The following is a 115,343-nucleotide window of genomic DNA, read 5'->3' on the forward strand; positions in this document are numbered from 1 at the left end:
GGCGATGCGATGGACCTGGATATTGCAGGCGCCCACAATGTGGGAATGGACCAGGTATATTTCAACCCTGCCGTACCTGCAACCAGCCTTCAGCCTACTTATACCATTTCCTGTCTGAGCGAGCTGAAAACGATATTGTAATTATTGCACGTTTAATAGCGAGAGCCTCAGGTTACAGGGTCATTCCCGAAACCTGAGGCTCTTCCTTTATAGCGACTATAAGTAAATAGATCAACCTTCTTTAACCGGAGCCGGTTTGGCAGCCGGTTCCTTCTTTGCAGGTTTTGCAGCCGCTGTTCTGAGAGACGCTGCTTTAGACGGCTGCATGCAGCAGGACTTCGTCTTGGCGGTAGCTGCACCTTCTTTTTTACAGCAGGCGGCAGCACTTGCGTCCTTTTTGCAACAAGCCTTGGCTGTTTCCTTATCCTGGGCAAGGACTGCGCCGCCAATCAACAGGGTGGCTGCGAGGGATATAAATATCTTTTTCATCTGTACCGGTTTTATTGGCGTACTCTTTAAAGATACTACATTTTACAATTGGGCAATGACCGTTTGTCCGCCTTTTACGTTCTGTTCCAGCTGAACGTCCACCTTGGTGCCTACCGGCAGGAAAATATCTACACGGGAACCGAATTTAATAAAGCCCAGTTCTTCATTCTGCTTTACCACCTGGCCGGCTTTCAGGTAGTTCACAATACGGCGGGCAAGAGCGCCGGCAATCTGGCGTACCAGCACCTCAGCCTTTTCGTTACCGATCACCACCGTATGTCTTTCGTTCTCAGTAGATGATTTGGGATGCCAGGCCACCAGGTATTTGCCGCTATGGTACTGTGACAGTTTCACTTGGCCGCTGATAGGGTTCCTGTTCACGTGTACATTGGCCGGGCTCATGAAGATGGACACCTGCAGGCGTTTATCCTTAAAGTATTCGGGCTCGTAGGTTTCTTCTATCACCACCACTCTACCATCGCAGGGAGAAATCACCATAGACTCGCCATGCTGCATGTCCCGGATGGGTATCCGGAAAAAAGAAATAATGAAAAGGAACAGTACCAGGGATATGACGAAAAAGGTCCAGCTAAATACCGGAGACTGTCCGAGGAAGTAAAAAACGGCCACGTTAAGCAGCGCCAGCACCAGAAAAGTCAGTGCGATAGTGCCCAATCCTTCGCGATGGATCTTCATGTTTGTTGTTAGTTTGTTGGTTTCGGTAATGCGAAGGTAGTATAATTACGATTAAGAATTAAGCAGAACCTTCTTCGTAACACATAATTGATAATTCGTAATCAGCTTTAAATCAAACCATCATAAAGGAATGTACGTAGATCCAGGCAAAAGGCGTGGCAAGCAGCAGGGAATCGAAGCGATCCAGGAAGCCGCCATGGCCGGGCATGATGTTACCAGAATCCTTTACACCTGCCATTCTTTTCAGTTTAGACTCCAGTAGATCGCCGGCAGTGCCAAATACAGCAGCAATCCCAGCTAATGCCAGCCAATGTTGCAGGTTAAGCCATTCCCTTCCCCAATAGTAGCCAAAGATACCGGCCACCGCAACAGCCAGGATCATACCGCCTACTGAACCTTCCATCGTCTTTTTAGGAGAGATGGCAGGAAAGAAGGGCGTACGGCCGATCAGGGAGCCGATGATATAAGCCATGGTATCGTTGATCCAGATAAAGCAGATCAATAACAGGGGGATCAGCCAGCCGGGCTGGCCACCAGGTATGTTTCCCGTAAAAATGATATCATTTACACTGAGGCGCAGATCGATGAGCAGGCCCAGGGATACAGTGATGTACAGGAGGCCCAGGGCGGAATAGCCTATGTTTTTCAGTGAGAAATCTTTTCCCAGCAGTATCTCCCCCATAGGCAGCACCAGCAGGAAGATCACAGACATCCACCAGCCCAGAAAACCCAGCGAGATATCCGTGGTACCAAATGCCTGGCCGGTGAATGCCATAATGATAGCACAACTGGCCACCAGCACACCGTAACGGTGCCATATGGATACCTCCTGGTAGTCCGTATCTATCAGGCGGATCAGTTTAAAGTATTCCTGTAGCGCGAAAATATTCACGAGAAAAAATAGCAGGAAAAAGCTGAAAGGGCTCCATAAAATCCCCCCGAGCATAATAGCCACAAATACCAGGGCAGAGGCGGTACGGGTAAAAAATGTCTTCATCTTTATTGTTTGGTTGTGCTTCTTCCTTCGTTGATCAACTCCCGGGCTTGTACCTCCTGTGAAACATGGACATATACTTCGGCTCGTCCAGGCAGGGCCTGCAGGTAAGACGAATCCTGGCGATTCAGCAATACGGCATTCACACCGTTTTCCATCAGCATTCCTTTTATCAGTTCTGCTTCAAAAGGGCTGTTGGTATCAAAAATTTTTATCCAGTCTTTTTCCATTATTCCGGTTTTATGGGTTGGTTCGGCAATTTAGTACGTTTACGGAACACCCACAAAAGCGAGAGGGTGACCAGCGCGCTGATCAGGGCAACGTACCAGGAGGTAGTGCCCGTTTTCGTAGGATCATCCTGTATCGCTTTTACCTGGTAGAGGTAGGCTGCCACCACCTGTATGCCATTCACGAGGAAATGACCGATAATAGACAGCCACAGGTTACCGCTGAGCAGGTAAATGGCTCCCAGTAGAAAACCCAGCAGCGCCCTCGGCACCAGGCCCAGGAGCTGCATATGTACGGCGCTGAAGAGAATAGCGGTAATGAGCACTCCCAGCCAGGGCAGCTTTACCATCTGGATAATAAGCCGCTGCAGCACACCGCGGAAAAATACCTCCTCTCCTACGGCAGGAAGCACAGCAATAAGCACAAGGTTAATAAGCAGGTCGGTTATTCTCGGCATTTGCAGCATGCGTTCCACCAGCCGGTCTGCCTGCTCTTCCATCTGCCGCACGGTAGCAGACACATGCCAGTGTTGATTCCATTCTGCGGTTAGATCTACGGCCCACAATGAACAATACATAATTAAAAGGGCTAATATCAAGGGCAGTGCCCGGGGCTTCTGGCGCAGGCCCAGCCATGTAGCGGGCCTCGGATCGGTGAGGTACGCAAATAATAAGGCAGGCACCAAATAAACCACTAAAGTGTATAAAAATTGTACTAATTTCAAATAGCCGATAACTTTAGGACCGGTGGCGCCGGCGTCTTGCAATTGTTCAATAGTATAACCACTCAGGGCGGGAAAGCCAGTGTAAAGGAAAGTGCCATAGAGTAGCATGAAACCGATAAAGATCCCAATAAACGCCACAAACTGCAACGAAGGTGAAGACTGTTTCAAGTAGCCGGTCATAGATGTTAGCTGTATTAAATTTGCGTAAATTTACATCGCCAAAACCAGTTGGCAATAGTTTACTGACCTACATAGCCCTACAGCTACTGATAACTTATTACTACACATGGTGAAGATTGGAAATATAAACTTAGGGGATTTCCCCTTACTGCTGGCTCCAATGGAGGATGTCAGTGATCCGCCGTTCCGGGCGGTTTGCAAGGAAAACGGGGCTGACCTGATGTATACAGAATTTATCTCTTCGGAGGGGCTTATACGTGATGCGATCAAGAGCCGTCAGAAGCTGGACATTTTTGATTATGAACGTCCCATCGGCATCCAAATCTTCGGAGGAGATGAGGAGCCCATGGCCATGGCCGCGCAGATTGCGGCAGCCACCAACCCCGATCTCGTGGATATCAATTACGGGTGCCCGGTAAAGAAAGTGACCTGTAAGGGCGCCGGCGCGGGTATTTTGCGGGACATACCCAAAATGGTGAAGCTGACAGCGGCAGTGGTAAAGGCCACAAACCTCCCTGTAACCGTAAAGACACGCCTGGGCTGGGACGACGACAGCCGGAATATAGAGGAGGTAGCGGAACGTTTACAGGATGTGGGTATACAGGCGCTCACTATTCATGGGCGCACCCGCACCCAGATGTACAAGGGAAATGCAGACTGGACGCTTATCGGTAAAGTAAAGAGCAACCCCCGCATACAGATCCCTATATTCGGTAACGGCGATATATGCACGCCGGAACAGGCGGTTGCAGCCAGGGCAAAATACGGGGTAGATGGTATCATGATAGGCCGGGCGGCTATCGGGTACCCCTGGATCTTTAACGAAATCAAGCATTTTATACGTACGGGTGAACATTTGCCGCCCCCAACTGTTTTGGAAAGAGTAAGGGTTTGTAAAAAGCATCTGCATCACTCCGTTGCCTGGAAGGGGGATGTGGTAGGCATACTTGAAATGCGTCGGCATTATACCAACTATCTGAAAGGGTTACCGCATATAAAAGATTTCAGATTACAATTAGTAACTTGCAAGACACTGGCAGAAATAGAACAGGTGCTGGATACAATTGCATTACAATACAAGGATCACATTTTCGAGCGGACAACTCCCCAGATAACAGACAGTAATTATCTGCCGGCGAATAATGAAATGGTAGATTGTAACGTTTACGGGTAAACCCCAAATTCACGTTTATTAAAAATTACTTTCACATGGCCACAATTAAAAACCTGAAAAACGAAGTCTGGAAAGACTTGCAGATCAAGAACAAATCTGCCTTGCGCAAGAGATATGCTGTGTCTAACATGGGGAGAGTGATCAGTTACCATGAAAAAATAGAAGACGGCAAACTGTTATCCGGCTCTACCGTAGAGGGCTATACGGTGCTGAACGTAAAACCGGCGGATAGCTATCAGTCACTGTACCTGCACAGGGAAGTAGCCAAGCTGTTCAACAAAAGGCCCAGCCGTGTACACAGATACGTTATACACCTGGACTACGATAAGAAAAATAATAAAGCCACCAACCTCCGCTGGGCCACTAAGGAGGAAATGGAGAAGCACCAGCAGAAAAGCCCGGCCAAACTGGCTTATAAGGAAAAACAGCGTAACCGCCTCAAAGGCCTTAAGCTGAACGTAAACAAAGTGAAGAGCATTAAACGCCTGCTGGCCAAGCCGGGCAAGCGCACCATGAAGCAGATCGCCGAACAGTTCGATATCAGCGAAATGCAGCTGTACCGCATTAAAAGCGGGGAGAACTGGAGCCATGTAACCATGGATTAATGCCTGGTTTGCCAGGAATGATCAATATTGATGTTGTCTGACTGAGGCCAGACCGACCCGTTCAGGCAACGGGAGGGATGGCCTTAGTTTTTTTGACATTGATACTTTACTTTTGTTCAAATCAAAAGTAGATATGTCAGCCAAAAGAATCGCCATCATCGGCGGAGGTAACCTGGGATCAGCCATTGCACAAGGCGTATTGAAAAGCGGATTTGCAAAAGGGAGCGATATTATTATCACCAAACGTAATGTTTCCACCCTGGCGGATCTCCAAAAGCTGGGAGTACAGACGGAAACAGATAATGCCAAAGCCATTGCTGCAGCAGATGTCATCATAGTAGCATTAAAACCCTATAATGTAAAAGAGGTATTAAGCCAGGTCAAAAGCGCTTTTGACCCCGGTCGCCATATGCTGATCAGCGTAGTCACAGGCGTAAGCATGGACGAACTGGAGCAGATTGCCGGTACAGGAATCGCCGTAGTGCGCGCCATGCCCAATACCGCTATTGCCATACAGGAGTCTATGACCTGCATTTGCCATAAGAACGCCAGCCCCGAACAGGCCATTTGGGTAAAAGAGCTGTTTGACCAGCTGGGAGTGACCGTAAGCATCGATGAAAAGCTGATGGACGCCGCCACCGTATTGGGCGCCTGCGGTATTGCCTATGCACTGCGTTTTATAAGGGCCAGCATCCAGGGAGGCATAGAGATAGGGTTTGACGTGCGCACAGCCAACCTGATAGCCGCACAGACCGTAAAAGGCGCTGCAGCGCTGCTGATAAGCGGCAACCGTCACCCCGAAGAGGAGATAGATAAGGTAACCACACCTAAAGGCTGCACCATAGCCGGATTAAATGAAATGGAACACCAGGGCTTCAGCTCTTCGCTGATCAAGGGGATCACGGTTTCCTATAACAAGATATTAAAGGGCTAAACCATTTCCTGCTTCGGGTAATCAAAGAAGAGGAACTTCTTGTGGGCTTTGTCAAAATCCTTCCAGGACTCAATATCGGCTTCCACGGCAAAGATGCCGGATGTTGGCACATTGTCTATCCTGATCTCTTCTGTCAGGTAGTTGGCAAAGTCGGTAATGCCCGGATTATGGGCAAAGATAGCCACCGCGTTAAAGTCATCGTCTATCTTGGTGATCACTTTGAGAAAGGTGGAGGCATAACACAGATAAAGCTCTTCCTCCAATAGAATAGCCTCTTTAGGATACTTCCATTCCCGGGCCATGATCTTGGCAGTAGTGCGGGTACGTTTGGCGGGACTGGCAATGATCAGCTCAGGGACCATCCCCTTGTGCATCAAACGGGCAGCCATTTCAGGCGCATTCTGTTTGCCTCGTTTGTTCAGGGGCCTGTCAAAGTCGTCCATGTCCGGGTCGTTCCAGCTGGATTTTGCATGACGGATGAGGAGTAATGTTTTCATACGCTGAAAACCATTAATAACCATAACGAAAATACGGAATTTCAGATTCAGCAGAAAGTTAAAGCCTTACCCTAATCCCGCATTCAACAGTGACCTGATTTAAAACAAAATTAACATCAGGGAGTTGCAGTTGTAATATTAGTGGTTATCTGTATATGAAGAAAAGAAACGGGCACTGGTGTTACAGTGCCCGGTATGCTGTGAAATGATGTTCAATACGATCAGTAACCCCTTTCATTCTTGCCCTCCATATAGTTCATGAAGGCTTTGTTCACCACCCGGTTGCCGCCCGGAGTGGGATAGTTGCCGGTAAAGTACCAGTTGCCCAGGTTATTCGGACAGGCCTTGTGCAGGCTTTCAATGGACTGGTAGATCACATCCACCTTGGCGTTAATGCCTGCAGGGGTGATGATCTCGGCTATCTTGGCAGAGATTTCTTCCGTTGTAAATGGTTTATAGATGTTACGCACCACGTTCTGTGCATGCAGGGTATTGGTACGTTGCAGCTCTTTACAGAGGCCATAGGCTTCCTGCAGTATATATTCCTTGCCCTGCTCCTTCAGCAGCGCTATTGCTGCCTGGAAGGCCACAAAATCACCCATCTTGCTCATGTCAATGCCATAGCAATCCGGGTAACGGATCTGCGGGGCAGAGGAAATGATGATGATCCGCTTCGGGCCCAGCCGGTCCAGCATTTTGATGATGCTTTCGCGCAGCGTGGTACCGCGAACGATGGAGTCGTCTATTACAGCGAGGGTGTCTATGCCCGGCCTCACAGTACCATAGGTAATGTCGTATACGTGCTGCACCATCTCATTACGCCCGGCATCTTCTGAGATGAAGGTGCGCATTTTCACATCCTTGATGGCGATCTTGTCGATACGTACCCTGCGGTTCACCATTTCGGAGAGCTTGGTCTCATCAAAATCTTTACCCCAGGAAAGTATGCGCTCTACCTTGATCTTGTTCAGATAGTCCTCCAGGCCTTTTATCATGCCATAAAAAGCTACTTCGGCCGTGTTGGGAATAAAGGAGAAGATGGTATTGCGAAGGTCGTTATCGATGGCTTTAAGAACGGTTTCAGACAGGTTATAACCAAGGTTGGAACGTTCTTTATAGATCTTTTCGTCGTTGCCGCGGGAGAAATAGATCCTTTCAAAACTACAGGCTTTGCGTTCTTTCGGTGCAAGGATCTGTTCTATGCTGTATTCGCCGTCATTCTTCACGATAAGGGCGTTGCCCGGCATCAGCTCCAGCACTTCATTCTCTCCTACATTAAAGGCGGTACGGATGGCGGCCCTTTCTGAAGCGGCTACGATCACATCTTCGTTGACATAATAGTACGAAGGACGAATGCCGTGCGGGTCGCGAATCACAAAGGAATCGCCGCTACCGATGAGGCCACATACGTGATAACCGCCGTCAAACATGGAAAATGCCTGTTGCAGGATGTGTTTTACATCCAGCCCGTTGCGGCGTACTTCATCCTCCTGGCAGAGGAAGTGGTGCACTACTTCCAGCATAGCGGCAAGGTCACTGTTGCGATGTACTTCGCCTGGGTCTACATTTACGAATTTGAAGAGCTCGTCCGCATTTACCAGGTTAAAGTTACCGGCCAGGGTAAGGTTACGGGCGGGAATGGTGTTGTAGCGTACAAAGGGATGGCAGAGTTCCACATTGTTCTTGCCCTGGGTGGCGTAGCGAAGATGGCCCAGCAGCAGTTCACCAAGGAAGCGGACGTGCCCTTTCATCAGGCCGGGATATTTGGTGATCTCAGGCTGATACTTTTCGATTTCCTGTATCTCATCCCTGATCTTGCCAAAAATATCGCCAATCGCCTGGGGGGCGCTGCTCCGGATGCGCTGCATAAATGGCACACCGGGCTCTGTATTGAGTTTTACGGTTGCTACACCTGCTCCGTCCTGGCCACGGTTATGCTGTTTCTCCATCAGCAGGTATAGTTTGTTGAGCCCAAAGAAAACCGTTCCATACTTCTGTTGATAATAAGAGAATGGTTTTCTTAATCTTATGAATGCTAAGCCGCATTCATGCTTTATCGCATCACTCATCCCTAAAATTTGAAAGCGCAAAGGTACGGCTAAAAAATGCCAAATCCCAAATTCCGCTTATCCGGGAATTTGGGATTTGCTATTAGCGTGTAAATATTACTACTGTTTAGCCATGCTGGCCAGCCATTTAGAGATATTCCCGCAGTTCTTGAACTCGTCCTCCACATGTATGTAGTAGGTTGGTATTTTCTCCATCAGCCATTTGTTTACGGCATCGCCCTGTTTGAGCTGGAGGGTGCGCTGCTGCACACGGGAATAATCGTCCTGCAGGTTCTCGCGGTGAGGCTGTGTGCGCGTTTTCAGGTATACAATCCGCACACCGGTCCGGCCGCGCTCGTCTGTAAACTGTACAGGGGCAGAAAGGCCGCCTGGTTTAAGCGTGTCCAGCATCAGCACGATATCACGGGTGGATGGATCATCCAGCTGGTCGATGGTGAGCAGCGTACCGCCGGTCATCCTGTTCTGCAGCATACCGCCATCAAATTTAGCCATTTCAGCGTCGCTGTATTTTGTTACAGCTTCCGCAAAAGTATAAGTATGGTTAGCGATGTTGGTGCGGATAGAATCCAGCTTTTTAGTGGCCAGGTCAATATCAGATTTGGTGATGTTGGGTTTCACCAGGATATGCTGTACGGTCACATTATCCCCCTGGCGCCTGATACATTGTATCAGGTGGTAGCCAAACTGGCTTTTTACCGGAGACGAGATCTCTCCTTCCTTCAGCCGGAAAGAAGCCGCCAGGAAGTCCGGGTCCCAGTTGCCTTTATCGTTACGGTTTAGAACATAGACACCTTTGTTATCCTTTACGCCCGGGTCTTCAGAATACAGGATGGCCAGAGAGCCGAAATCAGACTCTTTTTTCTCCACCCTCTTTTTGAAGTCCAGCAGGCGGTCTATTGCATACTGCTCCATCTCTTTCGTAGCCTTGGGCAGTACGATCAGCTGTCCTATTTCCAGTTCTGATTCGTAGAAATGAAGACTGTCTTTCGGTATGCGGTCATATTCTTTCTGTACCTCGGAAGGGGTCACCTTGATGGCGTCCACGATCTTATCGCGCATGGCTTTTGCCTGTAAACCTTCTTTGATAGGCTGGCGAAAGCGTTCGCGCAGCTGGTAAATGGAGTAGCCGGTTATTTCCTTCATCTTCTCACGGGAGCCGTACAGATCTTCGAAGTAGCGGATACGGTTCTCGATCTGGCCATCCACATCGGCATCGCTCACAGGTAAGCTGTCCCGTTCCGCCTGGAGCACCATTACTTTCTGGGCAATGATCTGTTCCATGATAGTGCAAGTGGCGTTAGGGGGGAGCGTGTTATCCGGGGAGTTACGTTGAAGGTTCATCACCTCCCCGTCTATATCGGATTTCAGAATGATCTTATCCCCTACAATAGCGGCAATTTTATCTGCCACCATTCTTTGCTGTCCTGCGGCTATCTGCCCGAAGAGCAGGCTGGCTGCAGATAGAGCCAAAAGTTTGTTCATATAAGCTAATGCAGTGAAATTCAAAAATAACCAATAAAAATAAGCCGCATTAGTGCGGCTTATTCTTTAACAAAATTTTTAGACAGGCTTATAAAGTCCTCTTCACTTCTACTTCTTCGAAGCCTTCGATGATATCGCCTACTTTGAGATCGTTGTAGCCCCTGATACTCAGACCGCACTCCATATTGGAGGCAACCTCCTTCACATCGTCCTTGTAACGCTTCAGGGAAGCCAGGTCGCCGGTGAAGACCACGATACCATCGCGAACGATGTTTACGCGGGTGTTGCGGGTCAGTTTTCCGTCCAGTACAAAACAACCGGCTACGGTTACCTTGTCGAAACGGTAGGTTTCGCGCACTTCCACGTTCGCTACTACCTTCTTCTCTATCTTGGGCTCCAGCATGCCTTCCATGGCGCTCTTCAGTTCATCGATAGCGTCATAGATGATGGAGTAGGTACGGATCTCGATATTCTCTTTCTCCGCCAGTTTGGCTGCCTGGGAAGAGGGGCGTACCTGGAAGCCTACGATGATCGCATCTGAAGCGGTTGCCAGCAATACGTCGGATTCTGTGATCTGACCCACTGCTTTGTGTACCACAGCAATAGCGATTTCTTCGGTAGACAGTTTCTGGAGGGAGTCGCTCAGCGCTTCTACAGAACCGTCAAAGTCGCCCTTGATAATGATATTGAGCTGTTTAAAGTTGCCCAGTGCCAAACGGCGGCCAATTTCATCCAGCGTAATGTGCTTCTTGGTACGGATACCCTGTTCGCGAATGATCTGGGCACGGCGGTTAGCCACATCCTTGGCTTCTGCCTCGTCGTCATACATCTTGAACTTCTCACCCGCTTGCGGTGCTCCGTTAAGGCCCAGCAACTGAACAGGTGCTGAAGGACCGGCTTCATTGATACGCTGGCCGCGCTCGTTGAACATGGCCTTGATCTTACCATAGAAAGCGCCGCTCACAATGGTATCACCCTGGTGCAAGGTACCATTTTGTACCAGCACAGAGGCCACGTAACCACGGCCCTTATCAAGCGATGCTTCGATGATGCTGCCGGAGGCTTCGCGGGCCGGGTTGGCCTTTAGTTCCAGCAGTTCAGCTTCCAGCAGTAATTTTTCCAGCAGTATATCTATATTCAATCCGCTCTTGGCAGAGATCTCCTGGCTTTGGTATTTACCGCCCCAGTCCTCTACCAGCAGGTTCATGCCCGCCAGTTGTTCTTTAATTTTTTCCGGGTTGGCACCTTCCTTATCCACCTTGTTGATGGCAAATACCATCGGCAAGCCTGCAGCCTGTGAGTGGGAAATAGCTTCCCTCGTCTGCGGCATGATCGCATCATCAGCAGCGATCACAATTACGGCGATATCTGCAGCCTTGGCACCGCGGGCACGCATGGCCGTAAAGGCTTCGTGACCCGGCGTATCCAGGAAGGTGATCTTTTTACCGTTGGAGGTGGTCACCTGGTAGGCGCCTATGTGCTGGGTAATGCCTCCGGCCTCACCGGCTACCACGTTGGCGTTACGAATATAGTCAAGCAGAGAGGTTTTACCATGGTCTACGTGACCCATGATCGTTACAATCGGCGCCCTGGGCTCCAGATCTTCTTCTGCATCCACTTCATCCTCTTCTTCCACCTCTTCTACGTCATCCAGACCTATAAATTCTACTTCGTAGCCAAATTCTCCCGCCACGAGTTCTATTACTTCCGCATCCAGGCGCTGGTTAATGGATACCATGATGCCCAGGCTCATACATTTGGAGATCACTTCTGCGAAGCTCACATCCATCAGGTTAGCCAGCTCGCTCACGGAAATAAATTCCGTTACCTGGAGCTTGTTGTTGTCGGCGTTCTGGTTGGCCATCTGTTCGGCGAGCTCATTGCGTTTGTCGCGGCGCTGCTTGGCTTTTATGTTCTTGCCGCGATTACCGCCACCCAATTTGGCCATTGTTTCCTTGATCTTATTCTGGATCTCGTTTTTGTCAATTTCTTTATCCTCAGGACGTTTATCACGATCCCGGTTAAATCCGCCACGGTTGTTATCCCGGTTGCCGGGGCCACGGTTGCCGCCACCTGGACGGTTATGGCCTCCGCCACCCTGACCCTGGCGGTTCGCCGGAGCGTGAGGACGGTTAGGTCCCTGTCCGGGTTGGTGCGGACGATTGCCGCCGCCCTGACCTTGTCCATGCGGACGGTTGCCTCCCTGCTGGCGGTTGTCGCCACCACGGTTTCCAAAGCGGTTATCCCGATTGTCGCGGTTGTCACGATTATCGCCGCTACGGGTGCCCGGAGCGCCGGTACCGCCTCCTTTATCGTCTTTAGAGAATTCTTTCGGTTGGATGGGTTCTGGTTTCTTTTCAATGATGATACGCTTGCGTTTGCGTTTTTCATCATTGTTGTTATTATTGTTATTGTTCCGGTTAAAGTTTCCTTTATTATCGCGCCTGTCAGACTGTACGGGCAGGTTGATCTTACCGATCACTTTGGGGCCGGTCAGTCTTTCCGCCTGTATATTCTCCACAACAGCGCTGCTGTTATCATCCTGCTGCTCGGCATCCCTGGGCTCATTTCTCACTTCTGCTGCTGCCGGCGGCGCAGGAATGTTCTCAACAGCTGGCGGCGGCGGAGCGCTCACTGGTTTAGGCTCTTCACGTACCGGTTCGGCTACCTTTTCCTCTTTGGGAGCAGGCGGAGCAACCGGAGCAACCGGTTTTTCAGCTGCTTTAGGAGGAGCTGGCGCTGGTTCAGGCGCTTTTACGGGCTCCTGTCTTTCTGCTGCCGGGGCAACCGGGGGCGGTGCAGGTTGTTCTTCCTTCACCTCTCTGATTTCCGGAGCAGGAGCGGGAGCAGGCTCTTCCTGTTTTACGGAAGGCTGGGGTTTGGGCGGGGTTTTATCCTCAACCGGCTCATCCTTTTTAGGAGCAGGTTTTCTGCCCTGGAGAGCGTTAAGATCTATGGTAGCCACTACTTTAGGTCCGTTTAGGCGGGGTGTTTCAATTTTCTTGGTATCTTCTGCAGCAGGTTTCTCCGTTTCCTGGGCTGGTGGTGGTGGTGGCAGTTTATTTTCGACAACAGGAGGCACTTCAGGCTGAGCCGCCGCTTGCGGGGCTGCAGGCGGTTCGGGTGCTGGTTCCTGTTTGGGTTTTTCTGCCGGGGGCGGAGTTTCTGCTACCGCAGCTGGTTCGTCTTTCTTCGCGGTTTCCTTCTTCTTGCTTGCTGCTTCTGCTGCTTCCTTCTCCTTCTTCTTCATTGAATCTAACACGCTTCCTTTAGGCAGGGCTATCTGGTCGCTTTTGCGTTTGTTAGCCTTGTCCTGCTGGAATTCTGACTGCAGGGCCGCATACATTTCAGCCGTCAAACGGGCATTGGGCGAGCCAAAGCCGTCTGTTGAATATCCTTTATTGCCAAGGAACTCGATGAGCGTATCCTTGCCAATATTGAATTCTTTGGCGGCAGCCAGCAATCTTGGTGTGTTGTTTGTTACTTCGGGCATAATTTGTTATCTCGGGCCTCCCCTTTTATCCCGTTATTGCTAACGGAACTCCATTTTTACATTTAAAAATAACTCAAATATATTCCATTCCAAGCGAACCCTGATCCTGGGAAGGTTTCCGGACGGGTTTCGCTATTCCTTATCAAATTCTTCCTGTAATATTCTTCTTACGTCTTTTACTGTTTCTTCTTCGAGATCTGAACGGCGCACCAGTTCTTCTGTGGTAAGGTCTAATACACTACGGGCGGTATCACAACCAATACGTTTCAGTTCATCGATCACCCATTCTTCTATTTCATCTGAAAATTCTTCCAGGTCCACGTCAAATTCGGTTTGCTCCTGTTCTTCGTCGCGGAATACGTCTATTTCATATCCCGTCAATTCGCAGGCCAGTTTTATATTAACGCCCTTTTTACCGATGGCCAGGGACACCTGGTCGGGTTTCAGGTAAACAGCAGCGTATTTATTGTCGTTGTCCACTTCCTGGCGGCTGATCTTGGCGGGAGTTAATGCACGCTGAATGAGCAGCTGAATGTTGGCGGTGTAGTTAATGATATCGATATTCTCGTTCCTGAGCTCTCTCACAATACCGTGTATACGGCTACCTTTCATACCAACGCAGGCGCCCACAGGATCGATACGGTCGTCGTAAGATTCTACCGCTACCTTGGCCCTTTCGCCAGGTTCGCGAACGATTCTCTTGATCACGATAAGTCCGTCAAAGATCTCCGGCACCTCAATTTCCAGCAATTTAGCAAGGAAGGAAGGATGTGTACGGGAAAGAATGATGAGCGGAGCGTTGTTCTTCAGTTCTACCTTTTTAACAACAGCTCTTACATTTTCTCCTTTCTTAAAATAGTCGGTCGGAATTTGTTCAGATTTAGGCAATATTAATTCATTCCCTTCATCATCCAATAATAAAACTTCTTTTTTCCAAACCTGGTATACTTCGCCGGTGACGATCTCGCCTACACGGTCGGCATATTTTTTAACGAGAATGTTCTTTTTCAGGTCGCCGATACGGGCAGACAAGGTCTGTTTGGCAGCCAGGATAGCCCTGCGGCCAAAGTCCTGGATCTCTACTTCTTCGTACAGATCTTCACCTACCTGGTAGTCGGGTTCCACTTTAATGGCGTCTGAATAGGCGATCTGCGCGTTATCATCCTCCACTTCCCCGTCGGCCACAATAGTGCGGCGGCGTAAGATCTCAAGGTCACCTTTCTCTGTATTTACGATTACGTCAAAATTCTCATCAGAGCCATATTTCTTACGCAGCAGCGTTTTGAACACATCTTCCAATACCTTCATCAACGTTGGACGGTCAATGTTTTCCGCCTCTTTAAACTCCGTGAATGACTCAATCAGGTTAATACTAGCCATTTGTTTTGGTAATTATATTTTAAAACACATTTTTAAAAGACAATAGACACCTTGGTGTGCTTGATTTCAGCAAATTGTATATCTGAATTTTTTTTATCTTTCTTTTTCCCAATCACTTCCTCAATAGTGATCTGATCATCCATAACTGCCTGTAAAGTACCTTCTTTTATAGTACCATCCAGCAGGGTGACCTCCACCTTGCGGCCAATATTCTTAAGGTATTGGCGGTGTAATTTGAGCGGTTCGTCCAGACCGGGAGAAGATACTTCCAGGGAAAAGTCATTGTCCGGGAAAAGGCCTGCGGATTCAAGCAGAGGGTACAAAGCGCGGTTCAGCGTCACCAGTTTGTCTACAGGTACACCTTTGTCCCCGTCCACAAAAACTTTTACATTATTGGTAGGTTTGATCTTCACTTCTACCACGAAGTACTCCGGGTTTGAGGATAGTAATCCCTCCAGGAGCTGCCGGATCGATGCGATCACTTGTTCATTTGCCATACTAAAAAAGCGAGAAGGGGACCGTTACCGTCCCCTTCGTTTGAATCATTTTCCTTTGCAAAATTAGGATTTTATTTTGATCCAAAAACTATTTCTTTAACTTGTAGGAATATTTACAGCCGGGAAAAACGCCCCAGGAGTACGGATTAGAAAATGTTTTAATACATTTGGGTTAACCTTTATGCATTCAGCCGCCTTTTATATAAAGCGCTTTAACATAGAATTACTGGTATGGCCCGGGGCACTGGTAGCCCTTTACCTGATGGATCCGCACGGCAGCGGCCCCAGCCTGTGCCCCTTAAAATGGCTGGGCCTCACCTGGTGCCCGGGATGCGGCTTAGGACACGCCATTCACCACCTGTTGCACGGTAACCTGACTGCTTCCTGGAAGAGTCATCCGCTCGGGATATTTGCTTTGGGCGTACTCGCCTTCCGCAGCTTCGCTCTCGCAAAACAACAAATACAAACATTTTATCATCTAAAAAATAATCCCACATGAACGACTTCTCTTTTGCCTTTCTGCCAGGCGTACAACAAGAAGAGCTGTTATGGCTGCAGGAGCTTACGAAAGACCTGAGTACCGATGAAAAACAGAAGTTCCTGAGCATTTATCAGGGCCGCCGTAAAGATCCACAGACTATACTGATATGCTGCCTCATCGGCCTGATTGGCCCGGCGGGGATTCACCGCTTCCTGCTAAACCAGATCGGTATGGGGATCCTCTACTTCCTGACACTGGGTTTGTGCCTGGTAGGCACTATAGTAGATGCTATAAATTATCAGAAGCTGGCATGGGAGTTCAACAAGAAGGCAGCCATGGAAAGCGCTGCCATCATGGGGATCAAGTAGCGTTAAAGAAACCTTAAAGTGAAACGATTTTCCTGCAAGGGTAGCAGATTATCTGCTACCTTTGTTTATTATGAAGATACTGATTACCATTTTCCTGTTGTGGCTGGCCTATAAAGTGATATTTGATTTCATCATTCCTGTTTACCAGTCTACCAAACAGGTACGGCAGCAGATGGGTGACATCCAGGACCGGATGCGCGAACAGTTCAGGCAGCAGCAACAGGCGCAGCGCGCGGCACAACAACAACAGCAGCAGCACCATAGCTCACAGCAGCGGCCGGTGGATAAGGGGGATTATATAGATTTTGAAGAAGTGAAGTAAGCAGCTAATGGCTTGATCCCTAGTTGCCAGCAGCCGTTTTGAATATATCGAGAATGGTTTTAGGCGCCTGCAGATGAATGGTTTGTAACCCCACCGCTTTAGCTCCTTCAATATTTGGCAGGGTATCATCAATAAAAACAGTTTCCCCTGGCTTGAGCCCATGATTATCCAGTATCAGCTGGTAAGCCTCTTTTTCCGGTTTCCGGTAGCCCATCACATGAGAATAATAAGCCTTAGTAAAGAATGCGTCTAACGACGGAATACCCCTGCTCTCCCGCAGAATACGGTTGAATTGCTCCAGGTGAATGGCATTGGTATTACTCAGCAGGTAAATATCATAGTGCAGCTGCAGCTGCTGAAGCAATTGCAGGCGCTGCAAAGGGAAGTCAAGCAGCATCGCATTCCAGGCATCGATGATCTGTTGATCTGTCACCTCCGGATGTACATGTCCCCGCATAGCCTGCAGAAACTCGTCCGGGCTTACACGGCCCGTTTCCAGGTCGTCAAATAAACGGGTGGCCTGGTACTGGTTATATAAACCTGTAAAGTCTTTAATACCCAGTTCCTCAAAAGCCTTGTACGTACGTTGGTAGTCGATATTCAGTATCACCCCACCCAGGTCGAAAATAATATGTTTGATACCTTGCATGCTGTTCAAAATATTTGCAAAGCTGCAAATTAATGCTGTATTTTAGAAATGTGCAGCACGTTATGCAACTATCCTACCGTATCAATTCGTTTATACCTTACCGGTACCTGGCGCTCCTGTTGGTGCTGGCAGCCTGTAACGGAGATCTGGCCAGGACCAACCGGGTGAAAGCAGGCAGTCAACTGGCCCGCCGGTACTGCAGCTCCTGTCATGCCTTTCCGTCTCCGGTGCTGCTGGACAAAACCACCTGGGAAAAGGATGTGCTGCCGGTAATGGGAGCCAAACTGGGAATGAAGACCTACCTGGGCACCTACTACCGGGAGCCCCTGCTGTCAGATACACCAGGCCAGACAGCCAGTATGATCAGCCGCGATGAATGGGATAAGATCGTGGAATACTATACAGCAGTAGCCCCCTGGCGGCCCCTCCCCCAGGAAAGACCAGTACCGGTTTCCCGGAACGCTCCACCATTATTCAGCGTGCGGGAGCCCGATTGGCAGGCACGGGATCAGGCCCCGCTCACCAGCTTTGTGGGAATAGATACCCTGCATCATTATATCTGGACAGCTGATGCGCAAGACAGCACCCTGCATATATATAATAATGACCTGCAGCCGCTACAGCGGATAGGTACCCAAAGCATAGTGTCCGATATTACCATGCCCGGAAAGGATGGCAGAGGATATATTACCTGCATCGGCACTATCTTCCCTTCAGATGCATTGCAGGGTAGTATACATGCTTATCAGCTGAAGGATAGCCTGCAGGTGGACGCACGGCCTGTAAAAGATAAATTACCAAGACCGGTGCAAACCCTGCCCGCAGATCCTGCCCACGACGGACAAACAGATCTTGTAATATGCGCGTTTGGATTTAACAACGGTTACCTGGGCTGGCTGGAACCCGGTAGCAGTCAGCCGGATATACTGATGCCTTTCCCCGGGGCTATCAAAGCATACATAAGAGATGAGAACGGGGACGGGCGTCCGGATATATGGGCATTGTTCGCGCAAGGGGATGAAAGCATCTGGTATCTTGAAAATGCTGGTAATGGCAGATTCAAACCAGAACGGGTATTGCGCTTCCCACCTGCTTATGGTTCCAGCAGCTTTACTTTACAGGACATGGATCATGACGGGCATGAGGATATTATATATACCTGCGGGGATAATGCGGATAATTCCAGGGTATTGAAGAATTATCACGGTGTATATATTTTTCTGAATAAAGGGAAGCATCAGTTTAAACAGCAATATTTTTACCCGGTTAACGGATGTTACAAGGTTGTTGTTAAAGACATGGACCTGGATGGAGATGAAGACATGGTGACGATCGCCTTCTTCGCAGATTATGAAGGACAGCCGCAGGAAGCGGTGCTATATTTCGAACAGCGGGCTGATTTAAAGTTTACCGTTTATTCACTGCCCTGCAGTACCTGGGGCCACTGGATCTGTATGGATGCAGGAGATATAGACGGAGACGGCGATACTGATATAGTGCTGGGAAATTTCTCCCAGGGACCGGCAAACTTTCCAGGTTTAGGCGATCGCTGGCAGAAAGGTCCACCCTTTCTGCTGTTGGAAAATAATATCAGGCAGGCGAATAAAAAGAAATAAAAATTTGTGGCGAATTGAATAAAAAATAATTAATTTTGCCGTCCCTTAAGGGGAACCCACAAAAAGTAGATATAAATTCATTTTGTCCGAAAGGACCGGTCCTATAGCTCAGTTGGTTAGAGCACCTGACTCATAATCAGGGGGTCCCAGGATCATGCCCTGGTGGGACCACGAAGAAAAAGGTTTCAGCGCAAAAGGCTGGAGCCTTTTTTATTTGATCATTACCTTTAACCAGACATTTATCGCTCATCCCTATGATAATAAAACCGCTGCGAAACTATACTCCCTGGTATGATAAGCCAGTTTTGGTAATTGTTCTATTATTACTTGTTCCTGTTGTAGGCATCTATGGTGTGATTCGTACCACGGTAATTACACGGAAAAGAAAATTAGCGTGGTTGCTGGGCCTTGTGGCATTTTATGTTTTACTGCTTGTCTTGACCAAAATATTCTCCCGAGTACATAAAGCATCAGGCCATCGATGGCTTTATAACTTGGAGATTGTCCTATAGACTTCCTCTTTCCCGCGGGCGGTACCTGGTAGGCGTTCGATTTAATCCGTTATTTTTGCCTTCACCATGCAACAAGTCATTCACTATTTTCTACACATCATCTTCCCACTCTTTGTTGCCTATCTCATTGCTAAACCCCACTGGTTCAAAACCTATCTGATACTCATCCTCACTATGCTCGTAGACCTGGATCATCTCCTGGCTACACCAATATTCAATCCCTGTCGCTGCAGCATCGGGTTCCACCCATTGCACAGCTACATTGCCATTGGCATCTATTTATTACTCCTCATCCCGCGTACAACCCGGGTTATTGCCATCGGCCTGTTATTACACATGCTGGCAGATGGTATTGACTGTCTCTTTATCCTACACCTGGTCTAACGTCCCGTCGCCGCCTCACTGCTACCTGCGATCTCCTTCTTTGTACTACACTTCCCCTCGTACTAAAGATCTGTACCACTTTACGAGGTCGTATAACCATTACCTTTTGAGCTTCTCTCGCTACAGGCACGATCTGCCGTACATACTCCTGTATCAGCCGGTTCTTTACCATCTCTTTACCCATTCCCTCTTTGACGAAGCCCATCGCCATTCCCGTCATCGCCCTATACATCGCTACCTTCCGCCGTTCCCGTGGAATCATCCTATATACTTCTGCCGCCAATTTAGATGCCTGCGCCAGCCACCCGGCATACTCCATCGTCCGCTGGAATGCAGGCGACCGCTTCACACGCCTTCTGCTCAAGGTACTTTTTGCCCTCACCAGGTACTGCCCGTTCAGCTTATAGTACGTACGGTCGCCTACTGTACCAGTGATGTAATAAGGGCCCGCTTGCTTTCCCATAATTGAAAATTTTAGCTTTTCTGCGAAGCTATACTCATCAATTGCGCACGCCAAATAGTATGGCGTAAATGGCGTTTTTGGCGTAAATGGCAACAAATCACCTAAAATCATCTATTTTATCACAATCATCAGATTCGTCACTTATTGAACGCTCTCTTTCCTCCTGCAACCTACCCTCCACTAAGGGTAAAAGCGTTCCACCCCTGGGGTAAAAGCGTTCGCAAGCCTTGAACCGCTTACCATTTATTGCTCTGCCACATGGAAGAGCTTGTCACGTCAAACACAGCTAAGGCATACTTCTTGTTTTGTATTTGAGGAAAGCTTTTTTAAAAAACCATAAAATCTTTGATTATGGCAGACAATAAGCAAAATGTCGGTAAACAGGATGATATCCGGGTCGATATCAATGATCCCAGCGAGGTAGAATACCTGCATCAACAATTTCCTGACAAAACACACGAACAGATCAAGGAAGCAATAAAAAAGAAAGGGCCTTTTAGGAAAGACATAGTTGATTATCTTAGAAAGTAGGGGCTGTATTTCCGTCCTGTTGCATTTTTTCACTTTTAGCGGCTGGGAATAGTTGCTGGCTTTTTCGGAGCGCATGATTCAACAATTGCCCATTGGCAATAGTCCAGGAGAAGACAGCAACTCCCATCCACAAACCTGTTTTATTTACCATCTCAAACGGCAGGAAGCTAAAGCCACTGATTAATGCAGTCACAAGGATTTGCCAAAGAGTGAGTGTTTTCTTCAGTAAGTATTTTGTTGCAAGTAAGAATAATAGTGAACCCGTAAAGCCGGCTAACACAGTTATATATTTTATTTGTGCCTCTCCTGAAAAAAGCCAAACACTACCGTGATAAATTGCAACAGAAAGAATGAAATGTGAATATTTCCTTACGGAGCTTCCATCCCTGTCCCCAGGACTAAAGTAACAAGTGGCCAATGGGAAGGTCAATCCAGGCAAAAACATCATTACAATCGAAAAAAGCAGTTTGCCTTCGTCGCCAAAGTCGATAGACCAACAAAATAGGAAATAGAATAGACCTGTTAAAAGAGAATAAAACAGCGGTCTGTTATCGTTGTATAATTTGCGTGTCAATTTCAATCAGTGGTATTCCATTATAAATATATAAAAATTATTTCTTAAACATGCTGACCCGTTGGAATCAGAAGTATTACCCCTCTGAACGGATAGATAAAAAATAATAGCTGGAACCTCAAAATCCGTATCTTTAATTTGATAGGTTATATCCCGGTTTACAAGCCAAGATCAGGTTTGCAGGTTGCACACACCAGCTCCCCAAACCAACCCCTTTAAAACCTCGTATATGAAGTACTTCGATTTCCACACCCACATCATCCTGAAACAGCTTTTTGACGACAATCCCAATATCGATACACGTATCAGTCCTGCTGACGTAGCTGGCATACCGCAGCACTGCAGCGATCTGCCCAACATCATCCGTGCACAAATCCATCAAAGCCAGCTGGCAGAAATAGATGAAGAGGTAATGATCGGAGTAGCGCTGTATGCCCTGGAAAGTAAGCTGGCAAGGGAAGTGATCCCTTTGCGGAAGTTTCTGAAAAAGGAATCCCAGCATAAGCTCTCAGAAGAACTATTAAATCATATCGGCAATAACTCCTTTAAATCATTTAAAGATTTCACCATTTCCAGAACGCTGGATAGCTACCTGAACGCACCCTCTTCTTTCAATGTATTATCCAGGCAAAGCTTTGATGGCCCTTTAAAGAAGAATACAGTGAACATATTTTTTGTGGTAGAAGGTTGCCATTCATTTGTAGATACCATCAATGAGGTCGTGTTGCCGGGTACCTTATTTAATACTGATGAAATTATCCGCAACCTGGATCTGCTGATAGCTAAAGCGCCAGTACTCGCGGTTAATTTAACCCATATGCAGCAGTCCAATCTATGCAACCATGCTTTCGGTATACAGCTAACAGAAAATGATCCTTTCTACCCGCTGGGCAAGGGTCTTACAGACGATGGAAGGAAAGTCGTACAGGCCCTTTTTGACCGGGGTGTTCATGTCGACCTTAAACATATGAGCTATGAGTCACGAAGTGAGCTCCGGAACGAAATAGACGCGGGCAGGTACAACCACGTAAGGCCTTTGTTATGTACACATGCTGGCTTTACTGGCATCCCCTTTTCTCAATGGCCACAATATATTAAGCTCACAAGACCGCTTGATGGCGTAGTCTATGTTGAAACAGGTAAAACCATGCAGGTAAAAAACATGCCACAGCGTCCCGGCGCGCCTGCCTTTAACATGACGAGCATCAATCTTTTTGATGAAGAAATCACCTGGATTGTTAGAAACAACGGAATGATCGGCCTGTCAATGGACCGCCGGATCCTTGGATATGTAAGCCGCTTTGATCATGAGCCCACTGGTAGGAAAGATGATGGCTCAATAGTAGATAAGGAGTACATCTCCAAATTGGAATGGGAAGCATTCGGTCTGCCGAAACTGATCGAAAAGCCCTTGCCTCACGATGATTGTATTACAATTGAGGAAGTGATCGCCAGCACAGAGCAGGGAAATCCACAGGAATTCTTTTACGATCACATCCTCCTGCACCTCAAACACTTCCTACAGGTATGCGTAACAGCGGGTATCCCTTTGCACGAGGCACAGCATCACATTACCATTGGTTCTGACTTTGATGGATTGATCAATCCCTTCGTCAACGTCTCTAATGTGGAAGAAATGCGCGCACTAAAAAATTACATCAATGCCAACTTTAAAATTTTCCTGGAAAGGCTGGAAGATTCCAAACAATGGGCCGCACAGCTGGATGTTGCACAATTTGCAGAAGACTTGTTTTATAACAACGGGTTTAATTTTGTGAAAGGATTCTTCCTGGCAAGGTAAAAAACTGGCATTTGTCGATCTCCCGCACTATGCGACGATGCATGATGGCATTCGGTTCTGTTTCTTCCAGATGACCGATATTTTTTACCTTGTGAATAATTACTATTTAATTATCACCTTATGCCATCCATCCACTTGATCGTTATCAAAACAGATAAGCTACAGGAACAGGCCGCCTTTTATTCCAGCCTGGGCTTTCGCTTTGATTACCACAAGCATGGAAACGGCCCTCATCACTATGCCAGTACCGGAGATAACATTGTGTTAGAGATCTATCCCTTGCCCAAAAATGTATCTCAGCCGGATCAGACCACACGACTTGGCTTTACGGTTGAAAACCTTGATAATTTAATCGAAACCTTACAGTCTCAGGGTGCTAGAATAGTTAGCCCTCAAGCAAGAACAGAATGGGGCTACACCGCTGTGATAGAAGACCTGGATGGCAGGAAAATCGAACTTACCGAAAAGGGCTAACGTTCTGCTCAATTCCTTTTTTAGCGCAAAGTAAAATCTTAGGCTTGAAAACATTTTCCGCGGGTACCATCAACTCATCCAGCTCTTAAAGTTTTGTTTACTCAGCCCTCATCAAAATACCGCTCCACGTCAAAGCTCTTCACTGACTCCACCGCTCTGAATGAATCCGTCGTATATATCTCATCCACCGCCTCAATCACGGTCCCCTTACTGAAGATCCCATGACTAACAATCAAATTCACCTTATCCGCTCCTTTCTCTTTCAACATCTTCGCGGTACCTGCAAACGTACCTCCACCATCACAAATATCATCCACAATAAAGCAGGTCTGACCATCAAGTCGCTCAGCTGTCGTTTTAAAGCTGGTAAGGGCACCCGTTTTCACATCCCGTTCCTTCATGCATTCCACTACATTATCCACATCCAGGAACTGCGCCAGCTTATGGATCTTCTTTAAAGCCCCTGCATCAGGCGAAACCAGGCAGTACTGCCTAGCCGGGTGATGATCAAAATAATGTTCCAGCGCATCTTTTACATACTGATGATTAGATACTGCATAAGACCTGTCTATCAGCGCCGTAGTAACCTCCGAATGCGGATCAAATATTTTTATCTTTTTGAACTGACCCTGGTTCAGCATACCTGCTACTATCTTTAATGAAAAAGGCTCTCCATCCAGCATCACCCTGTCCATACGCGCAGCCAGCAAATAAGAAATATGCAATTCCACCTGTTCAAACTCCAGGTAGTCCAGGGTGTTCTTGATGAACAGGGTCAACAGCAGGTCGTTGGCATTGGCTATCCTGCTAAGGATCCGTAGTGGTTGACGGCGATCCAATCCCTTCATGCTATCCATGTCTATCTTGATGTGCGGTTGCCCGTCGGGGAAGACCATGGTTTTGAAACGGATGTCCGATCTTTCGGGATAGATAAGATTCAGTGTGCGCATAGTCTATAGTTTATCGTCCAGTCTCCTGACCAGGTCTTCAATGTCATTTCTTTTTGCAAGAATGTTCAGCCATTCAGCTGGAATAGTCTCCCAGCCATACAATAAGGCGGCCAGTCCTCCGGTAACAGCTCCGGATGTATCCGTGTCGCTGCCCAGGTTCACGGCTTTCAGCACTGCTTCTTTGTAGCTTTTCGTGGTAAGCAGGCACCATATAGCCGTTTCTAAAGTATGGATCACATAACCGGTAGAATGGATATCTGCTTCCTCCAGGGAAGGCAGCTTACCTTCCAGGATATGTCCAAAGATTTGCTGCTCCACGGGGTCAAGCACATTGTTCCTGCTTAGGAAATCTTTGGTGCTTGAACAGATCTCCTTATATGCAGCATGCTTATCCATTCCCTGCAAAATAGCTAATGCAAATTCGATATAAATAAAACAGGCAGTAATGGAACGGATGTGCCCATGGGTAACAGAAGAAACTTCTTCCACATGATGAAACCTTTGCTGAACCGGCAAGTCCTTTACATAAAATAGCAACGGAAGGATACGCATCAATGAGCCATTGCCATTACTCTCCTCGTTCCTCCCGCCTGCCATTACAGGTCTGTCGCCCATTTGCAGGCCATGAATAGCCGCGGCGGTGGCAATACCGATATCAAATACTTCACCATGGGGCGTCCAGTAGCCATATTCCATCCAGTTGATGAACCGGTTGGCCAGGTCGTTCAGATCGTAACCTTTGCATAACATCTCCGCCAGGCAAAAGGTTAATGAGCTGTCGTCCGACCAGGTGCCCGCTGGTTGACTGTGCGTCCCATACCCCATCATGCCGCTTACGGGTTGTTCTTTCAACTCGCTTCTGGTTCTGAACTCAACCGGTACACCCAATGCATCCCCGGTGGCCACACCTAATAAGACATCTTTGATAAAATTCCTTGCAGACATAGATTGCTACGGTGTTTAAAAGTCAATGTACTTTACAGGTACGTGATCGGTTAGCCATACCCCGTTTTCTGAGAGGTAGAATACAATCCCGTCCTGGTGCATCTGGCCGCTCCTGATATTTAATATAACAGGTATACCACGCCGGCTGCCCACTTTTTCCGCCGTTGCTTTATCCTCGCTGAGGTGCACATGCTGGCGGCTCATTTTCTGCAGGCCTTCCTGCTGTATACCTGGCAGGAATTTTTGTACGGTACCGTGATAAAGCTGGTTCGGTGGCTGTTGCGCAGCCAGATCCAGCTGGATATTAACAGAATGTCCCTGGTTGGCCCTTATTCTTGAATGATCATCATTAAAGGCAAACCGTTGTTTGTCGTTATCCACCACGATCTCTTCCAGCTCCTCCTTTGTAAAAAGCGTCTGGTGCCGGGCAGCTTTGGATATAAGCTCCTCCACATTCGCCCACCCGTTCTCATCAAGATGGAGACCAATGGTCTCGGGACTATGCCGGAGGATTAAGCTTAAGAATTTGCTGATATTTTTTTTCTGTTTGTCGTTCATGTTATTTGAGTTCTCTGCCCCCCTCAATAATCAGCCGCAGCTCTTTCAACCCTACGGGCCTGTACAATACTACTGTCTTCATCATTTTCCAATGCTGTTTTTATCCTTTCCCTGATCTCCTGCAATGTCCAATCCACCACCAGTTTCCCATCTTTGAACACGGTCTTCAGCTCGCCCTGCCCTTCTTCTTCCCAGCTACACTGATCTTTCAGCTCGAGTTTACCGCTGATCGCATTCCTGTACACCTGCATCAAACCTTTGGCAGATTTCTTTGTGCCATCATCAGTTTTAGGATCTTTAAAAATATCCCGGCCTTCACCGTTCACCTCTCCGTAAGTTGCTTTCATGGCAAATCCAAAAGTGTCACGGGTAACATATTCATAAGTATAAGAGCCGATGCCCAGTACCACGTTATAGCTGGCAAAACCCTTACGTTTCAGTCCTTCCAGTATAGCCTGCTGCCTTTCGGTAGTGATACTATCACCGTAGATCAGGCCGATATGGCTGTCCAGCAGTTTGAATCCTTTTTCGGTAATGGTACCGCCAAACGTTTCCCACATGCATTCAATCGCGCCTTTGTATTCCGGGCTGCCAGCAGGGGCGGATTCATCGCCCACAATAATTTTTATCGGGTCACCGCTGTCGGGCCGTATCACTACTTTACCATTGCGGGCGAGGATAATCTCCTTCATCTCCGGCAGGAATTCAGTGATCACCTGCCAGAAGTCCCAGGTATCACTTACAATAGATACGATACCGGCAGGATATACTTCACTGATCAAACGACGGAAGGTGCTAATTTCCCCATCCTGTGTGCCCATACACATCACGCTGTGCTCAGTAGCTGGAACAGACCCACCTATCAGCTCTTTTTCACAATCAGCATTGTAGAACATCTCCAGGAAGTCGATAGCCGGAATAGTATCTGTACCTGCGAAAGAAAGCAGGTGGCCTGCGCCGCTGATCAGGGCATCTTCTACGCCGCTCATGCCACGGAAAGAGAAGTCATGCCCCTGCCAGGGAACAAAGCTCATATCCTCGCCAACTGTCTCCTTTGCATACCGGGTAAAGGTTTTAAGGTATTGAAAAGCGGTAGTGGCAGAAGTGGCAGGCTTCCAAAGGATGGCGCTTAAAATTGTTTCCAGCATATTGGTCAGCCAGAAAAACTCAGGCGCCGTGTTTTTAATAGTGAAAACAGGTACGCGCATAGGCACCAGCGTTCCTTCAGGAAGCGCTTTGATCTCCAGCGGCAGGTAACCAAGATCGTGCAGTGCAGCTATGTGATCATAGGTGATACTATCTTTGCCAAGGTAATTGTTAATGCGGCGGGCATACTGGCGCAGCACTTCTTCTTTCGGCTTATTAAAGAAGTTTTCATTGAATTGTCTTATAAGGTACTCTTTAATGAAATATTGCAGTCCGAAAAATACGATTTCATTGATATCTGCATTCCTGGATTTACGGGGAGTAAGATTAGAATAAACCAGTGTGGTGCCTTCGGGATACTGAAATTTATGACCTACTTTGTAGCCATCTTTGAGGAGGATAGGTAGCATGTTCATGGGTAGCTGATATTAAGTTGAAAATTGTGCTTCTTTAATTTTTTATTGAACCGGAAAAGTTCCGGATGCCTGTTCTGCAAGCCTTCGCGCTTCTGACCGGTATTGATGATGTACTCAGAGTCCAGGATCTTCCTGCTGAAATTCCTCCTGTCGATCTTTATCCCAAGGATACATTCATAAAGCTGATGCAGCTCCGTCATGGTAAATAATTCATCCAGCAGCTCAAATCCCACCGGGAAGTAAAGGATCTTGGACTTAAGGCGTTGCAGCGCTTTGTCGAAGATCTTTTTATGATCAAATCCCAATGCAGGTACTTTCTTTACATCAAACCATTTCACATCATTGGCCATCTGGCCGGCGGCGATCTCCAGTGTATGCGGGTTCACCAGCGCATAGTAGGCAATAGATATCACACGCCCCCGTGGGTCTCTGGCCGGGTCATCGAAAGAAAACAGCTGCTCCAGGTACACATCATCCATCCCCAGTTTTGTTTTCAATATGCGCGAGCAGGTCTGCTGAAAGCGCTCTTCCATTTGGAGAAAGGCGCCGGGCAAGGTCCACAGATCTTTAAAGGGCTCCTCCTTCCTGTTCAATAATAACACAGACAACGTTTGCTCATGGTAACCAAATACTACCAGGTCAACAGCAAGTGCAGGGTTCTTATATGAGGAGAACGGCTTCATTCATGTTTGTGTTAAACTGACACAAAGAAAGACAGAAATTTCTATTCCTGCAAATATTTTTTCACCTTTTTCGTATAGTGGACACGGTATAAGTAGCCTATATGTATCTAAAGTGTTGATTGTAATGCCTTCTGACCCGGCAACCCAAACAGGGTAGGGAACACGCCGGCTAATATTTCGTTAGCCGATGCAGCAACATCTTTTTCCTCGGTATTCACCGTGAGAAACGGCGATTCCGGTGTCTCAAACTTTGACTGTAAACCAGTAAAGTCTTTTATGATGCCCTTTTGGGCTTTGTTGTACATCCCTTTTACATCTCGCTGCATACAAACCTCAATACTGCAGCTAACGTGAATTTCATGAAAGTGCGCTGCCCCGATAATGCCACTGGCTAGCTTACGAAGCTTCGCTGTAGGAGTGATAAAAGAACAAATAGTTACAAAACCGGCGTCCAGGAAGAGCTTTGCAATTTCTGCCGCTCTTCTGATGTTTTCTTCCCGGTCTTGTGGAGAGAACCCAAGGTCGGCATTGATGCCCCTCCTTAGTTCATCGCCGTCCAATACCTTACAGGGAATGTTCTGCTTGTCCAGTTCATGTTTGATCTTATATGCCAGTGTTGTTTTCCCCGAGCAGGGTATCCCCAGTAACCAAAGTACAGTAGCTGCTTGCATGTCTAAATGTAAGAAAGAAATTTACCCGGACCTAAGCTGTATACAACATTAGCTGGTCCGGGTAAGCAGAGATTAAAATGATGGCTGCCTAATTCCTGAAGAACTGCGATGCAGTACTTGTCTTTTCTACCCAGATGCCTGAGCTGGCCTGCAGCACATATTCACTTAAGCCCACCTCTTTAGCCTCGGGGTTCCAGTCATAAGTATAACCCAGCCTGGTCCAGGGATAATAATAATCCGTGGCAGATTGTAAAGGACGATAATAAGAATAGATAATATTATTATCGAACCAGGTAGAATACGTGGGAGTAACCCCTTCTACCAGCACAGCGCCCGTAGTGCTGGTATTAATGGCCGGGTTGCCCGCAGGGCGGTACAACCGGGATGCTTCTACCCACATCTCGGCAATATGCGTATTGCTCTTGCTGTTCACCGGCGGTAAACCCAATAGTTGTGAAATACGCAGGATAGTATCCGAACCAGGTTTAAATCCCGGCGCCAGGCGCTTTTTCATTTGCGAAGGAATGAATACCCACGATTCTCCCCAGGTATTTGTGATAGAATCCCCTGCGGGATAGCTGGAAGGGAAACGCATGAAAGTCGCCATCAGCACATATTGCTTGCCATTGATGGTCTTCCACTGCAAATCAGGATTCGCTGCCGTGATCGGCCAGAGCGTGTCTACCCTTTCACTACTGTCCGCTACCATCGCATCTGTAATAGAGTGAGCATACAGCTCATCCAGGGAATACTGCGGTGGCGGCTTTACATCATCGTCTTTCTTACATGCTGAAAACAGGAGACTCGCAATTAGAATAGTCCGGGCCAGTGTGCCCGCGTAGGCGTATTTGGTTTTCATATGAGGGGTGGTTTGGTTATCTGAGCCGCTGTAAGTAACTAAATTTCAGCCTAATACACAAGTTTTATTTTCCCGCGCCCCTGTGTGGACTCATCATTAACAATTGCGTAATACACGCTTAACTATTCAGTAATAATGGAGTATTCTCTTTGCGGACGCTAACAGGGACAACCAATCATACACAATCGCTCATCCATACTTTGTAGCCGCGGGGAACCATAGATCAACTCACTAACATACGTGTGAATTAAAGCTGTTTGCCAGGAACTAAAACCGAGAATGATGAAAACACGCATCACTGTTGCTATCATGGCTATTGGGCTATTATCTTTTTATAGCCGGCCTGTTGAAGTAATTATTCACCGCTCTCTTTCTGTTGATTCACTGGGCGCCTGCCAGGGAGTACATTATCAGCATGGTAAAGTATATCTCTACGGCGACAGGGAGATCGGCATGATGCGGGAATATACTCCCGGAAAAGATACCTTATTATATACCGGTAATGAATATAGGCTGACAGTAGACGGAAAGGATCTGATCAACCACCCTACGGGCATTGCTTATAACGGCATCGGCCCAACCTTCATCGGCAACAGTATCCGGCTCAATGCAGAAGGCACCGCCTGGAAAGCCGTGATCTACTGTATTAACTGGGATGGCTTGCTGAAAACCCATACCCTGGATGGCAACATTCAGCAAACCGTAGAAGACGATGCCTGCATACAAGGTACAAGGCCCGAATACGTAAAGTATAAAGGCAAATGGTACGTGGCCACCGCAGATTACGGCAACAAAAGCAACGAGGTAAGATTATATCATCCAGACCGTCTGAAAGCAGCCACCCACACCAAAGAAGAGGGAGTACTGTTCAAAAAGTTCAGCTGCGGTCCCTGGGTGCAAAACCTTCACTGGATCCCTGGGAAAAATATACTGGTGCTGGTGCAGAACCAGGTGGAGGGCAGAAAGTGGCGCCTTACCTACCTGGACCTGGAAAAATCTGTCAGCAGCGGCCAGGCTAGCGTGATCAAAACAATCGACCTCGATAAACAGGACGAGCTGGAAGGCTTCTCCTTCCTAAACACAACAGGAACCGGTATTGCGGTTACCTCCTCCCGGAATAGTAATGTTCATTTTATAAATGTCAATTGGTAGAGTTATGCAAAGAGAGCTACAAATTTTTAAATGGGGGCTCCCATTCGTACTGGCTGTTTGCAGCACGCCCGCTATGATGTCGGCCAATGCCGCTGCATCTGCGGCGTTTGCAGTAAGGCAGCAGGCAGCAGTACAGGTGTCTGGAATCGTAACAGATGCGAATAATCAGCCCCTCATCGGTGTAAATGTGGTAGAGAAGAATACACGAAGAGGCGCCATTACCGATGTTAACGGCAAGTACTCCCTTAGCGTGAGCGCCGGGGCAACACTGGTATTTTCCTATACAGGGTATATTCCGCAGGAAGTGACCATTACAGATCAGCAATCGGTGAATATACTGCTCCGTGAAGATGTAACACAGCTGAACGAAGTAGTATCCGTAGGCTATCAGAAGATGAGGAAGAGCGACGTTACCGGCGCGGTTTCCAGCCTGAAAGCAAAAGAGCTGAACCTCACCACGCCAACCGTAGGCCAGGCGATCGTGGGTAAAGTGGCCGGCGTTCAGGTATCACAGGTGAGCGGCGCTCCCTATGTAAGTACCAGGATCAGGGTGCGCGGCGTAGGTTCTGTGAACGCCAGCTCCGATCCGCTGTATGTAATAGACGGATACCCCGCAGGCAACGATGTATACATCAATCCCAACGACATTGAGACCATAGACATATTGAAGGACGCAGCCTCCGCCGCCATTTACGGTTCCCGTGCAGCAGGCGGCGTGGTGCTCATCACCACCAAACGCGGCAAGGAAGGCAAGGGCAGGTTTGAATATGACTACCAGTACGGCATCAGTCAGCTGAGCAAGAAGGTGAAGTTATTGAATGCAGATCAGTTTGCGCAACTGGTGATCGATGGCCGTAACGGCACCTATCGCGACCTGGTAGTGAACGGCGGTGGTACCTGGAATGATGCCATGTACTCCGACGATAATGCCACCCGCGTAGCAAAAGTGGGTAACGCCAGCAGCGTGAGCATCCCTACAGATATCTATGATTTTGCCAGCCAGCAGATGATTAAGCCGAAATACAATACAGACTGGCAGGATGAGCTGTACCGCAATGCGCCCGTGCAAAGGCATAACCTGTCTTTCTCCGGCGGCAAGAACGGTATCCGTTATGCTTTAAGCGGCGGCTACCAGGATCAGCAGGGTATCATCGTAAATACCCAGCAACGCAGGCTCAACCTGCGCGCCAACGTAGATGCAGATGTGAATCCTAAAGTAAAAGTAGGCGCCAGCCTCGCCCTTACTTCCAACAGCAACCGTGAAGTGGAAGAAGGCCGGTTTGATAAAGGCCCTATCCTGGGCGCTTTAATATATATGCCCTATTTCCGCGCATATAATGACGATGGGTCACTCAGGAAGAATGAAGCAGCCGCACAATCAGCCGCCTACGGTTACCAGAGCATCGAAAACCCGGTGGCTATCGCTAAAGAAACCAACATTACCCGTAAAGGCCTTCGCAGCACCTATAACGGCTATGTTGTTTACCAGTTGCTGCCTTCCCTGGCGCTGAAAGCCAACCTGGGTATGCAGACATATAACGAGAAATACGAGTACTATCGCCCGGGTAGCCTGAGCAGCGGCGCATTTGCGCCCTATTCTCCGCAGGCAATTGCCGCAGCAAGGGATACCTCAAGAACACTGTCAACAGTAGACCAGCTGGGCGAGTTCACCGCTAACTATAAGAAACAGTTTGGTAAGCATAACGTAGACGTGCTGGCGGGTTATACTGCACAGCAATTCACCAGCGATGCCATTAGCGTATTGGCGCAGGGTTATCAGAACGACCGCATCCAGGAGATCACCGGCAAAGGCGCAGATCCCAGCAATTTCGCATTGTTGCCCGCCACCGGCAAGGCCACCTGGACCATGCTCTCTTACCTGGCGCGCGTGGTGTATAACTACGATAACAAATATTATTTAACCGCCTCTTTCCGTACAGATGGCTCCTCGCGTTTCGGTCCTGCCAACCGCTGGGGTAACTTCCCCTCTGTATCTGCAGGATGGAACATCTCCAAAGAACATTTCTATACAGACCTGCTGGGTAACAATACCTCTATGAAGCTGCGTGCCAGCTGGGGCTTGAGCGGTAATAACAATATCGGTAACTACAATTATCAGCAAACCATGTCCACTCCCGGTGGTGTGGTATTCGGTAACGGCACCATCGTTACGGCGGTATGGTCTGGCAGCATCGCCGATCAGAAGCTGGGCTGGGAATCCACCTCCCAATACAACTTCGGTATGGACCTCGGCCTGTTCAACGACCGCGTATTTGTGATCGCCAACTATTATATCAGCCGTTCGTATAACCTGCTGTTCAGGCAGAATATCTCTGCCGTATCCGGTGTGGCAAACGTGCTCACCAACCTGCGCGATTCCAAAGTACAGAACAAAGGCTTTGACATGCAGGTAGACAGCCGTATCATCTCCACAAAAGATGTTAACCTGAACCTGAGCGGTAACATTTCCCTGAACCGCAACAAGGTACTGGACCTGGGCGGCGCCAACACCATCATCACCAACGGTGCGGAACGCTCCTACCTTACCCATATCACGGAAGAAGGGCAACCCATCGGCATGTTCTACGGCTTTAAGGTAAAAGGCATGGTAAGGCAATCTGACATGGCCAACCTTGCTGAAGATGATAAGCACTACAATTCCGCTACACAGTCTTTTGAGGAAGGTTACAAGATCAAAGGGCCTGCCCGTTCTACCGCTTCCAGCAATTCTTTAAAGCCGGGCGATATCTACTTTGAAGATACCAACGGTGACGGCGTGGTGAATGATAAAGACAAGACCGTGATAGGCAGCCCCTATCCCAAATTCACCTACGGCTTTGCATTATCAGCCAGCTACAGGGCTTTAGATCTCAGCGCATCCTTCAACGGCTCTTACGGTAACCAGGTGCTGGACGGTCAGGATTATTATCTCTTTAACATGGAAGGATCCGGCAACCAGTACGCTAAAGTGGCCGACCGTTACCGCTCTGAGGCGCAACCTGGCAACGGCAGCGTTTACCGCGCTTCCCGCGGCGGTACGCAAAGCAACAGCACCCGCCTTTCCACCTTCTACCTGCAGGATGGTTCCTTCTTCCGTTGCACCAATATCACGTTGGGATATAATCTTCCTGCTGCATTATTGGGCCACGTAAAAGGACTGAGCAGCATAAGAGTGTATGCAAGTGTTGACAACGCTTTCACCATCACCAAATACCTGGGTTATAACCCTGAGGTAGATTATAACAACGGGGCTAACCTTACGCCCGGTGTTGACTATGGTATGTACCCCCTGGTACGCGCTTATAATTTCGGTGTGAAAGCAATATTCTGATAATAAGGTAAAAACAGTAATGAAAATGACTAAGAGATATATCATAGGAGCTTGCCTGGCCGCAGTATCCATATTAAGTTCCTGCGGTAAGGAATTCCTGGAACAGAGCAACCCAAACGCCATTCCCACCGCCGTTTACTACCAGTCAGAAGGCGATATTGCAGCGGCTGTGAATGGCGTGTACCAGTCCTTAAGAAGTGGGGACAACATCGGCGAGAACAGCGGGCTTTATACAGACGAACGTTCTGATGACGCTGGCCGCAATGATAACCAGTCAAACGCCGGAGAACCGTTCCAGTTCAACGACTTTTCCCTCCTGCCTGCCAACACTTATCTGAAAACTCACTGGCTCTCGCTGTACCAGACCATTACCCGCTGTAACCAGGTGCTATCTAATATTGATAACATCAACTTCAGCAGCCCGGAAACAAAGTCACAATATGCAGCAGAAGCAAAATTCATCCGCGCGCTGATCTATTTTCACCTCGTACGCAAATGGGGAGACGTGCCCCTGGTAACCAAACAGCTCACCACCCTCGAAGAGGTGAAAGCCAACACATTCCGGGAAAAGAAAGAAAAGGTATATGAACAGATTGTAAGCGATCTGAAAGATGTGGTGAATAGCTCCTTACCCAACCTGCAAAACGGCGCCAATAAAGGCCGCGTATCAAAAGCGGCAGGTAATGCGCTGTTAGGCCAGGTATACCTTACTATAGCCACTGCCCAGGATGCAGCTAACCGTACGGAGAACCTGAACAACGCAAAGACCTACCTGACCAATTCCTGGAACATGCGTTCTTTTGGCACATTGAAAGAAATCCCTTATACAGATGTATTTGATGTGAACAAGAAGACCACCTGCCCGGAACTGATCTTCCAGATCGTGAACAAACAGGGAGACATCAACTACTCCTCTTCTATTGCCTACAACAACCAGGCAAAGGGCGAAACCATCAACTCAAAGAAACCCTCTTCCAGCGTAGGCGGCAACGTTACGCTCGACCTGGTGAAGGAATATGAAGACGGTGATCTTCGCAAAGACTTCTCCATAAAATTTGCCAATGACGCTACTGTAAAGGATTGGTTCATTACAAAGTTCAGGGATACCAGCGCTGTAGCAGGTACCAATGGTTACGGCGGCAACGACTGGGTGCTGATCCGCTATGCAGATGTAGCCCTCATGCTCGCTGAGGTAAATATGTACCTTGGCGATAATACCACGGCTATCCAGTTCCTTGACATGGTGCGCGAAAGGGCCAACATGCCTTTGTACAACACGGTAAAGAACGACCCTGCCTACAGCAGCAAATTCCCTACCCTCAAACTGGCTATCCTGCATGAAAGGCGCGTAGAGCTGGCCTTTGAGCACCACCGCTGGTTTGACCTGCTGCGCTTCTTTAGCATCAACGAGCTGGTTACTTACATGCATGCCAAGAACCAGGCCGATTACGGAAAGGCCAGGCTGTCTAACTTCGGGCTCAAAGACCAGTACTACCCGATACCCTTTGACGAATACCAGCTGGACCCAACAAAGATGTACCAGAACCCCTATTATCAATAAACATCGCTTGATAGTAATGGCCCGGAATGATCGGTATGGTCCTTCCGGACCATTCTTATTTCCACTCTTCCTTTTCTTTTCCCTTTTTCCGATTTTATTTTCATCTTTATGCCACTATGAATAAGAACAGGGGACAATTTTGCATCATCTTATTGATGCTATGTTACTGTAGCGCCGCCCTGGCGCAGGATCAGTATGAGCTCAATGCAGGATGGCAATGCGCCAATATTGCGAAGGTTACAGAAAAGGGAGAAGCGCTTTCAAGCCCGGCGCACACATTAACAAACTGGATGCCGGCCACCGTTCCAGGCACTGTGCTCACCACACTGCTGAATAACAAGCAGGTGCCAGATCCCTTCTATGGAATGAACAATGAAAAGATCCCGGATATCTACTACACCGGGAACGATCATTACACGTATTGGTTTGTAAAAGACTTTACCGAGCAACCCGCAGCGGCAGGCAAACAGGTATGGCTGCATTTCCGTGGTGTAAACTATGGTTGCGATGTATACCTGAACGGTCAGCGCCTCAATAAAACTACTCACTATGGCATGTTCCTGCGGCAAACATATAACATCACCGGCCTGCTGGCCAAAGATGGTCGCAATCGCCTTGCTGTGCTGATACATCCGGCTGCCTTTCCCGGCAATCCAAACGGAGGCCAGGGCGGCGACGGTATCATTGCCAAAAGCGTGGCGCATCAATACACCGCCGGTTGGGATTGGATACAGCCTATCCGCGACCGTAACACCGGTATCTGGGATAAGGTTACTATCGAGCGTACCGGCGCCGTAAACCTGAAGAACCCCCATGTGGTCACCCGCGTGCCCGGTACGCGTCAGCCACAGGGCCCGCAGGCTCCTGCTACTATACAGGTATCTGCAGAACTGGAGAATGCCTCCGCCAAAGCGGTAACAGGTACCCTGAAGTATATACTGGATGGTAACACCGTATCAAAGAAAGTAACGCTTCCACCACATGCTACCACACAGGTACAGCTGCCCGATTATACACTGCAGCATCCAAAACTGTGGTGGCCCGGCGGCTATGGTCCACAGAACTTGTATCAGCTGCAGCTGCAGTTCACAGATGCAGCCAATGTGGTTAGCGATAAAGAGAACATACAGGTAGGCGTACGTGAAATTCAAACTCCCTGGAACGAATTCACCCGCAGCCGTCAGATAAACGTGAACGGGCAGAAGGTCTTTATCAAAGGCGGCAACTGGATCATTTCCGATGCCATGCTGCGCTTCTCCAAAGAAAGATATGATGCAGAAATAAGGTTCCACCGCGATATGAACCTGAACCTGATCCGCATATGGGGCGGTGCCTTGACAGAAAGGCCGGAGTTTTATGAAGCCTGCGATAAATATGGCTTGCTGGTGTTCCAGGACTTCTGGTTCTCCGGCGACTGTAACGGCCGCTGGGTAGACCCTATGAAGAAGGAAGACCAGTGGACCCGCCGCCAGTACCCCGACGATCACGGCCTGGTGCTGCGCTCTATCGAAGACCAGGTGAAGATGATCCGCAACTATCCTTCACTGGCCCTCTGGTGCGGTGGTAACGAGATCACCCCGCCGGAAGATATCATCGCTCCGCTGAAAGATTCCATCCTGCCAACACTGGATGGCACCCGCTACTTCTTTGACTATTCCAACTCAGACAGCATGTCGTACAATTTCCTGGGCGGCAATGGCGACGGCCCTTATGGCATCCAGGAGCTGGAAACTTTCTGGGGCCACCGCACCTGGCCTTTTAACTCTGAGATAGGTTCCGTAGGTGTGGGCGACTATGCCTCTCTGGAAAGGTTCATTCCCAAAGAGAACATGATAGCGCCGCAGAACAAGGAAGAAGTAGACTCCGTTTGGAAATATCATAAATACATCGGTTACGATCAGCACATCGATCCCTATGGCCGGGCAAAAGACGCCAAAGACTTTGCAAACAAAGCCCAGCTGGTGAACTACGACCAGTATCGCGCGCTGATGGAAGGCTTCAGCTCCCACATGTGGGAATGGTACACCGGCGTGATCATCTGGAAAACACAGAACCCCTGGACCGCCATGCGTGGACAGATGTACGATTACTACCTTGATGTTAACGCCTGTCTTTACGGCCTGCACAACGGCAGCGAGCCGCTACACGTAATGTACGATCCGGTACAGGGAATGGTAATGGCGGTGAACAATACCTTCACGCCCCGCCGCGACCTGATGCTGGAAGTAACAATGTATGACATGGAAGGTAAAAGCCGTCAGCTAACCCAGGTGTTTGCAGACATCGGCGCTGCATCTGTAAAGAAATACCTCCCCATCAAAAAGGCAGTAGATGCAGCCCGCAAAGATCACGGCGCTTTCCTCCGCCTGCGCTTCCTCGATGTGAACAAGCAGACAGTATCCGAAAACTTCTACTGGTTCCCCGATGAAAACGGTAACTATTCCGGTCTGCAAAAAATGGCAGCATCAAAGCTGCAGGCAACGGCCAAACATATCAGCAAAGACAGTATTGCCGTTACCCTGCGCAACCCCGCTGGCCCGGTAGCATTCTTTAACCGCGTGGCATTGATAGACGCGCAAACTAAGCAGCGCATACTGCCTGCCTTCTTCAGTGACAACTATGTTTCCGTGATGCCGGGTGAAGAGAAGACTATTACCATCAATTATACGCCTGGCAATAACAACCTGGCAATAGAATTATATGGTTGGAACGTAAAAGAACAGATCATTAACATACAATAAACTATTGCGGCCGGTAGCAGGAACCTATTCTTACTACCGGCCGTTAACTGTCAACTGCCCACTGTCAACTGACAACTATCTTCACCCCATCGCATACACAACAATATTCACCCCAAACCTGGTATTATCCTCCGCCATAAACCGCTTGTTCCTGAAATCATAATCCCACTCGCAGCCATAATCCTTATTACTGTACAGCACTGCCATGCGGCCGTTGATCTCTATGGCTTTCAGGTAATCATGCACCAAATCATCTCCCCAGCCGTTCAACTCAAATGAAGTAGTAGGCGGCCCCTTTTCAAAGTGAAAAAAGGAACGGTAGATCTCATGTGTATTAGGGATCTTTTTTAATGCAGCCGGTCCGAACAGGTTGCTCATCTGCGCTTCAAAAGACTTGGCGAAGAGACCATCTATATCATGATTACAATCATCTACAAAAACAAATCCGCCGTTCTGTACATACTTTTTAAAGAAGGCGCTTTCCTGTGCATCAAACTGTACCAGCTTATGGCCGCTGAGATAACAGAAAGGAGCATTGAACAATTCATTGCTGCCAAGGTCAATTATTTTCTCCTGCAGATGAACCGGGATGGTAGTATATTCTATCAGTGAGTTCAGCAGGTTGGAAGGCATGCGCTGGTCGGTGTCCCAATCGCCGGAACGGTAACGTAAACGGGTAAATGTAAATTTTGCACCCATATTTTTCAATTTGCTGCTGGCACTTATTCGGTTGCTTCAGGCCCGGCAATACTGTCAACTGACCACTGTCAACCGACAACTTATAAAAGCCGTTGGTGTAAAAATCCGGTTTTTGCTTTAAAATTCCTGCTTTTATACATAATTTCCTTTCATGGAGATCACAGAACGTACGGTTCAACAGTTACAACAAAAGCTGGCCCGGCTTAAACAGGAGATTCAAAAGATCATAGTAGGGCAGGAGGCTATTGTGGAAGAGATCCTGGTAGCATTACTGGCCGGCGGCCATTGCCTGCTGGAAGGGGTACCCGGTCTGGCCAAAACCCTGATGGTACGTACCCTCTCGCAGGCGCTGGACCTGAGCTTCCGCCGTATACAGTTCACTCCCGACCTGATGCCGACTGATATTATCGGCACGGAAATACTGGAAGAAGACCACGCCACCGGCAAACGCTTTTTCAAATTTAACCGCGGGCCCCTCTTCGCCAATATCATCCTGGCAGATGAGATAAACCGTACGCCGCCCAAAACACAATCCGCCCTGCTCGAAGCGATGCAGGAGTTCGAGATCACCTACGGTGGACAAACCTATGTGCTGGACCGTCCCTTTTTCATACTGGCTACGCAGAACCCGATAGAGCAGGCAGGCACTTATCCTTTGCCGGAGGCGCAATTAGACCGCTTCTTGTTATATGTGAAGATTGGCTACCCTACCGCCGAAGAAGAAACGGCCATCCTCAGCAGCACTACCAGCAACCGCAAAGTAACGGTAACGCCTGTATTGGGCGCCACAGAGATCCAGCACTTGCAGCAGCTGGTACGTGAGGTCAGCATCGACGAAGACCTGGTACAATATGTTGCCAGCCTTATACGCGCTACCAGGCCCGATACCACCACCGTCGCTTACGTAAAGGAATGGGTGCGCTGGGGCGCCGGACCGAGAGCCGGGCAGGCCCTCATCCTCACCGCCAAGGCAAGAGCCCTGTTCAAAGGCCGCTACGCCGTCACAATGGAAGACCTGCATGCCATGGCCTACCCGGTACTGCGGCACCGGGTATTAATGAACTTTAAAGCAGATGCGGAACATATCAGTTCGGACAACGTAACGAAAGAGCTGTTGAAAACCATTTCCAGGCTACAATCTCCCATATGAGCCAGCTGTTGGATCCAAAAGTGTTAATGGCCATTAAAGACCTTTCGCTGGCAGCACGCACAGTGATCGACGGTTTCATGTCTGGCCTTAACCGCAGCCAGGTAAAAGGCGCGGGACTGGAGTTCAGCCAGTACCGCAGCTATCAGCCGGGTGATGACCTTCGCTGGCTGGACTGGAAAATGTATGCCCGCTCCGACCGTTACTACATCCGGGAGTCTGAAATGGAAACCAGTATTTCCGTTCGCTTCCTGGTAGATGCCAGTAATTCAATGAACCATAAAGACGGGGATCTGTCCAAGATGGACTATGCCCGTTATCTCGCCGCAGCTTTGGCCTACCTGGCCTATATGCAGGGAGACGCAATAGGTCTCTATGTTTTCCGGGACGCTCATTTATACGCCCTGCCCTCCCGTAAAGATCCACAGCATCTATCCAGGTTGTTCTTCCAGCTGGAGCAACTACAGCCCGCAGGACGCTTTACAGAAGAAGTACATTACAGGCAGCTGTTCACCGGTGAGCGCCGCAGAGAGCTGCTGATCTTCATAACAGATATGTACCAGCAGCGGGAAGAGATCAACCACTTGCTGTCTTCTTTATCTGCACTGCAGCATGAGCTGATCGTTTTTCATCTCATGGGAAGAAATGAACTGGAAATGGACTTCGGTAATTATGCTGCATTGAAAGACCTGGAAACCGGCGAGACCATACAGATCAATCCCGCACAAATGAAGCGTACCTACATGGAAAAAATGGAACAATACCTGGCAGCCACACGTATGCAGCTCCTGGAACAGCATACCTTTTACCGGATGATCCCCATGGATCAGCCGCTGGATAAGGCCTTGCGCGATTTTCTAAACCACCGTCAAAGATCAGTTATATAACTTGCTGCAGCTGCTACAACCCATATGGCTCTGGTTAACAGCCGGGATCATAATCCCGGTGATGATCCATTTATGGAACATTCGCCCTGGCAAAACCTTGGCGGTAGGTAGTATAGCACTACTGAAAGAGAACGGCCGGCAATCCTCACGCAGGTTACAGCTGTCAGAGCTGTTGCTGCTCTTGCTGCGCTGCCTCCTCATTATACTGCTGGCAGTATTACTGGCAAAACCCATCTGGCGTGCTGCCTCAGCGAAGAAAGATATAGGTTGGGTGTTGATCGAAGAAAAAGGATTCGGTGAAACCTACCTGCAGTTCCAGCCACAGATAGATAGTTTATTACACGCGGGATATTCGCTTCACTATTTTACACCCGGCTTTCCGGGAGAAACCTTGCAGGCAGCCTTACGGAAAGCAAACAATGCTGCGGCAGACAGCACTTCCTACTGGATATTGCTGGATAGTTTACAGCAACATCCTCTTGCACCTGCATCCCGTTTCCTTTTTACACCGCACTTCCTCAGCCGCTTCCAGGGCCCGCGTCCACATATTGACACCGGTACGCATTGGTTTGTATATACGCCTGCCGATTCCGTGAGTACCTGGCAGGCGGAAGTATATGCTACGGCATCCGGCGGCCTGCGTGCCCGCAAGATAAGCAGCCGCGCTACCGGTAATAGCTATGTATATGAAGAGCTGCCTGCAGGCTCAACAAAAGCAGACACTACCACAAAGCACATCACCATTTTTGCAGATGCTTATGCGCATGATGCAGGCTATCTCAAAGCAGCTATAACAGCCATACAGCAATTTACAGCCCATAAGATTCGCCTGACGCTGATCAGTCAGCCCGGCGCATTGCCCGTACAAACAGACTGGCTGTTCTGGCTGTCCATGCAGCCCCTTCCTGTACAGGTAAAGGCAGCCAATATATGGCGCTATGATAGCGGCACAGTGGTAAATGCTTCCTCCTGGATCATTTCAAACGAAGCAGTTCCTGTCCCCCTTTTTAAGCGGATACAGGCACATCAGCCGGCAAACACGGCATTATGGAAAGACGGCTTTGGCAATGCCATACTGCACCTGGAGAAAACGAACAATACCCATATTTACCATTTTTCCAGCCGCCTGGACCCCGCCTGGAACGAACTGCCCTGGAACGCCGCGTTTCCGGGCCTCTTACTGCAACTGCTTTATCCCGACACAGCCATTATTCCTGCAAATAAGGATCGCCGGGCCATAGCGGCACAGCAATTGCGGCCAGATCAATACCGCCTGGAACGTCCACATAAAGCGGCGACATTGCCTGCAACAGACCTGGCGCCGCTGTTATGGCTTGCTGTTTTTATAATGTTCCTGGCAGAGCGCATATGGGTATTCATTACTAAAAGAACAAGCACCAATGGCTGAACAGCAGGCAGAACATATGATCCATACACTGCAACGCCGCTGGCGGATAAGTGCCCTGCTGGTGCATGTCATGACAGCGCTGGGTCTTACCGCCGTTGCCACCGTGCTGGTGTGTAAAGTGCACGACAGCTCATTATGGTGTGCGCTCCCCGTAGGCATCACCAGCCTGCTCCTGTTATTGCTGCCCTCCCGTGCCTGGCGCATTGACGATGCCGATGTAGTACGTTATTTCAACACCCACTACCCGGAACTGGAAGATAGCTGCGCGCTCTTGCTGAAACCCCCGCATACATTGGGCATGCTGGAACAGCTCCAGGTCAGGAGAATAGAACAGGTGCTGCAGCATATCCCTCCTCCGCATCCCTACAAAAAGCAATTACGTATAGCCCTGCTGTTTTTAGCCGGCTCCCTGTTGGTAAGTACGGCTTTGTATTTGTGGTGGCATCCTATCATCCTGCACGAGCAGAAAACAAATGAACGCCCGCGCCCCACTGGCAGCCTCACTCCTGCAATGCCGGAAATAGCCGCAGTAGAGATCACCATCACACCGCCATCCTATACCGCTAAGGAGCAGCGGCAACAGCAGCAGCTTGACCTTGAAGTGGAAGAAGGCGCCCGTATACAATGGGAGATCCGTACCAACAAACAGACGCCTTCCCTGCAATTGATCTTGAATGATACCGGCCACCTGAACCTGGAGGCGCAGAACGAAGAAGGCACTTTGTGGAAGGGCGCCATTACCGCCACTCATCCGGGCTTTTACCAACTGAAGCTGGCAGATAAATTATCCGGCCTTTATAAGCTTGCATTGATCAAAGATTTGCCGCCTGTTATCACCGTACAGGCGCCTGCTTCCTATACTGTTATTGACTATGGTATGCCGCAAAGCCTTACCATGCAGCTCATGCTTACAGATGATTACGGCATCAGTGCTGCGAATATACAAGCCACTGTAGCCAGCGGCAGCGGCGAAGCCGTGAAGTTCAAAGAGCAGGCCATGCCTTTTGACGCCGTATTCAATGGTACCCGCAGACAGTACACATTGCAAAGAATGATCAACCTGGAAGCCCTGGGCATGCAGCCCGGTACTGAATTATATCTTTATATCCAGGCCCGGGACAATCATCAGCAATATACCCGCTCCGGTATGTACATGGTAGTACTGCCGGATACTGCACAGTTAATGAGCCTGGAAGGCATGGCGAACAGCGTGAACGTAAAGCCGGAATATTTCAGAAGCCAGCGGCAGATCATCATTGAAACAGAACAGCTGATCCGCGATAAAGATACCCTGGCAGAAAAAGCCTTCCGGCAGCGCAGCAATGACCTGGGCATTGATCAGCGCCTGCTGCGTCTTCGCTACGGCCGCTTCCTGGGTGAGGAAACAGAAACCAACCTGGGTGAAGAACGGCTCAGCGAAGAAGAACATGAAGGCCATGATCACGCAAAGGAAGATGACGCCGTCAACGCCAAAGATTTCAACAACGCAGAAAAAATAATAGACCAGTTCTCCCATAAACACGACATCGCAGAAGATGCCTCCTTCTTTGACCCTGCCACTAAACAACAGCTCAAAGCTACCCTGGCTGAAATGTGGAATGCAGAACTGCGCCTGCGTACATTTAAACCAGCAGAGGCCCTGCCTCATGAATACAAAGCCCTGCGCCTGCTGAAAGACCTGCAGCAAAAATCAAGGGCTTACGTAGGCAAAACCAGCGTGAAGACAACTCCGCTGAAACCGGAGAAGCGCTTAACCGGAGAACTGGACAAGATCATTGTCCCCGTACTGCAACGTGACTATACAAAGACAACATCTAACGAACGCCTGCCACAAGCATTAGCAATATTGGAAAGGCTGAAAAGCGGCCCACCGGTATCAGATCCTGTTACCATCGATATTTTACGGGAGGCTGCCCGGCGGATGAGCACACAGGCTACGGCATCGCCTGCACGATACCTGTCTTCCCTGCAAGCCATGCGTGGTGTACTGGATGCATTAGAACAAAACATCGCCGTTAATCCCGCTGCAGTAGCAGCAGCCGCGCAGGCGGTGTATGATATGGTACCTGAGCCTGCCCGCCTGCCACAGTCCGAACACACGGTCCCTGGCCGGGGCTTATCTCAACAATACTTTAAAAACCTAAACCGGCAGCAATAACGATGATGCACTGGAATTATATTGTCACTGCAGCTGCCGCCCTATTGCTGGCCTTCCTGGTCTGGAAGGAGATCAAACGCCCCAACAGCGCAAGACTGTATGGGCGCTTACTGGCATCTGTGCTGGCAGTAGGTAGTCTCATATACCTGCTGTTACCATTTCCTTTGCACAAAGAGCAGGAAGATGTGAAGGATAAAGAAATAGCTGTTCAGACAGATACCCTACCCGCCGGTATTCAATCCGTTTATTGGCAACGGCAGCTAAACGCTGGCGCTGATCTTCATCTGCAGGGCCGCTTTAAGAACGGCGCTACAACACCGGTAAAGCTCTTGTTGAGCGGCTTTAATGAGCACCTGGATTCCGTGATCATCCCTCCGCAGGTAGAACGCTCCTTTGAATTAAGCACCCGTCCAAGGCATATCGGCCGTGCTTTGTATACCTTCCTTGCATTGGCAAAAGACACACTGCTAAAAGAACCTGTTCCCGTAGAAGTATTGCCCCTTCGTCCATTGAAAGTACTGATCCTGGCAGCGTCTCCTGATTTCGAGAATAAGTTCCTCGCTAACTGGCTTTCAGAGCACAATTATATAGTGGCCATGCGTACAGCTATCAGCCGCAATAAATGCAGTTATACCTTCCTGGATACCGCCCGCTTTTCACTGGAAAGAATTACGCCTGCGCTGCTTACTGCATTTGATCTGTTAGTCAGCGATGCAGGCGCCTTGTCTGTACTTGGAAGAGATGAGCTGGGCGCAGTAAGATCACAGGTGGAAGAAAAAGGAATGGGCCTCATCATCCGGGCAGACAGCAGTGTAGCGCCGCATCATTTCTACCAGCAGCCTTTTACCTTAACCGCTGCTGCTGATAAGAATGAACGCCCGCTGTTATTGCACAACGCGGGCGCTGATAAACCTGCTACATTGCTAACCGCTCCCGCTGCCAGCTTACGCGCAGCGCCTGGTTTGCAGCCACTGATCTGGGATCCGCAACAGCGCATACTGGCGGGCAGTAGCCTGTACGGTGAAGGCCGCCTGGTGTTGACCACCCTTAGTAATACCTATACATGGATCCTGTCTGGCCAGCCGGCCGCCTATCATTCACTCTGGTCTTTACTCTTACAAAAAGCCGCCAGGCAACAGCCCTTGCAGGACCAATGGCGTACAGGCCTTGCCTTTCCCAAAGTAAACAGGCCCGTAACCTTACTGCTGGAAACTGCGCAGCCTTTGCCTGCTGCAACGGCGAACGACGCGCCCTTAAGCCTTTCCCAGGACGGTACATTGCCATTCCGCTGGCAGGGTGTCTACTGGCCATCGCAACCTGGCTGGCAGGCTGCCTTGTCATCAGCCGGAGACAGCAGCTGGTGGTACGCCTTTGGGGAAAAAGACTGGCAGCACCTGTCTGCCCGTGAAGAAGTCTCCAGGCGCAATATAGCTGCAGCACCAGGCGGAAATACCCGCCGGGCGCCGCTTGCCTGGTTTATCATCCTGTTTATGCTGTCTGTAGCTTTTTTATGGGCGGAAGAAAAATTAGTCTAACGGTATAATAAAATTCAGAGAATTATATAATTTTCCTAACAACACCCATTATTGGCGTTACAAGAAAACCTGAATATCTAAACCGCTTTTTTTACTTCATAATTAAACCTAAGGAGGGTCATCGCATTGAACAGAAAAGATTTTCTACAGCTTTCGGCTATGAGCTTTGGCGCATTGATGGTGCCGAAGTCGCTGTTTGCCGGTAACGACATTGATCCTGCCCATGCACTGGTGGGAGGGATGGACGTAGCCATGAAGAAACAGCTGGCCGACCTCGCACTGAATGCTGCCCGCGCCAAAGGCGCCACCTACGCCGATGTGCGCATAGGCCGTTATCTCAACCAGTTTATCCTCACCCGCGAGAAAAGGGTGCACGCCATTTCCAATACCGAATCATTCGGTGTGGGCATCCGCGTGATTGCCAACGGCAGCTGGGGCTTCGCCGCTTCCAACAACGTTACGCGGGAGGATATTATCAGAACGGCAGAAAGAGCAGTGGCCGTTGCCAAAGCCAATGCCAAAATTATGACAGAGCCCGTGCAGCTGGCCCCGCAAAAAGGTTATGGCGACGTAAACTGGAAAACACCTATCCAGCAGAATGCCTTTTCCGTTCCCGTAAAAGACAAAGTAGATCTCCTTCTGCAGGTGAATGATATTGCCATGCAGGGCGGCGCCAACTTCGTGAACTCCGCTATCATGGGCGTGAACGAACAAAAGTTCTTCGCCTCCACGGATGGCTCTTATATTGACCAGGATGTGCACCGCTTGTATCCTTTCTTTGTGGTGACCAAGATAGATAAGGCCAGCGGCAAGTTCGAGACCAGGCGCTCCCTCAGCTCCCCTGTAGGCATGGGCTATGAATACCTTACACCTACTGCGGATAATAAAGTAGCCGGTATAGTTACCCGCTACAAAAATCGCTACGATATACTGGAAGACGTGAAGAACGCCACCGCAGATGTAAACCAGAAGATAAAAGCGAAATCCGTAGAGCCGGGTAAATACGACCTGGTGCTGGATCCCTCCCACCTCTGGCTCACCATTCACGAATCTGTGGCCCACCCCACAGAGCTGGATCGCGTGCTGGGCTACGAAGCCAACTATGCAGGCACCAGCTTCCTTACCCTTGATAAATGGCGCTCCGGCAACTTCCAGTTTGGCAGCAAGCTGGTAAATATCGTAGCAGATAAACTGCAGCCCGGTTCTTTAGGCGCCGTGGGTTATGATGACGAAGGCGTGAAATGTAAGGAATGGGACATCATCAAAGACGGTGTACTGGTGAATTACCAGGCCATCCGCGACCAGGCGCATATTATCGGACTGAAAGAATCTCAGGGCTGCTGTTACGCACAAAGCTGGGAAGATGTACAGTTCCAGCGCATGCCCAACGTATCGCTGAAACCAGGTAAAGATCCCCTGAGTGTAGACGATATGATCAGGAACGTGGAAAAAGGTATTTACATCGTAGGCGATGGCTCCTTCTCTATCGATCAGCAACGCTACAATTTCCAGTTCGGCGGACAACTGTTCTACGAAATAAAAAATGGTAAGATCGCAGGCATGCTGAAAGATGTAGCCTACCAGGCTAATACCCGCGAGTTCTGGAACTCCTGCACCGCCATTGCCGATAAAAGCGATTACCGTTTAGGCGGCGCGTTTAATGATGGCAAGGGCCAACCCGGACAGTCCAACGCTGTTTCGCATGGCAGTTCTACTACCCGCTTCAATGGTGTAAACGTTATTAACACAGCAAGAAAAATCTGATCAACCTTACTATGGCTATACTAAAGAAAGAAGAAGCACAGGCACTGCTCAAAAAAGTGCTGGGCTTTTCCAAAGCCGATGAGTGCGCAGTGCGCCTGGGTGGCCGTGAAGGCGGCAATATCCGCTATGCCCGCAACGCGGTGTCTACAGCCGGTGATATGAGCACGCTGGAACTGACGATCCTTTCCACCTTCGGAAAAAGGACCGGGACCACTACCATCAATGAATTCGATGACGCCTCCCTGGAAAAAGCCGTACGCCGTGCAGAAGAGCTGGCGCAGCTGGCCCCGGAAGACCCGGAATACATGCCGCTGCTGGGCCCTCAAACCTATAAGGAGAGTGTTACCTATGTTCCGGCAACAGCTGCCATCACCCCGGATACCCGGGCAGAGGCAGTGGCTAAAAGCATCCAGGTGTCTAAGGAAGAGAAGCTGGAAGCAGCAGGCTTCCTGGAGAACAGCACTACCTTTGATGCGATCATGAACTCGAAAGGGCTCTTCGCCTATAACACCGATACAGATGTCATCTTCAGCGTTACTACCCGTAACCAGGCCGGTACTGGTTCAGGTTACGCTGCCCGTGGATTCAATGACATCACTAAGCTGGATACACATACCGCTACCAAAATAGCCGCCTCTAAAGCCAACGGCTCTGCAGATGCAAAAGCGATCGAGCCCGGAAAATACACCGTGATACTGGAACCCGTGGCAGCTGCTTACATGATGGAGAACATGTTCCGCGCCCTGGATGCCCGCAGCGCAGACGAGGGCCGCAGCTTTATGAGCAAGCCCGGTGGTGGCAACCGCCTGGGTGAACAGCTTATGGATGAGAAAGTGACCATCTACTCTGATCCCTTCCATCCCGAACTGCCCGTGTCTACCTGGAATAGCGATGGCGCTCCCCTGGAAAAGATGAGCTGGATTGAGAAGGGCGTGGTGAAGAACCTGGCCTACTCCCGCTTCTGGGCACAGAAAAAAGCCGTAAAGCCGGTGCCCGGTCCCAGCAATATCATTATGGAAGGTGGCAACGCCTCACTGGAAGAGCTGATCGCAAGCACAGAACGTGGCATCCTCGTGTCCCGCCTCTGGTATATCCGCATGGTAGACCCGCAAACATTATTACTTACCGGCCTTACCCGCGACGGAACTTTTTACATCGAGAATGGTGTGATCAAACATCCCATCAAGAATTTCAGGTTCAATGAAAGCCCGGTGATTATGCTGAATAACGTAGAAGCATTGGGCAAACCGGAAAGGACTATCAGCGTAGAGTCTTACCGTAGCTACCTGATCCCGCCCATGAAGCTGAGAGATTTTACTTTTACCTCACTTTCAGACGCAGTATAAACGAGCTAATCAGACACCATCACGAGCCCGCAGCCGGTAAAAAAGCTGTGGGCTTTTATATTTACTTTTGCTTATGCCAGAGAAACAACACAGCATCGCCGTTATTTTCGAAGTACTGCCTGCACCGGGTAAAAAGCAGGAGTACCTGGATATTGCAGCCTCCTTAAGGCCTGAGCTGGAAAAGATAGACGGTTTCATTTCTATCGAAAGGTTCCAGAGCATTTACAATCCCGATAAGATCCTCTCACTATCGTTCTGGCGCGATGAAGCCGCCATCCGCCAATGGAGGAACCTGGAGCTGCACAGGGAAGCGCAGGCGAAAGGCCGCGGGGGAATATTCCAGGATTATCACCTGCGCATTGCAGGCGTAGTAAGGGACTATGGCATGTTTGATCGCGAAGAGGCCCCATCAGACAGCCGCCACTTTCATCAATAAGCGTGTCAATACTTAACTGCTTCTTCAAGAATAAACGTCACCCTGTCCGCGATCGGCATTTTAGGTACTTCTACCAGTACATAGTCATATTTTCTGTAAACGTCTTTCAGCACTTCATAAGTGGCCACGGCAGTTTCAAAGTTCTGCTTCCGTTCTGCATCAATTTGATAGATCTCTTCCCATGGCGGGAACAGGAACACCTGCTGGTTGTAACGCAGCTGATAGGCCGCCGTTTGCAATTCCTCGTCCACCGGTAAATTATTCAGCTGTGCATGACAGATCACATCAGGCAGACCCCGGTCAAAGAAGCAGGGACCTGTGCTCACCGATGGGGCCGTATCAAAAACAGCGATGGTCTGTTCCTGCATTAGCTGCGTATAGAGCTGCATGTCGTTCCAGGGAACGCCCGGCCCGTTACTGGCTACCTGCTGCCTTATGATCTGTCGCGCTACCTCCGGTATGCAGGGATAGCCTTTTTGTTCCAGTACTTCTATCACGGCGGTCTTCCCTGCACCCGGGCCGCCCGTAAATACAAAGCAATGCGCTTTGTACAATGGCTTTGTCATTGTCATCATCGCTTATGTTAACATGAAAAAAAAGAAGTGAAGGTTCACAAGAGGTGCTGCAAATATACGAATTACCGGCTAATGAAAGAAGGTTCAAGGTTCATATCCGCTATAGCAGCAGAAGTAGCTGGCGCCAGCTGGATGTCAGCTGTTGGCGGCGCCGCCATCCCGGTACCCAGGTAAAATCCAGGATGCGGCGGTCTGCTGGTGCGTACAGCTACCACGAAGATTTGGTTTGTGATAGATAGGTTTCCGAAAGGCGTGGGTTACAACTTTTTCACCAGCGCATCGATCAACGGCAGCTGGCTTTCCAGTATTTTCTGCCGGGCTTCCGGGAGGTCAAACCAGCCTGATTTATCCACTTCCGGGAAACGGGCTTTTTTACCGGACCGTGGGGGCCATTCCATTTCAAAAATATTGCTGCGGATCTCCGCCGGATCAATGTCGCCCTCCCTGGCCCAGGCGTATACCGTTTTGCCGCCCTTTTGTTTAATAGGCGCCAGGGCTATAAACGATTCCTGGCTGGCTTCCAGGGGAATGCCGGTCTCTTCTTCCCATTCCCGCAATGCAGCCGTCAGGGGCGCTTCATCGTGATCATATTCTCCTTTCGGGATAGACCAGGCGCCGGCATCCTTCTTCGCCCAGAAGGGCCCTCCGGGATGAACCAGGAATACCTGCAATGTACGCCCGCGATAACGGTACAATAATATGCCAGCGCTCGTTTTACCCATGCGTAAAATTATGCAAGCGCCGGGCCAATCCATAGACGCTAATACGTAATGCTATGAATTTGTACACATGGGTAAATCAGCAAAGCTGCCGCCCAATTTCCCTGAGTTAAACATGCTATCCCTATGTCACATTCGTTAAAACAACTGATATACATCTAAAAATTCTTTTATCTAACATACGTTAAAACAAGTATCCGCTGTAACGCTGAGCCCTCTTACATTAGCCGCCCTTTGAACTTTTACGGCTATACCTTCGCTTCGCCCTAATCCCGCATGAACCTTTTTATTTCCCGCGGAAAAATTGTATCTATGTTCTGATTTGCCGGCTAATTGGAGTTTTTCATCGATTTACGGCATTAACCTTATGCAAGACTAAACCGTGGACCAGATTGCTGCCATAAGATCAGGTACGATAACTGCTTTTGAGGAAGTGTATTACGCGTTTCATGAGAAGCTGTATTTCTATTTCCTGAAACGGACCACTGATGCCGATGTGGCAACAGAACTGGTACAGCTTACCTTCATCAAGCTCTGGCGCTACCGCACTAACCTGAACGAAGAACTGCCGCTTTCCCAACAGATTTTCCGCATCGCCAGAACTACCCTGATAGATGTGCTTCGCCGTAAGGCCCAGCATCGCTCTATTCCCGTAGCCACCGACCAGCTGCCCGAATTGCCCGACACCACCTATGTGGCCCAGGAACGCGAAACAAGGGATATTATGCACCGCGCCATAGAGCACCTCTCTCCCGAAAGAAAAAAGATCATCCAATATCGCATTAACGGGTTTTCCAACCGCGAAATAGCCGCCCACCTCTCCATTTCTCTGAAAACCGTTGAGAACCAGGTAAACCGCGCCATTAAACAGCTCAAAGAATCCATTGCCCTTATCCTGGTGATCGTCAATTTCCTGTAATAATCTTGTCATCTTCAACTACTTACAACTGACAATTGACGACTGTCAACTTTTTTTTCTCCCCCGTGGGTGTACCGTCTTTTTGCTGCGTAGTATATCATAAAGTGGGTCATATTTTTGCCAGATGAAGATTACCCGTGCATTAATAGAGAAATTTTTTCAGAACCAATGTACTGCAGAAGAAGCATCCGCAGTGGGGAAATATCTGGAACAACACCCGGAAGAACTGGAAGCATGGCTGCCGGAACAGGAATGGGAAGCGTACGAGCCGGAAGGCCGCCTTCATCCTGAACACAGCGCCACCATGCTGAACGAAGTGCACCGGGAGTCAAAAATATCACGCATCCGCCGCTATAGCGCCTGGGCCGCAACCATTGCCCTTTTGCTCTCAGCCGGCGCTTACTGGTGGCAACAGCAACAGCAGGTAAAAGATCTGCAACCCGTTTTAGCCAGCCACCACCAGCAAATACAGGATACTGTAGTAAAGAATACAGGAACTGCCATAAGGCATATTACATTGCCGGATGGCTCCCATGTAGCATTGGAGCAATATAGCTCCCTGCGATGGACGCCCGGGTTCACCCGGACGCAACGCGTGCTCACCCTGGTGGGTGCAGCCACATTTAATGTCGCACAGGACGAGGGACGACCATTTATTGTATATTCTGGAAATGTAGCAACCACCGTACTCGGAACAGCCTTCAGGGTCAGCGCCTATAAAGGCGATGCAGCCGTGAAAGTAAGATTGCTGACCGGTAAGGTAATGGTAAAAACAACAGGAGCTCAAGCCGAAAAAGGCATTGTCTATTTAACACCCGGCCAGGAATGCGCCTTCAACAAAGGAGAAAGTTCGCTCACCGTTTACCGGTACGAACCTGCTCCGGGAAGCGTAAAGCCGGAACCATTAAAAGGCAACATTGCAGAGAACGGCGAAGAGCTCCTGTTTACCAATGTACCACTGCCTGAGGTGCTTAAAAAGTTTGAAACTGTCTACAACGTCAACATCAGCTATTCCACGCAGCAGCTAAAGAAGTACTACTTCACAGGAACCATCAGCAGGAAAGATGCCGTTCACGGCATACTGAAAACCATTGCTGAACTGAACCGCCTGCAGCTGTCACAGGATAGCACCGGATACCATATTTCGAGATAACAGAGATGACAATGATCAACTGGCTGATGTACGCCGCTGCCATCCTACTCCCGGCAGACAGCTCCGCACAACGCATTATACTTGCTGAACAATCACAACACCGTATAGCCATTGCTGATGTATCCACCCAGCAGATCGTATGGGAATGGAAACCTGCGCTTTCCAATGTAAAGCCTGAGCACCTGAAGTGGTTTAATAACCCCAGTGAAGCCAAGGTAGTATACGGTGGGAAATACGTGCTTACCTGCGCCTCCGGTGGAGGTGTAGCATTGGTTCGTATTGCCGATAAGAAGACGGTTTTCTATGCCTATGCCGGTGGTAATACTCACTCTGCAGAACTATTGCCCGATGGTAACATTGTAACCGCATCCAGCACGGATAATTACCTGATGTTGTTCAGCGTGGATACGCTGCGCGCCCCGCAGCAGGTGTACAGTAAGAAGATCCCGATCGCTTTCGGGCATAACGTGGTGTGGGACAAACAACGCCAGTTGCTCTGGTCTGCTGCTATGTCTGAGCTGAAAGCATTCCATTATAACTTCAATAAAACGCAACCCGATCTTTCCCCTGATACGGTCATTGCATTGCCTGGCACCGAAGCGCATGATCTCTTTCCTGTTTATGGAGACGATGCACTATGGTTGACCAACACCACGCACGTATACCAGTATAAACTGTCCGACCATCAGCTGGAACAGTTCAATACGCCCCACCAGGAACATATCAAAAGCATTACAAGCGGCCCTGCCGGGCTCCCGGTGATCATTATAAAACCTAAAACATCCTGGTGGACAGATGAAGTGATCGACATCACCGGTAAGCGCATCTTCTTCGGAGAAGGATTGAAAATATATAAAGCGCGTTGGGTGCTGCCCAATTCATTCAGCTACGCTCCATAAAAGAAAGAAGAATGAATGACCGGTAAGATGTTTACCGGCGATTCATTCTTCATATCGGTTAAAGAATTATACCAGCCTCAACCGGCATACTCAATCTACAGGCGCCCTGCCACGGATCACACTCAGTAATATGGCTATAATAGCCAATACCAGCAATGCATGTATAAGGCCACCGGCAGAATATACAAAAAAGCCTAATACCCATCCTATAATCAGAATAACGGCTATCAGATACAGTATGCTTCTCATATACTACGTGTTTTGGTTGACAGATGTAGTTAAAATTCTGTGCCAATACTCAAGCCCCTTATAACTAATATATAGCGCTGTAAAAAAGGCCTTTGGGGCTCGTTGTATTGTGGAACGGATTCCACCATGCGTGCAAAAAATAGGTCATAATCAGCAGGTGGCAACCCCTCGGAAAGAGCGCTCCGGACGGCGTTTCCAACTGGTAGCATTTTTGGAAATATAGTTTAGAAAAATAAAGCAGATGGCCTTTCCGAAAGTAATGCCCCTCGGCGACAGTGAAATAATACAGCAAAGATTAGGTATAGCCATATTGGGATTAGGAACATTTAGCAAAGAACGCATCATCCCCGCTGTACATCAATCCAGCTACTGTGGACTGGCAGCAGTGATCTGCGGCAATGATCACGATAAAAAGCAGGTGGCCGCGGAGCATAATATCGATGAATGTCAGGTATTCTACTATGATGAAATGGAGGAGATCTGCAAAAACAACGCAATAGAACTGGTGTATGTAGCAGTGCCCAATGCGCTGCATCACAAATACGCGTTGAAGGCGGCAGCAGCAGGCAAGCATATATTGTGTGAGATGCCCTTAGCCCCTTCTGTAAAAGAATGCGGCGAAATAGTAACTGCTGCTAAAAAGCACAAGGTGCGGCTGTATACCAGCTATCATCTGCAGTTCAGTCCCTGGCACCAGGAGATGGAAAGATTGGGTACCTGTGGTATAATGGGGAAAGTAAAGCAGATAAAAGCCCGTTACAGCTGTCGCCTGAATGCCGGTAATGACAATTGGAGAAGAAAGAAAGAGATGGCCGGTGGTGGCGTCCTGCTGGATCTGGGCCTGTGGCTGGTGCAGGCATGCAGGCATATCACCGGTGAGGAACCTGTATATGTAAAAGCACATAAAGAAAGCAGAAGGTCAGATGCAGACAACGAAATGGAAGATGCAGTACACTGGGAAATGGGCTTTCCTTCAGGCGCTATCGCTGATTGCACCTGTAGTTACGGAGATGAGCAAAACCTTATTGAAGTGGAAGCAGAACAGGGAAATTTTTCTCTTAACCCCGCCTTCAGCCCGGAAAAGATCCGCGGTAAGGTGAATAAAGAAGAAATGAAGTTTCCTGAAGTAATGCCGGAAGAGGTGTTACTTGACCATGTAGCCTATAGCATTATATACAACGAGCCCTCACCCGTTAACGGCGCAGAAGGGCTGAAAGATATGCGCGTAATAGCAGCGATCTACCGCAGCATAGACTCCGGCAAGGAGGAACGCCTATTGTAATAACCATATTTACAAACTTCAAAATAATATGAACCATGCAACAGAATGAAAAATTAGTGGAGCTGTTAAGCGACCTCGTAAAGATCAATAATGATCGTATAGAAGGGTATGAAAAGGCAATAGCACAAACCGATGACGCAGACCTGAAAGCATTATTCCAACGCATGATAGATGAAAGCCGTACTTATGAGAGTCAGCTGAATGAAGAGCGGGTGAAGTTAGGTAGTGATATTGAAACAGGTACCACCGTTTCAGGCAAGATCTATCGTGCATGGATGGATGTGAAGGCAACTTTCAGTGGCGATAGCCGCCATGCGATCCTGGCCAGCTGTGAATATGGAGAAGATGCCGCTCAGCGGGCCTATGAGGAAGCCCTCCGTACAGATACACCAATGCCGTACAGCCTGAGGGAACTCATCGCTAACCAGAAAGGAGCGCTCAGGCGCTCACACGATACCATTAAAACTTACCGGGATATGGAGAAAGTAAGCTAAAGTGACCATTTATGCTGTGCAGACAGCAACGAGCCTGTTCATTTTGTTCATTTGGGTTTGTTAATAGGTTGTTCATTATGAGCGGCTTAAATTTGAACAGTATGATGGCTGCCGCTTATGTTTATAAGTAACTCCCAATTAAGTTTTAATGATTAATGGATTTAGGTTTTCACAGTGCCTTCCTCCTCCCGTGGTGGAAGGCACTTTAATTTTGAGCTGCTGGTCGTTGGCAGTTAGCGCTTAGCCACTGCATTTTGCTAAAAGCTGGTAGCTAGCTGCTGAAAGCTTTATCCCAGTCCTTCCACACCGGCTCATATCCTTGCCGCTTCAGCATATTGGCCACCGCATTAGCGCTTCGTTCATCCGATATTTCAAACTGTTCCAGCGATTGCGGGTCGCTGGCATACCCGCCCGGATTAGTTTTGGAGCCCGCACTCATGGTGGTAATGCCCAGCTTGATCACGTGGTCCCTGAAGTGCTCCGATTCCCGGGTAGAAAGGCTAAGCTCTACATCAGGATCCAGCAGACGGTAGGCGCAGATCAGCTGTACCAGCTCACGGTCTTTCATTTCTACCTTGGGAGGCAGGCCGCCTGAACAAGGGCGCAGCCTCGGAAAAGAGATGCTGTACCTGGTTTGCCAGTAGGTCTTTTCCAGGTATTGCAGGTGCAAGGCGGTAAAGAAACTGTCTGTTCTCCAGTCTTCCAATCCTATCAACACGCCTAAACCTATCTTATGGATGCCCGCTCGCCCCAGGCGGTCCGGCGTTTCCAGCCGGTAGTCAAAATTGGATTTACGCCCTTTGGGGTGATGCAGCTTATAATCCGCCCGGTGATAGGTTTCCTGGTATACCAATATGCTTTGTAGTCCCAATGGTATCAGCTCGGCATATTCCGCTTCATCCATGGGCTGCACCTCCATGCTGATGTGGGAGAAGTGCGGCCGCACTAATTGCAGGGCATCTTTGAAATAATCCAGCCCCACCGTTTGCCAGGCTTCGCCTGTTACCAGCAGCACATGTTCATAGCCCATAGACTTGATTGCTTTTACCTCCTGCAGGATCTCCGCCTCGTTCAATATTTTACGACGTATCTTATTATCCAGGCTAAAGCCGCAGTAGGTGCAGATATTCTGGCACTCGTTGGAAAGATACAGGGGAATGTACAGCTGCATCGTATTGCCAAAACGCTGCAACGTCAAACGATGACTGAGTTGCGCCATCTGCTCAAGATAAGGCTGCGCCGCAGGAGACAGCAGGGCCTTGAGATCTTCCAGGTTCCGTTTGGAGGCCGCCAGCGCGCGTTCCACATCCCGTGCCGTCTTACTGTAGATCTCCGCTTTTACGGTATCCCAGTCGTATTGATCAAATATCTCTTTAAAGCTTGTTTGCATTATTAAAAGTTTAAAGCTTGAGGTTTGAGGTTTGAAGTTAGTTTGAGGTTCAAAGCGAGATTCTCCGGAAAGACAACTGTCCCGGGCATTCACCTTTAGCGAACTTCAAGCTTCAAACCTCAAACCTTTTCGTCATCCAGGAAAGCCACCAACGGACTACTCGCCACCGCCTCCTGCCTTACCCCCGGCAGGCCCGCCTCATACGCCATTCTTCCGGCTATCACCGCCTCCTTAAACGCTAATGCCATCTGTACCGGGTTTTGCGCCACCGCTATCGCCGTATTCACCAACACAGCATCCGCCCCCATTTCCATCGCCCTGGCAGCATCAGACGGCCTTCCTATACCCGCATCCACTACCACCGGCACCCTGCTCTGTTCAATAATGATCTCCAGGAAATCAAAGGTCCGCAGCCCCTTATTACTGCCAATAGGCGCGCCTAGCGGCATCACCGCAGCAGTGCCCACATCTTCCAGCCGTTTGCATAATACAGGGTCTGCATGCACATAAGGCAGTACTATAAATCCCAGTTTCACCAGGGCTTCTGCTGCCGCCAGCGTCTCTATCGGATCTGGCAGCAGGTAGCGCGGATCAGGATGGATCTCGAGCTTCACCCAATTGGTCTCCAGCGCCTCGCGTGCCAGCTGTGCCGCATAGATGGCTTCTTTAGCAGTCCGTACGCCCGAAGTATTAGGCAGCAGTTGCAGCTGCGGATGTGCGAGATGTTGCAGCATATCATCTGCCTGGTTGTGCATATCCACCCGTTTTAGGGCTACTGTTACCAGCTCAGTGCCGGAGCTCAGCAAGGCCTGCTCCATTATGGCTGCAGAGGAGAACTTGCCCGTGCCGGTGAACAGGCGGGATTGAAAGGTACGTCCGGCTATTTCCAGTTGTTTCATGATGGTCAGGATTGATAGTTTAATGGTTTTAAGCTTTCATAAATATTGCTCACCAGTTGTTGCCTGTTCACAGCAGCTGTTATCAGGCCGCTTACTGCCACGCCATGTACACCCGCCGCCTGCAAGCCTGGTATATCTTCCAGCAAAATGCCGCCGATGGCTACCACCGGTATCGCTATACCCTGCTCTTTCAGCTGTTGCACAATAAGCGCAATCCCTTCAAGGCCCAGTATGGGACTAAGGTTCTTTTTAGTAGTGGTAAAGCGGTAAGGCCCCAGCCCCACGTAATTCGCTTCATCCTCTACATGTTGCAGTATATCTGCCAGCGTATTGGCGGTGCCGCCTATAATAAATCCCGGACCGGTGATGGCCCTGGCTGCGGCCACGGTCATATCATTTTTGCCTACGTGCACGCCATCTGCGGCTACGGCTTTGGCAATCTCCGGGTAATCATTGATGATAAGCTTTGCCTGGTAGGCTTCGCAGATCTTTTTTGCAGCCAGGGCTGCTGGCATGACGGCTTCAGGGCCCGCGTTCTTGATGCGCAGCTGTATCCAGTTGCAGCCTGCGTCACAAGCGGCTTTAATGTTATCGGTATGGTCTGCGCCATCTGTTTGCTGTGATATGTAATGTAAGTTGCTGATCATAATAAATGGTATCCTAATAGTGATGAATGACTGCCCAGGAACTTTTCCGTATACGCTTTTCCGTTAATGCAGGCTTCCGGCAGGGAATGCCCCAGGGTCAGTTGCGCGGTGATGGCGGCAGAGAGTACACAGCCTGAGCCGTGTTTGGCAGATAGGGACTGATCGGCGGGAGCAAGGTCTTGCTCCCCATCAGCCCAATAAAGGGTATCCCAGCCTTTACGGTCGGGCCGGTGCCCTCCTTTAAGCAGCACGGCGCAATGCCTGCTGAGCGCCCGGGCAGCGGCTTGCCCGTCTGCATGGGGCGGCTGGTTGTTTAGCGCCAGTACTTCGTTATAATTGGGCGTGAGCAGGTAGAGGTAAGGCAGTATGGCCTTCCAGGCGATCGCCTGTCCATCTTGGTGAAAGCTGAACCCGGCCGAAGCCTTTAGCACAGGATCCAGCACAATGCGGATGCCTGGCCGCAGGGAATGCAGGGCTTGCAGTACTTCCAGCAGGGTAGGCACATCGGCCATGATCCCTATTTTACAATAGGCCGGCATGAACTTTTTGAGCAGCGGCTCCGCCTGTGCAATTATGCGTGCGGCTGGCAGCCAGTCTACCGAAAGGAATTGCTGGTCTGTTTGCACGGTGAGAGCCGTACAGACCCCCAGCCCATAAGTACGCTGCGCTTCAAAAGCCTTGATGTCCGCCAGCAGCCCGGCGCCCCCGCTGGGGTCCAGTCCTGCCAGGCTCATTACGTATGGGCGATCCCGTTCCATTCCTCTTTTATTTTGATGAAGTGTTCCACTGCCTTATCAGGGTCCTGCCAAACAGCGCCCAGGAGGGCGATGCCATCAAATCCCATTTGCTGTGCTACTGCCGCATTGCTTTGATCCACGCCGCCCAAAGCCAGTATACGTGCGTTACCAGCATTGGTGTCACGCTGTAAACGAAAGTCCTCTTGTATTTGTCCCTTGTATCCGGGTTTGGAGATGCTGTCAAACACAGGACTTAGCAGTAACAGATCCCACTGTGGGGTCATTACGGGCAAGGCGCTGGTGTGATGTATGCCCGTACTGAGCAGGCAGCCTTCGCTGCGCAGCGCTTCCAGCCATTGCGGCGGCGTGCTGTTGCGCAGGTGCTCACTGAAGTGAGCGCCCAGCAATCCATAACGCTGTTGCAGCTGGCAATGCTGTGCAATCAGTATGTGCGGATAAACAGCGGGATCTGTCTGCTCCAGCAGGCTGACATAATCATCTTCCGTCCAGCCGGGTTTACGTAAGAGGATGGCGTCTGCTCCTGCAGCAAGCAACTCCTTCCAACACTCCGTTTCTCCCGGAAGATGATCCGCAGGTGTGATGATAAGTAGCATGGCGATTAGAAATAGATCTCTCCTCCCTGTACTTTAAATGCTTCGGCCTGTGCTTCCATCCCTGCGCTAAGTGCATCTGCTTCGCTGACGCCTTGCGTGCTGGCAAATTCCCGTACTTCCTGCGTGATCTTCATAGAACAGAAATGAGGGCCGCACATGGAACAAAAGTGTGCGATCTTGGCGCCTTCTGCAGGCAGTGTTTCATCGTGATAAGACTTGGCAGTTTCCGGATCCAGCGAAAGGTTGAACTGGTCTTCCCAGCGGAACTCAAAGCGGGCCTTGCTCAGGGCATTGTCACGGTGCTGCGCGCCGGGATGGCCTTTTGCCAGGTCGGCTGCATGGGCAGCGATCTTATAAGCAATTACGCCTTGTCTTACGTCTTCTTTATTAGGCAGCCCAAGGTGTTCCTTCGGCGTTACATAGCACAGCATCGCAGTGCCGAACCAGCCGATCATAGCCGCACCGATAGCAGAGGTGATATGATCATAGCCGGGCGCAATATCTGTTGTCAGGGGGCCCAGTGTATAGAAGGGTGCTTCATGGCAATGCTGCAATTGCTTCTCCATATTCACTTTGATCAGCTGCATGGGCACGTGCCCCGGGCCTTCTATCATTACCTGCACATCGTGTTTCCAGGCATGTGTTGTCAGCTCCCCGAGTGTTTCCAGTTCGCCGAACTGTGCGGCGTCATTGGCGTCTGCAATGCTGCCGGGACGCAGACCATCGCCCAGGGAGAAGGCAACATCATAGGCTTTCATGATCTCGCAGATCTCTTCAAAATTCGTGTACAGGAAATTCTCCTTATGGTGAGCGAGGCACCATTTTGCCATGATGGAGCCGCCGCGGCTTACAATCCCCGTAGTACGTTTAGCCGTAAGCGGTACATAGCGCAGGAGTACCCCGGCATGGATGGTGAAGTAATCAACGCCTTGCTCTGCCTGTTCGATCAGCGTATCGCGGAACAGTTCCCATGTCAGCTCTTCCGCTTTGCCGTTCACTTTTTCCAGGGCCTGGTAAATAGGCACGGTGCCGATGGGCACAGGAGAGTTACGGATGATCCATTCCCTGGTTTCATGTATATGTTTGCCGGTGCTCAGGTCCATGATGGTGTCAGCTCCCCAGCGGCAGGCCCATACTGCTTTTTCCACTTCTTCCTCTATGCTGGAGCTCACGGCGGAGTTGCCGATATTCGCATTGATCTTTACCAGGAAATTACGCCCGATGATCATGGGCTCGCTTTCCGGGTGATTGATGTTGGAGGGGATGATCGCCCTGCCTGCCGCCACTTCCTGGCGTACAAATTCAGGGGTGATGAATTGTACCGGTGTATTGGCGCCGAAAGAGTGGCCTTTGTGCTGCTGCCACAGCTCGTTGTTTTCGCGAAATAGCTGCTCTGCGCATTGGTTCTCGCGGATGGCGATATATTCCATTTCCGGGGTGATCATACCCTGACGGGCATAATGCATCTGCGAAACATTGTGCCCTGCTTTGGCGCGCAGCGGTGTTTGCAGGTGGGTAAAGCGCAGCGCGTCCAGCTTTTTGTCTTCCAGGCGTTCACGGCCATATGCAGACGTGAGGCGTGTTAACGTTTCAGTATCGTTGCGCTGCTGTATCCAGGGCTCCCGCAGGCGCGGCAGGCCTTTGCGTACATCAATATCGGCAGCGGGATCTGTATAGGGGCCGCTGGTATCATACACTACTACCGGCGCATTGGGAACCTCGTCTCCGTTCCGGCCGTTCAGGCGTGTAGGTGTTAAGGTAATTTCACGCATGGCCACTTTGATGTCATGCAGTTGTCCGGGTACATAGATCTTGCCCGAGGCGGGGAAAGGTGCGCGGCTGATAGTGTGCGCATTAGCTTGTTGAGCCATTACAAATGAGTTTTTGCTGTTAGGATTGTTGTTAAGCGTTCGTTACAGGAATGCAGGCAGGGACGATCGGCGTAGCGATACGCTGATCATCATCTGGTAGTCAGAGATGGTAATTTACTTATCCGCCTTGCGTGGCCCTGATAATCGTGACCCTGTCTGAAGCCTGCAGGGTTTGCTGATCCCAGTGCGCTTTGGGGATCACTTCATTGTTAATGGCAATGGCAATGCCTTTTGCGGATGGCAGTTGAATAAACTGTAAGAGTGCAGCAAGAGTAGTGGCTGGCTGCACCGCATAAAGTTTATTGTTCACAAGTACTTCCATGTGTTACAGGAATTTTAGATGAAACAATAAACTTTAAGGATGTGTGTAAAGAAGAGATATGATCAGTAACTTTTCCCTCCGGCAGTATGAGCTGCGTCAGGTACTGAGGGTATTATCTCAGCTTCCCGGTGGTTTGCTCCGGGAAACACCCCTAAAGTGATTCAAAGATAATGATCAATGCCTAAATCCCAAATTGGATTTGTAATTTGGTATCTTTGAAGCCATATGAACAGGAACCTGTTACTGACCGCAATGTTTATTACCGCCCTGGCCTGCAGACAGCAAGCCAAACCAGCAAAGACGGCTACTGATACCGTTGCGGATGTTGACAGCAGCCTGGTGAAACTGGCAGACAGCACAGGCATTGCTCCTTTGCCCGATACTTCATTCATCCGGGCAGATACCATCAGTTATGAGCCGCAGGCGCTTATTGGCAAGTGGCTGCGCCCGGTACAGGGACGTGACAAGGAAACCCAGGGCTTTGACCTCAGGAAAGACGGCAGCGCCCACTCCATCAATATGTATACACTGGTATATGAAAAATGGGCGCTCTCAAAAGATACCCTCCTGTTATGGAACCATACGGAAGGCGTACATGAGAAAGATTCTGCGGCTACTGTAGACACTACGATCATCAAAGACCTTACAGATACCACACTGGTAATATTTCCTGTAAAAGCAGCCGAGGGATACCTGGAACAATACGAGAGGAAGATAGAAAAGGCGGGAAGGGTTAAAGGAAAAAAGCAAAAATAAACTGCCCTCCCTTGTAGAGAAACAACAGCTTACTTTTGCTTTTATATCGCTTTCTCAACTGTATATCAGCCACAGACCTACCACCACAGATACCACCGCCATAAACAGTCCCGCAGTAGCCAGTTGCATGTCGTCAATATTCTTGCGGGATTTCCACATACAAAAAATACTGACAACAGCGCCGACGCTACCGAGTACAATGGCGGTATTAGGGCTCTTGGTGACAAAAGAAGCAATCGCGGCAATAACGCCTACAAAGAGGCCTATAAAACCGGCTATTTTTGTTGAAGCAATGTGATGTTGTGTTGCCATATCACTATTTTAATTATAGATTACAGGAATGAGTATTTCCATCATGAATTAACCGGCTGTTGCTCCATCAGCACATTTGTTTTTTCCCAGGGAACTTTCAGTAAGGGGCCTATATCCTGGTACCTGGCATCCTGGTATTCATCCAGTCCGTAACGGATGCGCGTAGTATCCGCCACCGTCACAAAGGTGCCGCAGATACGGTCCCATATAGAAAATATATTAGCATAGTTGGAATCTGTTTCAGGCTGGTAACAGCTGTGATGCACCTTGTGCATATCCGGCGACACAACGATCCAGCTCAGGCTTTTGTCCAGCCAGCCCGGCAGTTTTATGTTGGCGTGGTTAAACTGCGACATCGCGGCAGACAGGCTTTGATACAGCATCACCACCCAGATGGGAATGCCCATACTTACAATGGCCACAATAAGTGCGCCTACACGAAAAACACTTTCTACCGGGTGATGCCGTAAGGCTGTAGTAACATCTATGTTAGTATCAATGTGGTGGATCTTGTGAAAATGCCACATCCATCCCACTTTGTGCTGCACCAGGTGGATCAGGTAGGCGCCCAGGAAATCCAGCATCAGCAAAGCCAGTATGAAATGCAGCCAGGCAGGCACTCCCAGCCAGTACAGCAGCCCAAACTGTGCACGACCGGTCCATTCGGAAGCCTTTACCACCAGGAACGCAAATCCAACATTGATAATGGCTGTGGTAACCGTAAAGAATAGGTTGGTGCCTGCATGCCGGTAACGATTGTTGCTGAAACGGAACCGGGGAATGAACCCTTCAATGATCCATAACAACAGCAACCCTGCCACCAGTAATGCACTGCGGTAAGATGGGGGTATATTTTCGAAGAATGCCTCCATGACTCGTTCGGGCAATTGATAAATGAATGTCGCTTATACACCGCACACGATGCCCGTGTCGCACTGTATACATACACTCTTAGTTACTGTCCTGTAGTTACTGTCCTGTCTGTTTTTGCTACCTTAAATTACGATTTTTTAAGCGGAAAATTTAGCGGCAGAGTGCGCTACTATAAAGAAAAAAGCAACCTCTTTGTCAGAGATTGCTTTACATATAGGTGAAATTAGCTATTAGCTTTTGGCTTTTAGCTGTTAGTATAAAATCGCTTCATAGCTAATAGCCAGAAGCCGATAGCTAACAGCTAGTTATTCAGCATCAGCGGCATTACCAGCATCAGCAGGTCTTCATTTTCCGTTTTTTCAGAAGGTCTCAGGATGCCTGCTTTAGTGGGGGTAGACAGCTCAATACTGATCTCGTCACCTTCTGCAGCGTGCAGCATTTCGATGAGGAATTTCGCGTTAAAAGCGATCTGCATATCATCACCGGTGTACTGGCAACTCATGCGTTCTGTACCTTCAAAAGAAAAGTCCACATCCTGGGCGGTCAGCTGCAGCTCGCTGCCGGTGATGTTCAGCGCTACCTGGTTAGTGCTTTTATTGGCAAACACGCTTACCCGTTTCAGCGCATTCTGGAAATCAGATTTTGCCAGGGTAAGGCGGTAAGGATTGTCTTTCGGAATTACCACTTTGTAGTCAGGAAAACGGGCGTCTATCAGGCGACAGATCATCTGGGCGCCGTCGTGCGATACAAAGAAATGGTTCTGGCTGTAAGAGATCTTTACTTCGCTCTCGTTATCAGGTAAAGCCGATTTTAACAGGTTCAGCGGCTTTTTAGGCACGATGAAAGTATCTGCCTGGGGGCAGTTGGCGTCTGTTCTTACATACTTTACCAGGCGGTGCGCGTCAGTGGCTACAAAAGTGAGGCTCTTGTTGGCGAGCTCGAAGTAAACACCTGTCATCGCAGGGCGCAGGTCATCGTTGCTCACGGCGAACAGCGTTTTATTGATGGCAGTCACCAGGGCGGAAGACACCAGCGAAAAGGAGGTGGTATCATCTGCCGTAGGCTCCTTCGGGAAATTCTCAGGGTTCTCTCCCATCACCTTGTACTTACCGTTATCTGAAGTGATCTCCACGGCGTAAGAGTTCAGGTCGATGTGAAAGGTCAGCGGCTGATCCGGCAGGTTCTTCAGCGAGTCCATCAGGATCTTTGCCGGAATGCAGATACGGCCGCTTTCTTTGGCTTCTACCTCCAGCTTTACCTTCATTACAGTTTCAAGGTCGGTGGCAACCACCGTTAACTGGTTCTTGTCAATCAGGAAAAGAAAATCTTCCAATATGGGCAGCACCGTATTGGAGTTGATCACCCCGCTGATCTGTTGTAATTGTTTTAACAAAGTAGAGGAAGAAACAATAAATTTCATCTGTCAGTATGATTTTTGAAATGGGTAGCAAAGATACCTACTAATTTACTTAGTTTGGTAATTTGGCAATTAGATCGCTAGTTTACTATTTTTCTGCAACTCCTTTATCAATTCCCGCCTATATTTTTTTAAACAATCCGCTGTGGACAAACATTAGGGCAAAACCTAATGTTAGATGGAAAGCCTGCGTTTTGCGGCTTTTGTTAAAATAAATATTGCGTAATAGGCACTTTATTGAAAATTATAAAAAGAATATTGACATTCTTTCAAATTATATACAGATCGGTTACCTTTGGCGCGCAAAAAACATTAACAAAACCAAAAAACCGGGATTTATGAAACTGTCTCATCTAGCCGAAACTTTGATCGGGTCTGAAATTATTAAGCTGGCCGGCGAGATAAAGGAAAAGATGGCGAAAGGCGATAAGATCTACAACTTTACCATCGGCGATTTCGATCCTAAGGTTTTTCCTATCCCCGTGGAGTTTGAGCAGGAAATTATCACTGCTTACAAGGAACACTACACCAACTATCCCCCTGCAGACGGTATTCCCGAACTGCGTAAAGCAGTAGGCGGGTTCATTGCTGAACGCGAAGGGCTGGATTACGACCCTGCTAAAGAGATCGTGATCTCCTGTGGCGGCCGTCCCATTATATACGCTACTTACCGTACCATTGTAGATCGCGGCGAAAAAGTGATCTACGCAACACCTTCCTGGAATAACAACCACTATACCCACTTCCTGGAAGCCGAGCACGTGGTACTGGAAACTACACCGGAAAACGACTTCATGCCTACTGCTGCCGAACTGAAGCCCCTGTTAAAGGGCGCTACCCTGCTGGCCCTCTGCTCTCCGCAGAACCCCACCGGCACTACCTTCGGTAAAAAGCAGCTGGAAGAGATCTGTGATCTGGTAATAGCCGAGAACAAAAGCCGTGGCGCTGATGAAAAGCCGCTGTACATCATGTACGACCAGATGTACTGGGTGCTTACCTTCGGCGAAACGCACCACTACAACCCGGTATCCCTCCGTCCGGAGCTGAGAGACTACACCATTTTCATCGACGGTATGAGTAAGGCTTTTGCTGCTACCGGTGTACGTGTGGGCTGGGCTTTAGGTCCTGCACACGTGATCGGCAAAATGAAGTCTATCCTCTCTCACGTAGGCGCCTGGAGCCCTATGGCAGAGCAAAAAGCAGCTGCCCGTTACCTGGTGCAGAAAGAAAATGTAGATAAATACCTGCAGCACTTCAAAGCCGAAGTGGAAGAAAGGCTGGTAAAGATATACGAAGGCTTTGCCAACCTGAAGAAAGATGGCCATCCCGTAGATTGTATCGCCCCTCAGGCAGCCATCTACCTCACCATCAAACTCGACCTGCATGGCAAAACCACGGCTAACGGCAAGGTGCTGGATACACAGGCAGCCGTTACCTCCTACATCCTGGACGAAGCTAAACTGGCCGTAGTACCCTTCTACGCCTTCGGCGCCGCCAAAGACTCTCCCTGGTACCGCCTCAGCGTAGGTACCTGCGTGAAGGAAGAGATCCCGGCTATGCTTCAGCAGCTGAAACTGGCCCTGGAGAAACTCAAATAGCATTCAATTAGATGGTTTAATAAGATTAACGGTAAAGCCGCATCCCAAAGGTGCGGCTTTCGTTTTTTATTGCCTGGGGACTTATGGATACCGTCTAGCAGATGGCTCATTAAAAGGTACTTCAGCTGTAGATGTCTGGTCTCTTATAAGATACCGGACATCTACCCGTCAACTACCCGACATATACCGGACATATACCGGACATCCCCTAGTTTGCCCGCTATGCCTAGTCCTAAAATCACTATACAGGTTGTCTAATCCTGCTACTGGTTATATAGTCTGGTCTTCCTCCTCCGTCAATGCGAGGCGCTTCAGGGCCTTGCGGGTGGCCGGGCCGAAGCAATCTCCTGGCGCAATCTCCTCACCACTCGTTCGCGCCAAGACCGCCAAGGGTCTTCCTCCTCCGTCATTGCGAGGCGCTTCAGGGCCTTGCGGGTGGCCGGGCCGAAGCAATCTCACAAACGGCAAAAGGCGACGATTATGTTTTACTGCTTGCGGTTTGTCGTTAGTGGGATTGCTTCGTCGCGCCGCGCTCTATCCCTTGGCTGTGTCTCGCAATGACGGCACGATAGCTATCCTTCCATTACTTTTCCTTTGACCACCGCCTGAGAACCACCCTTCCATCAGCTCAATGACATTCATTCCCAACCACTTATCTTCTCTTTTCGACTTTTTGACTTTTCTCTACGAAAAGTTAAATAACTGTTAATTGGTCAACTGCTTTTACTATTTCCAAAAAATATTCTACTTTTGACTCAGAAACCAAAAAAGTCAAAAAGTAAAATGATTGCAGAGACCAAAGATGAAATGAAAGAGAGGATCTTGGAGGCAGCTCTCAAGCGCTTTACCCATTATGGCTCCGCCAAAACCACCATGAACGAGATCGCAGAAGACCTCGGGTGTTCAAAGGCGTCGTTATATTATTATTTCCCGGACAAGAAAGGACTGCACCGCGCAGTACTGATGAAAATAGCAGAGAACTTCTTCGCTGAACTGGAAGCTGTGGCAGAGCATATTGTTTCAGCAGCAGCTGCCCTGCAACAGATCACCGAGGTGCGTTCCAATTTTATCCGCCGTTTCTGCCGCCTGGAGCTCTTCAGGATCCTGAATGAAACCCAGCCGGAAGAAATGCAGCAGGTGATCAAAGAAGCCCGGGAAAGGGATGATAAATTGATTGCCCGTGTGATCAAAGCAGGCGTTGAAAGCGGCGAGCTGCAGGTGGAAGATCCGCAGGGAATGGCCATCCTTTACAACCAGGCCATGGAAGGGTTACGCTTTACGGTGCTGGACCGCCCACCGGATTATATAGATCTCACTCCGGAAGAAGTGGACCAGATCATGTTCAAGCAGCAACTATTATCGGAAATATTTATAAAAGCACTCAAACGGCATTAATCGGGAAATCATGGCAGTGCAGGAAAGGATCTTAGAAACAGCGCTTCGGATGTTCAGAACGATAGGCATTAAGAACGTAACCATGTTCGATATTGCACGCGAATGTGGTATCTCGAAGAAAACAGTGTACGAGCATTTCACAGATAAGGCGGAGTTGATTCAGGCTGGCATTCGCACCTTACTGGGAACGCTGAAAGAGGAAATGACAAACGATCGGAACGAAGCGGCAGACGCCATTGACGAGGTAATAAGAACAACAGCGAACATCCAGGCCCGTGCACGAACCATGAACCCGGTTATGCTGTATGAAGTGCAGAAATATCACCCGGAAATAGCAAAAGAGATAGCGCAGTTCAGACGGGATGCAGTACTACAACACATCCGCGGGAACCTGCAGAGAGGAATGGAGGAAGGATTGTTCAGCAGTCACTTCAATATTGATATCATCGCCCGCATGCGGCAGCTACAGTTGGAAACGGTCTTTGATCCTTTACAGTATCCGGCCGCAGAGTTTGAGCTGCATGCAGTAATGCAGGAAATAACAACAAACTATATCATGGGCATCGCCACGCTGAAAGGCCGAAGGCTGGCGGGCCGGTATTTCAAAATAGAAGAACAGGATCTGACTACCATTTAAAATTTCCAATGAAGAGGAAACAGTGACACTGCCGGTGCATAGCATGCACATGGCCTGGCTGCCTCTTGCCTAAAGAAAAAAATTCAATAATCAATGAAACGGTTAAAGCTACTGCTTATCCTCTTAACGGGGATAGGAGTCTACAACGGCTATGCCCAAACGGGAATGACACTACAGGAGTGTCTTAAATATGCCCTGGCCAACAACCAGAAACTGGCATACACCCGTATGGATGAGGATATGGGCCGCTTCAAAACAAGCGAAGTAAAAGCACGCGCACTGCCGCAGATCAATGGTACGGGTACTTATACCAATAATATCAAGAAACCGGTATTTCCTCTGCCTGGCGAGGTGCTAGGCCAACCCGGACAAACCGTGCTGCTGGAATCAGGCCTTACGCACAACATTGCCGCCGGCGCCAGTCTGGAACAGAAAGTATTTGACCAGACCGTGTTCACCGGCCTCAAAGCCGCCAGAACAACGGAAGAATACTATAAGATGGCTACCGCGCAATCTGAAGAAAGCGTGATCTACAACGTAAGCCAGGCCTATTACCAGGCCCTCGTTAGCCGCGAGAAGATCCGCGTGCTGGACGCGAATATCGAAAAGCTGACCACCCTTACAGAGACCACCAAATCCCAGCTGGAGAATGGCCTGGCCCGTAAAATAGACCTGGACCGCATTAAGGTGAACCTCACCAACTATAAAACACAGCGCATCCAGCAGGAGAACCAGTACCGGCTGCAGCTGAACCAGCTCAAACAAACCATCGGTATGTCCATGGATACCACCGTAGAACTGCCTGCTGCTTCTTTCGACGAACTGAAAGATAAATCAGCCGCCGGCCTTGCCTTCGGCAACCTCGATCTTAATAACAGGATAGAATACCGCCTGCTGGATAAACAGGTAGAGCTGCAGGAGCTGCAAAAGAAAGCTTACATTGCAGAGTATTACCCTACCCTGTCATTAACAGGTAACTACACATACAATGGACTGAGTAATAAGTTCGACTTCCTGAAATCAAAATCCAATGGCTCTACCGCCAACTGGTATGGTACTTCTTCAGTAGGGGTTACCCTGAAGGTGCCCATCTTTGACGGTTTCGGCCGCCGCTCCCGGGTTAGCCAGGCTAACGTGAAGCTTCGCCAGCTGAACAAACAGAAAGAGGAAACCGCCCTCTCGCTCAGCACTGCTTTTGAAAACGCCAAACTGCAGGTGCAGAGCAACCTGACCACCATCAAGGCACAGCAGGAGAACGTAGACCTGGCCAATGAAGTGTACGCCTCTACCCAGAATAATTATAAACTGGGACTGGCCAGCCTGACGGACCTGCTGGACTCGGAGACTTCGCTCACCGAAGCGCAGAACAACTACAATGAAGCACTGCTGCAATACAAACTGGCAGAGCTGGATATCATAAAATCCAACGGTAACCTTAAAAACTTACTGAACTAAACATGAAAAAGATCTTTATCTGGGGAGGCTTGACCGTATTGGCGCTGGTGTTGATCATGTGGAAACTGGGCGCTAATAAAAAAGAGAACGAGGCCAAAACAAAATATGTAAAACAAAGCAATACCGGTGAAGTACCTGTGCTGGTACAGCAGGTGAAGAAAACAGACTTTTCGCAGGGCTTTGCAGCGAACGGAAATTTTGAGCCTATCCGTGAACTGACCTACCTGGCAGAAACCTCCGGCCGCATAACTGACCTTTCGGTTGACGAAGGCAGTTATGTGAAACCCGGACAGGTAATGGCACGTGTAGATGATGAGATCCTGGGCACCGACCTGCAGAACTATAAAGTAAGTATGGACCAGCTGAAAGTGGATAAGGAAAGATATGAGAGCGCCTTCAAAACCGGCGGTGTTACACAGAAGCAGGTAGACGATATCCGTGTGCAGTACGATCAGGCCGTTACCCGCTACGAAGCCGCCAGCCGCCGTATCCGCGACACGCGCGTGAAGGCGCCTATCCAGGGTGTGATCAATGCCAAGTATGTTGAGCAGGGCGCTTACCTCAGGGCCGGCGACAAGATGTTCGACATCGTGGATGTATCCCGTTTAAAACTGGCAGTAAGCGTGCCTGAAGCGCAGGTAGTGACCCTGAAGGAAGGCGATAAAGTGAAGGTGACCGCCAATGTGTTCCCCGAAGCTTCTTACGAAGGCCGCATCACCTTCATAGCCGCTAAAGGCGATAACACGCTGAACTACCCGGTAGAAATGGAAGTGACCAACATTGCTGGCAAACAACTGAAAGCAGGCATGTATGGCACCGCCCATTTTGAAATGCCGAAAACAGCGCCTGTGATGTTGATCGCCCGCACCGCCTTTGCCGGTGGCGTGAACAGCAACCAGGTCTTTGTGATGGAAGGCGACAGCGCCAAATTGCGTAAGGTAGTAGCTGGCCGGATCTACGGCGACCAGGTGGAAATACGGGAAGGACTGAACGAAGGAGAGACCGTGATTACCAGCGGACAGATCAACCTGGTAGATGGATCGAAAGTGACCGTGCAAACCGCTGCAAAATCATAGCTGCAGCACAAACCGACGAAAAATGAAGATCACAGAGATATCCATTAAAAGGCCTACCATTGTGGTAGTGGTATTTACCATCCTTACCCTGCTGGGGGTAATGAGCTACAAATCGCTCAATTACGAGCTGCTGCCTAAGTTCAGTAACCCGGTGGTGACCATCAGTACGGTATACCCCGGCGCTGCCCCCGGTGAAGTAGAGGCTACCGTTACCAAGAAAATAGAGGACGCCATCGCTTCCATGGAAAAAGTCAAGAAGATCACTTCCAAATCTTCCGAAGGCCTGTCTGTTGTCACCGTGGAACTGAACAGCGACGCGAACGTAGACATCGGCATGCAGGACGCCCAACGCAAGATCAACGCCATCCTGGCCGATCTGCCGGAAGATGCGAAACAGCCTTCCCTGAATAAATTCTCCTTAGACGATCTGCCGATCATGACGTTGTCTGCCACTGCTAAAATGGACGACAAACAGTTCTACGACCTGGTGGATAAAAAGATCCAGCCCCTGCTGTCTCGCCTTCCGGGCATGGCCCAGGTATCGCTGACAGGCGGTCGTGAACGCGAGATACAGGTGAATGTGGATCCTGCTAAACTGCAGGCTTATAACCTCTCTATCCTACAGGTAAGGCAGACGATCACCAATGCCAACCTCGACTTCCCTACCGGTAAGGCCAAAACTACCGATCAGCAGATCCTGATCCGCCTGTCTGGTAAGTATAAAAATGTGGACCAGCTGCGTAACCTGGTGCTGAGCACAACCTCCACCGGTACCCAGATCCGGTTGCAGGATGTAGGAGATGTACAGGACGGACAGAAAGATGTAGAGCGTATTGCCCGTGTAGATGGTGTGAACGCTATCGCTTTGCAGCTGCAGAAGCAAACAGATGCCAACGCCGTAACCGTAAGTGAGGAAGTGAAGAAATCCATTGCGGGCATCGAGAAAGATTATGCACAGAACGGTTTGAAGATCGTGATCGCTAATGACTCATCCGACTTTACGCTGGAATCAGCAGATTCTGTAGTGCACGACCTTATCATTGCGGTTGCGCTGGTCGCGCTGGTGATGCTGCTGTTCCTGCACAGCATCCGCAATGCCATCTTCGTAATGATCTCTATTCCTGCCTCACTGATCGCTACTTTCATAGGCATGAAGCTCTTCGGGTATACACTTAACCTGATGTCGCTCATGGGGCTTTCCCTGGTAGTAGGTATCCTGGTGGATGACGCCATTGTGGTGCTGGAAAATATCTACCGTCACATGGAGATGGGCAAGAACAAAGTACGTGCAGCGTTTGATGGCGTAAAAGAGATCGGCTTTACCGTTACTTCCATTACCCTGGTAATTGTGGTGGTGTTCCTGCCCATATCTCTTACCGATGGCCTGGTATCAAAGATCCTGCGTGAGTTTTGTGTAGTGGTGATGATCTCTACCATGCTTAGTTTGCTTTCATCCTTCATGATAGTGCCGCTGTTGTCTTCCCGCTTTGGTAAGCTGGAGCACATGACCGGCAAGAATATTTTCGAACGCTTCATTCTCTGGTTTGAAAGACAGCTGCAAAAGTTTACAGACTGGATGACCGGTTTGCTGAAATGGGCGCTGGCGCACAAAGCCATTACCCTGGTAGTGGCCGTAGGCCTGCTCATGGCTTCCTTCATGCTGCTTGTCAAAGGGTACATTGGTGGTGAGTTTATTGCCAAAGGCGACAGGGGCCAGTTCATTGTGCAGCTGGAATTACCCAAGGATGCTTCTGTAGAACAATCTAATCAGGCTACCCGTAAAGTGGAACAGTATCTTTCCAAACAACCAGCAGTAGAACGTTTGATCACCACGGTAGGTCAGACTAGTGAAGATGGTTTCGGTGCATCACAATCTACCGCGTATAAATCCGAGGTTACAGTAATGCTGATTGACCAGAGCAAACGCGAAGAGGTAGATATCTACGCAGCTAAAACAAAAACGGAACTGAAAAAGTTGCTGCCAGGCGTAAAGGTGAAGACCATTCCCGTGAATATCATGGGTACGGCAGACCGCGCACCGGTAGAGCTGGTAGTAATGGGTACAGAGCTGGATAGCGTAATGGCATATTCTAAACAGGCGATGGAGGTATTGCGGAAAATAGATGGTACCAGTGATATAAAACTATCTGTAGATGAAGGTAACCCGGAGATCAATGTACAGGTGGACCGTGATAAGATGTCGGCCCTGGGCCTTACCCTTGACCAGGTAGGTTCTACCATGCAAACGGCTTTTAATGGTACGGCAGATGATTCAAAAGCGAAGTTCCGCCAGGGTGGTTATGAATATGATATCAACATCCGCTTCGATGATTTCAACCGGAAGAACATCCAGGATGTGGCCAACATCCAGTTTGCCAATAACCAGGGCCAGCTGATCAAATTGTCACAGTTTGCGAACATCATTGAGAGCAGTGGCCCCAGCCGCCTGGAAAGAAGGGATAAGAGCACTTCCGTTTCCGTGCAGTCACAGGTGATAGGTCGCCCTGCAGGTACCGTACAACAGGAGTTTGCACAGGCATTGACAAAGCTGTCCAGGCCCTCCGGTGTATCTTATGTGTTTGGCGGTGATGCAGAGAACCAGGGCGATTCATTCAGTACAATCGGTATTGCGTTAATGATCTCAATTGTAATGGTGTATCTCATCATGGTGGCATTGTATGATAGCTACATCTATCCATTTGTGGTATTATTCTCCATACCGCTGGCTATCATCGGCGCCCTGCTAGCGCTGGCCCTTACCAATAACACGCTGAACATCTTCACCCTGCTGGGTATGATCATGCTGATAGGTCTGGTGGCGAAGAATGCGATCATGCTGGTAGACTTTACCAACCAGATGAAGGAGCAGGGACAGAGCACATATGAAGCGCTGATCCATGCCAACAACGCCCGTTTGCGGCCCATTCTCATGACCACCATCGCCATGGTGATCGGTATGTTGCCCATTGCGCTGGCAACCGGTGGTGTGGCTTCTATCAAGAATGGCCTGGCATGGGTGATCATCGGCGGTCTGATCAGCTCTATGTTCCTTACCCTGATCGTGGTGCCGGTGGTGTATAAGATTGTGGACAGCATCATGCGCCGCTTTGGTTGGGGAAATCCGGCTGCAAAGCGCCTGATCCGTCAGCGCATGGTGGCGCCTTATACAGTGGAAGAGGAAACAGAAGAAGCGCTGGAAGGTATATTATCCGCGAACTGATCAAAAGAAAATTAAAAATAGTAACAATACAGGCATTGTTACTGCTAACAGTGTAACAGTTGTAGGTTTAGGTAGTAGCCGGAGTATTCTTACTCCGGCTTTTTTATTAACGAAAAGTGCCACCCCCAAGGGATGGCACATATCCGTTCATCATTCACTATTCCGGATGGAGTGTTACAGCTGTAGGTGTATAAAGAAATGGTTAATAGCCCGGGTTCTGCGACAGCAGTGGGTTCAGTACCCTTGCATAGGTGGGTACGGGGTACAGACGTTTAGTAGTGTTCGCATCTGTTTTGTAACCCCAGCTGCCTTCAAATTTTCCAAAGCGGATCAGGTCATTACGGCGCCAGTTCTCCCAGGCAAATTCCCTTCCGCGTTCAGCCAGCAGGTTATCCAGTGTAACGGTGCTCCAGGCGCTGGCCTTACGGATAGTCCTTACTTCGTTCACCAGCGACACGGCAGAAGCACCGAGGGTAGGCGTAGCACCTCTCAGGATGGCTTCTGCTTTCATCAGCAGGATATCCGCGTAGCGGAAAACGGGTATATCATTGCCCTGGTTGCGGGAGGAAGAAGTACTGTCAGGATAGAACTTGATACAGCGGTATCCTTCGGCCCAGCTCTTTTCGTCATTACCTGCATCAAAGATCGTAGGGTTTTTAATCACGATATCGGGTGTGAGCGTAAGCTCAAAATTATAAGGTGTTGATTTATCTGATCCGGTGTAATCTTCGTCAAATCCCACCTTGGTAGTAGCAATGGTAATGGGCGTACCGTCGTAATTGTATTGTTTACCGGTAAGCCAGATAGCATTCCTGGCGTCTCCTGCCTCGTTGTACAGTGCATAGTACTCGGGTATGGTGCTTACTGCGCCGCTGGGCGTGAAAGGCAGGTGATATTTGTTGCGCATGGCGCGATGGAGATAATAGCGGGCAAAGATCTGTTCTGTTGCCTGGGTACCGTCATAAGGAATGGCAAAGATGAATTCCTTGATCGCCGGGCCGTTGTTGATGTTGAACATGGCCATGTAATTACTTTCCAGCGCAAACAGTTTGCTCTGGATGATACTATCACACATCGCTACGGCGTCGTTGTAGCGGTCCTGTCCGGTGTACTGCTGCGCGTTCAGGTACATTTTTGCGAGCAGGGCAAAGGCGCAGTATTTGGTGGGCCGTCCGTAGGTGGAGTTATCCACGGCGCTGCTCAGGTTGGGCAATACGGCTTTCACTTCAGCTTCTATGTAGGCAAAAACATCGGCCCGTTTGGTGGTGGTCACTTTGGAGGTATCTCCGAATTTAGTGACCAGCGGAATGTTGCCCCAAAGGTCCATCATAAAGAAATACGACAGGGCGCGCATGGTACGTACCTCTGCTACTATCTGGGCCGGTGCTCCTGCAGGGGCGCTTTCCAGCGTGGATAAGATCTGGTTGGCGGTGCTGATAGTGGTGGAGATATTATCCCAGCACTCGCCCATGGTGGCATTATCGGCGTTCCAGGTATGCAGGTGCAGCTGAGCATAGCGGCCGCCATCCCACCAGTTGCCACCCCTGGCAGGCAGTATGGCTTCGTCTGTACTCAGAGATTGCAGGAACCAGTAAGACCTGGGATACCAGGGCCTGAATTTCGTATATACGGGACCGGAAGCCAGGATGGCCTGGTCTACGGTAACGGGAAAGTTAGCCGGCGTCAGCTTGCTGTCTATGGTTACATCCAGCTTGTGGCAGGATGCGGCGGTAAAGGCAAGCGCGGTAAATAAGCAGGCGTTTTTTATGATCGATCTCATTTGATATCAGTTTGTTTTTAGAATTGAGCGTTTACACCAAATAATACAGTCCTGGTCTTTGGATAAAAGTTGTTGGCGTCTACGCCGGGCGTTAGGCCACCCATGCTCACTTCAGGGTCTATACCGCGGTAGGAAGTGATGGTGAGCAGATTGGTGCCGGTAACATAGAGGCGCAGTGCGCGAAAGTTTTTGGAAATATTGCGAAAAGTATATCCGAGGCTTGCGTTATCCAGTCTTACATAATTGCCGCTTTCTATGAAACGGGTGGAGTAGCGATATGCATTCACGTCTTTGGCAGATTCGTTTTCAGAGAATACGGGAATGTTATACTGGTTAGCTTGTGAAGGCCGGTTCAGATCTGCCAGCGTAGCGTTGAAGATCTTATAACCCAGTACTGATCTGAAGAAAACGTTCAGGTCAAAGTTCCGGTAGCGGAAGCTGTTGTTCCAGCCGAGCATCAGTTTAGGCTGCGGGTCACCGGCATAGTAGTAATCAGCCAGGTTGGTGAGCTGCGCAACGTTGGACACTACTTTACCGTTCCGGTCATAGAACTGCGATACGCCGTTGGCGTCTTTACCTGCATAGCTGAAAGTAAAGAACTGTCCGATAGGCCTGCCGGATTTAATGATCTGCAGGGTGGCGCTGGTTTGTCCGCCGCCATCCGGCTGGTTCAGCGGAATAGAGTCTGCCAGGAAGCGGCCACTGGAAAGGCTCACCACCTTGTTGCTGTTATGTGCCAGGTTAAAGCTGCTGTTCCAGGAGAAGTCGGCGGTTTTTACTGCCTGCACGTTTAATGCCAGCTCTATACCTTTGTTGCTGATAGCACCTGCATTGGCGGTGAGTGTACCTACAGGATACTGCGTAGTAGAAACGGAATAGTTCCAGATAAGATCTGTGGTCTTCTTGTTATATACATCCACGCTGCCGCTGATCCTTCCACGCAGCACGGAGAAGTCGATACCCACGTTTGCTGTGGCTGTTTTTTCCCATTTCAGATCGGGGTTGGCGTTCTGTGTAGGGCCCAGGGCGTTTACATAGTTGCCATAGTAAAATGATCCGGTAACGCCGTATTGCAGGGTAGCGATGTAGGGATCAAAGCCCAGGGAGTTGCCGGTAACACCATAACCACCGCGCAGTTTTAATTCATCCAGGAAAGAGGCCTGCTGCATAAATGATTCCTGGGTGATGCGCCAGGCGGCGGATACAGAGGGAAAATATCCCCAGCGGTTATTAGGGCCGAAGGCAGATGATCCATCACGACGGATGGAAGCCTGCAGGAAGTATTTGTTGGCGTAGTTGTAATTCAGGCGGCCGTAGTCAGATATCAGGAGCAGCTTGGTATATACTCTATTGCCCCAATCTACTTTATAGTTACTGGCGCTGCCGTAGCCAATGCCGTAATAGCCCAATGCATCAGATGCGAATTGAAAGTTGTCTGCCTGAAAGCCGTCTCCTTTTCTGTCTTCCTGCCAGGAATAGCCGATCAATGCGGTAACGTTATGTTTGCCGAACTTCTTGTCGTAGGTAAGGTAAGTTTCTGCGATCTTGTTGGTGTTCTGAAAAGAGGATCGGTAGGCCAGACCATCGGTAGCGCCGGTTGGCAGCAGACCGTTATAATTATCGGTATAGTATTGGTCAAAATAAGTGCCCTGGTTATACTGGGTGTTCTGGTACGCCAGGCTCAGGTTATAGGTAAAGCCAAAGGGCAGCTGCAGCTGTGCAGTGGCGTTGGCCAGCATCACTTTTGTCTGCAGTTTATCATAGGCATTCTCCAGCATAGCCACGGGGTTGTAATACCCGTTGCGGTTGAGGTTCTCGTTATAGGAACCGTCTTCCTTTTTAGGTGCAACGGTGGGCAGGTACCTTACAGAGTTGGCCAGCAGGTAACCTCTTTCGTTGTTGCCGCTGCCGGGGGCGGTTAGCTCCGGGATCTGCTGGTTGGGAATGCGATTGGAGTTACTGATGGAATTGTTCAGCGAGAAGCCCAGTTTCAGTTTATCGTTGAAAGCTTTCTGCTCAACAGTGATCCTGCCGATGAAGCGGTCCAGGTCACTCCTTTTAATAATGCCCTGCTGTTTAAAATAGTTTACACTGGCGCTGTAGGCGGTGCTTTCATTACCACCTGCAAATGCAATGTTATGATTATGTGCGATGCCGGTGCGCTGAATTTCTTTCTGCCAGTCGGTATTTGCACCCTGGTCGTCAGACGGGTCAAGCGCTAAGCTGTTTTTGGAAAGAAAGCCTTTCAGCTGTGAAGCGCTCATCATGTCTATACGGTTGGAAACAGATTCCATGGCTACATAGCCGCTGTATGACATTTGCATTTGTCCTTTTACCGGGCGGCGGGTGGTAACGATGATCACACCGTTAGCGGCCCTGGTACCATAGATGGAGGTGGCTGCTGCATCTTTCAGGATATCGATGGAGGTGATGTCATCGGGTGCTATCAGGGAGATATCGCCGCCGGGCACTCCATCTATCACATAGAAAGGTTGTTGGGCCTCGCCTGTACGCAGGGTGGAGGCGCCGCGCAGGATCACGCTGGAGCTGGCATTGGGGTCACCGCTCCTGGTGATGTTCAGGCCGGGCACCTTTCCCTGCAGCAGCTGGGCCGGATCGCTGATGGCTCCTTTATTGATGTCTTCCTGCTTTACGGAGGTGATGGAGCTGGTCAGGTTTTTACGGTCTTGCTTGCCATAACCCACTACCACTACAGCAGATAGGTTGCTGATTTTGTCTGCCAGTGTAACTGAATAGTTTTTCTGGCTGCTCAGTGTGATGGTAGCGGTTTCAAATGAAACAGCGGTGATCACCAGGCTGGAGCCCGGTTTGGCGTTGATAGAAAAGCTGCCGTCTTCCCGGCTCATTGCGTACTGCTGCGTGCCTTTGATCACGATAGTAGCTCCGGCAACCGGGTTGCCGTCCTTGGTGCTTACCCGGCCGGTATAATTAAGGGCGGTGGTATCCGTAGCGCTTTTGGCGTCTGTGGAAGGCGGAGGGCTCTTTTTAGGTTGCAGCACAATCGCGTTGTCAACATAGGTCCAGGAAAGTGCCCGGTGTTGCAATAATTGTTGCAATGCATCATCCAGGGGCGTGTCCTGGAAGTTAACGGTCACTTTCTCCTGGTCGTTCAGCTGGGAGCTGTTGTAGAAGAACCGGAGCCTTGTTTGTGCCGTAATCTTCTTGAATACTTCCTGCAGCGTAAGCTGGGTACCGCTGACAGAGATCTTCAGCGGTCCTTTATTGCCCGCCTGGGCCTGCAGGCTGAGGTAACAGCAAAGCAGGAAGGTAAGCAGGGAGGTGCTGAAAACATAACGTGTTGGGACGGACAGATTGGCCATAATCAGTTTTTCTGGTTGATAAATGTGAATTTGTGTATAAGACAGGGGATTGGCTGAGGCGGGTGATCAAAAGAAAAAATTTTATTGTCTTTAGCACAATTAATTAGGAAAGAATAACAAAGAATGAATAATTTAGTAAAGCCAGGTATGAAAAACTGATTTGGCCAGCTAAGAATTCCTGTGTTCCATTAACAAATTCCCGGGGGGATGAAGCAGTATGACGATGTAATGCTGTTGGCTCAATTAAGGGCCGGTGATCCCGTGGCGTTTGAGATCCTGTTCAACCGGTATTTCAAACTGCTCTGGATGGAGGCCTATGCCCGGCTGGAAGATGCAGAGGAGGCCGAGGACATTGTACAGGAGTTTTTCATGGAGTTCTGGGAAAGACAGTTATACCTGGGCATTCAGCAATCACCTAAATATTATCTGTACCAGGCTATCCGCAACAGGTGCATCAACCGTTTACAGCGGCGTAAAACAGAACAGAAGCGGCTGGATAGCTATAGTGTTACCGCACCCCATGAACAATTACCCGTTTACCATCCTGAAACGAGCGAGCTGCGGCTCCGGCTTGATCATGCCATACAGGGCATTCCGCCGGAATCGGCCAAAGTGTTCCGCCTCATGTACCTGGAGCATAAAAAGCGTAAGGACGTTGCTATGCAGCTGGGGATTAGCGAGAATACAGTAAAAACGCAGCTGGCCAGGGCGATGCGCTATTTACGCCAGCGGCTGGATAATTTCAGGTAGCGGGTAACCCAAAAAGCTCAAAATCCTGTCTTATAGGAAATGGAATATAACGAGGAGCATATACGGCTAATGATGATCGAAAGGCTGGCCGGTACTATCTCAGTACCGGAAGACGAAGCATTGGAAGCACTGATCCGCAGCAATGCCGATGTGCGCCGCCAGTGGCGTGCGCTGCAGGATGCTTTCGATACCCCGGCAGCAAGAACGGCATTGGATAGTGTCCCTGAGCGGCAGCAAAGGGTATGGGAAAATATTGAAGAGCAACAAGATCTAATTGCTGAACGGCGGTTTAAAGTAGCCCGTGCCGCGGGGATTGTCCGTATAGCTGTGGCAGCTGTTATTCTTACAACCATTGCCGCGGGAACAGTGTATTACCTGCAGCGGCCTAAAGATCAGCCGTTGAAGACTATGCGTATGCCTGGAGCTGAAAGCGTGCAGCTGCAACTTGCCAACGGGCAGACCATCAATATTTCCGGTGCAGGTAAGACCATTTCCCTGGGCGCCGGTCAATTACAGAATACGAATAAGACCTTGTCCTTTAACGGATCAGATGATGGTCATGCTGGTACTAACATGCTGACCGTACCGGTGGGGATGGATTATAAGATCGTATTGTCAGACGGTACGGAGGTATGGCTGAACGCGGTTACCACCCTCCATTTCCCGTTTAAGTTCAATGGAAGCACACGTGAGATCAGTATCAACGGGGAAGCTTACCTGAAAGTAGCAAAGGATGCGAAGCATCCTTTTATTGTGCATACGCCGCAGAGCAGTGTACAGGTGCTGGGTACTTCATTTAATGTTAATAGTTATGATTCCGGCCAGGTGAAAGTATCGTTGATAGATGGGGCCGTGCAGTTAAAGGCTGGTAAAGGCGCGGCTACGTTGAAGCCGGGTCAGCAGGGGATATGTGAAAGCGGCAGGTCTATTACGGTACAACCTTTTGATGAGAAGGATATATTGAGCTGGATGCAGGGCGTGCAGGTGTTTTATAATGCACCGGTACAGGAGATCAATAGTGTGCTGGCAAGATGGTATGGGGTAACGGTAGTGGTGGATAATCCAAGATTGGAGAAAGAACGGTTTACCGGGTTTGTTGAACGGAATAAACCATTGAAGACTTTTTTGGAGCAGATGAAAATGACAACGGCGTTGGATTATTATTTTGAAGAAGGGGTGTTACATTTGAAGTAGATAACTAAACAAATGTCATCTCTTATCCTCCTGTTTTTTGTTGGCCTGGTAGCCGGCGCTATGAACGCAGCTGCAGGCGGCGGTTCCTTCATTACATTCCCGGCACTGATATTTGCCGGCGTTCCGCCGGTAGCGGCCAATGCTTCCAGTACGGTAGCTTTGTTTCCCGGCAGCCTGGCCAGCGCCTGGAAATTCAAAGAATACATCCGGCCCTTTCCTGATATTTCGATGCCAATTATGGTCTTGTTAACTGCAGTGGGCGGTATTGCCGGCGGACTGTTGTTGCTGTATACACCTTCTGCCAGTTTTAACCAGATCGTTCCCTGGTTGTTATTAATCGGTTCACTTGCTTTTGCCTTCGGGCGGCAGCTGGGCGATTGGCTGCGGCAACGGCTACATATAGGCGCTGGAGTGATCTTTGCCGGGCAACTCTTATTGGGTATTTATGGTGGTTATTTTGGCGGGGCGGTAGGTATTATGATGATGGCAGTGTGGTCGCTGTTCGGTCTGTCAGATATGATGGTGATCAATGCCAATAAAACGCTGCTGGTGGGTGTTGCCAATGTAATGGCTGTGGTGTTGTTCATTATTGCGGGCAAGGTTTATTGGGCGGATACAATGGTAATGATGACAGCTACTATCCTGGGAGGATACTTCGGGGCACATTACACCAAGCAATTGAATCCGCAGCATTTGCGCAGGGCGGTGATCTGCTTCAATTTCGCTATCACCGCCGCTTTCTTTATCAAAACATATCTTTAAGGGGCTTCTCCGGCCAGGCGCGTTGCCGTACTTCTTCAAACCCGAATTCCTTCATTACTTCTCCGTTCTCAAATACTACTTCCAGCTGATCTGCGGCTTGAGGTAATTCATCTTCTTTCACGGTTTTGAATTCCCCCTTCTCTTTCACCAGTTTCAGCCTGCCTGCTTTAGATTCTTTGAAGGAGGTGCGCAGCTGGCCCTTGGCATCCAGCTCTACCGGCATTTTCTGAACGTTAATGCTTTCGCCGTTCACTACGGCGTGGGAGCACTTTAGGGCAAATTCCTGTGTGTCGCGGTTTACGCGTTGCAACAGTGCGCCGCCCATACCCAGTGCCAGGTTCTCTGCACTGATGCCAGCGCTCATCAGCGCCTCGTAGATCTCTTGTATGGAGGAATAGCTGACGCCGTCTCCCTGTATTACGCGTACCTGTGGAGGCAATACTTTGTATCCTTTTTCATTAACAGTGAACCCAAATTTTGTCATCAGGATATCGAAGACTTTCAGGAGGGTACGTACCGGATCGCCACTATCTGGTCTTATTACCAGGGTGCCGTCGCGGCTGAGGATCTGTTCTTTCAGCTCATTGCCCCAGTATTGTTCGCAGGCGCGGAAGATATTGTAGGAGTCAGACACGCAGGCCACTACCCCGGTAGGAAAGGTATCCAGGACATGTCGGAAGATCTCAGGTTCACCTTTTTCTCCCAGCAGGGTAACGATAGAATGTTCGGTGGCCGGTATAGATTGACCCGGCGCCAGCTGCGCCCCGTAATAGCGTTTGGCAAAGGTTGAGGCATGCAGGGTATCGCTGCCGGAGAAGCTCACCAGGTGGGCGCTGCCACCCAGGCCTGCGCTTTCTACTGAGCTGGCCCCGCGGAAACCAAAGTCGTTCAGCACAAAGCCGATGCCTGCAAAGGAAGCAGCACTGGCAGTGGCTTCGTAGTAGCGGGTTATTATCTTCCGGATCTCGTAAGACTGGGTGGCCACGGTGCAAGGATACCATACCTGCATCAGCAGCGTTTCCAGGAAATTGGTCAGCCAGTAGCAGTTGGGGTCAGTGTTCTCTATTGTCATCAGTACGTTCCGTACAGGTGTTACTGTCCCTTCGGGAACGGCCCTGATGCGGACCGGCAGGCAGCCGCCATGCGTGCGAACGATGTATTCAAAGCGTTTGCGGTCAAATACGTCTTCCCGCCCGAATACTTCCAGCAGCATATGCTCTGCTTCGTTGATCTTTTCGCGGGTGAACACCGGCCCTTCCAGGTACTCTTTCAGAAAATACTGCAGTCCGTAGAAGACGGTTTCCTGAAATTTGCCGCCCCGGCTTTCCAGGTAGGAATAGATGTATTGTGTACCTGGCAGGTACAACTTATGATGCGAATACTTGTAGGCATCCGCTAACAGAATCAGGTTTTCTTTCGTCATCCCCCGGTATTTTACCCTTGTCTATTTTGATTGAATGTACTGCTCTATCTGGGCAGTTCCCTTGTGCAGGTTCACGAACAGCGGATTTTTCTGCGGATCAAATACAATAATGGTATGCGCTTCCCAGGTATCCTGTGGCACCGGCAGCTCGATAACCACTTCCTGCCCATTGGCCCGGCGAAACAGCAGGCTGTCTTTACCGGCGATGTGTTTGGTAAACTGGTGCTGTTCGAGATAGGTTATCAGCTCCTGCTGCTGTTGTTGTGCGGCAGCTGCGGCAGTATCGCCCAGCGCGGGCTTCACCTGCCGGAGCACATAACATTTCCCGGTGATCAGATCATATTTGTCGGAATCGGTTTGCTTAGGGCCATTCGTACAGGCTGCAAAAAACAGGATGGACAAGAATAAATAGCGCATCATCAGAATTGTATATTAAAGGTCTGTTGTTTAGTTCCTCTCTTTACGGTCACAGTGGTTTTGTCTCCTTTTTTGTAGGTGGATAGCGCCTGCATATAGCCATCCAGGTTAGTTACGGACTGTTTGCCCAGCTGTACGATCACATCCCCGGTAGTCAGCCCGGCTTTCTGTGCGGGTTTGCCATCAGAAATACCGTCTACCCGCACGCCCCCCTGCTTATAGGTATAATCCGGCATAATACCCAGGGTAACAGAAAAACGGGCGGAGCTCACCTGTGGTTCACGGGTGGGCGTGAAAGCCAGTTTTTCCTGGGCATTGGCTTTTTCAATAATACGGTAAATTAATTTTATTACGCTCAATTCCCCGGTATAATTGATCTTGTCCGCATCGTCGGTAGGTTTGTGATAGTCGCTATGCGTACCGGTAAAGAAGAACAGTACCGGTATCTGTGCCCGGTAAAAGGAGGTATGATCGGAGGGGCCTACGCCGGAAGAATCGTAATTGAGCTTCAGTCCGGCGGGAGCTGATTGCTCCAGGATACCTGTCCATAGCGGCGAAGTGCCGATACCGCCTACCTGCAATCCTTTGGCAGCATCCAGTCGCCCTACCATGTCCATATTGATCATGAAATTTACCTGCGCCATGCTTACCGGGGCATGGGCTGTGAAGTATTTGGAGCCGAACAGTCCCAGCTCTTCGCCGGAGAAGGCGATGAGTATAAAATTATTGTTTTTAAAGCGGCTGCTTTTCAGCTGGCGGCCCAGTTCCAGCAGGGCGGCAATGCCGCTGGCATTGTCGTCTGCCCCGTTGTGAATAGCTTTTTCGCCGGTAGACAGGGAGTTGTGATCCTCGCCATAACCCAGGTGGTCATAGTGTGCGCCCAGTATGATGGTCTTTGGAGCGCCGTTGTCAATATAACCAATGACGTTAGTGCCGGTACGCTTCTCCTCTTTGAAAGCCACTTCCAGGTTAATCTGGAAACCGTTGGCGTCATCGCTTTTCAGCTTTTTGCTAATGGTGCCGTTCACCCAGAGGGCGGGAATCGACAGCTTCTTTGGGTTTTCATCCAGCCATTGTTCTACGGAGTGGATATCCTCCTTACCGTTAAAGAAGATAACACCGGTAGCCCCTTCCTTAGCGGCTTCCGCGGCTTTTTGCTGGTATTGGCCCAGAGCAGGGGCATGGGGATTCAGCTCCATGTCCTGTATGTCTATCAGCCATATATTATCGGGTTCCTTTACGTCGGGCAGCACTTCTCCTTTGGCGGCTTTCTCTGCGCTGAAGGGCAGCGGCAGGAATTGTTCACCGGGCGTAAATTTGTCGTTATTAACGCTTAGCCGGGTAGCCTCAGCTACTTCTTTACCTTCCCGTACAGTAAAAGTTTGCAGATAACCATTGTCTCCTTTGGGGGCCAGGCCGGCTTTCTGCATCTGGTCTGCAATATATTCGGCGGCCAGTTTCTCGCCGGGGGTACCGGTTCTGCGGCCTTCCAATTTATCGCTTGAGAGATACGTTACGTGCGCTTGCAGGTTTTCCAAGGTTTTTCGGTCGGCTTTTTTCTGGGCAGGCAACTGGGCGGCCACAGACAGGAATATTAAAAGCCAGGTGATCTTTTTCACAGTTGAGTATTTAGGGAGTGTTAGACTAAGGACACTTTACATCATCGTTCCTCACAAAATTAGCCTCTCTGCATGAAAGTGAGCGGTAAAGTGCAATTATTACACCAAATTTCGAATTTCGGCCTATTTTTGCCGCGTTCAAAAACCAATCATACCCAAAATATCATCAAAAATGGCAGAGATCAGGAACACGCCTTTTTCCGCTAAGCACATCGCGCTGGGCGCTAAAATGGTCCCTTTTGCAGGTTACAACATGCCTGTTTCGTACAGTGGTATCAATGACGAACACCAGACGGTCCGTAATAATGCCGGCGTATTTGACGTTAGCCACATGGGCGAGTTCATGCTGAAAGGCAGCGACGCGCTGGACCTTATACAAAGGGTTACCTCTAACGACGCTTCCAAATTAACAGCCGGTAAAGCCCAGTACAGCTGCCTGCCTAACCGCGAAGGGGGTATTGTGGACGATCTGCTGGTATATTGTATTGAAGAGAACAAAGTATATATGCTGGTGGTAAACGCTGCCAACATTGAGAAAGACTGGAACTGGATCAGTGAGCACAACACCAAAGGGGTGGAAATGCACAATATCTCTGATAAGACCTGCCTGCTGGCCATTCAGGGGCCTAACGCCACCAGCATCCTGCAGCCTTTAACGGATATTGACCTGGTCAATATGAAATACTACACCTTTGCCAAGGGTGTTTTTGCCGGGGTACCTAACGTACTGGTAAGCGCTACCGGTTATACCGGGGCCGGCGGTGTGGAGATCTATTTTGAAGATAAGGACGGCGCTGCCGAAAAGATCTGGGACGCCATCTTTGAAGCAGGTGGGCCTAAAGGGCTCAAACCTATTGGCCTTGGCGCACGCGATACCCTGCGACTGGAGATGGGCTTCTGCCTGTATGGTAACGATATCGACGACCGTACCTCTCCGCTGGAAGCGGGCCTGGGCTGGATCACCAAGTTCACCAAGGACTTTACCGCCCGTGAGATACTGGAAAAGCAGAAAGCCGCCGGACTTACACAAAAGCTGGTGGGCTTTGAAATGATAGACAAGGGCATCCCCCGTCATGACTACGAGATCAAAAACGCAGCAGGCGAAGTGATTGGCCGGGTAACTTCCGGTACACAATCTCCGTCCCTGCAGAAGGCCGTGGGCCTGGGCTATGTTGGCACAACCCATGCAGCGCTGGATAGCGAGATCTATATAGCTGTGCGTGATAAGCAGCTGAAAGCGAAGGTGGTGAAGGTACCGTTTTTAGGTTAGCTATTAGCTTTTAGCTGTTGGCCGTTAGCAATTACCGGGTTTTCACCGCAGATTTTATTAAATCTGCCTGTTAGCCATTATCTTAGCCAAAAGCTAAAGGCTAACTGCTAAAAGCTGTTTCATAACCATATCTATGCCTACTATTCATTTAACAACCGTCATCCATGCTCCTATAGAGCGGGTGTTCGATCTAAGCCGGAGCATTACCCTGCACAAGCGCAGCATGGCGCATGTACGGGAGGAGGCCATTAAAGGCCGCCTGAATGGCCTCATATCAGAGAATGAGACCGTTACATGGAGAGCCCGTCATCTGGGTAAAACGCGGGAGTTCACCTCCCGTATCACTGAAATGCGCAGCCCCGAATACTTTTGCGACGAAATGGAGCAGGGCGATTTCAGCTACCTGCGCCATGAGCATCATTTCAAGGTCATTGATAACGGCACTGTTGCAATTGACGTAATGGAGTTTGGAGTGCCTTACGGCTTCCTGGGCCGGCTGGTGGACCGCTTTTATCTAAGGCGGTACATGAGCAACCTGCTGGAGCTGCGTAACAAGACCATTAAAGATTATGCAGAGAGTGAAAAGTGGCGGGTGATCCTGGATTAATTAATAATGAATAATTAATAATTAATAAGGGCTGTCTTGCATAAACGGCAGTCTTGTATGTAATGGCTTATTTGTATTTTGAAAACTATTAATTCTTAATTTTTAATTATTAATTATAAAAATGAACCGGCCTTCATTGGAAGTGTGCCTTTCACCGGCACTCTTGCATTTATATGATGTAAAAAACAGTATTGTTGTAATTATTGATGTGCTGAGGGCCACCTCTACTATCTGTACGGCGCTGTACAACGGCGCGGCCAAGGTAATACCGGTAGCATCCGTAGAAGAGTGTGTGAACATCGGCCGCCAGCTGGAAGGCATTACCGCCGGCGAACGTGACGGAAAGATTGCGGAAGGCCTGGCCTATGGCAATTCCCCCTTCGAATACCCCCGGGATTTCGTGGAAGGGAAAATACTGGTGCTCACCACCACCAACGGTACCAAGCTGCTGCACATGGCAAAAGACGCGATACAGATCATTACCGGTTCTTTCCCGAACCTGTCTGCCGTATGCGACTACCTGGTAGCACAGGGGCAGAACGTGATACTGGGCTGCGCTGCCTGGAAAGACCGCGTGAACATGGAAGATACCCTGTTTGCCGGCGCCGTGGTGAACCGCATCCGGGAACATTTTTCTGTGAACTGCGACTCTGCCCTGGCTGCTGAGACCCTGTACAATAATGCCAAAAGCGATCTTTACGGCTTTATGAAACAGGCTTCCCACTTCCAGCGCCTCTCCCGTTACGGGCTGGAAAGAGATATCCAATACTGCCTTACCCCGGATGCGGCCAATGTGTTGCCGCTGCTGAAGAATGGCGAACTGGTAGTTGCCTGATGTGTGGATGAATGTGTAGCATTAACATAAATGCCTTACATTAGCAGATCAGCATATTAGCCCGGCATGCATTTTATCTGTACCACCTGCGGCATCCAATACGATGCTACAACACAGCCACCCGCTCATTGTCCGGTATGTGAGGACGAGCGCCAGTATGTAAATCCCGGCGGCCAGGCCTGGACCACGCTGGAGCAGGTAGCTGCCCGGCACAGGAATATCATAGAGCTGGTGGCGCCTGACCTTTACGCTATTTACACTACTCCTTCTTTTGCTATCGGCCAGCGGGCCTACCTGCTGTTGACGCCTGGCGGTAATATCCTCTGGGATTGCATCACCAACCTGGACGCATCTACTATTGATATTATCAGACGCCTGGGAGGCATCAAAGCCATTGCGCTTTCTCATCCGCACTATTATTCCACTATTGTGGAGTGGAGCCACGCTTTTAACAATGCCCCCGTGTATGTTCACGCGGCAGATGCCCAATGGCTGGGCCGCAAAGACCCTGTCATAAAGCTGTGGGAAGGCGCTACGTATCCCCTGTGGGATGAGATCAGCCTGGTGTTGCTGGGTGGTCACTTTCCCGGCGGCGCCATTCTGCACTGGCCTGCAGCCGGTAACGGCAAAGGCGCCCTGCTGGTAGGCGATGTGGTACAGGTGTGCCCGGATCAAAAGACAGTGTCTTTTATGTATAGTTATCCCAACTATGTACCATTGCCTAAGAAAGAGATCCTCCATATCCGCGATGCGGTGCAGCCACTCACCTATGACGCCGTTTACGGCGCCTTTGGCCGTGTGATCAGTACGGGTGGACAGGAGGCGGTGGCTTTTTCGCTGGAAAGGTACCTGCGGATCTTTGAATAGCAGCCCAGGACGCTGCTCAGCAGGGGATGACCCATCTTTCAAAAATTCTGCTTATTTTTGTGGATTGCCTTTTTATGAGCTGCTAAATATTTTAGTTATTTAGAACACTATTTTTTATGTCGCTACCCCAGTTATTAAAATACGTTTATAATAACGGCACTGATGAGGTGATCCGTAGGGGGAAACGTATTTTTGCCACCGGCGGGGTAGAGCTCATAGAGGCCGATCCCATACTGCGCTCGGCCACCTTCCGGGTAAAAAGCGACACGCACGCCAACTACTACAAGGTTTCCATTAACAAATACCATGAAATAGCCGGCATGTCCGTCAGGTGCCAGTGCCCCTATAACCTGGGGGATATCTGCCGCCATGAGGCCGCCGCTCTGTTTCAGCTCCAGGAGATGCTGGACAAAAATCACTTCGATAGTTTTGAAACGCAATATGACCAGCAGCACACCCTGGTGAAAATGAAGTCAATAGACCTCAAAACCATTAAGCTGCTCACTTCGCCCGAGATTTTTACAGAGGCGGAGAAGATATTGCGACATCATAAGATACAGGTGCGCAGTGCAAAAGATGAAAAGGTAGAAGGTGTTCTCAAACTGGATGACGGCGAATATCCCCTCATCCTGCAGCGGAACGAAGAGCGCAATTTCGATACGCATTGTACCTGCGATGAAACGGAGCATCCCCTTTGCGTGCACAAAACTGCCTTTTTCCTGCAATTATTGCAGGCCAACGGCCCCTTCTATTTTGACAGCCTGCGCAATTGGGACAAAGAGAAGAACAAGCTGCTGGCTATCTATGGTTATTCCTTGTCAGATAACCTAGACGGTAAGTTTGCCTTTTCCTATATGGACGGTAAGCCCTACCTGCGGGTGCTGGATCCCAGCATTAAACGGGTGGAAGCGCCTGCTAACGGCCGGCAGCCTGTCCTGCCGCCACCGCCTCCGAGTATTACCGTTACCCAGCGACTGGGTGTGGTGTTCAATGCCAATGAGACGTTATTTCCCTACTTTCGGATGGACCTGGTAAGCGGGGAAGTGAATGAAGACCAGAATGCCTTCGTTTCCCTGGTAAACAAGCTGGATCTTTCCAAGTATATAGATTTCTACCAGTATAAAGAGAATGACCGCGACCTGATATCGCCCGTACGTAAGCTGCAATCGGGCGAAGTAAGCAAATACCTGGCGAAGAACTCGCCTTTTGCCGGTATCTGGGAGAATATCACCCATGAGAACGCAGAAGAGCTGCCTACTGAAACCAAGGAGCTGATGCTGGAATACCTGCATCCGAAGCTGGACAAGCTCTTCCCCCTGCTGGCAGAGCATGGTCTGCTGTTCCTGCTGCCTAACCGCCAGCCGTTCAAGACCCGCAATATAGCGTCAGTACAGCTGGGCGGTGGTCGCCTGCAGCCCATCTTCAAGACCCGTTCCCTCCAGGATGCGATAGAGATCACCTGTTATGTGAACATTGAAGGAGAACTGGTGAATGTAACCGAGAATGAATGGGACAGCACCCTGTTATTTCTTCATAAGAACATGCTGCATCTCTTCGAGAATCCGCAGGATGCCCTGCATGTAGAGCTGTTCCGTAACAATGGGAGCCTGCGCATACCCACTGCCGAGTGGGGCGTTTACCTGAAAGATTACCTGCTGCCATTAAGCAAGCAGTACCAGATACAGTTTGATACTTCCCTGCTGGCAGAAGTAGACGATATTGTGCCTGAATGCCATGTGTACCTGAAAGAGGTGGGCGAGACGTTCATCATCCAGCCGGGCTTTGCCTATCACGGGCATGAGGTGGAATGGAATGATGAGACGCGCATTACCGTACAGGAAGGCAATAAGGTGCTGATTATTCACCGCAACAAGGAAGCTGAGCAGCAATTTGTAGAACGCCTCAGGGGCCTGCATACCAATTTCAGCCAGCCCAGCGGCAATAACTATTTCTACCTGCGCTCCAAAGAAGCACTGAAGAATAACTGGTTCTTCCTCTTCTTTGATACGCTGAAGGAGATGAACATAAGAGTGTTCGGCTTTGACGGCCTGCGCAATTTCAGGTTCAGCTCCCATAAGCCGGTCACTAACCTGCAGATCAGTTCCGGTATTGACTGGTTTGATGCGCAGATAGAAGTGCTATATGGTGATCAGCGCGTGAGCATCAAGGATATCAAGCATGCACTGGCCAACAAGCAGAACTATGTACAGCTGGCAGACGGTTCACTGGGCCTCTTGCCGGAGGAGTGGCTGCGTAAGTACTCCCTGCTGTTCAAGATAGGAGAAGAAAAAGACAAAGGCCTCAAGCTGAGCAAATACAACTTCAGCGTGATAGACGAGCTTTACGAGTTTATTGACGATGAAGCGATTGTGATAGAGCTGGAACAAAAACGCAGGAAGCTGCTGCAGTTTGATGAGATCCGCAACATTGCCCTGCCGCATAATGTGAACGCTACCCTGCGCCCTTACCAGGAAAGCGGATTCCAGTGGCTCAACTACCTGGATGAAGTGAAATGGGGCGGCATCCTGGCAGATGATATGGGTCTTGGTAAAACCATCCAGGCGCTGACCTTTGTGCAGCACTACAAGAACAAGCACGACGATAAATGTCTGGCGCTGGTGGTATGCCCCACCACGCTGATCTATAACTGGGAGAACGAGATCAGGAAGTTTACGCCTACCATGCGGTACCATATACATCATGGACCGGCCAGGCTAAAGAACCCGGAAGAATTGCAGCAGTCAGACATCATTATCACTACTTACGGTACCTTGCGCAGTGATGTGCAGCTGCTGATGAAGATGGAGTTTGACTACGTGATACTGGATGAATCCCAGGCGATCAAGAACCCACAAAGCAAGGTGACCAAAGCCGCACAGCTGCTGCATACCAAGAACAGGCTGGCGCTGAGCGGTACGCCGATGCAGAACAATACGTTCGATATCTATGCCCAGATGAACTTCCTGAACCCGGGCATGCTGGGCAGCGTAGATTTTTTCCGTAACGAGTTTGCTACACCGATAGATAAGTTCCAGGATGAGGAGCGCAAAGATCATTTGCGTAAGCTCATCTACCCTTTCATATTACGCCGTACCAAAGAGCAGGTGGCTAAAGAGCTGCCTGAGAAGATAGAGACGGTGATCTTCTGCGAGATGGATGCCGAACAGCGCCATATCTACGACGCTTACCGCAACACCTACCGTTCCAAGATACTGGGCGTAATTGAAGACCAGGGGATGGAACGCTCTCAGCTCACCATCCTGCAGGGTTTGATGAAGCTGCGGCAGATCTGTGACTCGCCGGCTATTCTGAACGAGTCTGAACAGTATCCCAACCACTCAGTAAAACTGCATGAGCTTACCCGCGAAATGTCAGAGAATATCAGCAACCACAAGGTGCTAATATTCTCCCAATTCCTGGGCATGCTCGCCCTTATCAAAGACCGGCTGCAGCATCTGAAAATACCTTTTGAATATTTTGACGGTAGCACGAGCACCCATGAAAGGGAAAGGGCCATACAGAATTTCCAGAACAACGAAGAATGCCGCGTATTCCTCATCTCCCTCAAAGCGGGCGGCGTTGGTCTGAACCTTACCGCAGCAGATTATGTATACATTGTAGACCCCTGGTGGAATCCCGCTGTAGAACAGCAGGCCATCGACCGTACCCACCGTATTGGTCAGACGAAGAACATCTTCGCCTACCGTATGATCTGTAAGGACACTGTAGAAGAAAAGATATTACAGCTGCAGGAGCGTAAGAAATCATTGGTAAAAGATATTATTGCGGACGATACCGGCTTTATCAAGAAGCTGACAAAAGAGGATGTACTGTACCTGTTTAGTTAACGACTATAGGCTATACTTATGGATTTTAATTTCCGGGAATCTTTCCAGGCATATTCTAATGTAGAATTATTGAACATCATTGGCGAGGCGGATAAATATCAGCCCGAAGCAGTGGAGGCTGCCCGGCACATTCTTGGCGGCAGAGAGGTGCATGACAGTGACTATGAGCTGGCAAATGGTTTTAAAACAGCACAAAAAGAGGTGCCAGGGTCTAAGGAGGAAAGCCTTTCAGATTTCCTGGAATCGGTAATGGAGGAGGCGCCTGATCCGAAAGTGATCAGGCAGGTTAATATTTTGTATATCGTACAAACCTTGTTATATGTTTGGTATATCCTCGCCCTGATAAATCCGCTGGATGCGTTCCAACAATGCGAGGAATGCAGCGTGATGTCTGCCGACTTTTTAACGATGATATACCCAGCAGTGTATATACCGGTTGGCATGCTTTTGCTGATCAGACGACAGCGCTGGGGATGGTTTCTTTTGGTAGGATTTTATATTGTAAAGTCACTGACAGGTGTTCTTGACATTTTTTATTACATCTATTACCTGAAAACGTTTTCCAGCGCCCAATATCCTGCAATGGCAGGAGGAATTATATATATGCTGATCAGGATAGGCCTGGTGCTTGTTTTATATAAGCCAGCCATAGCAGCGTATTTCAATGTTAATGAACGGGCTAAGAGAAATACGATGATCATCAGCATTGCTATTACCATAGTGCTCAGTACTTTTGCGGCCTTATGGCTTTTCGCTGTAAAGTCTGTATAGGGCGCTCTATACCATCATCTGCATCAATATAGCAGGAAAGCCCAAAGCAACCGCCATCCCATAAAATAGATCCAACCATACCACAGATCCTAAGGCGCCCAGATAGATAAGCCCTACTACTGGTAAGGTTACAGCTTTCAGCCACAGCGGTGTATTTTCGCCGCGCATTAATCCATTCCACATGCTCTTTGCATCTCCTGTACTTGGAAAAGCGTGCATGCCAATAGATACACCCAGGTATATCAGCAGGTAGTCTACAAAGTTTCCGTCGCCCATTCCTACGGGCAAAGCGGCAGGAAATGCGATTAGCGCTGCCAGTATCGTGTTTATGAAGAAGGGGCCGGTCCCGATGAAAAGCTGGTGTACCGGGTTGCGTACCGGCTCGTGTAAGACATAGCCCGCAGGGTTGCCAACCTGGAAATATTTTACTTCGAATACGGCTACGCCAAAGAGGCGGCAGAAAAGCTGATGGGCAAATTCATGTACCACTACTCCCGGAAAAGTAACAACGGTAATAATGACGCCTGGTATAAACATAGTTGTCAGATTAATTAGTTCCTGTAGGTGATGTTACCTCTTATAACGTCCAGTGTGTATGCCAGTCCGCTGGTATCGGTGCTGTGCCTGATCCTGGACAGCAGCTCATTGCATTCCTTGTGCTGATCATTGAAGTAGTAGGCTAGCGCCAGCGTTTTCATTACAGCGTTGCTATTTGGTTCCCAGGCGTAGGCGGTCTTGATTTTTTTCAGCGCTTCCTGGTCGCGGTGTTGTTTCAATAAGATGATCGCCAGTGCAGTATTCCCGGTTACAGATTCTGCATTGCGGTCCAGCAGCTGGTAGCAAACGGCAGCTGCCTCTGTAAATTTTTTCTGTTCCCGGTAAGTGCTTGCCAGCAAGCTATAGGCAGGGTGAAAGTCTGGTGCATCTTTCAGGAGGATCTGAAGGATGCTGTCAGTGCGCCCGTAATCTTCTTCCTCGTAATATTGATCTGCCAACAGATAGGCTGCCATTACATCCCGTGGTTGCTCCTGTGTATACTGCAACAGGGCAGCCTTTAAGGCAGGAGTGTCTGTTTTTAGCGACCGGTATTTAGCGGCGAAAGCGCTGTCATCGAACGTATAATGCTCCATGTTGGAGAGCAGATCGTTTACGCGACTTATCAAATCATCTTCTTCTTTGGAGGATACCCCGGCCCAGTGGGTAGAAACACTGTCTGCCAGTTGCAGGTGGTCGTTGTAAAAGGCAGCAATCATTAAATGTGCACTGGCTTTCAGGTTTCCCGGGTATCGCTGCAACGTTTTACGCAACTCCTGCTCGGCGCTCATGTATTTATGCTCCCCTTCCAGCTTAAGCGCACGCTCGTAGCACAGTCTTGCCTTAAAAACTTCCGGAAACTTGTACAAAGACAGGAGCATCAGGATGCCGATGCCGACAGCAGACCATAATACGGATTTCTTAACCGGGTAGCGGCTCATTTCCCGCCGGCAGGGAGCACAAAGCTTCATATTGTAGCCTGCCTCATAATCGAAGCTACCACATTTAATGCAGCGGTCTGTCCCAGCGCCGGCTGCAGGGGTCATTTCATTTAATTCCATGGTATAGGATAAATAGGGCCGCTAAGATATGGTGAATATTTAGCTGCCTTATACCACTATCATTTCATTTTTTGAAGAGTTACCCTTCAGTTTCTGCATGGTTTTTCAGGGCCCTGGCATGGCCACTAAGATGCTCGTACGTTGAGATCATTTGATTATCATTTGATTATAGCATTCTGCATTTCCGTTTCCGTGTACTGGCACTACAATCGCTTTACAGCGGCTGTAACAATACAAATACACAATTATGCTCACCATTTTATTACTACTGGCTGGTCTGGCCTGCTTTGTACTGTTCGTCCGGTCAATAGATTATTTCGAGAACATTTAAATAACAGCTGCTAGCTGTTAGCCCTTAGCAGCTAATTGCTAGTAGCCAATAGCTAAAAGCTAAAAATTATGATGAACGCATTATTTATCCTGGCTATCCTGGTTTTCTTCTACATGATCTATGTATTACTGAAACCGGAAAAATTTTAACACTTGGGGTTTTAATTAATTGAACATGACTACAGAATTTCTTGGCGTAATCATTACCTATGGACTAACCCTGTTACTGGCCTTTCCGCTGGGGAAATACATCGCCAAAGTATTTAAAGGGGAGAAAACCTGGTCAGATTTTATGGGGCCGCTGGAGCGCTTTTTCTTCAAAGTGTCCGGTATCAATCCTAAAGAAGAGATGAACTGGAAGCAGCACATGAAAGCAATGCTCACTATCAATCTTGTGTGGTTTGTATATGCCTTCTTTGTACTGATCTTCCAGGATAAGCTGCCGATGAACCCGGATGGCAATACGGGCCAAACGCCTGATCTTGCCTTTAATACGGCCATCAGCTTTGTGGTGAACTGTAACCTGCAACACTACTCCGGTGAAAGCGGCGTAAGCTATTTCACGCAGTTGTTTGTATTGGCATTCCTGCAGTTTGTGAGCGCCGCTACCGGTATTGCTGCACTGTTTGTGGTAATGAAAGCATTGAAGGAAAAGACCACCAGTAAACTGGGCAACTTCTGGGATTTCTTTGTAAAATCCATCACCCGTTTGCTGCTGCCCCTGTCTATTGTGATTGCTATCATCCTGGTATTTAACGGCACCCCTGCCAGCTACAAGGGTAAAGACACTTATGTAAGCCTGCAGGGCGATACCGTGAATGTATCCCGCGGGCCTGCCGCCGGTATGATCGCCATCAAACACCTCGGCACTAACGGAGGCGGCTGGTTTGGCGCCAACTCTGCCCACCCGCTGGAGAATCCTAACTATATTACCTACATGACCGAGATGGTGGCGCAGGTGTTGATCCCTATTGCCATGATCTTTGCGCTGGGCTTTTTTATTGACCGCAAAAAGTTTGCATACATTGTTTTTGCGATCATGACGCTGGGCTTTTTATGCCTGCTCATACCCACCATTATCAGCGAGATACGCGGAAACCCTGCTATCGCTCACATGGGCATAGCACAGCCAGGCGGTGCGATGGAAGGTAAGGAGGTGCGCTTCGGTGTGGCGGGTTCTGCCTACTGGAGCACGGTCACTACTATTATCTCCACGGGTTCTGTAAACGCCATGCATGACAGCACGATGCCGGCTACCGGTTTGATGCAGCTGCTGGGCATGATGATCAACAGCTTTTATGGAGGCTGTGGTGTGGGATTTCTTAATTACTATATCTACATCATTATCGCAGTGTTCATATCCGGCCTGATGGTAGGGCGTACGCCGGAGTTCATGGGCCATAAGCTGGAAGCCAGGGAAGTAAAGATAGCAGCACTGATCACGCTCCTTTCTCCCTTCCTTATACTGGCAGGTACCGCGCTGGCTGCTTTTGTGATATCACATTACCCGGATGCGGATTGGGCCGTGAAACCCTCCGCCTGGTTGAACAATCCGGGATACCACGGCTTTTCAGAGATGCTGTATGAGTTCACCTCTGCTAATGCGAACAACGGTTCCGGCTTTGAAGGATTGGGTGATAACAATGTCTTCTGGAACATCAGTACCGGCTTTGTGCTGATACTGGGACGCTTCCTGCCGATCATTGGCCCGGTGGCGATTGCCGGCCTGATGGCGAATAAAAAATATGTGCCTGCTTCTGCAGGAACATTGAAAACAGATTCCTGGACATTCGGCGTAATGACACTGGCGGTGATCATCATCATCAACGCCCTGTCATACTTCCCTGCCCTGGCATTGGGACCAATCGCAGAGTCTTTTCGCTGCATTCATGAACATGCAAACTGACTATTAAAATGAAACGAAATAAAGATAACAGACTTTTCCCGGCAGACCTCGTGAAAGAGAGCCTGAAGCAGTCTTTCGTAAAACTGAAGCCGAAGCTGATGATCAAGAACCCGGTAATGTTCACCGTGGAGTTAGGCACGATCGTAATGTTTTCTGTTACGCTCTATGCCCTGATCTCCGGCAATACAGACCAGGGCAGTGCGGCGTATAACCTGCTGGTATTTATCATCCTGTTCCTTACCGTGTTGTTTGCCAACTTTGCTGAAGCCATTGCAGAAGCACGCGGTAAAGCACAGGCAGAAAGCCTGCGCAAAACCCGCGAGGAAACACCTGCCAAGCTGGTACAGATCATAGGAGAGATATTCACGAACGAAGTAAAGATCGTTTCCTCTTCACAATTGCGTAAAGGCGACGTTTTCCTTTGCGAACCGGGCGACATCATCCCGGCTGATGGCGAGATCATTGAAGGTCTGGCCAGTATAGACGAATCTGCCATCACGGGAGAAAGCGCTCCTGTGATCCGTGAGGCAGGCGGCGATAAATCAAGCGTGGTAGGCGGCACCAAGGTGCTGAGCGATCGTATTAAGGTACAGGTAAGCACTGAGCCAGGCGAATCATTCCTTGACAAAATGATTGCCCTGGTAGAAGGCGCCAGCCGTCAGAAAACACCGAACGAAATTGCACTCACTATCCTGCTGGCCAGCTTTACACTGGTGTTCATCATTGTGTGCGTTACATTGAAACCCTTTGCTGATTATGCACAAACACCTATCACTATTGCGGCCTTTATTTCACTGTTTGTATGCCTGATACCGACCACCATCGGCGGCCTCTTGTCTGCCATCGGTATCGCCGGGATGGACCGTGCCCTGCGCGCCAACGTGATTACCAAATCAGGGAAGGCAGTAGAAACCGCAGGCGACGTAGACGTATTGCTGTTGGACAAGACCGGAACCATCACCATCGGTAACCGTAAAGCCACCAACTTTTATGCTACCAATGGTATCAGCAGGGAAGCGTTTATAAAGTTGTGCGCACTCAGCTCATTATCTGACGATACGCCGGAAGGTAAATCCATCGTGGAGCTGGCCGGGAGGGATGCCGTCAGCAATCTTTCCATAGTAGGCGCCAGCCTGGTGAAGTTCACCGCAGAAACCCGCAGCAGCGGTATCGACCTGCCCGATGGTACCCGCATTCGTAAAGGCGCTTATGACGCTATCCGCAACCTGGCGCAGAAAGCGGGCAATGATTTCCCGCAGGAAACGCTGACCAGGGTAGAGACTATCTCAAAGGACGGTGGTACGCCGCTCGTAGTAGCGCTCAATAGCAAGGTACAAGGCGTGATCGAACTGCAGGATATCATCAAACCCGGCATACAGGAACGTTTTGAGCGCCTGCGTAAAATGGTTGTGAAGACAGTGATGGTAACGGGCGATAACCCGCTGACCGCGAAATACATTGCTACCAAAGCCGGTGTGGACGATTTTATTGCAGAAGCCAAGCCGGAAGACAAGATGAAATACATCAAACAAGAACAGCACGAAGGCCGCCTGGTAGCCATGATGGGCGACGGTACCAACGATGCTCCTGCCCTGGCGCAGGCAGATGTTGGCGTAGCCATGAACAGTGGTACGCAGGCTGCCAAGGAAGCCGGTAACATGGTAGATCTTGACAATGACCCTACGAAGCTGATCGAGATCGTGGAAATAGGTAAGCAGCTATTGATGACGCGCGGTACCCTTACCACCTTCTCCATTGCCAATGACGTGGCTAAATATTTTGCCATCGTTCCTGCGCTGTTCATTGCTTCCATTCCTGCGCTGCAGGGTATTAATATCATGAAGCTGCACAGCCCTGAATCTGCTATCCTCAGTGCCGTTATCTTTAACGCCATCATCATACCGCTGCTGATACCGCTGGCATTGAGGGGGGTGGAATATAAACCTATCGGGGCCAGCGCATTGCTCAGGCGTAATCTCCTGATCTACGGTGTAGGTGGTGTGGTGGTGCCTTTCATTGGTATTAAACTGATTGACCTGGTAGTGAATATTTTCTTTTAATCATTAACGACAAAAATTATGAAACGATATATCATGCCTGCCGTAAAGCTTACCCTGGTGCTGGTGCTGGTACTGGCAGGACTCTACCCCTTACTGATCGCCGGCGTAGCTAAAATGGCGCCTGGTAATGGTGATGGTGAAACAGTGACATTCAATGGCAGAGTGGTTGGCTATGCCAACATCGGACAAAAATTTACAGCGGATAAATATTTCTGGTCCCGTCCTTCCGCTGTGGATTATAACGCCGCCGGCTCTGCCGGTTCGAACAAAGGCCCGTCTAACCCGGACTATCTGAAGATAGTGCACGAAAGAATAGACACCTTCCTGGTGCATAATTCCGGTGTTGAGAAGGGCGATATCCCGGCAGAGCTGGTGACAGCTTCCGGTAGCGGTCTTGATCCTGACCTGTCTCCTGCAGCCGCGGAAATACAGATACCTCGCATTGCAAAAGTCAGGTGCATTCCGGAAGACCGCATCAAGGCGCTGGTGAAGGAATATACTAAAGGGCCTTTGCTGGGTCTCCTCGGCCCTTCCAGGGTGAATGTTTTGCAGCTCAATGTCGCACTGGACGATCTGAAATAAATAGATACCCCCAGCCAAAAGTTCACAGTATTATATACGAACTAAAGTGAAGAAGATCTTATTATCTGTAGCATGTTTGATGGTCATAAAGGCACGGGCGCAAGATTCAACGCAGGCAGGAAAAGTCACTTTTTCCGGGTACGCAGAAGCATATTACAGCTATGACTTTAACAACCCCGCTAACCATCTTAAGCCAGGATTTATCTATAGCTATAACCGGCACAATGAAATGAACCTTAACCTCGGTTTTGTGAAGGCCAATTATACGTCTGATAGGGTGCGTGGAAATGTTGCTATTATGGCGGGTACCTATGCTGAGTATAACCTGGCAGCAGAGCCAGCATTGCTGCGACATGTTTACGAAGCTAATGCTGGTGTCCGTATTGGTAAGGACTTGTGGGTGGACGCAGGGATCATGCCCTCACATATCGGGTTTGAAAGCGCTGTCGGAATGGATTGTTATACGCTTACCCGTAGTATTGCGGCAGATAATACGCCGTACTACGAAGCCGGCGCTAAGATAACGTGGATCCCGAATGAGCAATGGACCTTGTCAGCCATGTACCTTAACGGCTGGCAGCGTATTCGTCGCGTTGATGGCAACCAGACGCCTGCTTTTGGCACCCAGGTAACCTTTAAGCCTTCTGATAAGGTTACGCTTAACTACAGCACTTTTATAGGTAACGATAAGCCCGACAGTGTGAGGCAAATGCGCTACTTCAATAACCTTTACGGTATCTTTACCATAACGGCAAAATTCAGCCTGATCGCCGGATTTGACTACGGCTTCGAACAGCTGGAAAAGGGGAGTCGAGATATGAATCAATGGTACAGCCCTACTGTAATTGCCCGTTACGCATTTACAGATAAACTGGCCCTGGCTGGCCGCGCAGAATATTGCAGTGATGAGCATGGGGTGATCATCAGCACCGGCACTCCGAATGGCTTTAAAACAAGTGGGTATTCGCTGAACCTTGACCTTACACCTGCTCCTCATGTAATGTTCCGGATCGAAGGCCGCCTGTTACATAGTAAGGACGAAGTTTTTTTAAAAGATAGTGAACCAAAGAACAGCGATGCATCCGTTACTGCATCACTGGGGTTCTGGTTTTAAATCACTACTCAATTTCCTCCCATGACAGATAAAGAACATTCGGTAGAACATTTCCTGCGCCTGGCCAATAAATCATCCGGCAGCGGCAAGCTGAAGATCTATATCGGGATGAGCGCCGGTGTAGGTAAAACCTACCGTATGCTGCAGGAAGCGCACAGTATGCTGCGTAACGGGGTTAACATCCAGGTGGGTTATGTGGAAACGCATGGCCGTACTGAGACCCAGGCATTAATAGATGGATTGCCGGCTATCCCGCGTAAGCAGGTGTTCTACAAAGGAAAGATGCTGGAAGAAATGGATCTTGACAGCATTCTTTTGCTCCATCCCGAATGGCTGATCGTTGACGAGCTGGCGCATACCAATATACCTGGCTCCCGCAATGAAAAGCGCTGGCAGGACGTGGTGGAGATACTGCATGTGGGAATCAATGTAATATCCGCCGTCAACATCCAGCATATTGAAAGCATTAACCGGGAAGTGAAGATGATCACCGGCGTGGAAGTGAAAGAGCGTATCCCGGATAATGTGCTGCAGATGGCAGACGAAGTGGTGAACATTGACCTTACAGCCGATGAGCTCATCACCCGCCTGAAAGAGGGTAAGATCTATGACCGCTCTAAAGTGGAAGCTGCTTTAAAGAACTTTTTCCAGGCAGAGAAGATATTACAACTGCGTGAGCTGGCGTTGAAGGAAGTAGCATCCCAGGTGGAACGCAAAGTGGAGATTGAGATACCTCGGGGACAACAGATGCGCCATGAGAATTTCCTGGCCTGCATTTCTACCAACGACGAAGTGGCGCGTAAGGTGATCCGTAAAACAGCCCGCCTGGCATCTTATTATCATGGGGACTGGTATGTGCTGTATGTGCAGGCGCCCAAAGAAAGCGCCTCGCGCATACCACTGGCTACGCAGCGGCACCTCATTAATAACCTGAAGCTGGCAACAGAGTTGGGCGCAGAGGTGATTCAGGTAAGGGATGCCAGGGTGGCAGAAGCAATTATTAGCACGGCATTAGAAAAACGCGCTACTACCGTTTGTATCGGGAAACCACATATCAGCCTTTTCCGCATTATTTTGCAAACTAATCTCTTTAACCAGCTGTTAAAAACATTATCATCGAACGATATTGATTTAATTATCCTGTCATGAGGCTTAAAACAAAGATAACGCTCGGGGTACTATTCCTTTATTTCATGCTGCTGCTGGTAAGTGTGCTTGGATATTACTACCTCACCAACCTCAATGTAAAGGCTCGCACTATACTGGAAGATAACTATGAGTCGCTTGAGTATAACAAGAACATGCTAGCCGCCCTCGACGCCATTTCACTGGACCGTACCAGCGCCCTGCAGCGCTTTGAGCATAACCTGGAGCAGCAGGAACGTAACATTACCGAAGTTGGTGAAGGCCCCGCCACCGAACAGGTACGCAAGGCCTATGAGCGGTTGAAACAGGATACCGCCAATCCGGCAAAGCATCTGCAGGCCATACGCCAGAGCATATACGTCATTATGGACGTCAACATGCAGGCCATTGTAGGCAAGAATGAAAGAGTGAAGAAAACTGCCAATAGTGCGCTGTTGTACATTGCCATCATCAGCGGCGTATGTTTTTTACTGGGGCTGACATTCGTATACAATTTCCCGGGTTATGTAGCCAATCCAATCAAAGAACTGACGGCCGGCATTAAAGGCATTGCCGAGAAGAAATATAGCCAGCGCCTGCGTTTTAAAAGCGATGACGAGTTTGGAGAGCTGGCCCTTGCCTTTAATACCATGGCCCAGCGGCTGGACGACTACGAGCACAGCAACCTGGCCCGTATCATGTTTGAGAAGCAGCGCGCCGAAGCCGTGATCAGCAGCCTGCGGGATGCTACTATTGGTTTTGATAACAAAGGCATTATCCTGTTTGCCAACGCGCAGGCCCTGCAATTGCTGAACATGCCTGAAAAAGATTTGGTAGGCAAACCAGCATTGGAAGCGGCAAAATATAATGACCTGCTCAATTTTTTGGTGAACCGCCAGGACAATGCGCCACTAAAGATCGTGGTAGAAGGAAAGGAAAGTTTTTTTACAAAAGAGATGGTAGATATCCATCATGAAAATGAGCGGATCGGGTATGTGATCATCCTCAAAAATATTACCTCCTTCCGTGAGCAGGATCTGGCCAAAACACATTTCATCGCTACCGTCTCCCATGAGCTGAAGACGCCGCTGGCCTCTTCCGATTTTAGCCTCAAACTGCTGGAGGATGAGCGTATCGGCCATCTTAGCGGGGAGCAGCATGAGCTGGTAGAAAGCCTGAAGCAAGACAACCAGCGGATGATCAAGATAGTGAGCGAGCTGCTGAACCTTTCGCAGGTGGAAAGTGGTAACATACAGCTGCAACCCCAATCGGTTTCTCCGGTACAGGTGGTACAGTATGCACTTGAAACAGTGAGAAAACAGGCGGCGCAGCAGCAGGTGACCATCCATACAACGCTGTCTTCCGAGGCGCCGCAGATACAGGCCGATGTGGAGAAGACAGCCTGGGTGCTGGTGAATTTGCTTACCAATGCCATCCGCTACTCTCCTTCAGGTGCTGAGATCCGGCTCAGTGTTGAACAAACGGAGGACCACATGCTTACTTTCAGCGTACAGGATACCGGCAAGGGTATTCCTCCTGCCTTCCGTGAAAAGATCTTCGAACGTTTTTATCAGGTGCCCGGCACGCATCACCAGAAGAGCAGTGGCCTGGGGCTCGCCATCGCCCGTGAATTTATCGAGGCGCAGGGCGGTCATATCAATGTGGAGAGCGAAGAGGGTAAAGGCAGCCGTTTTTATTTCAAGTTGCCCCTGGCAATAGTTTAAGATTTGAAGGAATCCTTGTGAATTTCCGCCTTGATCTCATCACAGGCCCGTTCCAGTAGTGCTGCCAGGCCTTCCACCTTTCCAGGTATGTGTCTCGCCTCTCCCGTATCCTGGGCCTTCTCCTCCAGGTCTTTTGTCATTTCCATTGCATTTGTGATCGGCACGATCCCCAGGCTGGATTTCAGGCGGTGCGCCAGGAAGGCTACCCGGTTCCATTGCTCTTGTGCGGCGGCTTCACGCATTTCCTGCATATTGGCCGGCATGGCTATCAGGAATTCCCCCAACATTTCTTTAATATAGTCGGTATCGTTGAACAACAGGTCACGCAGGTGGTTAAAGTCGACTACGCCAGGCTGCGGCTCCTGGCCCTTCTGCTGGAGAGGTTTTTCATCTGGTTGCTGCATTGGATCATGGTTTAGGTGTACCGTAATAGAATGCTCTACGTCCATATATTATGCAATCATACGATTTCTGTGGGAGAAAGGGGGATCATTATTTTTTTAAGACTTTAATCCCTTGTTTTATTCCTAATTCCATAGATTTGCCTAATATTCTTTTGTTTAAGCCGTTATAATTTTATGAAAAAAATATTTTTTACCCTTACGTTAATGGCTGTTTCCTATGGTGTGTTTGCCCAGGAAGCCATGAACAAGGCGATGAGCTCCATTACACGTTCCAGGGATTTTCTGGTGGTATCGCTTACTTATGATGGCTGGGCCAGCAGGCCAGACAGCGTAAGCACCGGCTTTAACCGGGGCTTTAACATTGCCTTCATGTATGACTTTCCCATCAATAAAACGAACTTAAGCCTGGCAGCAGGTTTAGGTATTGGTACCAGCGGGGTGTTCCTGAAAGATCACACGCTGAATATGGACGATAACACCACCAATGTTCCCAAGTTCCAGCGTGACGATTCTTTCAAAAAATATAAGGTGGCCACCACTTACCTGGAGGTGCCTGTGGAATTGCGCTATCGCAGTGTGCCTGATAATGCCAACAAAGGCTTCAAGGCTGCGCTGGGCTTCAAGATAGGTAACCTCATGAATGCCCATACCAAAGCCCGTAGTGACCTGGGTGGTTCAAAGAATACCGTAAAAGAAGCCAACAAACGCTTCTTCAATAGCTGGCGTTATGCTGCCACAGCCCGTATCGGATATGGCAACTGGGCCCTGTACGGTTCGTATAACCTGAACGCCCTCTTTAAAGATACCGGTGGAAATGCCCTCGCTGATATAAGACCTTATTCAATAGGTATCGCGATAAGCGGACTGTAATTGATACCAGGATATGCTAATATGCGGATGTGCACATGATATATGCACATCCGCTTTTTTTATCTGCCAACCGGCAATTTTTATCGTCATTATCTGCCTTTAAATGCAGGTTTTCTTTTCTCCATAAACGCCAGCACCCCTTCCTTGTTATCTTCCGAGCGGCCGGCGATCTCCTGGCAGTAGGCTTCATAATCCAACACAGCATCCAGGTTTTCTGTCATTCCTTTGGTCAGCATTTTCTTCATTAAGGCAATCGCCTTCGTGGGGGCATTGGCGTAGAACCCGGCTTCTGCCTGTACGGCGGCGTCCAATTCTTCCGGCTTTACGACTTTATTCACCAACCCGATTTGCAGTGCATCCTGTGCCGACAGCTTGGTAGCTTTGGTAGCCAGTTCAAAAGCGCGATGATAGCCAATAGTGCGCGGCAGGAAATAGGAAGAGCCGGAATCCAGCACCAGGGCGATGTTAACGAATATTTCTATAAGGGTGGCTGTTTCGCTGGCAATGATCACGTCGCAGGCCAGGGCCAGTGAGCAGCCCGCCCCTGCTGCCACGCCATTCAGCCGGCAGATCACCGGTTTGGGCATATTGCGGATGCCACGTATAATAGGGTTATACCGCTTGTGCAGGGATTCGCTGAAGCTACGGGTACCTGCTTCCATGGATGCCTTCAGGTCTTGCCCGCTGCAGAAGGCTTTGCCTGCCCCGGTTAATACCACGGCCCGTACCTGTGGGTCTTTCTCCGCCTGTTTCAGGGCGTCTTGCAGTTCGTAGCTTAAAGGATCATTGAATGCGTTGTAAACTTCAGGGCGGTTGAGCGTGATGGTGGCCACGCCGTCTGCTACGTGGAATAAGAGGGATTCAAACATATGATATAAGCTTTTAGCATTTGGCTTTTAGCTGTTAGCCCTGCTTTGCTGTAATTGCTAAAAGCTAAAGGCTAACAGCTAAAAGCTGTTTTTATAGTGTTTCGTTCAACCATTTAAAGAATTCCCGTTGCCATACCAGTGCGTTCTGCGCTTTTAGTACCCAATGGTTTTCTTCAGGGAAGTAGAGCAGTTTACTCTTAATGCCTTTCAGCTGCGCCAGCTGGAAGGCCTGTAGTCCCTGTTCTATGCCTACCCTGAAATCTTTGCCGCCCTGGATGATCAGGATGGGTGTATTCCATTTATTGGCATAGTTGCTGGGATTAAATTCATTGTGGCTGGCAGCATTGGCGGCATCCCACCAGGCGCCAATGTCCCAGTTGGCGAACCAGAGCTCTTCTGTAGTGCCATACCAGCTTTTCAGGTCGAACAGGCCGTCGTGCGCGATAAATGTTTTGAAACGGTTGTTGTGCACACCCGCCAGCATATAAACGGAGTAGCCGCCATAACTGGCTCCTACGGCGCCCAGCCTGCTTTTATCCACATAGGGTTCCTGGCTTACCGCGTCTATGGCGCTCAGGTAGTCGCGGATGGGTTGTCCGCCCCAATCCTTGCTGATGGCGGCGTTCCATTCCACGCCGTGACCTGGCATACCACGGCGGTTAGGCGCTACTACGATATAGCCCTGCGAGGCGATGAGCTGGAAGTTCCAACGGTAAGAATAGAACTGGGACAGGGCGGATTGTGGTCCACCCTGGCAGTATAGCAGGGTAGGATATTTTTTGGAAGCATCAAAATTCGGTGGGAGGATTACCCATACCAGCATTTCTTTATTGTCGGTGGTTTTTACCCAGCGTTTTTCAATTTTGCACAGGCCGATTTTGTCATAGATCGCTTTGTTCACAGCAGTCAGCGGCTGCACAGTGCCTTTGGGCAGGCTGACAGTGAACAGTTCTGTGGCGTGGTTCATATCTGTGCGGGATACTACCAGGGTGTTACCTGTTTGTCCGACAAAACCAGTGATGTCAAAGTCACCGCTGGTTACCTGGCGTATATGCCTGGCTGTTGTGGCGGCAAGATCTTTCTGCAGGGTGATCTCCAATACCTGTTCTGTGCCTTTGATCACGGCCAGGAACTGCAGTAGTTTGCCGTCGTTGCTCCAGCGTACGGCGGAAGCGGTACCGTCCCAGTCTTTGGTGAGGTTGCTGATCTTTCCGCTGTTGCGGTCCAGCACCACGATGTCGTTCTTGTCTGCCTCAAAGCCGTCGTTGGCCATGCTCAGCCAGGCCAGGTATTTTCCATCCGGGCTGAACGCGGGAGCCATATCATAGCCTTTCATGCCTTCGCTTAGGTTGCGGGTAGCACGGGTATCGAGGTTGTATTCATAAATATCCGTGTTGGTGCTCAGGGCATATTCCTTTCCGGATTTTTTCTTGCAAACGTAGATGATGCTTTTGCCGTCCGGGGCCCATATCATATCTTCTGCGCCGCCAAAGGGCATCTGGGGGCAGTCGTAGGCTTCGCCATCCATGATATCTATGGGTGTGCCTACCTGTCCGTTATCGTAGGTGGCGTAGAACACGTGCTGGAAGTTACCGTCTTCCCAGGTGTCCCAGTGCCGGTAGTTCAGGTTGTCGTAGATCTGTACGTTGGATTTTGAAAGGTCGGGGTAGAAATCGCTCCCGCTTACTTTCCGGATCTTTACCTCTTTGGAAAAGAGAATATGTTTGCCGTCGGGCGACAGGCGGATGTTCTGCATGCCGCCTTCCACATTGGTTTTCTGTACTGCATCAGTGCCGTCGGCATTCATTTCCCACCATTGGTCTTTATAGGCATAGCCGATCCTTTGTCCGCCGAGGGGCGTTACACCGCCTTCCCCACCCGGTTCTTTCGTGATCTGCCGGGCCTCGCCTCCTGCCAGGGGGATGGCGTAGAGGTTCTTCTCGCTTTTGTTTTCCGCAATATTGTATTGCGTTACGCCGTAGATGACGGTCTTTCCATCTGCCGTAACCGTCTCGCCGCTTACCCGTCCAAGCTGCCAGAGCAGTTCGGGCGTCATTTTATCCTGCGCCATAGTCATAGTAGAGATCAGTAATCCTGTCAGTAAAATAGGTTTAAACATTGTTGTAACCGTTTTGGACGGTTAAATGTAGGTAAAATAGTCCATGGCCGATGGTCTATGGTCTGTAGAGTTACTATTTTTACTAATAGTCTTAAACGATGTGGTATGCCGTAGACGATGGATCGTGGTCTATGGACTATATTCACTAATTTTGACAAAATTTTCATAAGCATTGTTAGAAAAGAAACAAGTAGTTCAACAGGAAGAGAAGGCAGTGATCGTTGGGCTTATACACCAGCAGCAGCAGTCCGAACGCCAGGTGCAGGAGTACCTGGACGAGCTGGCTTTCCTGGCGGAAACAGCCGGCGCTGTAACGGTAAAGCGCTATACGCAGAAGCTCTCGCATCCTGACAGGGCCACTTTCATTGGTAAAGGAAAGCTGGAGGAGATCAGGCAGTTTATCAGCGGCAGAGACGTTTCGCTGGCTATATTTGATGATGAGCTGACCGGCTCCCAGATCGCCAACATTGAAAAAGTACTGAACGTTAAAGTCATAGACCGGAGTGACCTTATCCTGGATATATTTGCACGTCGCGCCCGTACGGCGCAGGCCAAAGTGCAGGTAGAGCTGGCCCAGTACCAGTACATACTGCCCCGCCTGAGAGGGATGTGGACCCACCTGGAACGCCTGGGTGGCGGTATTGGTACAAGAGGCCCCGGTGAAACGGAAATAGAAACGGACCGCCGTATTGTAAAGGATAAGATCGCGCTACTGCGCAAGCGGCTGACTGAAATTGACAAACAGGCGCTTACCCAACGCAAGGAGCGTGGGGAGTATATCCGTGTAGCCCTGGTAGGATATACCAACGTAGGCAAGAGCACGATCATGAACCTGCTTAGTAAAAGCGAGGTGTTTGCAGAGAACAAGCTGTTTGCCACGCTCGATACGACCACCCGCAAGGTGGTATTTGAGCAGATCCCTTTCCTGCTCAGCGATACGGTAGGATTTATCCGCAAGCTGCCCCACCACCTGGTGGAAAGCTTTAAATCCACCCTGGACGAGGTGCGCGAGAGCGATATCCTCCTTCACGTGGTAGATATATCCCATCCGCAGTATGAAGACCAGGTAGAGGTGGTGAACCGCACCTTACAGGAGCTGAAAGCTTTTGATAAGCCGGTGATCATGATCTTCAATAAGATGGACCTTTACGAAGAGCAGACCTTTGACAAATGGCTGGCCCCCGAGGTAAAGGAGGACATCCTCCGGCAGCTGAAGGAAACCTGGGAAACACGCACTAACGGAAACTGTGTGTTCATATCTGCGCTGGAACGCCGTAATATTGAGGAGTTACGGAAGACCATTATGGATAAAGTGGTAGCGCTGTACCGGGAGCGTTATCCATACAAAACGGAGTATCTTTATTGATGATCGTGTATGGCTAAACAATACACCTGGCACAAAATAGGAGATGCAGAAGACCATATCGCCACTGAAAACGAGATCACCGTTCTCGAAGTAAATGGTAAAAAGATCTGCTGTACGCGTTACCAGTCACAGTTATATGCCTTTGCCTATAAATGTCCGCACGCCAGCGGTATCATGGGAGATGGTTTTATCGATGATGCCGGCAATGTGGTATGCCCCATTCACCGTTACCGGTTCAGTGTAAAAAATGGTTATAACAGCAGCGGAGAGGGATACTACCTGAAAACTTATCCGGTAGAGCAACGAACAGACGGTGTATATGTAGGAATGGAGAAAAGTGGTGGGCTGTTCGGCTGGATATAGCCGCTGTTTCATTATATGTTCAGTAGCCGTATTTTTTCTACATGATCGCCAATAGCAACGAGCGGCAGGTAAGTTTATTGATGATCGGCCTGCTGATCTTCATGAACTTTACCGGCCTTAACATCACTATCCTTGAGCCGGATGGCGCCCTTTATGCCGGGATCGCCAAACATATGGTGCAGTATAAGGATTACTGGAACCTGTTCGCCGACGGCCATGACTGGCTGGACAAGCCGCACTTTCCTTTCTGGATGGCTGCCATCAGTTTTCAGTTGTTTGGTTTTACCACTGCAGCTTACAAGCTACCCGCCATCCTGTTCCTGCTGATGGGCGCCGTGTATACTTATTTTCTGGCTAAAAACCTTTATGATGAGCGGATAGGCCGCTGGGCTGTATGTATCCTGCTGACGGCGGAGCACATCGTGATCTCCAATAATGACATCAGGGCGGAGCCATACCTTACCGGGCTGATAATAGCTGCCGTGTATCATTTGTATAAAGGGCAGCGTTCTGTTTTCAATTATCATTTGTTATTAGGCGCCCTCTTTACTGCCTGCGCAATGATGACCAAAGGGCCCTTTGCTCTCGTGCCGGTAGGCGGCGCTATAGCAGGGCACCTGGCCTTCAGCCGGCAATGGCGGCAGCTGTTCCACTTCCGTTGGCTGCTGGTAGCGGTGCTCACGGGTTTGTTCATTATGCCGGAACTGTATGCTTTGTACAACCAGTTTGACAGTCACCCCGAAAAACTGGTGTTTGGTCAGCATGGTGTGTCCGGTATCCGGTTCTTTTTCTGGGACAGCCAGTTTGGGCGGTTCATGAACACCGGGCCTATTAAAGGCGAAGGCGATCCTTTTTTCTTTTTCCATACCCTGCTTTGGGCTTTTCTGCCCTGGTCTGTGCTCTTGTATGCTGCAGTGGTCCTCTTCTTCAGGAAGCGCCGGGAAGCGGTGGAATATTACTGCATCAGCGGGGCATTGTTCACGTTTGTACTGTTCTCGCTGTCGCGGTTCCAGCTGCCCCATTACCTGAATATTATATTTCCCTTTTTCTCCATATTAACAGCTCACTATGTGTTGTCGCTTGAGCGCCCAGGCTTGCAAAAGTTTTACCGGATCACCCAATACACGATCATGGTGATCATCGCCGTAGCGATTGTAGGCTTAAGCGCGCTGTACCAGCCGGTGCTGAATTATTACGCCCTGTTTTGCATGCTGCTGGGCTTATTGCTGTTCCTGCTGCTGCCAAGATGGCTGGGACCGGGCACTGTGTCGCTGGTATTTTTCAGAACCTGTGCGGCCAGCCTGGTGCTGAATATTTTCCTGAACCTGGTAATGTACCCGGATATGATGCGGTACCAGAGCGGTAGTACAGCGGCCCGGTACATCAACCAGCGCTTCCCCCTGACGAGTGTGGGATATTGGAAGACGCAATCTTATGCGCTGGAATTCTACCTTAACAACCCGATACAACGGTATGACAGTGCAGGCTTGCGTCAGGCGGTATTGAAACAGCCGGTTTTGCTGTTCACGACCCCGGATCAGGCAGATTCTCTTCAGCAAAACGGGTATAGTTGTCAGCTGGTAAAGGCATTTGCGCATTTTTATGTGAGTAAGCTGGATCTGCAGTTTGTGAACCAGAAAACGAGGCCGGGATCACTGCAGCAGCGGTGGTTATTGTGGGTACAGCCGGGGAGGAATGCCTGGGCAGAGCGGGCGGAGTAAGGAATATTTAAAAAAAGTGCGAATAGATTTTGCGGAAATAAAAAATTGTCTATTTTTGCAATCCCAAAACGCAAATGGGACACTCCTCCTTAGCTCAGTTGGTTAGAGCATCTGACTGTTAATCAGAGGGTCGCTGGTTCAAGTCCAGCAGGGGGAGCGAAATAAAAAAGGGCTTTAAACGATGACGTTTGAAGCCCTTTTTCATTTGTATAAGCATATCAATCCTTCTTAAAAAAATCACTAATAAGATTCAACACCTCGTCAAAATTTGTTTCAAGCACCCAATGGCTACCATCGATAATATGAACCTGGGCATCAGGTAAGTCCCGCTTGTAACAGGCAGCCTCCGCTACATTAAAAAACGGATCATATTTGCCCCATATAACGAGGGCACGAGGTTGATGAACACGGAAATACTCCTGAAAGGCAGGGTACATTTTCATGTGATTCCTGTAGTCACAATTCAGTTCATATTGCATTTCGATATTACCGGGCCTTTTCATCGAGTCCCAATCAAGCATCCATAGTTCAGGACTAATTGTTGGTAGCAACTCTTCGGGTACTCCTGCAGTATATTGAAATTTTACGCCTTCCTCGCTCAGGAATGCGTACAATTTTTTCTTTTTCAGGGGTAGGGTTTTCCCAATAGTCCCTCATTTCATCCCATATCCCGGATACACCTTCTTCGTATGCATTACCGCTTTGGACAATTATTCCCTCGATTTTTTCAGGATGGTTTACGCATAGCCGAAGACCAACAGGAGCTCCATAGTCATGAAGATAGATGGTGAATGATTGCAGGTTAATCTCGTCCGTAAACTTGTTTATATAAGCGGATATATTCCCGAATGAATATTCGAATTGATCTTTAGGGGGAAAAGCGCTGAATCCAAATCCGGGAAAATCCGGAGCAACCAGGTGAAGCCTGTCTGATAAAGCTGTCATCAGATTTTTATACATTACGGATGAGGTTGGGAAACCAGGTAAGAGTAATAAGGAAGGATTCTTCCTATCACCGGCCTCACGGTAGAAAATATCGATACCGTCAACTTTAATGGATCGGTTGAAAATTTGCCTACTCATGTGGGTGTACCGATCAAAGATTGTGCCTCAGGTCGGGTACACTCCCTTACAATAGGATCATACAATTTTCCTAAATTGTATAGACAATTATTACCCGAATTGCTAAGACAAAACTTATCATGAGTAATCAAGCCCTGTTCTTTTTTAGTTACCTGGGAGTATTTAACGGACTCATACTGAGTATTTACTTTTTCTTCTTTAGGTCTAAAAAGGATTTACCGAGTTACCTGTTAGGTGCTTTATTGCTTGTGCTGAGCATTAGGATCGGGAAATCGGTTGCTTATTTTTTTGACTATCATCTGGCCAAAACATACCTGCAAATTGGCTTGACTGCCTGCTTTTTTATCGGCCCGTTTTTGTATTTCTACATAAAGGCAGAGACAAAACAGATCAGGAAACTGCCAAAGCCATGGCTTGGGCAGATCATTCTCTGGTCTTTCGTTATCGCAGTAGTGGGCATTGCTATTCCTTACGAGCGTTTCCCTCCGCTATGGGGAAAATACATCATACCCCTTATTTATTTGCAGTGGGGAGTGTATGTGGCTTGTGCTATTTTGTTATTGATCCCAACCTTAAGAAAAATAGCCAGGAAAGAAACCGTAAAGCCGTTTGAAAAATGGGTGTTGGTCATTTGCGGAGCTGTAACCATACTATTTATGTGTTATGTATGGGCTATTTTGAACATTACCAGGGGCAGTTATATTAACGGCGCGCTCTGGTTTTCCCTGGTTATTTACGGGGTAGTGTTTGCATTGCTCTATCGTAAAAAAACAAATGACCTGTTCTTTTCTGCCGCCCCAAAATATGCGGACAAAAAACTCGATCCGGCTGAAGCGCAGCGGATCATTGGTCGCTTGAAAAAGATCATGACAGAGAAGGAGCTTTTCAAAAACACTGACCTGAAACTGAATGATCTTGCCAGGGAGATCAATATTTCCGGGCATCAGTTATCGCAGGTGCTCAATGACAATATCCAGAAGAATTTTACACTTTTTGTCAACGAATACAGGATAAACGAAGCCTGCAATATACTATCCCAACACACCAACCTGTCCATCGAGGCGGTTGGTTATGAAGTTGGCTTCAACTCGAAATCCACTTTCTTCGCA

General features: G+C 49.3%; 105 protein-coding genes, 2 tRNA genes and 1 riboswitch (2 of these 108 running past the window's edge). Of the genes, 59 read left to right on the top strand and 48 right to left on the bottom strand.

Going from position 1 to position 115,343, the window contains the following annotated elements; all coding sequences use genetic code 11:
• A protein-coding gene (locus ACR9Y8_RS17940) for a YjjG family noncanonical pyrimidine nucleotidase (protein WP_481214622.1) crosses the window boundary here: on the top strand, positions 1-141 show its 3' portion. The gene continues 555 nt to the left of window position 1, outside the view; only the last 141 of its 696 coding nucleotides appear in the window; its start codon lies off the left edge, out of view; its stop codon occupies positions 139-141.
• 90 nt (positions 142-231) lie between these two features.
• On the opposite strand, the gene ACR9Y8_RS17945 is transcribed toward ACR9Y8_RS17940, so the two are convergent.
• The 5 genes from ACR9Y8_RS17945 to ACR9Y8_RS17965 form a co-directional block, all read right to left on the bottom strand.
• On the bottom strand, positions 232-489 hold the full coding sequence (locus tag ACR9Y8_RS17945; protein WP_481214623.1) for a hypothetical protein: 258 nt from the start codon (positions 487-489) through the stop codon (positions 232-234).
• 42 nt (positions 490-531) lie between these two features.
• Complete coding sequence (locus ACR9Y8_RS17950; protein WP_481214624.1) at positions 532-1,185, bottom strand: phosphatidylserine decarboxylase family protein; 654 nt, start codon at positions 1,183-1,185, stop codon at positions 532-534.
• A 112-nt stretch (positions 1,186-1,297) separates the two neighbouring features.
• Positions 1,298-2,182, bottom strand: a complete 885-nt coding sequence (locus ACR9Y8_RS17955) for a phosphatidate cytidylyltransferase (protein WP_481214625.1) — start codon at positions 2,180-2,182, stop codon at positions 1,298-1,300.
• A gap of 2 nt (positions 2,183-2,184) precedes the next feature.
• A complete protein-coding gene (locus tag ACR9Y8_RS17960) occupies positions 2,185-2,409 on the bottom strand; it encodes a putative signal transducing protein (protein ID WP_481214626.1) in 225 nt (74 codons plus the stop codon).
• Positions 2,409-3,311 (bottom strand): CPBP family intramembrane glutamic endopeptidase, encoded by a 903-nt coding sequence (locus tag ACR9Y8_RS17965; protein ID WP_481214627.1) that lies wholly within the window; start codon positions 3,309-3,311, stop codon positions 2,409-2,411. Before ACR9Y8_RS17965 ends, ACR9Y8_RS17960 begins: the two co-directional genes overlap by 1 nt.
• A 106-nt stretch (positions 3,312-3,417) precedes the next feature.
• Here ACR9Y8_RS17965 and dusB point away from each other — a divergent pair, with 106 nt between their 5' ends.
• The 3 genes from dusB (at position 3,418) to proC (ending at position 6,024) form a co-directional block, all read left to right on the top strand.
• On the top strand, positions 3,418-4,485 hold the full coding sequence (gene dusB, locus ACR9Y8_RS17970) for a tRNA dihydrouridine synthase DusB (RefSeq protein ID WP_481214628.1): 1,068 nt from the start codon (positions 3,418-3,420) through the stop codon (positions 4,483-4,485).
• 35 nt (positions 4,486-4,520) lie between these two features.
• Positions 4,521-5,090, top strand: coding sequence for an NUMOD4 domain-containing protein (locus ACR9Y8_RS17975; RefSeq protein ID WP_481214629.1), 570 nt, complete (start codon positions 4,521-4,523; stop codon positions 5,088-5,090).
• 133 nt (positions 5,091-5,223) lie between these two features.
• Positions 5,224-6,024: a pyrroline-5-carboxylate reductase gene (proC, locus tag ACR9Y8_RS17980; protein ID WP_481214630.1), complete on the top strand. Its 801-nt coding sequence runs from the start codon at positions 5,224-5,226 to the stop codon at positions 6,022-6,024.
• On the opposite strand, the gene ACR9Y8_RS17985 is transcribed toward proC, so the two are convergent.
• The 6 genes from ACR9Y8_RS17985 to ACR9Y8_RS18010 form a co-directional block, all read right to left on the bottom strand.
• Entirely contained in the window at positions 6,021-6,521 is a 501-nt protein-coding gene (locus ACR9Y8_RS17985; protein ID WP_481214631.1) for a SixA phosphatase family protein, read from the bottom strand. The genes proC and ACR9Y8_RS17985 overlap by 4 nt on opposite strands.
• 221 nt (positions 6,522-6,742) lie before the next feature.
• Positions 6,743-8,590 (bottom strand): amidophosphoribosyltransferase, encoded by a 1,848-nt coding sequence (locus tag ACR9Y8_RS17990; RefSeq protein ID WP_481214632.1) that lies wholly within the window; start codon positions 8,588-8,590, stop codon positions 6,743-6,745.
• A 99-nt stretch (positions 8,591-8,689) separates the two neighbouring features.
• Positions 8,690-10,072, bottom strand: coding sequence for a peptidylprolyl isomerase (locus ACR9Y8_RS17995; RefSeq protein WP_481214633.1), 1,383 nt, complete (start codon positions 10,070-10,072; stop codon positions 8,690-8,692).
• Between the two features lie 88 nt (positions 10,073-10,160).
• On the bottom strand, positions 10,161-13,565 hold the full coding sequence (gene infB, locus ACR9Y8_RS18000; RefSeq protein WP_481214634.1) for a translation initiation factor IF-2: 3,405 nt from the start codon (positions 13,563-13,565) through the stop codon (positions 10,161-10,163).
• Positions 13,566-13,697: 132 nt separating this feature from the next.
• Positions 13,698-14,945: a transcription termination factor NusA gene (gene nusA, locus ACR9Y8_RS18005; protein ID WP_481214635.1), complete on the bottom strand. Its 1,248-nt coding sequence runs from the start codon at positions 14,943-14,945 to the stop codon at positions 13,698-13,700.
• 32 nt (positions 14,946-14,977) lie between these two features.
• On the bottom strand, positions 14,978-15,442 hold the full coding sequence (locus ACR9Y8_RS18010) for a ribosome maturation factor (protein WP_481214636.1): 465 nt from the start codon (positions 15,440-15,442) through the stop codon (positions 14,978-14,980).
• A gap of 181 nt (positions 15,443-15,623) precedes the next feature.
• Here ACR9Y8_RS18010 and ACR9Y8_RS18015 point away from each other — a divergent pair, with 181 nt between their 5' ends.
• From ACR9Y8_RS18015 to ACR9Y8_RS18025, 3 genes are all read left to right on the top strand, one after another.
• Positions 15,624-15,941 carry a DUF2752 domain-containing protein gene (locus ACR9Y8_RS18015; RefSeq protein WP_481214637.1) on the top strand — a complete coding sequence of 106 codons (318 nt, stop codon included), beginning with the start codon at positions 15,624-15,626 and terminating at the stop codon, positions 15,939-15,941.
• Positions 15,938-16,291, top strand: a complete 354-nt coding sequence (locus ACR9Y8_RS18020) for a TM2 domain-containing protein (RefSeq protein WP_481214638.1) — start codon at positions 15,938-15,940, stop codon at positions 16,289-16,291. Before ACR9Y8_RS18015 ends, ACR9Y8_RS18020 begins: the two co-directional genes overlap by 4 nt.
• A gap of 70 nt (positions 16,292-16,361) precedes the next feature.
• Entirely contained in the window at positions 16,362-16,613 is a 252-nt protein-coding gene (locus tag ACR9Y8_RS18025; RefSeq protein ID WP_481214639.1) for a hypothetical protein, read from the top strand.
• Positions 16,614-16,632: 19 nt separating this feature from the next.
• Here ACR9Y8_RS18025 and ACR9Y8_RS18030 read toward each other — a convergent pair whose 3' ends face one another.
• Positions 16,633-17,262 carry an HAD family hydrolase gene (locus tag ACR9Y8_RS18030; protein WP_481214640.1) on the bottom strand — a complete coding sequence of 210 codons (630 nt, stop codon included), beginning with the start codon at positions 17,260-17,262 and terminating at the stop codon, positions 16,633-16,635.
• Between the two features lie 62 nt (positions 17,263-17,324).
• Here ACR9Y8_RS18030 and ACR9Y8_RS18035 point away from each other — a divergent pair, with 62 nt between their 5' ends.
• The 3 genes from ACR9Y8_RS18035 to ACR9Y8_RS18045 all read left to right on the top strand — a co-directional run bounded on the left by ACR9Y8_RS18035 (position 17,325) and on the right by ACR9Y8_RS18045 (position 19,774).
• The gene (locus ACR9Y8_RS18035; protein ID WP_481214641.1) at positions 17,325-18,878 is read left to right on the top strand and encodes an FG-GAP repeat domain-containing protein; all 1,554 of its coding nucleotides are present in this window, start codon (positions 17,325-17,327) and stop codon (positions 18,876-18,878) included.
• Between the two features lie 97 nt (positions 18,879-18,975).
• Positions 18,976-19,049: transfer RNA gene (locus tag ACR9Y8_RS18040), tRNA-Ile, on the top strand.
• Positions 19,050-19,456: 407 nt separating this feature from the next.
• Entirely contained in the window at positions 19,457-19,774 is a 318-nt protein-coding gene (locus ACR9Y8_RS18045; protein ID WP_481214642.1) for a DUF6122 family protein, read from the top strand.
• Here the strand turns inward: ACR9Y8_RS18045 and ACR9Y8_RS18050 are convergent.
• A complete protein-coding gene (locus ACR9Y8_RS18050; protein ID WP_481214643.1) occupies positions 19,755-20,237 on the bottom strand; it encodes a hypothetical protein in 483 nt (160 codons plus the stop codon). The two genes, ACR9Y8_RS18045 and ACR9Y8_RS18050, sit on opposite strands and share 20 nt — an antisense overlap.
• A 351-nt stretch (positions 20,238-20,588) precedes the next feature.
• Here ACR9Y8_RS18050 and ACR9Y8_RS18055 point away from each other — a divergent pair, with 351 nt between their 5' ends.
• Positions 20,589-20,768 carry a DUF3606 domain-containing protein gene (locus ACR9Y8_RS18055; protein WP_481214644.1) on the top strand — a complete coding sequence of 60 codons (180 nt, stop codon included), beginning with the start codon at positions 20,589-20,591 and terminating at the stop codon, positions 20,766-20,768.
• On the opposite strand, the gene ACR9Y8_RS18060 is transcribed toward ACR9Y8_RS18055, so the two are convergent.
• The gene (locus ACR9Y8_RS18060) at positions 20,758-21,342 is read right to left on the bottom strand and encodes a hypothetical protein (RefSeq protein WP_481214645.1); all 585 of its coding nucleotides are present in this window, start codon (positions 21,340-21,342) and stop codon (positions 20,758-20,760) included. The two genes, ACR9Y8_RS18055 and ACR9Y8_RS18060, sit on opposite strands and share 11 nt — an antisense overlap.
• A gap of 229 nt (positions 21,343-21,571) precedes the next feature.
• On the opposite strand from ACR9Y8_RS18060, the gene ACR9Y8_RS18065 reads away from it, so the two are divergent.
• Together ACR9Y8_RS18065 and ACR9Y8_RS18070 are read left to right on the top strand one after the other, a co-directional pair.
• A complete protein-coding gene (locus tag ACR9Y8_RS18065) occupies positions 21,572-23,143 on the top strand; it encodes an amidohydrolase family protein (protein ID WP_481214646.1) in 1,572 nt (523 codons plus the stop codon).
• 120 nt (positions 23,144-23,263) lie between these two features.
• Positions 23,264-23,617 carry a VOC family protein gene (locus tag ACR9Y8_RS18070; protein WP_481214647.1) on the top strand — a complete coding sequence of 118 codons (354 nt, stop codon included), beginning with the start codon at positions 23,264-23,266 and terminating at the stop codon, positions 23,615-23,617.
• A 101-nt stretch (positions 23,618-23,718) separates the two neighbouring features.
• Here the strand turns inward: ACR9Y8_RS18070 and prs are convergent, their stop codons facing one another.
• The 7 genes from prs to ACR9Y8_RS18105 all read right to left on the bottom strand — a co-directional run bounded on the left by prs (position 23,719) and on the right by ACR9Y8_RS18105 (position 29,845).
• Entirely contained in the window at positions 23,719-24,567 is an 849-nt protein-coding gene (gene prs, locus ACR9Y8_RS18075) for a ribose-phosphate diphosphokinase (RefSeq protein WP_481214648.1), read from the bottom strand.
• A 3-nt stretch (positions 24,568-24,570) separates the two neighbouring features.
• Complete coding sequence (locus ACR9Y8_RS18080) at positions 24,571-25,512, bottom strand: ADP-ribosylglycohydrolase family protein (RefSeq protein ID WP_481214649.1); 942 nt, start codon at positions 25,510-25,512, stop codon at positions 24,571-24,573.
• 15 nt (positions 25,513-25,527) lie between these two features.
• Positions 25,528-26,070: an RNA 2'-phosphotransferase gene (locus tag ACR9Y8_RS18085; RefSeq protein WP_481214650.1), complete on the bottom strand. Its 543-nt coding sequence runs from the start codon at positions 26,068-26,070 to the stop codon at positions 25,528-25,530.
• A gap of 23 nt (positions 26,071-26,093) precedes the next feature.
• The gene (locus ACR9Y8_RS18090) at positions 26,094-27,632 is read right to left on the bottom strand and encodes a nicotinate phosphoribosyltransferase (RefSeq protein WP_481214651.1); all 1,539 of its coding nucleotides are present in this window, start codon (positions 27,630-27,632) and stop codon (positions 26,094-26,096) included.
• Entirely contained in the window at positions 27,629-28,315 is a 687-nt protein-coding gene (locus tag ACR9Y8_RS18095) for an NUDIX hydrolase (protein WP_481214652.1), read from the bottom strand. The genes ACR9Y8_RS18090 and ACR9Y8_RS18095 overlap by 4 nt, the downstream gene beginning before the upstream one ends.
• 107 nt (positions 28,316-28,422) lie before the next feature.
• On the bottom strand, positions 28,423-28,986 hold the full coding sequence (cysC, locus tag ACR9Y8_RS18100) for an adenylyl-sulfate kinase (protein WP_481214653.1): 564 nt from the start codon (positions 28,984-28,986) through the stop codon (positions 28,423-28,425).
• Between the two features lie 88 nt (positions 28,987-29,074).
• Positions 29,075-29,845 carry a hypothetical protein gene (locus tag ACR9Y8_RS18105; protein ID WP_481214654.1) on the bottom strand — a complete coding sequence of 257 codons (771 nt, stop codon included), beginning with the start codon at positions 29,843-29,845 and terminating at the stop codon, positions 29,075-29,077.
• A 282-nt stretch (positions 29,846-30,127) separates the two neighbouring features.
• Between ACR9Y8_RS18105 and ACR9Y8_RS18110 the strand changes: the two genes are divergently transcribed.
• From ACR9Y8_RS18110 to ACR9Y8_RS18125, 4 genes are all read left to right on the top strand, one after another.
• A complete protein-coding gene (locus ACR9Y8_RS18110; protein ID WP_481214655.1) occupies positions 30,128-30,997 on the top strand; it encodes a hypothetical protein in 870 nt (289 codons plus the stop codon).
• 4 nt (positions 30,998-31,001) lie between these two features.
• Entirely contained in the window at positions 31,002-34,328 is a 3,327-nt protein-coding gene (locus ACR9Y8_RS18115) for a SusC/RagA family TonB-linked outer membrane protein (protein ID WP_481214656.1), read from the top strand.
• Positions 34,329-34,353: 25 nt separating this feature from the next.
• Entirely contained in the window at positions 34,354-35,889 is a 1,536-nt protein-coding gene (locus ACR9Y8_RS18120; protein ID WP_481214657.1) for a RagB/SusD family nutrient uptake outer membrane protein, read from the top strand.
• A gap of 116 nt (positions 35,890-36,005) precedes the next feature.
• Positions 36,006-38,630 carry a glycoside hydrolase family 2 protein gene (locus ACR9Y8_RS18125; protein ID WP_481214658.1) on the top strand — a complete coding sequence of 875 codons (2,625 nt, stop codon included), beginning with the start codon at positions 36,006-36,008 and terminating at the stop codon, positions 38,628-38,630.
• Between the two features lie 81 nt (positions 38,631-38,711).
• Here the strand turns inward: ACR9Y8_RS18125 and ACR9Y8_RS18130 are convergent, their stop codons facing one another.
• Entirely contained in the window at positions 38,712-39,329 is a 618-nt protein-coding gene (locus tag ACR9Y8_RS18130) for a DUF4159 domain-containing protein (RefSeq protein WP_481214659.1), read from the bottom strand.
• Positions 39,330-39,480: 151 nt separating this feature from the next.
• Between ACR9Y8_RS18130 and ACR9Y8_RS18135 the strand changes: the two genes are divergently transcribed.
• The 8 genes from ACR9Y8_RS18135 to ACR9Y8_RS18170 all read left to right on the top strand — a co-directional run bounded on the left by ACR9Y8_RS18135 (position 39,481) and on the right by ACR9Y8_RS18170 (position 50,010).
• Complete coding sequence (locus tag ACR9Y8_RS18135) at positions 39,481-40,479, top strand: AAA family ATPase (RefSeq protein ID WP_481214660.1); 999 nt, start codon at positions 39,481-39,483, stop codon at positions 40,477-40,479.
• Complete coding sequence (locus ACR9Y8_RS18140) at positions 40,476-41,363, top strand: DUF58 domain-containing protein (protein WP_481214661.1); 888 nt, start codon at positions 40,476-40,478, stop codon at positions 41,361-41,363. Before ACR9Y8_RS18135 ends, ACR9Y8_RS18140 begins: the two co-directional genes overlap by 4 nt.
• A gap of 1 nt (position 41,364) precedes the next feature.
• Positions 41,365-42,771 carry a BatA domain-containing protein gene (locus tag ACR9Y8_RS18145; RefSeq protein WP_481214662.1) on the top strand — a complete coding sequence of 469 codons (1,407 nt, stop codon included), beginning with the start codon at positions 41,365-41,367 and terminating at the stop codon, positions 42,769-42,771.
• Positions 42,764-44,929 carry a hypothetical protein gene (locus ACR9Y8_RS18150; protein ID WP_481214663.1) on the top strand — a complete coding sequence of 722 codons (2,166 nt, stop codon included), beginning with the start codon at positions 42,764-42,766 and terminating at the stop codon, positions 44,927-44,929. The genes ACR9Y8_RS18145 and ACR9Y8_RS18150 overlap by 8 nt, the downstream gene beginning before the upstream one ends.
• Before the next feature lie 2 nt (positions 44,930-44,931).
• Positions 44,932-46,464 carry a hypothetical protein gene (locus tag ACR9Y8_RS18155; protein ID WP_481214664.1) on the top strand — a complete coding sequence of 511 codons (1,533 nt, stop codon included), beginning with the start codon at positions 44,932-44,934 and terminating at the stop codon, positions 46,462-46,464.
• A gap of 126 nt (positions 46,465-46,590) precedes the next feature.
• Positions 46,591-48,228, top strand: a complete 1,638-nt coding sequence (locus ACR9Y8_RS18160; protein WP_481214665.1) for a TldD/PmbA family protein — start codon at positions 46,591-46,593, stop codon at positions 48,226-48,228.
• Positions 48,229-48,239: 11 nt separating this feature from the next.
• Positions 48,240-49,574 (top strand): TldD/PmbA family protein, encoded by a 1,335-nt coding sequence (locus ACR9Y8_RS18165; protein ID WP_481214666.1) that lies wholly within the window; start codon positions 48,240-48,242, stop codon positions 49,572-49,574.
• A 73-nt stretch (positions 49,575-49,647) separates the two neighbouring features.
• A complete protein-coding gene (locus ACR9Y8_RS18170) occupies positions 49,648-50,010 on the top strand; it encodes an antibiotic biosynthesis monooxygenase family protein (RefSeq protein WP_481214667.1) in 363 nt (120 codons plus the stop codon).
• Between the two features lie 5 nt (positions 50,011-50,015).
• Here the strand turns inward: ACR9Y8_RS18170 and ACR9Y8_RS18175 are convergent, their stop codons facing one another.
• The 3 genes from ACR9Y8_RS18175 to ACR9Y8_RS18185 form a co-directional block, all read right to left on the bottom strand.
• Positions 50,016-50,576 carry an AAA family ATPase gene (locus ACR9Y8_RS18175; protein ID WP_481214668.1) on the bottom strand — a complete coding sequence of 187 codons (561 nt, stop codon included), beginning with the start codon at positions 50,574-50,576 and terminating at the stop codon, positions 50,016-50,018.
• 71 nt (positions 50,577-50,647) lie between these two features.
• Positions 50,648-50,800 carry a hypothetical protein gene (locus ACR9Y8_RS18180; RefSeq protein WP_481214669.1) on the bottom strand — a complete coding sequence of 51 codons (153 nt, stop codon included), beginning with the start codon at positions 50,798-50,800 and terminating at the stop codon, positions 50,648-50,650.
• Positions 50,801-50,842: 42 nt separating this feature from the next.
• Positions 50,843-51,307, bottom strand: a complete 465-nt coding sequence (locus tag ACR9Y8_RS18185; protein ID WP_481214670.1) for an NUDIX hydrolase — start codon at positions 51,305-51,307, stop codon at positions 50,843-50,845.
• Positions 51,308-51,686: 379 nt separating this feature from the next.
• Here ACR9Y8_RS18185 and ACR9Y8_RS18190 point away from each other — a divergent pair, with 379 nt between their 5' ends.
• The 3 genes from ACR9Y8_RS18190 to ACR9Y8_RS18200 all read left to right on the top strand — a co-directional run bounded on the left by ACR9Y8_RS18190 (position 51,687) and on the right by ACR9Y8_RS18200 (position 54,275).
• Positions 51,687-52,223: an RNA polymerase sigma factor gene (locus ACR9Y8_RS18190; RefSeq protein ID WP_481214671.1), complete on the top strand. Its 537-nt coding sequence runs from the start codon at positions 51,687-51,689 to the stop codon at positions 52,221-52,223.
• A gap of 124 nt (positions 52,224-52,347) precedes the next feature.
• Positions 52,348-53,376, top strand: coding sequence for a FecR family protein (locus ACR9Y8_RS18195; protein WP_481214672.1), 1,029 nt, complete (start codon positions 52,348-52,350; stop codon positions 53,374-53,376).
• An 11-nt stretch (positions 53,377-53,387) separates the two neighbouring features.
• Positions 53,388-54,275 carry a DUF6528 family protein gene (locus tag ACR9Y8_RS18200; protein WP_481214673.1) on the top strand — a complete coding sequence of 296 codons (888 nt, stop codon included), beginning with the start codon at positions 53,388-53,390 and terminating at the stop codon, positions 54,273-54,275.
• A gap of 90 nt (positions 54,276-54,365) precedes the next feature.
• Here ACR9Y8_RS18200 and ACR9Y8_RS18205 read toward each other — a convergent pair whose 3' ends face one another.
• Positions 54,366-54,524 (bottom strand): lmo0937 family membrane protein, encoded by a 159-nt coding sequence (locus tag ACR9Y8_RS18205; protein WP_481214674.1) that lies wholly within the window; start codon positions 54,522-54,524, stop codon positions 54,366-54,368.
• A 241-nt stretch (positions 54,525-54,765) separates the two neighbouring features.
• Here ACR9Y8_RS18205 and ACR9Y8_RS18210 point away from each other — a divergent pair, with 241 nt between their 5' ends.
• Both ACR9Y8_RS18210 and ACR9Y8_RS18215 read left to right on the top strand, forming a co-directional pair.
• On the top strand, positions 54,766-55,806 hold the full coding sequence (locus ACR9Y8_RS18210; protein ID WP_481214675.1) for a Gfo/Idh/MocA family protein: 1,041 nt from the start codon (positions 54,766-54,768) through the stop codon (positions 55,804-55,806).
• A 35-nt stretch (positions 55,807-55,841) separates the two neighbouring features.
• A complete protein-coding gene (locus tag ACR9Y8_RS18215) occupies positions 55,842-56,300 on the top strand; it encodes a ferritin-like domain-containing protein (protein ID WP_481214676.1) in 459 nt (152 codons plus the stop codon).
• Positions 56,301-56,571: 271 nt separating this feature from the next.
• Here the strand turns inward: ACR9Y8_RS18215 and thiH are convergent, their stop codons facing one another.
• The 7 genes from thiH to thiS form a co-directional block, all read right to left on the bottom strand.
• Positions 56,572-57,690 (bottom strand): 2-iminoacetate synthase ThiH, encoded by a 1,119-nt coding sequence (gene thiH, locus ACR9Y8_RS18220; RefSeq protein WP_481214677.1) that lies wholly within the window; start codon positions 57,688-57,690, stop codon positions 56,572-56,574.
• 119 nt (positions 57,691-57,809) lie between these two features.
• Positions 57,810-58,589 (bottom strand): HisA/HisF-related TIM barrel protein, encoded by a 780-nt coding sequence (locus tag ACR9Y8_RS18225; RefSeq protein WP_481214678.1) that lies wholly within the window; start codon positions 58,587-58,589, stop codon positions 57,810-57,812.
• 5 nt (positions 58,590-58,594) lie between these two features.
• The gene (locus tag ACR9Y8_RS18230; protein ID WP_481214679.1) at positions 58,595-59,236 is read right to left on the bottom strand and encodes a thiamine phosphate synthase; all 642 of its coding nucleotides are present in this window, start codon (positions 59,234-59,236) and stop codon (positions 58,595-58,597) included.
• The gene (locus ACR9Y8_RS18235; RefSeq protein WP_481214680.1) at positions 59,233-59,994 is read right to left on the bottom strand and encodes a hydroxymethylpyrimidine/phosphomethylpyrimidine kinase; all 762 of its coding nucleotides are present in this window, start codon (positions 59,992-59,994) and stop codon (positions 59,233-59,235) included. The genes ACR9Y8_RS18230 and ACR9Y8_RS18235 overlap by 4 nt, the downstream gene beginning before the upstream one ends.
• Complete coding sequence (locus ACR9Y8_RS18240; protein ID WP_481214681.1) at positions 59,970-60,587, bottom strand: thiamine phosphate synthase; 618 nt, start codon at positions 60,585-60,587, stop codon at positions 59,970-59,972. The genes ACR9Y8_RS18235 and ACR9Y8_RS18240 overlap by 25 nt, the downstream gene beginning before the upstream one ends.
• Before the next feature lie 5 nt (positions 60,588-60,592).
• Complete coding sequence (gene thiC, locus ACR9Y8_RS18245; RefSeq protein WP_481214682.1) at positions 60,593-62,458, bottom strand: phosphomethylpyrimidine synthase ThiC; 1,866 nt, start codon at positions 62,456-62,458, stop codon at positions 60,593-60,595.
• A 118-nt stretch (positions 62,459-62,576) separates the two neighbouring features.
• Positions 62,577-62,780: a sulfur carrier protein ThiS gene (gene thiS / locus ACR9Y8_RS18250; RefSeq protein ID WP_481214683.1), complete on the bottom strand. Its 204-nt coding sequence runs from the start codon at positions 62,778-62,780 to the stop codon at positions 62,577-62,579.
• 56 nt (positions 62,781-62,836) lie between these two features.
• Positions 62,837-62,943, bottom strand: a riboswitch (TPP riboswitch).
• 62 nt (positions 62,944-63,005) lie between these two features.
• On the opposite strand from thiS, the gene ACR9Y8_RS18255 reads away from it, so the two are divergent.
• Positions 63,006-63,536, top strand: a complete 531-nt coding sequence (locus ACR9Y8_RS18255; protein WP_481214684.1) for a lipocalin family protein — start codon at positions 63,006-63,008, stop codon at positions 63,534-63,536.
• A gap of 54 nt (positions 63,537-63,590) precedes the next feature.
• On the opposite strand, the gene ACR9Y8_RS18260 is transcribed toward ACR9Y8_RS18255, so the two are convergent.
• The 3 genes from ACR9Y8_RS18260 to dnaN all read right to left on the bottom strand — a co-directional run bounded on the left by ACR9Y8_RS18260 (position 63,591) and on the right by dnaN (position 66,141).
• Entirely contained in the window at positions 63,591-63,848 is a 258-nt protein-coding gene (locus ACR9Y8_RS18260; protein WP_298737053.1) for a hypothetical protein, read from the bottom strand.
• 41 nt (positions 63,849-63,889) lie between these two features.
• On the bottom strand, positions 63,890-64,720 hold the full coding sequence (locus ACR9Y8_RS18265) for a sterol desaturase family protein (protein ID WP_481214685.1): 831 nt from the start codon (positions 64,718-64,720) through the stop codon (positions 63,890-63,892).
• 302 nt (positions 64,721-65,022) lie between these two features.
• Positions 65,023-66,141 (bottom strand): DNA polymerase III subunit beta, encoded by a 1,119-nt coding sequence (gene dnaN / locus ACR9Y8_RS18270; protein WP_481214686.1) that lies wholly within the window; start codon positions 66,139-66,141, stop codon positions 65,023-65,025.
• Positions 66,142-66,476: 335 nt separating this feature from the next.
• On the opposite strand from dnaN, the gene ACR9Y8_RS18275 reads away from it, so the two are divergent.
• The 6 genes from ACR9Y8_RS18275 (at position 66,477) to ACR9Y8_RS18300 (ending at position 75,519) form a co-directional block, all read left to right on the top strand.
• Entirely contained in the window at positions 66,477-67,736 is a 1,260-nt protein-coding gene (locus tag ACR9Y8_RS18275) for a pyridoxal phosphate-dependent aminotransferase (RefSeq protein ID WP_481214687.1), read from the top strand.
• Between the two features lie 783 nt (positions 67,737-68,519).
• Positions 68,520-69,131 (top strand): TetR/AcrR family transcriptional regulator, encoded by a 612-nt coding sequence (locus ACR9Y8_RS18280; RefSeq protein WP_481214688.1) that lies wholly within the window; start codon positions 68,520-68,522, stop codon positions 69,129-69,131.
• A gap of 10 nt (positions 69,132-69,141) precedes the next feature.
• Positions 69,142-69,768, top strand: coding sequence for a TetR/AcrR family transcriptional regulator (locus ACR9Y8_RS18285; protein WP_481214689.1), 627 nt, complete (start codon positions 69,142-69,144; stop codon positions 69,766-69,768).
• 93 nt (positions 69,769-69,861) lie between these two features.
• Positions 69,862-71,223: a TolC family protein gene (locus ACR9Y8_RS18290; protein ID WP_481214690.1), complete on the top strand. Its 1,362-nt coding sequence runs from the start codon at positions 69,862-69,864 to the stop codon at positions 71,221-71,223.
• Positions 71,224-71,225: 2 nt separating this feature from the next.
• Positions 71,226-72,299, top strand: a complete 1,074-nt coding sequence (locus ACR9Y8_RS18295; RefSeq protein WP_481214691.1) for an efflux RND transporter periplasmic adaptor subunit — start codon at positions 71,226-71,228, stop codon at positions 72,297-72,299.
• 22 nt (positions 72,300-72,321) lie between these two features.
• Positions 72,322-75,519 (top strand): efflux RND transporter permease subunit, encoded by a 3,198-nt coding sequence (locus ACR9Y8_RS18300; protein WP_481214692.1) that lies wholly within the window; start codon positions 72,322-72,324, stop codon positions 75,517-75,519.
• A gap of 202 nt (positions 75,520-75,721) precedes the next feature.
• On the opposite strand, the gene ACR9Y8_RS18305 is transcribed toward ACR9Y8_RS18300, so the two are convergent.
• Both ACR9Y8_RS18305 and ACR9Y8_RS18310 read right to left on the bottom strand, forming a co-directional pair.
• The gene (locus tag ACR9Y8_RS18305; RefSeq protein WP_481214693.1) at positions 75,722-77,299 is read right to left on the bottom strand and encodes a RagB/SusD family nutrient uptake outer membrane protein; all 1,578 of its coding nucleotides are present in this window, start codon (positions 77,297-77,299) and stop codon (positions 75,722-75,724) included.
• 17 nt (positions 77,300-77,316) lie between these two features.
• Positions 77,317-80,640 (bottom strand): TonB-dependent receptor, encoded by a 3,324-nt coding sequence (locus tag ACR9Y8_RS18310; protein ID WP_481214694.1) that lies wholly within the window; start codon positions 80,638-80,640, stop codon positions 77,317-77,319.
• Between the two features lie 207 nt (positions 80,641-80,847).
• Between ACR9Y8_RS18310 and ACR9Y8_RS18315 the strand changes: the two genes are divergently transcribed.
• Genes ACR9Y8_RS18315 through ACR9Y8_RS18325 form a run of 3 tightly spaced genes read left to right on the top strand, consistent with a single transcriptional unit; the run spans position 80,848 to position 83,346 of the window.
• Entirely contained in the window at positions 80,848-81,390 is a 543-nt protein-coding gene (locus ACR9Y8_RS18315; protein ID WP_481214695.1) for an RNA polymerase sigma factor, read from the top strand.
• Positions 81,391-81,429: 39 nt separating this feature from the next.
• On the top strand, positions 81,430-82,584 hold the full coding sequence (locus ACR9Y8_RS18320; RefSeq protein ID WP_481214696.1) for a FecR family protein: 1,155 nt from the start codon (positions 81,430-81,432) through the stop codon (positions 82,582-82,584).
• 12 nt (positions 82,585-82,596) lie between these two features.
• On the top strand, positions 82,597-83,346 hold the full coding sequence (locus ACR9Y8_RS18325; protein ID WP_481214697.1) for a sulfite exporter TauE/SafE family protein: 750 nt from the start codon (positions 82,597-82,599) through the stop codon (positions 83,344-83,346).
• On the opposite strand, the gene ACR9Y8_RS18330 is transcribed toward ACR9Y8_RS18325, so the two are convergent.
• From ACR9Y8_RS18330 to ACR9Y8_RS18340, 3 genes are read right to left on the bottom strand one after another with little or no spacing between them, the layout of a single operon-like run.
• Positions 83,330-84,769, bottom strand: coding sequence for a nicotinate phosphoribosyltransferase (locus ACR9Y8_RS18330; protein WP_481214698.1), 1,440 nt, complete (start codon positions 84,767-84,769; stop codon positions 83,330-83,332). The two genes, ACR9Y8_RS18325 and ACR9Y8_RS18330, sit on opposite strands and share 17 nt — an antisense overlap.
• A gap of 21 nt (positions 84,770-84,790) precedes the next feature.
• Complete coding sequence (locus ACR9Y8_RS18335) at positions 84,791-85,189, bottom strand: hypothetical protein (protein WP_481214699.1); 399 nt, start codon at positions 85,187-85,189, stop codon at positions 84,791-84,793.
• Positions 85,189-86,805 (bottom strand): M20/M25/M40 family metallo-hydrolase, encoded by a 1,617-nt coding sequence (locus tag ACR9Y8_RS18340; RefSeq protein ID WP_481214700.1) that lies wholly within the window; start codon positions 86,803-86,805, stop codon positions 85,189-85,191. Before ACR9Y8_RS18340 ends, ACR9Y8_RS18335 begins: the two co-directional genes overlap by 1 nt.
• Positions 86,806-86,977: 172 nt before the next feature.
• Between ACR9Y8_RS18340 and gcvT the strand changes: the two genes are divergently transcribed.
• From gcvT to ACR9Y8_RS18370, 6 genes are all read left to right on the top strand, one after another.
• Positions 86,978-88,075, top strand: coding sequence for a glycine cleavage system aminomethyltransferase GcvT (gene gcvT, locus ACR9Y8_RS18345; protein WP_481214701.1), 1,098 nt, complete (start codon positions 86,978-86,980; stop codon positions 88,073-88,075).
• Positions 88,076-88,208: 133 nt separating this feature from the next.
• Positions 88,209-88,682, top strand: a complete 474-nt coding sequence (locus ACR9Y8_RS18350) for an SRPBCC family protein (RefSeq protein WP_481214702.1) — start codon at positions 88,209-88,211, stop codon at positions 88,680-88,682.
• A 121-nt stretch (positions 88,683-88,803) separates the two neighbouring features.
• The gene (locus tag ACR9Y8_RS18355) at positions 88,804-89,517 is read left to right on the top strand and encodes a 2-phosphosulfolactate phosphatase (RefSeq protein WP_481214703.1); all 714 of its coding nucleotides are present in this window, start codon (positions 88,804-88,806) and stop codon (positions 89,515-89,517) included.
• Positions 89,518-89,583: 66 nt separating this feature from the next.
• Positions 89,584-90,384, top strand: a complete 801-nt coding sequence (locus ACR9Y8_RS18360; protein WP_481214704.1) for an MBL fold metallo-hydrolase — start codon at positions 89,584-89,586, stop codon at positions 90,382-90,384.
• Positions 90,385-90,500: 116 nt separating this feature from the next.
• Positions 90,501-94,232, top strand: a complete 3,732-nt coding sequence (locus tag ACR9Y8_RS18365; protein ID WP_481214705.1) for a DEAD/DEAH box helicase — start codon at positions 90,501-90,503, stop codon at positions 94,230-94,232.
• An 18-nt stretch (positions 94,233-94,250) separates the two neighbouring features.
• On the top strand, positions 94,251-95,003 hold the full coding sequence (locus ACR9Y8_RS18370; protein ID WP_481214706.1) for a hypothetical protein: 753 nt from the start codon (positions 94,251-94,253) through the stop codon (positions 95,001-95,003).
• 6 nt (positions 95,004-95,009) lie between these two features.
• Here ACR9Y8_RS18370 and ACR9Y8_RS18375 read toward each other — a convergent pair whose 3' ends face one another.
• Together ACR9Y8_RS18375 and ACR9Y8_RS18380 are read right to left on the bottom strand one after the other, a co-directional pair.
• On the bottom strand, positions 95,010-95,540 hold the full coding sequence (locus tag ACR9Y8_RS18375; protein WP_481214707.1) for a DUF3267 domain-containing protein: 531 nt from the start codon (positions 95,538-95,540) through the stop codon (positions 95,010-95,012).
• Positions 95,541-95,554: 14 nt separating this feature from the next.
• Complete coding sequence (locus ACR9Y8_RS18380; protein WP_481214708.1) at positions 95,555-96,598, bottom strand: tetratricopeptide repeat protein; 1,044 nt, start codon at positions 96,596-96,598, stop codon at positions 95,555-95,557.
• Positions 96,599-97,000: 402 nt separating this feature from the next.
• Here ACR9Y8_RS18380 and ACR9Y8_RS18385 point away from each other — a divergent pair, with 402 nt between their 5' ends.
• Genes ACR9Y8_RS18385 through ACR9Y8_RS18415 form a run of 7 tightly spaced genes read left to right on the top strand, consistent with a single transcriptional unit; the run spans position 97,001 to position 105,439 of the window.
• The gene (locus ACR9Y8_RS18385) at positions 97,001-97,078 is read left to right on the top strand and encodes a potassium-transporting ATPase subunit F (RefSeq protein ID WP_481216235.1); all 78 of its coding nucleotides are present in this window, start codon (positions 97,001-97,003) and stop codon (positions 97,076-97,078) included.
• A gap of 25 nt (positions 97,079-97,103) precedes the next feature.
• The gene (gene kdpA / locus ACR9Y8_RS18390; protein ID WP_481214709.1) at positions 97,104-98,834 is read left to right on the top strand and encodes a potassium-transporting ATPase subunit KdpA; all 1,731 of its coding nucleotides are present in this window, start codon (positions 97,104-97,106) and stop codon (positions 98,832-98,834) included.
• Positions 98,835-98,842: 8 nt separating this feature from the next.
• Positions 98,843-100,894 (top strand): potassium-transporting ATPase subunit KdpB, encoded by a 2,052-nt coding sequence (kdpB, locus tag ACR9Y8_RS18395; protein WP_481214710.1) that lies wholly within the window; start codon positions 98,843-98,845, stop codon positions 100,892-100,894.
• Between the two features lie 18 nt (positions 100,895-100,912).
• A complete protein-coding gene (locus tag ACR9Y8_RS18400) occupies positions 100,913-101,476 on the top strand; it encodes a K(+)-transporting ATPase subunit C (RefSeq protein WP_481214711.1) in 564 nt (187 codons plus the stop codon).
• A 46-nt stretch (positions 101,477-101,522) separates the two neighbouring features.
• A complete protein-coding gene (locus ACR9Y8_RS18405; protein ID WP_481214712.1) occupies positions 101,523-102,590 on the top strand; it encodes a porin in 1,068 nt (355 codons plus the stop codon).
• Between the two features lie 21 nt (positions 102,591-102,611).
• The gene (locus ACR9Y8_RS18410) at positions 102,612-103,739 is read left to right on the top strand and encodes a sensor protein KdpD (protein ID WP_481214713.1); all 1,128 of its coding nucleotides are present in this window, start codon (positions 102,612-102,614) and stop codon (positions 103,737-103,739) included.
• On the top strand, positions 103,736-105,439 hold the full coding sequence (locus tag ACR9Y8_RS18415) for an ATP-binding protein (RefSeq protein WP_481214714.1): 1,704 nt from the start codon (positions 103,736-103,738) through the stop codon (positions 105,437-105,439). Before ACR9Y8_RS18410 ends, ACR9Y8_RS18415 begins: the two co-directional genes overlap by 4 nt.
• Here the strand turns inward: ACR9Y8_RS18415 and ACR9Y8_RS18420 are convergent.
• Positions 105,436-105,843 (bottom strand): Hpt domain-containing protein, encoded by a 408-nt coding sequence (locus ACR9Y8_RS18420; RefSeq protein WP_481214715.1) that lies wholly within the window; start codon positions 105,841-105,843, stop codon positions 105,436-105,438. The two genes, ACR9Y8_RS18415 and ACR9Y8_RS18420, sit on opposite strands and share 4 nt — an antisense overlap.
• Before the next feature lie 174 nt (positions 105,844-106,017).
• Between ACR9Y8_RS18420 and ACR9Y8_RS18425 the strand changes: the two genes are divergently transcribed.
• Positions 106,018-106,713 carry a porin family protein gene (locus ACR9Y8_RS18425; protein WP_481214716.1) on the top strand — a complete coding sequence of 232 codons (696 nt, stop codon included), beginning with the start codon at positions 106,018-106,020 and terminating at the stop codon, positions 106,711-106,713.
• An 89-nt stretch (positions 106,714-106,802) separates the two neighbouring features.
• On the opposite strand, the gene ACR9Y8_RS18430 is transcribed toward ACR9Y8_RS18425, so the two are convergent.
• Positions 106,803-107,582 (bottom strand): enoyl-CoA hydratase-related protein, encoded by a 780-nt coding sequence (locus tag ACR9Y8_RS18430; protein ID WP_481214717.1) that lies wholly within the window; start codon positions 107,580-107,582, stop codon positions 106,803-106,805.
• A gap of 91 nt (positions 107,583-107,673) precedes the next feature.
• A complete protein-coding gene (locus ACR9Y8_RS18435) occupies positions 107,674-109,701 on the bottom strand; it encodes a S9 family peptidase (protein WP_481214718.1) in 2,028 nt (675 codons plus the stop codon).
• A 172-nt stretch (positions 109,702-109,873) separates the two neighbouring features.
• On the opposite strand from ACR9Y8_RS18435, the gene hflX reads away from it, so the two are divergent.
• The 4 genes from hflX to ACR9Y8_RS18455 all read left to right on the top strand — a co-directional run bounded on the left by hflX (position 109,874) and on the right by ACR9Y8_RS18455 (position 113,308).
• A complete protein-coding gene (gene hflX, locus ACR9Y8_RS18440) occupies positions 109,874-111,067 on the top strand; it encodes a GTPase HflX (protein WP_481214719.1) in 1,194 nt (397 codons plus the stop codon).
• Positions 111,068-111,076: 9 nt separating this feature from the next.
• Entirely contained in the window at positions 111,077-111,430 is a 354-nt protein-coding gene (locus ACR9Y8_RS18445; RefSeq protein ID WP_481214720.1) for a Rieske (2Fe-2S) protein, read from the top strand.
• 41 nt (positions 111,431-111,471) lie between these two features.
• Entirely contained in the window at positions 111,472-113,151 is a 1,680-nt protein-coding gene (locus ACR9Y8_RS18450; RefSeq protein WP_481214721.1) for an ArnT family glycosyltransferase, read from the top strand.
• An 83-nt stretch (positions 113,152-113,234) separates the two neighbouring features.
• A tRNA-Asn gene (locus ACR9Y8_RS18455) sits at positions 113,235-113,308 on the top strand.
• Positions 113,309-113,369: 61 nt separating this feature from the next.
• Here the strand turns inward: ACR9Y8_RS18455 and ACR9Y8_RS18460 are convergent.
• Both ACR9Y8_RS18460 and ACR9Y8_RS18465 read right to left on the bottom strand, forming a co-directional pair.
• Entirely contained in the window at positions 113,370-113,672 is a 303-nt protein-coding gene (locus ACR9Y8_RS18460) for an alpha/beta fold hydrolase (RefSeq protein WP_481214722.1), read from the bottom strand.
• A 13-nt stretch (positions 113,673-113,685) separates the two neighbouring features.
• Positions 113,686-114,234 carry an alpha/beta fold hydrolase gene (locus ACR9Y8_RS18465; RefSeq protein ID WP_481214723.1) on the bottom strand — a complete coding sequence of 183 codons (549 nt, stop codon included), beginning with the start codon at positions 114,232-114,234 and terminating at the stop codon, positions 113,686-113,688.
• Positions 114,235-114,590: 356 nt separating this feature from the next.
• Here ACR9Y8_RS18465 and ACR9Y8_RS18470 point away from each other — a divergent pair, with 356 nt between their 5' ends.
• Positions 114,591-115,343, top strand: partial view of a helix-turn-helix domain-containing protein gene (locus ACR9Y8_RS18470; RefSeq protein ID WP_481214724.1) — the 5' portion only. The gene runs 66 nt beyond the window's last position; 753 of the gene's 819 nt are visible here — the first part of the coding sequence; it begins with the start codon at positions 114,591-114,593; its stop codon lies beyond the right edge, outside the window.

This window comes from Chitinophaga sp. SVR4-12A (assembly GCF_056754765.1).

What these genes read in the sequence shown, in the direction of transcription:
- ACR9Y8_RS17945 (WP_481214623.1), bottom strand. Translation starts at nt 489, where the DNA reads ATGAAAAAGATATTTATATCCCTCGCAGCCACCCTGTTGATTGGCGGC.
- ACR9Y8_RS17950 (WP_481214624.1), bottom strand. Translation starts at nt 1,185, where the DNA reads ATGAAGATCCATCGCGAAGGATTGGGCACTATCGCACTGACTTTTCTG.
- ACR9Y8_RS17955 (WP_481214625.1), bottom strand. Translation starts at nt 2,182, where the DNA reads ATGAAGACATTTTTTACCCGTACCGCCTCTGCCCTGGTATTTGTGGCT.
- ACR9Y8_RS17960 (WP_481214626.1), bottom strand. Translation starts at nt 2,409, where the DNA reads ATGGAAAAAGACTGGATAAAAATTTTTGATACCAACAGCCCTTTTGAA.
- ACR9Y8_RS17965 (WP_481214627.1), bottom strand. Translation starts at nt 3,311, where the DNA reads ATGACCGGCTACTTGAAACAGTCTTCACCTTCGTTGCAGTTTGTGGCG.
- dusB (WP_481214628.1), top strand. Translation starts at nt 3,418, where the DNA reads ATGGTGAAGATTGGAAATATAAACTTAGGGGATTTCCCCTTACTGCTG.
- ACR9Y8_RS17975 (WP_481214629.1), top strand. Translation starts at nt 4,521, where the DNA reads ATGGCCACAATTAAAAACCTGAAAAACGAAGTCTGGAAAGACTTGCAG.
- proC (WP_481214630.1), top strand. Translation starts at nt 5,224, where the DNA reads ATGTCAGCCAAAAGAATCGCCATCATCGGCGGAGGTAACCTGGGATCA.
- ACR9Y8_RS17985 (WP_481214631.1), bottom strand. Translation starts at nt 6,521, where the DNA reads ATGAAAACATTACTCCTCATCCGTCATGCAAAATCCAGCTGGAACGAC.
- ACR9Y8_RS17990 (WP_481214632.1), bottom strand. Translation starts at nt 8,590, where the DNA reads ATGAGTGATGCGATAAAGCATGAATGCGGCTTAGCATTCATAAGATTA.
- ACR9Y8_RS17995 (WP_481214633.1), bottom strand. Translation starts at nt 10,072, where the DNA reads ATGAACAAACTTTTGGCTCTATCTGCAGCCAGCCTGCTCTTCGGGCAG.
- infB (WP_481214634.1), bottom strand. Translation starts at nt 13,565, where the DNA reads ATGCCCGAAGTAACAAACAACACACCAAGATTGCTGGCTGCCGCCAAA.
- nusA (WP_481214635.1), bottom strand. Translation starts at nt 14,945, where the DNA reads ATGGCTAGTATTAACCTGATTGAGTCATTCACGGAGTTTAAAGAGGCG.
- ACR9Y8_RS18010 (WP_481214636.1), bottom strand. Translation starts at nt 15,442, where the DNA reads ATGGCAAATGAACAAGTGATCGCATCGATCCGGCAGCTCCTGGAGGGA.
- ACR9Y8_RS18015 (WP_481214637.1), top strand. Translation starts at nt 15,624, where the DNA reads ATGCATTCAGCCGCCTTTTATATAAAGCGCTTTAACATAGAATTACTG.
- ACR9Y8_RS18020 (WP_481214638.1), top strand. Translation starts at nt 15,938, where the DNA reads ATGAACGACTTCTCTTTTGCCTTTCTGCCAGGCGTACAACAAGAAGAG.
- ACR9Y8_RS18025 (WP_481214639.1), top strand. Translation starts at nt 16,362, where the DNA reads ATGAAGATACTGATTACCATTTTCCTGTTGTGGCTGGCCTATAAAGTG.
- ACR9Y8_RS18030 (WP_481214640.1), bottom strand. Translation starts at nt 17,262, where the DNA reads ATGCAAGGTATCAAACATATTATTTTCGACCTGGGTGGGGTGATACTG.
- ACR9Y8_RS18035 (WP_481214641.1), top strand. Translation starts at nt 17,325, where the DNA reads ATGCAACTATCCTACCGTATCAATTCGTTTATACCTTACCGGTACCTG.
- ACR9Y8_RS18045 (WP_481214642.1), top strand. Translation starts at nt 19,457, where the DNA reads ATGCAACAAGTCATTCACTATTTTCTACACATCATCTTCCCACTCTTT.
- ACR9Y8_RS18050 (WP_481214643.1), bottom strand. Translation starts at nt 20,237, where the DNA reads ATGGGAAAGCAAGCGGGCCCTTATTACATCACTGGTACAGTAGGCGAC.
- ACR9Y8_RS18055 (WP_481214644.1), top strand. Translation starts at nt 20,589, where the DNA reads ATGGCAGACAATAAGCAAAATGTCGGTAAACAGGATGATATCCGGGTC.
- ACR9Y8_RS18065 (WP_481214646.1), top strand. Translation starts at nt 21,572, where the DNA reads ATGAAGTACTTCGATTTCCACACCCACATCATCCTGAAACAGCTTTTT.
- ACR9Y8_RS18070 (WP_481214647.1), top strand. Translation starts at nt 23,264, where the DNA reads ATGCCATCCATCCACTTGATCGTTATCAAAACAGATAAGCTACAGGAA.
- prs (WP_481214648.1), bottom strand. Translation starts at nt 24,567, where the DNA reads ATGCGCACACTGAATCTTATCTATCCCGAAAGATCGGACATCCGTTTC.
- ACR9Y8_RS18080 (WP_481214649.1), bottom strand. Translation starts at nt 25,512, where the DNA reads ATGTCTGCAAGGAATTTTATCAAAGATGTCTTATTAGGTGTGGCCACC.
- ACR9Y8_RS18085 (WP_481214650.1), bottom strand. Translation starts at nt 26,070, where the DNA reads ATGAACGACAAACAGAAAAAAAATATCAGCAAATTCTTAAGCTTAATC.
- ACR9Y8_RS18090 (WP_481214651.1), bottom strand. Translation starts at nt 27,632, where the DNA reads ATGAACATGCTACCTATCCTCCTCAAAGATGGCTACAAAGTAGGTCAT.
- ACR9Y8_RS18095 (WP_481214652.1), bottom strand. Translation starts at nt 28,315, where the DNA reads ATGAAGCCGTTCTCCTCATATAAGAACCCTGCACTTGCTGTTGACCTG.
- cysC (WP_481214653.1), bottom strand. Translation starts at nt 28,986, where the DNA reads ATGCAAGCAGCTACTGTACTTTGGTTACTGGGGATACCCTGCTCGGGG.
- ACR9Y8_RS18105 (WP_481214654.1), bottom strand. Translation starts at nt 29,845, where the DNA reads ATGAAAACCAAATACGCCTACGCGGGCACACTGGCCCGGACTATTCTA.
- ACR9Y8_RS18110 (WP_481214655.1), top strand. Translation starts at nt 30,128, where the DNA reads ATGAAAACACGCATCACTGTTGCTATCATGGCTATTGGGCTATTATCT.
- ACR9Y8_RS18115 (WP_481214656.1), top strand. Translation starts at nt 31,002, where the DNA reads ATGCAAAGAGAGCTACAAATTTTTAAATGGGGGCTCCCATTCGTACTG.
- ACR9Y8_RS18120 (WP_481214657.1), top strand. Translation starts at nt 34,354, where the DNA reads ATGACTAAGAGATATATCATAGGAGCTTGCCTGGCCGCAGTATCCATA.
- ACR9Y8_RS18125 (WP_481214658.1), top strand. Translation starts at nt 36,006, where the DNA reads ATGAATAAGAACAGGGGACAATTTTGCATCATCTTATTGATGCTATGT.
- ACR9Y8_RS18130 (WP_481214659.1), bottom strand. Translation starts at nt 39,329, where the DNA reads ATGGGTGCAAAATTTACATTTACCCGTTTACGTTACCGTTCCGGCGAT.
- ACR9Y8_RS18135 (WP_481214660.1), top strand. Translation starts at nt 39,481, where the DNA reads ATGGAGATCACAGAACGTACGGTTCAACAGTTACAACAAAAGCTGGCC.
- ACR9Y8_RS18140 (WP_481214661.1), top strand. Translation starts at nt 40,476, where the DNA reads ATGAGCCAGCTGTTGGATCCAAAAGTGTTAATGGCCATTAAAGACCTT.
- ACR9Y8_RS18150 (WP_481214663.1), top strand. Translation starts at nt 42,764, where the DNA reads ATGGCTGAACAGCAGGCAGAACATATGATCCATACACTGCAACGCCGC.
- ACR9Y8_RS18155 (WP_481214664.1), top strand. Translation starts at nt 44,932, where the DNA reads ATGATGCACTGGAATTATATTGTCACTGCAGCTGCCGCCCTATTGCTG.
- ACR9Y8_RS18165 (WP_481214666.1), top strand. Translation starts at nt 48,240, where the DNA reads ATGGCTATACTAAAGAAAGAAGAAGCACAGGCACTGCTCAAAAAAGTG.
- ACR9Y8_RS18170 (WP_481214667.1), top strand. Translation starts at nt 49,648, where the DNA reads ATGCCAGAGAAACAACACAGCATCGCCGTTATTTTCGAAGTACTGCCT.
- ACR9Y8_RS18175 (WP_481214668.1), bottom strand. Translation starts at nt 50,576, where the DNA reads ATGACAAAGCCATTGTACAAAGCGCATTGCTTTGTATTTACGGGCGGC.
- ACR9Y8_RS18185 (WP_481214670.1), bottom strand. Translation starts at nt 51,307, where the DNA reads ATGGGTAAAACGAGCGCTGGCATATTATTGTACCGTTATCGCGGGCGT.
- ACR9Y8_RS18195 (WP_481214672.1), top strand. Translation starts at nt 52,348, where the DNA reads ATGAAGATTACCCGTGCATTAATAGAGAAATTTTTTCAGAACCAATGT.
- ACR9Y8_RS18200 (WP_481214673.1), top strand. Translation starts at nt 53,388, where the DNA reads ATGATCAACTGGCTGATGTACGCCGCTGCCATCCTACTCCCGGCAGAC.
- ACR9Y8_RS18205 (WP_481214674.1), bottom strand. Translation starts at nt 54,524, where the DNA reads ATGAGAAGCATACTGTATCTGATAGCCGTTATTCTGATTATAGGATGG.
- ACR9Y8_RS18210 (WP_481214675.1), top strand. Translation starts at nt 54,766, where the DNA reads ATGGCCTTTCCGAAAGTAATGCCCCTCGGCGACAGTGAAATAATACAG.
- ACR9Y8_RS18215 (WP_481214676.1), top strand. Translation starts at nt 55,842, where the DNA reads ATGCAACAGAATGAAAAATTAGTGGAGCTGTTAAGCGACCTCGTAAAG.
- thiH (WP_481214677.1), bottom strand. Translation starts at nt 57,690, where the DNA reads ATGCAAACAAGCTTTAAAGAGATATTTGATCAATACGACTGGGATACC.
- ACR9Y8_RS18225 (WP_481214678.1), bottom strand. Translation starts at nt 58,589, where the DNA reads ATGAAACAACTGGAAATAGCCGGACGTACCTTTCAATCCCGCCTGTTC.
- ACR9Y8_RS18230 (WP_481214679.1), bottom strand. Translation starts at nt 59,236, where the DNA reads ATGATCAGCAACTTACATTACATATCACAGCAAACAGATGGCGCAGAC.
- ACR9Y8_RS18235 (WP_481214680.1), bottom strand. Translation starts at nt 59,994, where the DNA reads ATGGAACGGGATCGCCCATACGTAATGAGCCTGGCAGGACTGGACCCC.
- ACR9Y8_RS18240 (WP_481214681.1), bottom strand. Translation starts at nt 60,587, where the DNA reads ATGCTACTTATCATCACACCTGCGGATCATCTTCCGGGAGAAACGGAG.
- thiC (WP_481214682.1), bottom strand. Translation starts at nt 62,458, where the DNA reads ATGGCTCAACAAGCTAATGCGCACACTATCAGCCGCGCACCTTTCCCC.
- thiS (WP_481214683.1), bottom strand. Translation starts at nt 62,780, where the DNA reads ATGGAAGTACTTGTGAACAATAAACTTTATGCGGTGCAGCCAGCCACT.
- ACR9Y8_RS18255 (WP_481214684.1), top strand. Translation starts at nt 63,006, where the DNA reads ATGAACAGGAACCTGTTACTGACCGCAATGTTTATTACCGCCCTGGCC.
- ACR9Y8_RS18260 (WP_298737053.1), bottom strand. Translation starts at nt 63,848, where the DNA reads ATGGCAACACAACATCACATTGCTTCAACAAAAATAGCCGGTTTTATA.
- ACR9Y8_RS18265 (WP_481214685.1), bottom strand. Translation starts at nt 64,720, where the DNA reads ATGGAGGCATTCTTCGAAAATATACCCCCATCTTACCGCAGTGCATTA.
- dnaN (WP_481214686.1), bottom strand. Translation starts at nt 66,141, where the DNA reads ATGAAATTTATTGTTTCTTCCTCTACTTTGTTAAAACAATTACAACAG.
- ACR9Y8_RS18275 (WP_481214687.1), top strand. Translation starts at nt 66,477, where the DNA reads ATGAAACTGTCTCATCTAGCCGAAACTTTGATCGGGTCTGAAATTATT.
- ACR9Y8_RS18280 (WP_481214688.1), top strand. Translation starts at nt 68,520, where the DNA reads ATGATTGCAGAGACCAAAGATGAAATGAAAGAGAGGATCTTGGAGGCA.
- ACR9Y8_RS18285 (WP_481214689.1), top strand. Translation starts at nt 69,142, where the DNA reads ATGGCAGTGCAGGAAAGGATCTTAGAAACAGCGCTTCGGATGTTCAGA.
- ACR9Y8_RS18290 (WP_481214690.1), top strand. Translation starts at nt 69,862, where the DNA reads ATGAAACGGTTAAAGCTACTGCTTATCCTCTTAACGGGGATAGGAGTC.
- ACR9Y8_RS18295 (WP_481214691.1), top strand. Translation starts at nt 71,226, where the DNA reads ATGAAAAAGATCTTTATCTGGGGAGGCTTGACCGTATTGGCGCTGGTG.
- ACR9Y8_RS18300 (WP_481214692.1), top strand. Translation starts at nt 72,322, where the DNA reads ATGAAGATCACAGAGATATCCATTAAAAGGCCTACCATTGTGGTAGTG.
- ACR9Y8_RS18305 (WP_481214693.1), bottom strand. Translation starts at nt 77,299, where the DNA reads ATGAGATCGATCATAAAAAACGCCTGCTTATTTACCGCGCTTGCCTTT.
- ACR9Y8_RS18310 (WP_481214694.1), bottom strand. Translation starts at nt 80,640, where the DNA reads ATGGCCAATCTGTCCGTCCCAACACGTTATGTTTTCAGCACCTCCCTG.
- ACR9Y8_RS18315 (WP_481214695.1), top strand. Translation starts at nt 80,848, where the DNA reads ATGAAGCAGTATGACGATGTAATGCTGTTGGCTCAATTAAGGGCCGGT.
- ACR9Y8_RS18320 (WP_481214696.1), top strand. Translation starts at nt 81,430, where the DNA reads ATGGAATATAACGAGGAGCATATACGGCTAATGATGATCGAAAGGCTG.
- ACR9Y8_RS18325 (WP_481214697.1), top strand. Translation starts at nt 82,597, where the DNA reads ATGTCATCTCTTATCCTCCTGTTTTTTGTTGGCCTGGTAGCCGGCGCT.
- ACR9Y8_RS18330 (WP_481214698.1), bottom strand. Translation starts at nt 84,769, where the DNA reads ATGACGAAAGAAAACCTGATTCTGTTAGCGGATGCCTACAAGTATTCG.
- ACR9Y8_RS18335 (WP_481214699.1), bottom strand. Translation starts at nt 85,189, where the DNA reads ATGATGCGCTATTTATTCTTGTCCATCCTGTTTTTTGCAGCCTGTACG.
- gcvT (WP_481214701.1), top strand. Translation starts at nt 86,978, where the DNA reads ATGGCAGAGATCAGGAACACGCCTTTTTCCGCTAAGCACATCGCGCTG.
- ACR9Y8_RS18350 (WP_481214702.1), top strand. Translation starts at nt 88,209, where the DNA reads ATGCCTACTATTCATTTAACAACCGTCATCCATGCTCCTATAGAGCGG.
- ACR9Y8_RS18355 (WP_481214703.1), top strand. Translation starts at nt 88,804, where the DNA reads ATGAACCGGCCTTCATTGGAAGTGTGCCTTTCACCGGCACTCTTGCAT.
- ACR9Y8_RS18360 (WP_481214704.1), top strand. Translation starts at nt 89,584, where the DNA reads ATGCATTTTATCTGTACCACCTGCGGCATCCAATACGATGCTACAACA.
- ACR9Y8_RS18365 (WP_481214705.1), top strand. Translation starts at nt 90,501, where the DNA reads ATGTCGCTACCCCAGTTATTAAAATACGTTTATAATAACGGCACTGAT.
- ACR9Y8_RS18370 (WP_481214706.1), top strand. Translation starts at nt 94,251, where the DNA reads ATGGATTTTAATTTCCGGGAATCTTTCCAGGCATATTCTAATGTAGAA.
- ACR9Y8_RS18375 (WP_481214707.1), bottom strand. Translation starts at nt 95,540, where the DNA reads ATGTTTATACCAGGCGTCATTATTACCGTTGTTACTTTTCCGGGAGTA.
- ACR9Y8_RS18380 (WP_481214708.1), bottom strand. Translation starts at nt 96,598, where the DNA reads ATGGAATTAAATGAAATGACCCCTGCAGCCGGCGCTGGGACAGACCGC.
- ACR9Y8_RS18385 (WP_481216235.1), top strand. Translation starts at nt 97,001, where the DNA reads ATGAACGCATTATTTATCCTGGCTATCCTGGTTTTCTTCTACATGATC.
- kdpA (WP_481214709.1), top strand. Translation starts at nt 97,104, where the DNA reads ATGACTACAGAATTTCTTGGCGTAATCATTACCTATGGACTAACCCTG.
- kdpB (WP_481214710.1), top strand. Translation starts at nt 98,843, where the DNA reads ATGAAACGAAATAAAGATAACAGACTTTTCCCGGCAGACCTCGTGAAA.
- ACR9Y8_RS18400 (WP_481214711.1), top strand. Translation starts at nt 100,913, where the DNA reads ATGAAACGATATATCATGCCTGCCGTAAAGCTTACCCTGGTGCTGGTG.
- ACR9Y8_RS18410 (WP_481214713.1), top strand. Translation starts at nt 102,612, where the DNA reads ATGACAGATAAAGAACATTCGGTAGAACATTTCCTGCGCCTGGCCAAT.
- ACR9Y8_RS18415 (WP_481214714.1), top strand. Translation starts at nt 103,736, where the DNA reads ATGAGGCTTAAAACAAAGATAACGCTCGGGGTACTATTCCTTTATTTC.
- ACR9Y8_RS18420 (WP_481214715.1), bottom strand. Translation starts at nt 105,843, where the DNA reads ATGCAGCAACCAGATGAAAAACCTCTCCAGCAGAAGGGCCAGGAGCCG.
- ACR9Y8_RS18425 (WP_481214716.1), top strand. Translation starts at nt 106,018, where the DNA reads ATGAAAAAAATATTTTTTACCCTTACGTTAATGGCTGTTTCCTATGGT.
- ACR9Y8_RS18430 (WP_481214717.1), bottom strand. Translation starts at nt 107,582, where the DNA reads ATGTTTGAATCCCTCTTATTCCACGTAGCAGACGGCGTGGCCACCATC.
- ACR9Y8_RS18435 (WP_481214718.1), bottom strand. Translation starts at nt 109,701, where the DNA reads ATGTTTAAACCTATTTTACTGACAGGATTACTGATCTCTACTATGACT.
- ACR9Y8_RS18445 (WP_481214720.1), top strand. Translation starts at nt 111,077, where the DNA reads ATGGCTAAACAATACACCTGGCACAAAATAGGAGATGCAGAAGACCAT.
- ACR9Y8_RS18450 (WP_481214721.1), top strand. Translation starts at nt 111,472, where the DNA reads ATGATCGCCAATAGCAACGAGCGGCAGGTAAGTTTATTGATGATCGGC.
- ACR9Y8_RS18460 (WP_481214722.1), bottom strand. Translation starts at nt 113,672, where the DNA reads ATGCTTGATTGGGACTCGATGAAAAGGCCCGGTAATATCGAAATGCAA.
- ACR9Y8_RS18465 (WP_481214723.1), bottom strand. Translation starts at nt 114,234, where the DNA reads ATGAGTAGGCAAATTTTCAACCGATCCATTAAAGTTGACGGTATCGAT.